Origin of the sequence: Pantoea sp. EKM21T, from assembly GCF_011800405.1 — a bacterium.
In the GTDB taxonomy this organism is placed as follows: Bacteria; Pseudomonadota; Gammaproteobacteria; order Enterobacterales; family Enterobacteriaceae; genus Pantoea; species Pantoea agglomerans.
Genome location: NZ_JAALFV010000005.1, coordinates 287,320 through 402,662, shown reverse-complemented (window position 1 = coordinate 402,662; position 115,343 = coordinate 287,320). Strand labels below are relative to the sequence as shown.

The window sequence follows — 115,343 nt, the reverse complement described above, 5'->3', positions numbered from 1 at the left end:
CTTCTTCTTCAGCGGATCATCGGCCTGGTAGTGTTCCAGGATGATGCGCGCCTTGTTCTGCAGCGGCGCATTCTCTTCGCTCCACTGATAAGCGGCATCCACATCCTGGGTGTTACACAGGGTTGAAAAGATCGAACTGTAGGAGCGGGCATGCACCGCTTCCATAAAGCTGATATTCGACAGCACCGCCTCTTCGTGCGGGGTAATGGCATCTTCCATCAGCCCCGGCGCGCCGATCACGTTCTGGATAGTGTCGAGCAGCGTCAGGCCGGTGAATACCCGGATGGTCAGCTGCTGCTGTTGTTTATCCAGCGTCTGCCAGCCGGGCAGATCGTTGGAGAGCGGCACTTTCTCCGGCAGCCAGAAGTTGCTGGTGAGACGATTCCACACTTCAAGATCTTTGTCATCCTGAATGCGGTTCCAGTTAATTGCCTGAATCTGTTTTAATTTCATCGTTTTCATCACAGGGAGCATGAGACGCAGCCCTGAACCTCCGTGCCCTGAAGCGCCATCTGGCGCAGTCGAATGTAATAGAGCGTCTTGATGCCTTTTTTCCACGCGTAAATCTGCGCTTTGTTGATGTCACGGGTCGAGACGTCATCGCGGAAGAACAGCGTCAGCGACAGGCCCTGATCGACATGCTGAGTCGCTTCTGCGTAGGTATCAATAATCGCTTCCGGCCCAATCTGATACGCATCCTGATAGAGATGGAGATTCTCATTGGTCATAAACGGCGCGGGATAGTAGACGCGGCCGGTTTTGCCCTCTTTGCGGATCTCGATAGGGGAGACAATCGGATGGATGCTGGAGGTGGCATGGTTGATGTAGGAGATTGAACCGGTTGGCGGGATCGCCTGCAGGTTCTGATTAAATAGTCCGTGCTGCATCACCGCGTCACGCAGCGCCTGCCAGTCCGCCTGTGTCGGCAGGGTCAGTCCGGCATCGGCAAACAGCGTCGCTACCCGTTCCGTGCGCGGCAACCATTCGCGCTGCAGATACTTATCGAAGTAGACACCGCTGGCGTACTGCGATTCCGCAAAGCCATCGAAGGTCTGCTGACGCTCCTGTGCCAGCTGATTAGAGGTGCGCAGCGCATAATAGGTGATGCAGTAGAAGTAGAGATTAGTGAAATCCAGCGCTTCCGGTGAACCGTAGGCGATGCCTTCCCGCGCCAGATAGCCGTGCAGGTTCATCTGACCCAGGCCAATGGCGTGCGAACGGCGATTGCCTTCGGCGACCGAGGGCACCGAGCCAATTTCGCTCATCATCGACACCGAGGTCAGAGCGCGGATCGTCACATCCACGGTACGCGCCAGATCGCGTGAATCCATCGCGTGCGCAATGTTCAGTGAGCCGAGATTACAGGAGATATCTTTGCCGATCCGGCGATAGCTGAGATCGTCATTGTACTCGCTGGCGCTGTTCACCTGCAGGATCTCAGAGCAGAGGTTGCTCATGTTAATGCGACCGGCAATCGGATTACTGCGGTTCACGCTGTCCTCATACATGATGTAGGGATAGCCCGACTCAAACTGAATCTCAGCCAGCGTCTGGAAGAAGTCGCGTGGCTGAATATAGGTTTTACGGATGCGGTCGTCGGCCAGCATCTCGTCATATTTCTCGCTGATGCTGATATCGCCAAAGGCCTGACCGTAGATCCGTTCAACGTCGTAAGGCGAGAACAGCGCCATCGGTTTGTTCTCTTTTGCCAGCTGGAAGGTGATATCGGGGATTACTACGCCCAGCGACAGGGTTTTGATGCGGATCTTCTCATCGGCGTTTTCGCGCTTGGTATCAAGGAAGCGGAAAATATCGGGATGGTGCGCATTGAGCCACACCGCGCCAGCGCCCTGACGCGCGCCGAGCTGATTCGCATAAGAGAAGGCATCCTCCAGCATTTTCATCACCGGGATAACGCCCGACGACTGATTTTCAATACGTTTGATTGGCGCACCGGACTCACGCAGGTTCGACAGCAAAAAGGCGACGCCGCCGCCGCGCTTTGAGAGCTGCAGTGCCGAATTCACGGCGCGACCAATTGACTCCATATTGTCTTCGATGCGCAGCAGGAAGCAGGAGACCAGCTCACCGCGTTGCTGTTTTCCGCAGTTCAGGAAGGTTGGTGTAGCGGGCTGGAAACGGCCGCTGAGGATCTCCTCCAGCAGGGCCCGCGCAAGCTTTTCATCGCCCTGAGCCAGCGTCAGCGCCACCATGCAGGCGCGCTGCTCAAAGGTTTCCAGATAACGTTTGCCGTCGAAGGTCTTCAGGGTGTAGCTGGTGTAGTACTTCCAGGCACCGAGAAAGGTTTTGAACTCAAATCCCCAGTTTTCCGCCACCTCATGCAGCGCAAGCAGGAACGCAAAATCGTACTGGTTCAGCACTTCCGCTTCGTAATAGCTCTCTGCCACCAGATAGCGTAAACGCTCAGCGCAGCTATTGAAGGGGACGGTATTGGGTTGCACATGCTGCAGATAAAACTGACGTGTCGCTTCGCGATCCTTGTCGAACTGGATGCGGCCCTCGGCGTCGTAGAGATTGAGCATGGCATTAAGGGCGTGATAATCGAGCGTCACGCCGTTGAGGGTGTCTGTTGTTGCCAAAATTGGGTTACTCCCGCTTTAACTTTCGCGATATCGTCAGGCGTTCCCATCAGCTCGAAGCGGTAGAGGCAGGGAACCTGACATTTATTTGCAATGATGCTGCCCGCCAGGCAGTAACCGGCACCGAAGTTACGGTTGCCCGCTGCGATCACGCCACGAATACCGCGTCGGTTCGCCTCATCATTAAGAAACTGAATCACCTGACCGGGCACCGCACCGCGACTGCTGCCACCGCCATAGCTGGGCACGACCAGAATATAGGGCTGGTCGATATGCAGTTGTTGCCGGGCATCAAGCGGGATGCGCCGGGCAGGCAGGCCGAGGCGCGTCACAAACCGGTGGGTGTTTTCCGACTGGCTGGAAAAATAGACCAGCGGGAACATGTGTTTATCCTCCGACAGCAGAAAGCGTGCGCAGCGTGGCGATTTTGTCCGGGCGGAAACCGCTCCAGTGATCGTTATCTGCCATCACGACCGGTACCTGGCGGTAACCCAGTGATTTCAGGTTGTCGATCGCCTCGGGCTGGCTGTCGAGATTGATAAGCTGATAGGCGAGACCCTGACGGTCCATCGCATTTTTGGTTGCCGTGCACTGGACACAGTTATCTTTAGTGTAAATAATAATGCGCATGATTCGTATTTCCCTCTATATGCGGTTCTGATGCCCGAAAACAAAGCAGACGCGGCAAGTTGCGGGCCTCATTCTGCCGGACATCTGGTGTCGTGCTGATGAGATAAATACTAGATGTAGTGGTTTTGTGGGTCAAGCCCACCAGATATAGGGTTTTATGATTTGCATTTGCGCAACAGCGGCAAAGCCAGCAGGGATGCGCCCTGCAGCCTGGAAAAATCTTTTGTAAATGTCATCGGCCAGAAAAAGGGCATAAAAAAGCCCCGCACAGGGCAGGGCTCAGGAGATTTTTTAGAGTTGAGCTTAGCGGCGTGAAGCCAGCAGCACACCCACTACGATACCGAAAGCGGCACCGATACCAACACCGTGCCATGGCTTGTCATGGACATAAGTGTCAACCTGTGCACTGGCATCACGGGCAACCTGTGAGACACGGTTGCTGCCGCCGTTCAGTCTGGAGCGGGTCTGTTTCAGCAGCTTTTCTGCCTGACTGCGTGCAGAATCCACTTCGTCTTTGGCGTCACTGCCGTAAGATTTCAGCAGCGCTTCCAGTGAATCGGCCAGTTCGTTAACATCCTGATTAATATCAATGTCATCGTTTTTTACAGTGCGATTAAACATTTTTTAGCTCCCTTTGATTTAAAAACGTAATACTAGTGTAGACGACCTTGAGATAAACGAGACGCGGGAGTGTTCTTTAGGGAAAATTCCGAATGCCCACTCTGTCATGCTGTTGTAAGGTTGCGAAGCTTTTGAAAGAGGAGAGGATCGAGCATGTATTTACGACCAGATGAGGTAGCGCGCGTACTGGAAAAAGCGGGTTTCGAAGTCGATGAAATTACCCCACGGGCCTATGGTTATCGCCGTGGAGAGAACTATGTTTATGTGAATCGCGAAGCGCGCATGGGGCGCATGGCACTCGTCATTCACCCGACACTGAAAGAGAAGAGCCAGCCGTTCGCTGAACCTGCTTCAGAAATGAAGACCTGCGATCACTACACCCAATTCCCTCTCTACCTGGCGGGTGATTCACAGGAACACTACGGCATCCCGCACGGATTTAGTTCCCGCATGGCGCTGGAACGTTATATTCAAAGCGTTTTCGGCTAACGCATCAGGCCCCGCCGCGACGGGGCACTGAACCGCCTTTACCTCCTCCCTGTTTCCCTGCCGTTGCAATTACCGGCTGTGACGCGTATAAAACTGTTCCTTATAGATGTTTAGACGTCCATACGGATAAAAGTGATGAGCGAACAGCCAACTCCCTCGCAGGAACAATTTAAACGCACCATGAAAGTGCGCCATCTGGTGATGTTATCGCTGGGCGGCGTAATCGGCACCGGCCTGTTTTTTAACACCGGCTACATCATTTCAACCACCGGGGCGGCGGGGACGCTGCTCGCCTATCTGATTGGCGCGCTGGTGGTCTGGCTGGTGATGGTCTGTCTGGGCGAACTCTCCGTGGCGATGCCGGAAACCGGCGCGTTCCACGTCTATGCCGCACGCTATCTCAGCCCGGCAACCGGCTACACCGTGGCCTGGCTCTACTGGCTCACCTGGACCGTCGCCCTTGGCTCCAGCCTGACGGCGGCGGGCTTCTGTATGCAGTACTGGTTCCCGCAGATCCCGGTATGGATCTGGTGCCTGGTCTTCTGCTGCGCCATCTATCTGCTGAACGTTATCTCAACCCGCTTCTTCGCCGAAGGGGAGTTCTGGTTCTCGCTGATTAAGGTGGTAACGATCGTCGCCTTTATCGTGCTCGGGGGTGCGGCGATGTTTGGGTTTATCCCGATGAAGGATGGCACGCCCGCACCGGGCCTGAGCAACCTGACGGCGCACGGCTGGCTGCCTAACGGTGTACTGCCGATTCTGATGACCATGGTGGCAGTCAACTTCGCTTTTTCCGGCACCGAGCTGATCGGTATTGCGGCCGGTGAAACCCAGCAGCCGGAGAAAGTGCTGCCGCTGGCGATCCGTACTACCGTGGCCCGGCTGATTATCTTCTTCATCGGCACGGTATTTGTGCTGGCGGCGCTGATTCCTATGGATCAGGCGGGTATCGTGAAAAGCCCGTTCGTGCTGGTCTTCGAAAAGATCGGCATCCCGTGGGCGGCTGACATTATTAACTTTGTGATCCTGACCGCTATCCTGTCTGCGGCCAACTCCGGACTCTATGCCTCCGGGCGGATGCTCTGGTCGCTGGCCAATGAAAATACGCTGCCGCGCGCCTTTGCCCGGGTGAATAAACGCGGCGTGCCGATGCTGGCGATCACCGTCAGCATGGTGGGTGGTTTGCTGGCGCTGGTCTCCAGCGTGGTCGCGCCAGACACGGTGTTTGTGGCGCTGTCGGCCATCTCCGGCTTTGCGGTGGTAGCGGTCTGGCTCAGCATCTGCGCTTCGCATTTTGTTTTCCGTCGTCGTCATCTTCAGCAGGGCAAATCGCTGGCCGATCTGGCCTACCGTGCGCCGCTCTATCCGTTGACGCCGGTGCTGGGTTTCCTGCTCTGCCTGCTGGCCTGTGTCGGTCTGGCGTTTGATCCGACTCAGCGTATCGCGCTGTGGTGTGGCATCCCGTTTGTGCTGTTCTGCTATGCCGCTTACCATCTGACCCACAAATCATCCCCGAAGCCTGAGGAGGCCAATGATGTCGTATAACCCTGTCGCGCAGGCTTTAACGGAGTCGCCACTGCTGATTCTGGATGGTGCCCTGGCCACCGAGCTGGAAGCCCGCGGCTGTCATCTGGCCGATGCGTTATGGTCAGCTAAGGTGCTGATGGAAAATCCTGAACTGATCTACCAGGTGCACTACGACTATTTTGTCGCTGGCGCGCGCTGTGCCATTACCGCCAGCTACCAGGCGACGCCGCAGGGCTTTGCCACACGTGGCCTTGATGAGGCGGAGTCACTGGCGTTGATCGCGCAGAGCGTCGAGCTGGCGCGACGCGCCCGTCACGATTATCTGGCGGTCCGGCCCGACGCAAAAACGCTGCTGGTAGCGGGATCGGTCGGTCCCTATGGCGCCTTCCTGGCGGATGGTTCGGAATATCGCGGCGACTATGCGTTGCCGGAAGCGGAGATGATGGCGTTTCATCGCCCACGCGTACAGGCGCTGCTGGCGGCGGGTGCCGATCTGCTGGCCTGCGAAACCCTGCCTTCGTTTGCCGAAGCGCAGGCGCTGGTGAAGCTGCTGGCTGAATTTCCTGAAGGCCGCGCCTGGTTCTCGTTTACCCTGCGTGACGCCGGACACATCAGCGACGGCACGCCGCTGTCAGACGTCGTGAGCTGGCTGAATCAGCAGCCGCAGGTGGTAGCGGTGGGAATCAACTGTGTGGCACTTGAGAGCGTGACGCCTGCGCTGCAGCAGTTGCAGAAGCTGACCGACAAGCCGCTGGTGGTCTATCCCAACTCCGGCGAGCAGTATGATGCCAGCAGCAAAACCTGGCACTCAGCGCCATCAGGCTGCACGTTGCATGACAAGCTGGCAGAGTGGCAGCAGGCGGGCGCGAAGCTGATTGGCGGCTGCTGTCGCACCTCACCCAACGACATCGCGGCTATCGCCCGCGCTTGTCAACCGCAATAAGCTGGCTGAATCGGGCGATGATAGCCCGATTGAGGCGGAGAGGGCGGTCTACACTCTGATCACTGATCACTCTGTGGACCCCTTCATGAAACAGCGAATTCTGGCCCTGGCCGCCGCGCTGCTGCTTAGCGGCTGTGCCACCATTGTCGGCAATGAAACCCAACTGGTGCGCATCGACTCCTTGCCGCAGGGCGCGCGCTTTACCGTGCAGGATGAGCGTGGCTATGCGGTTGCGCAGGGTTTCACGCCGCAGACCGTTGAACTGGAAAAATCTACCGGCCGCTACTTCGGCAAAAAGCACTACCTGCTGATGGTGGAAAGCCCGGGCTACGTGCCGGTCACGGTGCCTATCGAGGCACGCGCTAACCTGTGGTATCTGCTGGGCAATATCCCGCTGGGTGGATTCCCCGGCTGGCTGCTGGTCGATCCCTTCTATGGCGGCATGTACGACCTTAAGCCTGAACACCCGCGTCCCTTTATGAACCCGGTTGGCGCGCGCGGCTGATTACTGCGCGGTCGGCTTCACCATTCCGCCTGGCGTTTTATGGCGTTCCAGATACTGATGCTGGAAAATGCACATGCGGATGGTGTTGCGGTACTCCCCGTTGATGAAAAACTCATGTTTAAGCACGCCTTCGATCTCGAATCCGAGCTTGGTGTAGATGTGGATCGCTTTTTCGTTCTCCTGATCGACAATCAGGTAGAGCTTGTAGAGATTCAGCACCGAGAAGCCGTAATCCATCGCCAGCTTCGCCGCCTGGGTTGCCAGTCCTTTGCCCTGATGGGCCGGATCGATAATGATCTGAAACTCGGCGCGCCGGTGCACATGGTTGATTTCCACCAGTTCCACTAATCCCGCTTTCTGCCCGCTGTGCTCCACCACAAAGCGACGTTCGGTCTGATCGTGAATGTGCTTGTTGTAGAGATCGGACAGCTCCACAAATGCTTCATACGGCTCCTCAAACCAGTAACGCATCACGCTGGCGTTGTTATCCAGCTGATGGACAAAGTGCAGGTCTTCCCGTTCCAGCGGACGTAGTTTTACCGTCATTGCTTTTTCCTCTCATGAAATAATGGTCGCGAGTATACCGCATCAGCCAGCCGCTGCGTTTTGCGCTGTCGCATTCGCGTGCCTGCTTCAGCCTGTAAAGGTTTACAGCGTCGCGTGGCAATCTAATGACTCAGAGGAAGAGAACAGCGCGCCGTTCTGGCAATAGAGAGGATGAGACTGAAGGTGGAAGAAGGGGATGTTACAGAAAGGCGCGGCGGATGCAGCAGCGCCGGACGGCAGGTGAACACCGTCCGGCCTGATTTCAGGCAGAGATCTGTTCGATGATGCGACCCTGCGACATGTGCACGGCGCGATCGCACATGTGATCGATCACGTCGGGATCGTGGCTCACCAGCACCATGGTCAGGCCATCCTGCTGTTTCAGATCGTTGAGCAGATTGAGGATCTCCGCCTGCACTGACATATCCAGCGCCGACGTCGGCTCATCCAGCAGCAGGATCTTCGGCTGCAGCAGCAGGGCGCGCACGATGGCGACGCGCTGACGCTGGCCGCCGGAGAGCTGATGCGGATAGCGATCCGCCAGGGCGGGATCGAGCCCGACGTGACGGAAGCCCTGATCGATACGATCGTTGATATTGTCGCGTTTCAGCAGCTTCAGCGGCTCCGCCAGCGTGCGACGCAGCCGGTGACGCGGATGCAGCGAGGCATAGGGATCCTGAAACACCATCTGCACTTCCTGACGCAGCGCGCCGGTGAAGGCTTTACCCGGCTGAACTTCGTGACCGGCAAGCTGCATCTGACCCTGCCAGTGTGGGTTCAGACCTGCCAGCACCCACAGCAGCGACGACTTGCCGCAGCCTGACGGACCCACCAGACCAAAACACTCGCCAGCGTTAACCTCCAGGTTAACCTCATGCACCACGGTGCGCAGCTCGTAACCCTGTTTGTGGGCGACGCTTAGATCCTGCAGCTTAATCATCATTCGCCTCCAGCGCAGCGCGGTCCAGCACCGGTAAAGTCTGTCCGTGGGTCGCTTTGCCCGGACGGCAGGCCCACAGCGTGCGGGTGTAGGGATGGGTAGCGTGCGGCAGATCGGCGGCGGGCAGCGTATCCAGCAACCGGCCTTTATACATCACCATCACCCGCTCGCAATGTTCTGAAACCTGCTGCAAATCATGGCTGATCAGCAGCAGGCCCATGTTGCGCGCCTCCACCAGACCGCGGATCAGCGCCAGCACCTGATCGCGCATGGCATGATCCAGCGCGGAGGTCGGTTCATCGGCGATCAGGAAGTCCGGATCGGTAATCAGGGCGATCGCCAGCATCACGCGCTGGCCCATGCCGCCAGAGAGCTGATGCGGATACTGCTGCATCAGACGACGCGGATCGGGCAGGCCGACCGCATCCAGCATTTCACACACTTTCTCTTTGCGCTCGGCACGGCTCAGACGGCGATGCAGGATCAGCGGCTCTTCCACCTGCCAGCCAATGGTGCGCGTCGGGTTAAGGGCATACTTCGGGTCCTGCATCACCATCGCCACGCGGTTACCGCGCAGCTGGTTCCAGTGACGCTCGCTTAGCGTCAGCGCATTTTCACCGGCCACCTGAAGCTGGCTGGCCTGAAGATGCAGCGCGGGCGAGAGTAAGCCCATCAGGCTGCGGGCGGTCAGTGACTTGCCGGAACCGGACTCACCGACCAGCGCCACGCGCTCGCGACCCACGGAAAAACTGATGTTGTCGACCAGCAGCGCATCGTCGCTGCGAATGGTCAGCCCCTCGGCATGGAGCAGATTATTTTGCATGACGGGTATCCAGTCGGTCGCGCAGGCCATCGCCTGTCAGGTTAAAGGCCAGGCTGGCAAACAGAATCGCCGCGCCCGGTGCAGCAGCAACCCACCACTGATCAAAAATGACTTTACTGCCTTCGGCCACCATCGAACCCCATTCCGCCGTCGGCGGCTGAACGCCCATACCGAGGAAACCGAGTCCGGCCGCGGCCAGGATAATCCCGCCCAGGCTCAGTGCGGCGCGGACTACCGCCGTCGGCATGCAGAGCGGCAGGATATGACCGAACATCAGGCGAAAGCCCGTAATCCCCTGCATCCGCGCGGCGGCAAGGTAGTCGCTACGGCGCAGTGCCAGGGTTTCAGCGCGTGCCTGACGGGCAAACGGCGGCCAGCTGGTCAGTGCCAGTGCCAGTGCGCCGTTCATCAGGCCTGGGCCGAGAATCGCCACCAGCGCCAGCGCGATCACCAGGTTGGGCAGCGACAGGAAGATATCGGTAATGCGCATCAGCAGGCGTTCGGTCCAGCCGCCCACGTAACCGGCGGTGATGCCGATCAGCAGCCCGGCCGGAATGGTCAGCACCAGAATCAGCGACACCAGCAGTAGGGTCGGACGCGCGCCGTAAATCACGCGCGACAGCAGATCGCGGCCAAAGCCGTCGGTGCCGAACCAGTGCTGTGCCGACGGGGCCAGCAGACGGCTCGACATGGTCTGCACGTTCGGATCGAACGGTGCAATCAGCGGCGCCAGCAGTGCCATCAGGATAAGAATCGCCACCAGCGTCAGCCCAACGGTTAACGAGGTAACGCGTTGACGGCGACGGCGTGGTCGCAGCGTTTCGAGTTCAGAGAGTTGTTGCGTCATCGGGTTCTCGGATCGGTTAACCAGGTTAAAACATCCGCCAGGGTGTTAATCAGGATAAAGCAGCTGCCGATTAACAGGGTTGAGCCCAGAATCGCCGGCACATCGCCGGAGAACAGCGCATTGGTCATATAGCGACCCACACCTGGCCAGGCGAAGACGGTTTCAGTCAGCACCGAGCCTTCCAGCAGCGTAGCGTAGGAGAGGGCGATCACCGTGACCAGCGTGCCCAGCACGTTGGGGAAGATATGGCGCAGCAGGATGCGCACCCGACCCGCGCCTTTAGCACGCGCCAGCACCACATACTCTTTGCTGCTCTCTTCCAGCAGCGCAGCACGCAGCAGGCGGGTAATGCCCGCCATCGCCAGCAGGCCGAGGATCACCACCGGCAGCCAGAGGTGCGCAATTGCATTGCGGAACATCTCCGGTTCACCCGACAGCCAGCTGTCGATCAGCACAAAGCCGGTTTTCGGCTCCAGGGTGTAGACCCAGATATCATCCAGCCGTCCCGGTCCGGCGGACCAGTGCAGCACCGCATAAAAGAGCAGCAGGCCCAGCAGGCCGAGCCAGAACACCGGCACCGAGTAGCCCAGCAGCGAGACAAAGCGGGCGAGATTATCGATCCAGCTCCCCGGTTTCCAGGCGGCCAGCAGCGCCAGCGTCACACCGAACACCACCGCGAAGATCATCGCGCAGGTCGCCAGCTCGATGGTGGCGGGGAAGGTGGTCATCAGGTCGCCGCTCACCGACTGATTGGTGAGGCGGGAGACACCCAGATCGCCCTGCGCCAGATGTTCGACGTAGCGCCAGAACTGCATCAGCACCGGCTGGTCGAGACCCAGGTCATGACGCACCTGCTCATAGGTCGCTTCACTGGCGTGATCGCCGGCGATCTGCTGCACCGGATCGATCGGCGAGAGATGCGACAGCATAAAGGTGAAGGCGAGCAGGCCAAGCAGCGTGACCAGCAGCGACAGTACGCTACCGATCAGGCGCCCGCCACGCTGCCAAAAAAGCCGGGCGAACCCGGCTGAAGGAACAGACTGTGCCATTACTTAGTGACCTGCGAGTAATACACCATGTCAGGGTTAATGCCCTGCACATAGCCTTTCAGGTTTTCGCGCAGGGCGATCAGGTTCTTCGCCTGCATCCCAATCACATACGGTGAGTTCTTCATCACTTCACGCTGCATCGCTTCATACAGCGCCACGCGTTTCTTCGGATCGCTCTCGGCGGTCGCCGCAATCACCTGCTTGTTCAGCTCAGGAATGTGCCAGTCTGAACGGAAGGCGATGGTTTTGCTGCCATCTTCCGGGTTGTAAGCAAACGAGGCGGCATTGGTGTTGGGATCGAAATAGTCGGAGCCCCAGGCGTTCAGCGTCGCTTCATATTTATGCGCTTTCACGTTGGTCGATACTTCGGAGCTCAGACCCGGCACCACTTCCACTTTCACGCCCGCTTTGGCGAAGCTGCCCTGCAGCGCCTGTGCGATATCCAGATAAGGCGGCTGGTTGCTGGTGGAGAGCTTGAAGGTGACGTTGTTCAGGCCCGCTTTCTTCAGAATCGCTTTGGCTTTTTCCGGATCGTAGCTGTATGGCGTGTCGTTGATCGCGCCCAGGAAGCCCTTAGGCAGGAAGCTCTGATGCACGTCGAACTGGCCTTTCAGCAGCTCACTGGCGATGCCTTTGTAATCCCAAAGGTAGCGTGCCGCTTCCCAGAAGGCCGGGTTCTTCATCGTCTCGTTCGCGCCGATGTTGAACTGGATGTAGTAGAGCGACGCCATTGGAATCGCTTCCGTCTTCACGCCCGGTTTGCCGTTCAGCGCAGCAATCTGATCGGCACCCAGGTTACGGGCGATATCGGCATCACCCTGTTCCAGCAGCAGACGACGCGCAGCCGGTTCAGGCACGTTCTTGATCAGGATGTTCTTCATTTTTGGCGCGCCCGCTGGTGAGGTCGGGTTAGCGCTGAGCAGCACCACCTGATGCATCACCACTTTGCGGATCTGATACGGACCGCTGCCCGCCGAGTGGGTGGCCAGCCAGGCGTTACCGAAATCGCCGTTCTTCTGGTTCGCCATCGCGGTTTTTTCATCAATGATCGATGAAACCGGGGCAGAGAGCAGGCTCAGGACGTAGGTCGGGCTGACGTTGGCGGTCCAGCTGATCTGCACATGATTGTCGTCGACTTTTTTCAGGAAGCCATCGACGTTATCTTTGGTCCAGCCGAGCTGCGTCAGGATGAAAGAGGGATCGAGGTTCAGCTTCACCACGCGGCCCAGCGAGAAGATCACATCTTCCGGACGCAGCGGGTTGCCGGTAGAGAATTTCGCATCTTTGCGCAGTTCAAAGGTCAGGCTGCGGTTGTCGCTGCCGGGCTGCCACGAAGTGGCCAGTGTAGGTTTCAGGTCCACCGGATTCTGCGGGTCAGACTGTACCAGGCGCTGATAGATGTTCGTAAAAGCCTGAACACTGGTCAGTTCAAACCCTTTGGCCGGATCGAAGCTGTCTGCGTCGTCAGTTGATTGTGCAATCACCAGCGTATCTTTTGGTGTTGCGGCCTGGGCTGTGAAGGCGGCAGCCAGCGTCAGCGCCAGCAGTGATGGAATTATAGTTTTCATGAAATTTCCTTGCCTCTAAAAAGTTACGCGAGTTTACGAAAGGGCCGATGCGAAGAATAGTCGAATATGGGCTAATCATATGCCAAAAGGTTATAAGGATTACCTGGAGGTTATAAGAAGATCGCCACGCCGTTACCGAAGCGGCAACCTGAGCAGAAACAAATCCTCAACGAAACCGTTATTCAATACGTTATTGCTTTACCGAAGCCGGCCTCTCTTTATAATGGCGGCAGATAACTTCAGGAGAATTCAGTTGGACAGTCACCCGAGATTAACCTTTATTCTGGCAAGCTGAATTTCCTCTGCTGCTTGCCAACCGGCGAGCAGCGATCCCCGCTTTAATTAACGATCGCGCTCCTTGTTTTTAATCCTGCTATCATCAGGAGTGCGCGTTATGCTGCTGTTTATATTCGCTCTTTTTCCTCCGCCCCGTCTGGCGTAGCCCAGGCTGCGCCCAATCGCTGATATCAGACTTTTAAAACGCCGCGTATAACCGGCGTCAGGTAACCCTGCGTGCGTCATTATTTAGCGCGCAGGCGGAATAACCTGACTGTTTCTGAAAGTCACCCCATTAAATAACCCGGCCACGCCAGGTTTTATCCATGCACGTTATTTCCCGTGCAGGACAACTATTGCTTTAAATCAGGGAGATGTCGAAATGAGCGACATGAAACTGGAACAGGTTGCGATCACTTCATCCGGCAACCGTAATGATAAAAAAAGTAAAAAAATGTTTGCTGTGGCGCAGCAGGCGGACCAGCACATTGATATGACGCTGGCGAACCTGCGCAGCCAGCGTCAGGGCCTGACCCAGGCTGAGGCGGCGAAACGACTGGCTTTGTATGGCCGTAATGAAGTGGCGCATGAGAAAGCGCCACCGGCGCTGATTCAGCTGCTGATGGCGTTTAATAACCCGTTTATCTACGTATTACTGGTCCTGGCGCTGGTGAGCCTGTTTACCGACTATATTCTGCCGCTGCGCGCCGGTCAGGAGACCGATCTCTCCGGCGTGATCATCATCTTCACCATGGTGATGCTGAGCGGGCTGCTGCGCTTCTGGCAGGAGTTTCGCACCAACCGTGCGGCGCAGGCACTGAAGTCACTGGTGCGCAGCCAGGTCACCGTGTTGCGCCGTGAGCCAGGCAGCGAAACCGCGCAGCGTCAGGATGTGGATATGAGTGAACTGGTGCCGGGCGATATCATTCTGCTCAGCACCGGCGATCAGGTGCCTGCCGATGTCCGTCTGCTGAGTTCACGTAATCTGTTTATCAGTGAAGCGGTGCTGACCGGCGAGTCGCTGCCGGTTGAGAAACAGAGCAGCGATGCGGGTATCGATGCCGAAGGTCAGACCGCCCAGGAGCGGCTGGCATCACCGAATATCTGCCTGATGGGCACCAGCGTGGCCAGCGGCACAGCCAGCGCAGTCGTGGTAGCGACGGGCGGCGAAACCTGGTTCGGCTCCCTGGCCTCATCGCTGACCGGAAGCCGTCCGCAGACCGCGTTTGATCGCGGGGTGAACAGCGTCAGCAAGCTGCTGATCCGCTTTATGCTGGTGATGGTTCCGGTGGTGCTGCTGATTAACGGCTTCACCAAAGGCGACTGGATGGATGCCACGCTGTTTGCACTGGCCGTTGCGGTCGGACTGACCCCGGAAATGCTGCCGATGATTGTCAGCGCCAACCTGGCTAAGGGCGCGATTGCGATGTCACGCCGCAAAGTGATCGTTAAAAAGCTCAACGCCATTCAGAACCTCGGCGCGATGGATGTGCTCTGCACTGATAAAACCGGCACGCTGACCCAGGACACCATCCTGCTGGCGCATCATCTGGATGCGCGGGGCAACGAAGATGCACAGGTGCTGCTGCTGGCATGGCTCAATAGCGGCAGCCAGAGTGGCGCGAAAAACCTGATGGATCGCGCCTTACTCTGCGCGGGCGACAAGGTCATTTCACAGTCTCAGCGCAGCCAGTTCCAGCTGATCGATGAGCTGCCGTTTGATTTTACCCGCCGTCGGGTGTCAGTGCTGGTGGAAGATCTGACTCAGCATCGTTCACAACTGATCTGCAAAGGCGCAGTGGAAGAGATGCTGGCAGTGAGCATTGCCGTGCGGCAGGGCGACACGGTGGTCGCACTGGATGCGGCACAGCGTGCGGCGCTGCTGGCGCAGACTGAACACTATCATCAGCAGGGCTATCGCGTGCTGCTGGTGGCAACCCGTGATGGCGAGCTACACGCGCCGCTCAGCGACAGTGATGAGCGCGATCTGATTATCCAGGGAATGCTGACCTTCCGCGATCCGCCTAAAGCCAGCGCGGGCAAAGCGATTAAAGCCCTGCGTGACAGCGGTGTGACGGTGAAAGTGCTGACCGGTGACAATCCGCTGGTGACGCTGCGGGTCTGTGCCGATGTCGGGCTGACCGATCCGGCGATGCTGACGGGCGATCAGATTGAGGCGATGAACGATGATGAGCTGGCGCAGGAAGCCGAGCGCTGCACCCTGTTTGCTCAGCTGACGCCGCTGCAGAAATCCCGTCTGGTGCGGCTGATGCAGCAGAACGGTCACACCGTCGGGTTCCTGGGCGATGGCATTAACGACGCGCCTGCGCTGAGGGCAGCTGACACCGGGATTTCCGTGGACAGCGCGGCGGATGTGGCGAAAGCCTCATCGGACATCATCCTGCTGGAGAAGGATTTACAGGTGCTGAATGAGGGTGTACTCAAAGGACGCGAGACCTTTGGCAACATCATCAAGTATCTCAACATGACCGCCAGCTCCAACTTCGGCAACGTTTTCTCGCTGCTGGTGGCCAGTGCCTTTATTCCGTTTCTGCCGATGCTGTCGATTCATCTGCTGATTCAGAACCTGATGTATGACGTTTCCCAGCTGGCGCTGCCGTGGGACAAGGTTGACCGTGAGTTTCTGAATAAGCCGCGTAAATGGGATGCCGGCAACATCAAACGCTTCATGCTGTGGATGGGCCCGACCTCGTCAATTTTTGACGTCACCACCTTTGCGCTGATGTGGTTTGTTTTCGGCGCTAACCATGCAGGCGTGCAGTCGCTGTTCCAGTCCGGCTGGTTTATTGAGGGACTACTGTCACAGACGCTGGTAGTGCATATGCTGCGTACCCGGAAGATTCCGTTTATCCAGAGTCGCGCCACCTTACCGGTGATGCTGACTACGCTGGCGGTGATGGCGCTGGGCATCCTGATCCCGTTCTCACCGCTGGGTGCGATGGTCGGTCTGGTGCCACTGCCATGGCAATATTTCCCGTGGCTGGTGCTGACGCTGTTCAGCTACTGCCTGGTGGCGCAGGGCATGAAGCGTTTCTACATCCGTCGCTTTGGTCAGTGGTTCTAGGGAGGAGAAGATGAAAAAAAGCAGGCTCGATACGGTCTTTGTCGGCGTGATGATCATCGGCTTAACTCTGATTGCGCTGACGGTCATCGTGCGGTGATGGCGTTGTGATAGTGCGGTAAGTGAGAGGCAGCGAGGCGACTCGCTGCCTTTTTTATTGATGCAGTTACTCTTCGTCGCGCTCACGGCTGGCGCGCTGGCGCTCGTAATATTCATCTTCTGCGGTGATGATCTCATCCATCAGAGAATCCATATCGACTACGCGCTCCTCTTCCACAAACTTCCCGGTAAGCGGTGTTTCCGGGGTGAGTTTACCATCTTCATAGAGCAGCCAGATCTCTTTGGCGTAGCGCGTCTTCAACAGCTGCGGAGCGAACTGACCGTAGTAGGAGGTGATGTTGTCCACGTCACGTTCGAACATCGACTCGGCATGGTTATTGGCCGCCGCATCGACCGCCTGTGGCAGGTCGATAATCACCGGCCCCTGGTCATCCAGCAGCACGTTGAACTCGGATAAGTCACCGTGAACGATACCGGCACAGAGCATACGAACGATGTTGCGGATCATGGTGTGGAAATCCGTCACCGCCTGCTCTTCAGACAGAGAGACATCGCTGAGACGTGGCGCGACCGAGCCATTGGCATCGGTCACCAGCTCCATCAGTAACACACCGTCGATGCAGAGATAAGGCTGTGGCACGCGAACACCGGCGTTCGCCAGGCGGAACAGGGCATCTACCTCAGCGGTCTGCCAGGACTCTTCCTGCTGCTTACGGCCGAACTTTGTGCCTTTCTGCATGGCGCGGGCGTTACGGCTGTTACGGGTTTTACGACCTTCCTGATACTGCACGGCCTGCTTGAAGCTACGCTGGGTCGCTTCTTTATAGACTTTGGCGCACTGCACCTTGCCGCCGCATAGCACGGTATAGACGTCTGCTTCTTTGCCGCTTTTCAGCCGCTGCAGGACATCGTCAATCAGGCCGTCATCGACCAGGGGCTGGATTCTGTTTGGGATTTTCATGCGGCTTTATACCTTATTTCACCCGCTTTTCGTATCACTTTGCGATGATGGAAAACATTGGCAATGACTGAACAAAGTTTCTAATTCTACCCTGGAAAGTCGCTTTGTGGGGATGAACCTTGATGAGCTGCGCTTTTGACCTTTGTTTTATCATAAACAATGGATTAGAGGGGAGAGCAGGACGGTTTTATCCGCCAGAGCAACGCTTTGTCTTGTATCAGCCCTGCGGGCGGGGATTTCGTGTCAGAGAAATGTGCCTGAATAGCAGGCTGGCAGGAGGCTGAAGGCCGAAATCCTGCCAACAGAATTTCGGCCCGCCTGCGGGATTACTTCAGGCCTTTAAGCACTTTAACCGTGCTTTCAATGTCGATCTCATCTTCAGAGAAGATCAGTGTCGTACCCTGGAAAGTGGTGACCGCCAGCTTTTTCAGCGAGCGCATCTCATTGGCGTTCGGGTCAGTTTTCGGCCGGATATTATTCAGCAGCAGTCCCACTGACAACACCGCGTTCTCTTTATCGACACCGGCATCGACCGGGACTTCTTCGTTGTAGACCAGATAAGACTTAATCGAGGTGATCTTGAGCCGCTCGCCTGCGATATAGATGTATTTGCTTGTCGGCGCGACCTTCACCGCATAGGCGGATAAGCCCTTGTTGTTGGTGGTGGGTTCAAACGTCACCGCCGCATCTTTCTTGATCAGATCAGGATTGGCGACCTTAATCACATGAAAATAGCGGTTATCACCGTTTTCATCTTTGATAAAGCCAAAACCTTTATCTTCAAACCAGGTTGTGATCGTTCCGTTCATCGCCATTTTTGCCTGCTTAATCTACTCAGTTTTTTACAGCGCGCAGTGTAAAACACAATGCCTGCGCAGACTATATAAGTCTGGATGATAATTTTCAGGTGCGCCAGAGGGTGAGCGGCGGAAGGGGGCTTTGTGGCGGATGAAGGCGAGTGTGATGGAGTGTGTGTAGCGGCAGATAAAAACGAAGATGGGTCGGTAGGGCAGGGAACGGACATCAGCCACGTGGGACACGTGGCTGTCAGCACTGGGCGTTGTTACGGGGATACCGGCGGGCGAATGCGGTACTGAGTCAGGCAGATTAACCGGCGAACTGCGCAAAGCTCGTCTGCCGGTGAGCGTCTGTTACTCGTTGCCCCAGCGGTTCAGGAACTCGGCAATTTCATCAATACGCTGCTCATCGATACCCGCTTCACGCGCCATATCCTGCTGCGACTCTTCACTGATCTCTTCGTTGTTCATCAGACGGGTGATCAGCAGCTGGAAGTAGTGCGCCAGCGGCGTACGTTCTGCTTCGCTCACCGGCTTAGCGGACTCTGTCGCATACTCATCTGCGACATCATAGTATTTGAGAGAGATTTCGTTATTCATAGGGTGTCCGCAGAGTTGAGTTTGGGTTTAAGCGTTGGCAGGGCGTTGTGGCCCGGCGTAGAGGGGTATTATTTCGTGTTTGGGTTGGGGCTGTAAAGGGGGAGTGGGGAGGGCGGAAGGAAGTGTGAGAAGGGCTGGTCTTTCAGATTGGGAAAGTGCCTGAGCGTTATCTGTTGCCAGCGAAACGCCTGATACAGAGATTATGGGTATCGCCGGGCCTACACCTATCCCATCCATTAAGGCGTTCAGTCAGATAGTGGGGCAGGGCTTTGCATCAATAGAGAGGTATGTTTTTAGACCCGAGGCGCGCTTGACTCCATGCGGATCCGAAACAAAAGGAAGACGGAGCTTTGGGCTGTCATTCACTTTTATCACCCATACAGAATGGCCGATGAAATTGAAGCGGATATGTTCGTCATGCACAGACAGCTGTTCAAAAGAACCGGATGAGTATTCATTGCCAATCTGCAGGCTTTCAAGCTTTCCCTTACTTAAACTGATGAGCGTGACGGTAAGGGATTCATCGAAAATGACATCATCAGTCGTGAACAGAATATATCTGTCACTATCCACCTTAACAGCCGCTTCCAGCACCTGTCCGTCAATGGTGAAACCTGTCGGTTTATCCCCAACAATAACTTCAGAGGTTGCCTGTTTGAAATCAGAGGCTTTGCTTTTCTCAATGAGCTTAACCGAGGCTATTTGTTCCATTCCTGTCACCATAAACGTCCCATTTAAAAGGCAGCAAGTGCACCACCAACAAACCTATCAATCAGTTCACGAATGGGCGCGCACGCAACATCATCTTTCATCGTATCTTTTGATGCTTTCAAGGAAATAGAGCAAAAAACTGCTGGCGTAATCAGGTGAAATATCTTGCCATCGCTGAGAAAACTCTTCCTTTATCTCTTCTTCTGACAGCTTAAGAAAGTCAGTAAGTTCTTTACGTAAATTACATCTTTCTTCTGGAGAAGCTTCGTCAACGACTACATCAATGGCACCATCCATCGTATCAGCGCCAGTGATAACGTCGAAGTCCTGATTAAGTGTTCCCACAATGCATAAATCTAAGTTTGGGGCAAGAGGTGCACGGCTCATGATCAACTCACTTATCTGGAAAAGAAGTAATTATATAATAAGGTTTGTTATTGTAAGTCTGATACTTCAGCGCAACTCTGATTTTAGTTGCTTTATAGGCAGTGTTGTTCCCTTTCTGAACAACATAACCAACGGTTTTACCCACATCGTAACTTATCGTCATGTTATGTCGTGGTTTACTTGCAGCCCATAGTTTTATCCACTCCCGATTATTATGAAGTGCCTTTGATATGGCTGCTTCGGCAATCTCCAGCGACGAGAACGAACCAGATAGATCCAATACCCCATTGGATTGGATAATTCTTTCATGAAGTTCCTGGGGTGATTTTCCAATATGCTTTAAAAGCGTATGCCCGCCCGGTTTTGATCCAGAGACAGATTCATGCTCAATTAATTTGATTCGGCCAACACGAACGGCAGCAATTCTCGCCGCGCCAAGTCCAAGAGAAAAAGCTATCGGCACGCCCACATCTACGGTCAGGCCTACTTTCCACGCTGTATCTTCATCGGCGCCAAACTGTTTCGCCATCTCAATGGCGGCGCGATATGTTGCACTATGAACATTCTTGCCGCTCAGAACCTGATTTGCTGCGGTATTAATACTGTCCATGCTGTGCGCGCCAACAATGATGCAGGCCGCCTTAGTTAAGCCTGTAGGCTCGGGTGCCATACAAAGCGCAGTTGCTCCGGCCAGCTCAAGCGTTCCCATTACCAGCCCCAGCCCGCCCATAAGACGGTTAGACATTGTCTCAGATTCGGTAACTGACTTGTCAGAAAGGGCAGCAGCCAGCTGGACAGGAGACAATACAATTTTTAACCCATCATCCATGATTCAACTCCATCTGTGTGAACGACATCCTTTTTAAAACAGGCAGGTACGTGCCTTGCTCAGATCTACCTTAAATAAACACTGTTTCTCTAAATCTTCGTTATCTGAATTATTCATTTTTTGTTTTTAAAATAATATACTCAGGTCACTAACTATGGGGACTGACTCGCACAGCCAAGCTCAAGCTAGTTTCGTTAGTTTATGAAGTTAGTCAGACGATGAAGCGGGCATTGCGTCAGTCGGAAGGTATGTTTTAAGGAAGATCGCAGACATAGGAAAATCCGCGCTGGCGGAGTCTGAATAAATCACGCAAGCTCATGTATAATTGAGTTTTTATCTAATTCAACTTTGATCCGTTTACCTAAACTTGTACGAAATATGGGATCACATACCCCGGAACGGTTGCGCTAGGATAACCAACGGCCAGTCTAAAATCCAAAATAAAATGATTTTAGGGAAAAAAAGTTCACACTGTTCATTTTTGATTATTATTTTAATAAATTCATGGCGTTAGGTAGTGGTCAGCCCTGTGCCAAAAGAAAAAGTTAATGATGAAATTTAAGTGTTAACCTAGACTTGTATGCGAATGGAATTGATCTGGGGGGAAGTTAAATTCGATCACTTCATCAAATACCACGAGAATCTTCGATCAAGAGAACATTATAATTATGTCAGCATCGATCTTTCGGGGAGGATTACCTTAGCGGCAAACTAACCGGAAAAGCGATATTGGAAAAACTCTGATGCGGTGGGCTTTTTTTGACCACTATAAGGCTCCTTCCCGTACAACTCACTTTAGGGCCTAGAAGCATTGCCCAATGTATTAGGTATTAGGAGAGCCGCCATTTGAAACGACAAAACCTTCGACACTTACCTTGGATGATTCGATGAAGGAACGGAAGTATAGTTTTTTGGGTGCTAAAAGCAGTGAATTTCAATTCTGTATTTGAAGTCAATAAGAACACATAAAATAAGTTGAGAAAAATGAAACTACTGGATAGAAAGTATTACAACCTCGAGCCTAAATCAGATTATCTCAAGGACCCATTTATTTTAGGACTAGCATGGAAAAAAACAGATGGTTTTGTGAGAACTCACAATTGGTATGCAGATCTTTTAGCGTTAGACAGGTGTGCTTTTGATATTAGTGATGAAGTCACTAGTTGGGCAAGTAAGGTCGAGTATGGGGATCTGTCCAAAAGTGATATTGAATTGATACCTGCTCCTAAAGGAGCGAACTGGTTCTTTAGTAAAGGGAAATGGATTACTAATAAAGATGATAGAAAGTTAAGGCCATTGGCTAATATATCTATTAAAGATCAGTCTTTTGCAACAGCTGTGATGATGTGTCTTGCTGACGCGTTAGAAACGAGACAAAAGGATTGTTCATTAAGTAATCTTGGCTATGCTGAGCATGTAAAAAATAAAGTAGTTAGTTACGGTAATAGGCTTGTATGTGATTGGGTAAATGAAAATGCAAGGTTTAGGTGGGGAGGGAGCGAATATTATAGAAAGTTCTCTGCCGATTATAGAAGCTTTCTACAAAGACCTATATACGTTGGAAGAGAAACAGTAAATAAAGTTAGTGGAATAGATGATGTCTATATTATCAGCTTAGATCTAAAAAATTTTTTCGGCTCTATAAAAATAAATATTCTGTTAGAAAAGCTTAAAAAAATATCTTCTAACCATTACGGTCATGGTTTTTTAGATAATGATAGCTTTTGGGATTTGGCGAGTGAAATTTTAAATTGGAAGTGGCCTGAGGATTGTTTATCTTTACTTGAAAGTTTAGATTTAAAAGAAATTGTTGGACTTCCTCAAGGTTTGGCATCGGCTGGAGCTCTAGCGAATGCCTATCTCATTGATTTTGATGAATCTTTAATTTCTAAACTTCGTAAAGAGATAGAAGGTAGCAAAATTATACTGCATGACTATTGTCGATATGTCGATGATATTAGGTTAGTGATTTCTGGAGAGGCGCTTGAAAGTGAAGAGATAAAGAATTCTATTCATGAATTAATTCAGAGTGTTCTCGATGATACGTTGGAACAAAATAAGCCAGATAAAAAGCAATATTTAGAAGTTAATAATAGTAAAACTTCTATTTTGATACTTTCAGATATTGATAACGAAAGTGGTCTTACAAATCGAATCAATGAGATTCAGCGTGAGATAGGAACTTCAAGTATCCCAGAACGTAATGGACTTGATAATAATATTCCAGCACTTCAACAATTATTACTCACTGAGCAAGATGGTTTTTTTAATGATGCCAATGGTTTATTTCCTGGGTTCAGCAATGATAAATCAATTAAAATTGAATCTTTGCGCAGATTCTCTGCCCACAGACTGCAAACAAGTTTAGCTAAAAAGAATAGGTTAATTTCACCTGGAGAGAGAAAGCAATTTGATAATGAATCTTCACTGATTGCAAAAAAATTAGTAATGGCTTGGCTAAAAGATCCATCGATTATGGTTATCTTTCGCAAAGCGATAACCATAAATCCTAACCTAGATGCTTATAGCACTATTCTTGACATTATTTTTTCTAGAATAAAATCTAATCGTGATGAACGTGATAAGTATATCATGTTATATCTTCTTTCTGATATATTTCGTAGTGTTGTTGATATATATCGAAATTTACATCCAGAGAGTGTCTCTAATTATAAAAAGTTAATGAGTGAAGTTACATCATTTGCCCAAAAACTACTTTCATGTAAATCTGAAATACCAAGCTATGCATATCAGCAAGCACTACTTTATCTTTCAGTGATCAATAAGCCGTTTATAGTTAGTAATAAAGCTTCCCCTAATCTTACTAGGCTTCAAAGCGTATTAATTAAACAGCATTTAGAACCATTAAATAGCAGTGATGGTTATCTATTTGAATTATCGGCTCAAATTAGTAAAGACTACCAAGCAAATGCAGCTTTTCTACTCTCTCATACAAATAATAATGAGGTGCTAGATTCAATTATCAACAAATTTGCTTTCCGGGGCGGGGAGTTTTGGAGCGCCATTTGGAAAGAAATTGTTAGAGCGAAAGACCAAGGAAAAGATAAAAATAAAAACAGAATTAACGCATTTAGATGGGCCATACCAAAAAATGAGTCAAGACCAAATGGTTCGGAGCATTATCTTTCATCAGTGATCAGCTTCAAGGAAAACCCATTTAAATACGAGCATGCGCTTCTGAAGTTAGGTGTAGCATTAGTTGATCTTTTTGATGATAAAGAGAAAAACTTATGGCAAAAAAATGGAAAGCAGTATTCCCCACATGAAATAAAGGTAAAATTAGACGATATCTCAACCTCATGGACTGAACTATGGCGTCCAGATGTTAATTTTTCATGTTCGATAGATAAAATAGGTAAAACAGCTAAAGACCCGCGATATGAAAGCCCTGAGTGGTTAGTCAAACCCCAGCAAAATCAATGTGATGAGCAAAAGCTTTATTGGGTGTGCAGTGTGCTAAGAAGTGCAGCTCTAGGTAATGTAGATTATACTCAGCGAAATGATTTAAAGCTCGATAGAGTAAAATATGATGGTATTCGTTCTCAGTTTTACAAGCGGCGCATGGGAATGTTACATACACCAGAATCAATTGTTGGTTCATATGGAACTATAACTGATTGGTTCGCGAGCTTTCTCCAGCATGGATTGCAATGGCCCGGTTTTTCTTCTTCGTATATAAACCAAGAAGATATATTGTCAATTACCAACCTTGGTGATTTTAGAAAATGTATGTTAGATAGGCTAGGCTACTTAAAAACACAAATATGTACTTCATCGAATGTTCCAACCTTACCTACTGTTGTAAGCAGGCCTGAGCTGGTATCAAACCATTTTAGAATTGTTACGGTTCAGCAATTATTTCCAAAGGATAAACATTTTCACCCTTCTGACGTGACACTGGATAATTCCGATGTGCGTTGGAAGCACAGAGAGCACCTTGCGGAAATCTGTAAGCTAACGGAGCAGACTTTAAATGCAAAACTTAAAAATGAGTTTAGGCATCATACAAGTACAGCTGACCTGATTGTCTTTTCTGAATTGGCTGTTCACCCAGACGACGAAGACATAGTGAGAGCGTTGGCATTTAGAACTAAAGCCATCATTTTTTGTGGATTTGTCTTCTGTGAGCATGATGGTCGAATAGTCAACAAAGCTCGTTGGATTATTCCAGACTCTACCGACTCAGGAACTCAGTGGCGTGTACGTGACCAAGGTAAATATCATATGACCAGTGATGAAGTGACTCTTGGTGTTCAAGGATATAGACCATCACAACATATTATTTCTATCGAAGGTCACCCAGAAGGACCATTTAAAATAACTGGTGCGATTTGCTACGATGCAACTGATATAAAACTTGCGGCAGATCTGAGAGATTTGACTGATATGTTTGTCATTGCAGCGTACAATAGAGATATAGATACATTCGATAATATGGCTTCAGCGCTTCAGTGGCATATGTATCAACATGTTGTTATTACAAATACGGGAGAGTATGGTGGTTCAACTATACAAGCCCCATACAAAGAGAAACATCATAAACTTATCTCTCATGCTCATGGGACTGGTCAAATAGCAATTAGTACTGCTGATATAGATTTAGCAGCATTTAGGCGAAAGCTAAAATCATATAGAAAGACAAAAACCCAGCCTGCTGGATTCAATCGTAAACATTAAGGGTTTATATGCAAATATTAGTTAACTTGGCTACAATTGCTTCTCCGTTAGTAAGTGCTGGGGTGGCTGTTTGGGCTATTTTAGTTGCAAAAGCAACTATCAGTGAGAGCAAAGAAATTGCAAAAAAAACTATTGCAGATACGGCCTATCAGGAATATTTACAATTAGCCATGGAAAACCCACATTTTTCTAAAGGCTACAGTGCAGATTGTAGACATGAGCGAGATCCTATGTATGACCAATATGTTTGGTACTTGGCCAGAATGATATTTTGTTTTGAGAAAATAATTGAGGTTGAAGGAAACTTTAAAGATGTATCTTGGGAAAAAACGCTGAAAAAACATTTAAATTTTCATTCTGAGCATTTTAAGAAAACTAAAGTAGTTGAAGAGGAACTCTATATTCCCACAATTTTGGATCTCATAAAATGCGCTGCTAATTAAGAACTAATCTCAATAGGACAGTATGTCACAGAATGAGCTCACTGGAGAAAATGAAAGATCCCAATATTTTTGGCTTGTTCTCCTTGTGGGCGGTAAGTGCTGAGATGATTGTCATCCCTGTTAGGCAGTAAACCAATTTTATTGGGATGTGTTTCATTATTGAGCGATAAGTTTGGTTTCACATCTTTATTTTCTACTATTCACTCATTTCCCACCTTTGCTGATAATATTATTAGCATCAAATATAAAACCAGCTCAAGCCGGTTTTTGTGGGTTAATGTTATCAGGCGCTACATGCTGGCAGCCAATCTGCCTCGCTGTCTTCATGTAGCGTAAGATTGGTCTGTATGCCCTTATTAGTACGGCGCTTCAGTAATAACTCACTCATACTCTTTCAGCGTCTGTGGCACAGCATGGCCGAAGGCTGTCAGGCTGAGCGGATGCTGATGTCCGCGCGATTCAATGAAGGACAGATACGCATCATAGAGATAGCGTTTCGGGTTTATAGGGCGAATATTGGCGTTACCAATAAACAGCACGTTCGGCGTGCTCAGCGGCATCAGGTAGCCACAGAAATCGACCAGCGGATCGGCCTGGCGCTTTATCTCCAGCGCTTCGCCGGATGACTGCTGTACCTGCAACAGCTCGCGCGCTTCATCAGTTAACGTGAAGCGCTGCATCAAATGGCGAACAATGACGCCCAGCTCGGCGCTGATTTTATCCAACAGCTGTGGGTCGCGCTCTTCGCCATTATTAGTATTACTTCCGAAAACGTAAGGATTACCCGGCGACGCGGAACGCCGCCGCTGTGGTCGGTAAAGCGCATTGGGTTTTTATTAACCGCCAGAATTACTGCCGGAATATGGGTTGAATAGGCGTCGCGATATTTGGGAGCGATGGCAAACGCATCGCCGCCGATAATCGCCTTCATGCCCGCGTCACCGCTGCTCCACTTTCATGGTCAGACAGGATAGCGAGGCCAATAACCGAGTAGCCAATTACCGCAGCGTGTTTGTGCGGCGATTCCAGCATTTGGATGGTCGCAGAGGTGCTGTTGCCCCAGCACTGCCAGCGCCATTAATAGCGTCTTGCAAAATCACAAACACAAAAAAGCCCGCAAGGCTTTTACCTTGCGGGCTCTCAGGACTTCGATAATGGCTCTGGTAACCATCAACCAAGAATTTGGTGGGCTGGCGGAGTCTGAATTTCGAATTTTTCTTTATGAATATAAAGGAAAATTCTGAATTCAACTTGCGAGCGTATACCAAAGCGTATACCAATTGCTTTTATTAACCCTCGTTATGGATGAGAGCATAATGTAGTTTCTCACATCAAATTCGCTAAAACGATGCGCATTTAATGTTACGTGAAGTAGATTGTAACGCTGAAACTTTGAACATTTCATTTTCAACAACTGCTCTCATTGTGCAAAGCAGTTTATTTTATTAAGTCATGTCTGCTATGAGCGAGGATCGGAGGTTGGTATTTACGCTCTCAGAAAAAGTGACTATAGCAAAATTTGCAATTCACTTTGAGATATCTTACGCCTCAAAGCTAAGCCAGCGTTCTAGCAGTCCCGATATATTCAGAGTAACTGAATGAACATTCAGTTTTTTACCCTCCAAGATACTTTTAGCAAAGTATGTGCAGTCAGGTTTGAAATGCACAGTGAGTGAATGAGGATTAATGCCCATCAAACCAGCATCAAAAAGACGATGCAAACAGGCAAGCATCAATAATCCGTTAGAAGTGTTATTGTTTCCTGTCCTTACTGGTTCAATGTGAGCGGCCTCTAAGGCTTCTCCGCTATTCGTTATGGCACAACGATAACCAAAGTTAGCGGCTACACGCTCTTTAAAATCGTTCTGATTGGTACGGGTACGAACAATACGATCAGAGAATAACGCTTGCTCAATAGATTCAGAGAGAGCGGGAATATAAGAAGCATCATTAGCAACTGAGTCAACAAGCTTTTCTAAGGGGCTTGTGATGGCGTTAGTTTGTTCAGGGAGAATCATCACTTCTTGAGGGCGTACAGGCGTTTCTATGAGATGTTTTGACGGCTTACAGACACTAAGAAATTCATGTGCCTGTTTAACATCCATGCCTTGCTTGGTTGCTTCACGTTTGAAAGCATCGACCATAGCAACGGTGTACCCATTTTCTGCAAACAACCTAATCCACTTATCACTAAAGCTTTCTGAAGTTTCGGCAACACGAATAGAAAAAGCCTCCTCTACTGTTTCATTTGATGGCAATACAGGCGGATCTATTACATTATCAGCAGCGGCAACTGGTGTTTCAATCTCTATGATTAATTTAGGTGTGCTTATGCTTGTGCGATGAATATCTTTAGTATGGTCTACAAATCTTCCAAAATATTCAAAATCAATTTTGCATTCGATGCATGAAATTGGACGCCTTATAAGGACTGCATCTATCTTTTTCTGTTCATTATCAGCTTGATTGGTTTCTTTCTGTTTGACTTTTGCTAGGTGTCGAGAGCTAGGTTTAATTATTTCGTCATTAAAAATTCCTCTATATATGGCCGGGGATGTTGATTTTTCCGCTGATTTTCTTTTTTCTTTATTGAATCGATCTAATGTTTCACCCTGAAAAATAGTTTTCGCTTTCTTCGTTGCTTGTTTTCTTGATAAACCGGATGAAATAAGCTCTAGCAAAATATTCGAATAAAGTTGAGGGTTATGTTTACGCTGTTGGTTATCTAACTTACGTTTTTGATTGTAAATTTCCATTTGCTCAGGATTTAAAGCTGCTCCTACACTACGGATAGTAACAGGTGCAGTTAACAGTTTATTGCCGTTCACATTCCTTTTTGCTTGTTCATTGCTAACTCTAACTTTAACTGTGGGAGATTCTATATGGAAATCATGGCGGCTATCATTTTGGGTGCTGAGCAGAACCTCTCTGACTTCATCGGGAATTGGCTTACCTTCACGGCTTGCTCTTCCCCATGCTTTGATAGCTTCTAAGCGTGTCATCTTCATGTGAGTACCTGAAAAATTTGGAGATATGAAAAAAGTATACAAATTATTCTTATCAACCGTCTATACATCCGACGGCAAGCACTGCAAGAGCTGATGTAAGTATCCATTTAAAACGAACTATAAATTTCTAAAGATTATCTAGCTCTATAATCCCCGCTTGTGGCACTTAGGGGAACAAATACATTATTCGCTTAATGAGAAGAGAACTGAGCTAAGAAAAAGATTTTACAAAAAACTCTTCACACTGTTCACTCTACGTTTTTATTTATATATATCAGTTCATTACCTGATGAATGATAGGTGTAGGGTGAAGGGTATCATTCATCACCGGTGAAGTTCATGCATAAAAAAACCGGCTTTCGCCGGTTCTGATAGTCATGCTACTGAGGGGGCGTCGCATTTTGGCAGCCAGTCGGTGCTGCTTTCTTCCGTCAGGTCAAGGTTGGTCTGCATCCCCAGCTTTGTCCGCCGCTTCATGTAGTGCTGTCCGTATTCCCGCATGATGCTCTCCAGCGACAGGCCGAACATCTTCATGCTGAGCGGATTCCTGTAGCCGTTGGCCTCCATATAGGCCAGATAGGCATGGTAGAGGTAACGTCTGGGCTGAAGCGGCCTTATGCTGGCGTTCCCCATGTAGAGCGCGTTTGGCTCCGGCGTGGTGAACAGGTAGCCGCAAAAGTCCACCATCGGATCTGCGTCGCGCTTGATGCGCATGGCTTCGTCGGAGTTCTGCTGCGACTGAAGCAGCGACCGGGCCTGCTGTGGCTGGCTGAACTGCTGCATAAGCTGGCGCACGATAACGGCCAGCTCACCGCTGATTTTTTCCTTCAGCTGCGGGTCGCGCTCGTCTGCCGGGATGATTTCCGGGAAGTGCAGAATAACCCGGCGGCGCGACACGCCCCCGCTGCGGTCGGTGAAGCGCATCGGGTTGTTGTTCACCGCCAGAATCACCGCCGGAATGTGGGTTGAGTAGGCGTCACGATACTTCGGGTCCACGGAGACTGCATCGCCGCCTGTGATGGCCTTGATTCCTGCACCGTCGCCGCTCCACTTTTCCTGGTCGGGCAGGATAATCAGCGAATACCCAATCACAGCCGCGCGTTCACGGGACGACTCCAGCGTTTCAATGGTGGCTGAGGTGGTGTTGTCCGTTCCGGCCAGCATGGTGGCGATTTCCGCCATGATGCTTTTGCCGCTGCCGCCGGGGCCGGTGACCTCCAGAAACAGCTGCCAGTCATAGCGGTTCGCCAGCACCATAAACAGCGCGGCCAGAATAATGTCGCGTTTGGCCGGGTCCCGTCCGGCGGCGCGGTCGAGCCACTGCCAGAAGTGCGGCGCATGGTCTGCCAGCGTTTCACCCTGAACGGGCTTTGTGTAGTCCACCTCGCTGACCGTGCGCAGCCAGAAGTCTTTACTGTGCGGGCTGAAGCCGCCGGTGCGGGTGTCCAGCACGCCGTTACGGAATCCAATCAGGCGGCGCGCCGGGTCGGCCTGCTGCGGCAGCATCAGCTTCAGCGTGTCCACCACGCCCGAAATCTTGCCCGCCGAAAACGGCGCGCGCAGGCGCTGAAACAGCTTTGCCACGTCGCGCTCAAACTGCTTCCCGGAAATCACCTTCCACGCGCCGGAACGGTAGCGGGACAGAATTTCCCCGCTGGCGTCCACGGCCAGCGCGCTGCGGTAGTGCTCCGCAACTCGCTCCGCCTTTTCACTGGCGCTCATGGCCGAAAACTCCGCCTCGCTCATCTCGTCGAACGGACTGGCGGCGGGTGGCGTGGCGGCTCCGGCCAGCGCCCGCCGGGTGCTTTCCTCACCGTGCTGCATGAAGGCGTCATTCCAGTCGCCGAACACCGGCGGCAGGGCCACGGCGGCGCGGCTGGCTTCGGCGGCCTGCTTTGCTTTAGCCTGGCCGTCGCCGTTCAGGTCGCGGTCGGCGGCAATCAGTAGCGGCAGCGCGGCGTGCTTTTCACGGGCAAGGCCAGCCAGAGAAAGGAGATTGACGGACGACAGGGCAATCCACACCTCATCCCCGGTCAGGTTGTGCACCGTCAGGCCGGTGGCGTAGCCCTCCGTCAGCCAGATGCGCGCTGCCGGTTTGCCGGTGCTGAGAATGTAGCATGCGCCTTTTACCTGTCCGCCCTTCAGCGTGCGCTTTTCACCCGCGGCGTTAATCAGCTGCACGTTCACCAGCTGGCCGCCCGTATCGTGCAGGGGAATGAGCAAATCACCGGCACGATAGGCCGTGAGTGCGACTTTCTGCGGCTTCGCCAGCGTCAGGCAGGACTGCTCCGGCCAGCCTTTGCGGGACAGGTAGGCGTTGCCGGTTGCCTGCTGCGCGGTGCTGACCAGATGCTGTGCCTGCTTCACGGCGGCGGCACGGGCGGCTTCGTTATCTTCGCCCGCGCTGGCGGCAGGCGTGCTGTCCACCGGTGGCAGGCTGCCGGTCAGGCCGTTTACCCGCGCAGCGGCTTCGGTCAGGCTCAGTGAGAGGGCCTTTTTCACCAGGTCCATGCCGTCACCGGCACCGCACTGATTACAAATCCACGTGCCGCGTCCCTCCTGGTCGTCAAAGCGGAAGCGGTCGGTTCCGCCGCATACCGGGCAGGAGGTATGGCGGTTCTTCACCACCTTCACGCCCAGCGCGGGCAGGATGCGGGGCCACTGGCCCCGCGCGGCTTTTGCCGCGTCAGATACGGTCATTTTCATTGTTCTTTTCTCCCTCAATGCAGCACCGGCGCGTCTTTGAGACGCCCGCAGAGTTCATCCATCACCACCTGTCCCAGAAAGCTCAGGCACGGGGCCGACTTGAGCGGCCCGGCGGCCAGCAGGTCGTCGAGCAGCGCGCAGGCAATTTCCTGGCCGCGCTGGCGTCCGTGCTGGCGCAGATAGAAGCCTTCCAGCTCTGTTTCAATGGCGTGTTCAAGGCGTGCCAGCGTCAGGCCGGGATAGCGCTTCTGTTCGCGGCAGACGGTCAGCCAGGCGCAGGCCACCGCGCGGCGTGAAAGTGCGGAATGCAGTTCGGGGGAAAGGGTACGTGTGCTCATGGCTCAACCTCCCCGTTCATCCAGCCGTCCTGACAGCGGTTTACCACTCCGTCCAGCTGCTCGGTGATGAGGAAAATAAACGAGTTCAGCTGCGCCTGCTGTGTTGCCGGTGGCTGCTCGTGGCACTCCTGAAGCAGGGTCATGTCACTGATAAAACGTCCGGCGTTGCGAAGGTGCTCAAGGCGTAACAGGTCGGCGTGGGAAATGGTGGCGTGAGTCATGCACACACCTCCCAGACCGGCAGGCGGGCGGCAAGGGACAGTACGTAATCGCGGGCCAGCGGCAGGCGGGCGGCGCGTTCGTCAGCGGCAACGGTGCGGAGCATGTGGATACGCTGCTGGCGTTCAGTACGGCGCACGGCGGCAAAGACGAAAACAAACTGAGGGCATGGGGAATTAAGGACTGTAGCCATGATGGCAGTCTCCCTGAAGTAGCGGTTATCGCCACCACCGGAGTTCCTACGCTCACTGGTGGTGACCCGAACGGGGGTAGGAATACCGGCCTTCAAGGAAACCGGCCAGCCCGAAGGCTGCCCCGCCCGGGCCACCATTACGCAGACGGCACAACGGATACAGAACCGTTGCCCGAGTAACGGGTGCACAGAGGCAAAGACACAAAAAAAGACGCATGGCGCGTCTGGTGTCGCCTTGAAGTAACTCGGGTTCCTACGCCCGGCTGCCGATTTTGCGACAGCAGAAAGACTGTACCAGGGAATAGCCCCGGCGCGCAAGCCGGGGAACAAAGGAAAATGCAGCATGACGGTAAATCTCAACAGTTGGTGAAGATCATGCTGCACGTTCCTGACCGCGTGCTGCGATGCGTGTATTCATCCAGGCGCTAACTTCGCTGGCAAGCCACGCGACGTTCTTGCCGCCAAGCGACACCTGCGCCGGAAAAGCGCTGCGACTGATTAGGTCGTAAATGGTTGAGCGGGACAGGCCGCAGACATGGATCACTTCCGGAAGGCGCATAAAGCGTTCCTGGACCGGGAATGAAACCGGCATGACAGGGGCCGCCGGGGCGGATGAATGAGCGTTTGAAGTCGTGTGCATGAGCTACCTCTTATGTATCCGTTAAGTGCCGCACAGATGTGTACGGCATCGGGTAGCTCTTTATTTTGCGAATATTTTTGCCGGTGACAACAACAGAAATCTGCCTGACCGGCCACATAAAAACCACACAAAAAATGCGTGTACGTGAATAGTACCAGACTGCACCAAAAAGTACTGATAAGGTTTTATCCAATAATTTTAGGTCCAATATAAGAAAGCCTTTAAAACCAATCGTTCTAAAGAATTAATAAGGCCAAAATCCTGCTGATGAACGATGGTGAACAGAGGGTGAAGGATTACTCTTTCACTCTTCACCTCTTAATTAACTGTATTTATTATTTTTTTCTCTCTGGTGAAGAATAGTGAAGGATTTATATAAAACTGAAAGCTGATAACAGGCTTCAGTGAGACCTTTTCCTGGCTCGCCAGAAGTAATGCTTTTGTCTGGTCCGTCATACAACGCCCTCCGGTAGAAGCCGCTGTGCCAGACCCGGCACAATTGACTTACTTAAACCAGCCGACAGGAAACGAGATGGCACTGAATTGTCCCGAATGTGGTCAGGTGGCCTACACCCGCACCAGTGCTTATGAAGCGCCCTCCGTAAAGCGTACCTGGTACCAGTGCCAGAACCTCGACTGCTCCTGCACGTTCACCGCGCTGGAGAGCGTCGAGAAAATCATCATGAAGCCGCACAGGCCCAGGGTCGCAGAGCCGGAACAGCAGAATGACGTACCGGTTCGCCAGCCGCAGACGCTGGGCCGCTATGGTTCAGCAAGCGCCCGCAAAGACCGCCACGCACAGCCCTGACAGAGAGGAAAAACAGCATGACACAGCAGCAGATGACCGACGAACAGATTCAGGCCGCCGGTAACCGTATCGGTACGGCGCAGGCCAGAGCACAGCGCCCACTTAAGGAAGCCGGATGGCTCCTGCGGTTACCTGAAGCCGACGTAATCAGCCACACCACCGAGCTGGTAAAGGGACTGTCCTCTGAATGGCGGCTGCGTATCGAAGACCTCAATACAAAGATGCTGGCCTGGCTGGAGGCAAGACAGGCCGAAAACGCCGCCACTGAAAATCTCAGCGTGCTGCGCCAGCGTAAGGCCGAAATGGAGCAGGCAAGCCGGGACAACCGGGCACGCTTCCGTGAACTGCTGGGACAGAATGGCGGCAGCGTCACGCCGGAAATGAAGACGCTGCGCGCGGAGTATCTGGAACAGCAGGAAACGGCATCAGACCTGGCCGGGCTGATTGCCGAAAAGGAAAAGCAGCTGCCGGTGCTGACAGACGTGACCGGGCGCAAGGCCAACGCTTACGTGTTCTGTCATGAGGGCATCACGGATGAGCGCATTGATACGCTTATTGATGACTTCTTTATCATTCACGGCGCAGAGCTGAGCAGCCTGCTCAGGATGAAGTACAGCCAGTTTGAACGGAATGGCTCAACGCATGCACCGGGGGTTATCGAAGGCGCGAACGATGCCGACACGCTGTACCGCGTATATGTCCAGAACCTCATTAAGCGATGGACGAGCGTAAATCAGCCGCTGATGTTCCGTGATGACGTGCTGAGCGTGAGCGGTGCGCATCCTTTCCGGGGTGCCAGAACCGACCGCCGCAAACGTAAACTTTTCTGAGCCTCAGACTCAGAAACTCACCGAAGCCCGGCCCGTGCCGGGCTTTTTTACGTCCGCTGCGTGAGTGCATGTCTATGCTGCATGAAAACGCATGAGTATTCGGCACCCCTGAACGGCAGGAAAGCCCAGCGGCGGCGCGGCTCAGAGCAAATCATGCAGGTGCATGAAAACCGCTGCATAAAGCGGGCAGGCGTGGCGGGGCTACGAGCGCGCGCTTTGAGCATGCAGGGTGATGTAGCAATACTTTTATTCGAAAAAACACATCATGAGTTGATTTCATTAATGATCTGATTATATTGTTCATTGGGACGTCAAGGCTTAAAAATGATGTGACAGCCTCCTTTTGTGAAATTTTAAATTAACTATTTTGCATGGTTCTATTTCTGATTAAGGGATAATATGAGCAGTGAAGATGCTTTATATATTCATAATGGACGCAAGAAAGAAGAAGATATTTCGTTTAAAAGAAATATGAATTATGAGAAGTTAGAAAATCGTGTCTTGGTAAGACCTGTTGGGATGAGAAAGAATTTCGAGCATGTGGCGTTTAATTACACTATATTTGAGCATGCCTACTTCAGGCAGTGTAATTTTATCAATTGTTCTTTTGTAGGTTGTAAGTTTTTGAGCTCAAATTTTAGTGGTTCAAAATTCTCGGATTGTGATTTCAAATACGCTATTTTTGAGCGTACTTTAATTGACGTTGATTCATTAATTAGAAGCCTGCCCCAAGAGGATAATTTAAAAGCTGCGTTTTTAAGAAATCTCAGAGTGAATTTTCAACAGCAAGGTGATGTGAAATCAGTCAATTATGTGGTTTCTGAAGAATTAAAAGCTCATGGAAATTTTTTAAAAAATGCTGCATTTTCCGGACAGGAATATTATCGGCTAAAATATAAAGGCGTAAATAGAGTGAGAAAGGCACAGGAATATTTAACCTTTTTAGCTCTTTCTCTAATATGGGGGAATGGGGAAAGTATAATAAGGTTGTTTCTTTCCTTGATCATTTTCCTGTTGTTTATGTCTGTATTTTTATTATCTCTGAACGCTACAGAGTTTTCCCTAGATGGGTATTGGTCTTGTGTGAAAATGTCTCCACAAGTATTTTTTGGCGTAAAAAAAATAGATAGTGTTCATGACGGTGCCTATACTTTTATTACAATTGTAAGATTAGTTTATTTTGGTTTGTTTATGTCGGTTCTAGTGAAAAGATTAAGTAGGAGATAATATTATGCATATCTATGCGTTTGGATCATTATGTAGGGGGGAGGTTTCGAAAGACTCTGACGTGGATATTTTAGCATTAGTTGATGGACGCGATGAACGTTTTGGTAGTCATGAATATTCTGTATATTCGTATGGGAGAATTATTGAGATGTGGGCAGAAGGGAATCCTTTTGCTTGGCATTTATTTCTCGAAAGTAAACTAATCTTTAGTGCCGATGGTGATGACTTCTTGAGGGATATAGGGAAGCCCCATGAGTACGTTAATTTTACAAATGATTATTTAAAGTTCAAGACTCTACTCGATGAATCATTAAAAAGTCTAAAGTCAGGAACTAAATCTTATATCTTCGAAATGTCTAATATATTCCTTGCGGTAAGAAATATTTCAATATGCTATTCTCTTGCTTATAGTGAAAAGCCAATCTTTTCGAGAGCTGCGGCACAAATGCTTTCCGATAAAAGTATTAAACTGCCTGTTCATGTCTATAAAATCTTAGAAAGGTCAAGGATTTTGAGTACAAGGGGTATGGGCGAACATATTAAATATGATGAAGCATTGGAAGTAATCAAATACACTGATGAGATAATTAACTGGACTTTACTCCTAGAGGTTAATGTTAAATGAATGAATTTTTGAATAGAATTGATGCACAAAGGAATATTTTAAAAATTGTAAACGGTTTTGAATGGCCTAGTGAACCATTGAATAGTATGACTTCTAAAAGCATAAATCGGTGGGCGGAGAAGAATAGTATTAAAAGCGATGATGCACTAGTCATTTTGCTAGTTAAAGCGGCTGATAAGCTTTTTTTCTTGGCAAATAAAAGTCAAGAGCAAATAACTGATGACTACAAAAAAATATCATCAGAAGTATCTGCAATAACTTTAAAAATTCAGAAGCTAATACCACAAGCATGAAGCTATCAATGTCAAGGAAGTTATCTTGACATTGATACAAAGTTTCCCCACCAAGACATTAAATCTACTCGTTGGTTAATATAGCTAGATCTGTTATAGGCTCTGCGGACTTCATTTTTATCGCTGTGAGCTAATGCTGCCTCAATGACATCTGAATTGAAACCAGCTTCATTTAAGGCTGTGCTGGCAATCGAACGCAGACCGTGTGCAACAAGTTTTCCGCCAAATCCGATTCGTTTTAAAGCGGCATTAGCAGTCTGACTATTCATAGATTTTTTTGGATCATTCCTGCTCGGGAATACATGTTCACGATGAGAACTTATAGAATTCATTATTTCAAGAATACTTACAGCTTGAGCCGATAAAGGAATAATGTGCTCTCTTTTTGCCTTCATCCGTTCTGCTGGAATCGTCCAAAGCCTTTCATCGAGGTTTATCTCAGACCACTTCGTTCCCGAAGCTTCAGCAGGGCGCACTAGAGTTAGGAGCTGCCATTCTATTAAGCATCGTGTTGTTAAAGACAAATTCGAGACAGTCAAAGATCGCATTAAATTTGGCAGTTCTTCTGGTCGTAACGTCGGCATATTTTGTTTCTTAGGCCTTTCAAAAGCCATGCCAATACCTGATGCTGGATTTGCATCAATCAAACCGGTGTTAACGGCGTAAATCATTATTTCGTTAACACGTTGAACCAATCTGCGGACCGTCTCTAATGCACCACGAGCTTTAATAGGCTCAAGGGCCTCTACTAATGTTCTAGCCTTAATTTGTTGAACGGGAATTTTACCAACAGCAGGAAACACGTCTTTCTCTAATGAACGCCAAATATCCTTGGCGTAATCTGGTGTGACGCTTTTGCTTTTAAGCTGGAACCAATTAGCAGCCACTGTCGAGAAAACGCTGTCCAGAGCGATTTGTTGCTGCTCCACTGCAGCCTCTGCCTGTACTTGCGGATCGATCCCATTGGCTAACAGGGCAAGATAATCCGCTCTCAAACTGCGGGCATTGGCAAGTGTAAGGGCAGGGAAGGCACCTAATCCGATCATTGTCCGTTGCTTCGTGGCGGGACGTTGATAGCGGAAGCGCCAAAGTTTTTTGCCACTGGTTTTGATGACTAAGAAAAGCCCATCGCCATCATGTAGGGTTGTATCCTTATCATTGGCTTTAGCGCGTAGCACTTCTGTGTTGGTTAATGGGCGAGTAGTCCTTGCCATGTCTAAATTTCCTGCATGAATTGGTATACGAAATTGGCCTACATTCTAGCGTATACCAATTCGTATACCAATTATCACCGGATTCAGGCGGATCATCTCGGAAGGTTATAGACACAAAAAAGCCCGCAGGGCTTGTGCCGTGCGGGCTTTCAGGACTTCTGCGGATGGCACTGGAACCATCTTTGAAGAATTTTGGTGGAGCTGGCGGGAGTTGAACCCGCGTCCGAAATTACTACACCGTCGGCACTACATGCTTAGTCAGTTTTTACATTCGCCGGTTAGCTGCGAACAGACACGCCACTAACAGACTAGCCTGATTGGATTTAACGCTTCAACCCCAGGCAAGGCATCCACGCGATCTCTTTTGGGTTTGACTTCTCTTGATCCCCGTCTTAAGAGCGGAAGCTAGGGAGAGAAGGCTCTAAGCAGGTTATTAAGCTGCTAGTGCGTAGTTTTCGTCGTTTGCGACTATTTTTTTGCGGCTTTTTACGAGGCAAACCGCCCCTCGGCATGCTCCTAAGGCTTCACAATCCCGTCGAGTCCAGAATCAGCCCCAGAACTTCAAATACTAACAACAAAACAACTCAAAATCCAGTGCTTAACGCTTTGAATTCTTCATGATACGTGCTTTGTCTAATTGCCATTCGCGGTCTTTGATATCATCGCGCTTGTCGTGCTCTTTTTTACCGCGTGCAACACCAATCTTCAGTTTGCACCAGGCGTTCTTCCAGTACAACGACAGTGCCACGATGGTGTAGCCTTCGCGGTTGACGCGGCCATACAGGGAGTCGAGTTCACGTTGCTTCAGCAGCAGCTTACGGCTGCGCGTTGGGTCACAGACCACGTGACTGGAGGCAACGGCTAAGGGTTGAAAGGTTGAACCGAACAGAAAGGCTTCGCCATCGCGCAGCAGAATATAGCTGTCGCTGATGTTGGCTTTACCAGCACGAAGTGACTTAACTTCCCATCCTTGTAACGACAATCCCGCTTCGTACTCCTCTTCAATGAAGTACTCGTGACGGGCGCGTTTGTTCATGGCAACAGTGGCAGAACCGGGTTTGTGTGCTTTTTTCTTTGTCATAGTGCGGCGTATTTTACATCACTTAATCGGTTATCGCATCCCCAGTCCAGCGGGGCGGCAGGAAACGGGATATTCTAGCACACCCTCACTCGGGGACATTTTTGTTTAATCGCTGAAAATGCTATTATTCAGCGGTTTCGTGATGAACAGGAACCATTATGGCTCAGATTAGTCGTTCGGCGCTGGTCCCGTTTAGTGCCGGGCAGATGTACAAACTTGTAAATGATGTGGATGCCTATCCGCAATTCCTGCCGGGTTGCACCGGAAGCCGCGTGCTGGATGCGTCAGATAATCAGATGACTGCGTCCGTGGATGTGTCGAAAGCGGGCATCAGCAAGACATTTACCACCCGCAATACCCTGACAGATAACCAGAGCATCCATATGCAACTGGTTGATGGACCGTTCCGCAAGCTGACCGGCGGCTGGAAGTTCGTCTCGCTGGGCGATGACGCCTGTAAGGTTGAATTAAGCCTGGAGTTTGAATTCACCAACATGCTGGTAGAGATGGCCTTTGGACGCATCTTCAAAGAGCTTGCCAACAGCATGGTACAGGCTTTCACTCAGCGTGCCAAAGAGGTCTACAGTGCCTGAGATCTCCGTTGAGGTGGTCTACGCCTTACCTGAAAAACAGTATCAGCTTTACGTGAAAGTGGAGCAGGGCAGCACGGTAGAGCAGGCCATCGAAAAGTCAGGGCTACTGGAACTGCGTAGGGAGATTGACCTCACCAGTAATAAAGTCGGCATCTACAGTCGGCCAGTGAAGCTGGGTGATGAGGTTAATGAGGGCGATCGTATTGAGATCTATCGTCCGCTGATTGCCGATCCCAAAGAGCTGCGCCGTCAGCGCGCAGAGCGAGCGGCAGAAAGCAAAAAATAAGTCGCTATCCTGTCAGGCTCAGTGGATAGCGGGCATAAAAAAAGGCGCTCAGTGCGCCTTTTTGCTGTCTGTCGTTTAAACGGTCTTACGTTCAATCAGTCGCTGTTTCTGGCCAGATTCTGCTTATTGTCGATGTTAGTCAGAACACCGTTACCATCAAAGTTCAGTGTCAGCGTCTGCTGCTTCACGCGCTCATGACCTGGCTCCTGACGGAACACGTAATACCATACGTTGCTGCCAAACGGGTCTTTCATCATCGGCGTACCGAGGGTGTAAGCCACCTGTTGCTGTGTCATACCGGTATGGATCTTGGCTACGTCGTTAGCTACCAGATAGTTACCCTGGTTGATATCAGGACGATAGACCACGCGCTCTAAGGTGGAACATCCGGCGGTCATCATCAACATTACTACTGCCGCGGCAGTCAGCGTTTTACAGCGCATCTATACATTCCTTTTCCGGGGCCAAACGCCTTTTACAGGCGGTTTTCTTGCCATCAAAATCTGAACTCTGCCTGCGGCAGGCTTTATTACTTTGGCGACATAAGTGCCGATGATAATAAACCTTTTCGCTATTGGAAACCTCTACAGAGCAAGCTTATGACCCCAGCCGGTTAAAAAAGTGCGCTGCTATGCGGCTAAAAGTTCTTTTGCGTTGGCCAGGGTATTGCGTGTGACCTCGCTGCCACCCAGCAGTCGTGCCAGTTCCTGCAGACGTGCACGCTTGTCCAGTGGCTGCATATGGGTCTCGGTCATCGCACCATCGGTCTCTTTGCTGACATAAAAATGCTGATGACCACAACCGGCAACCTGCGGCAGGTGGGTTACGCACATCACCTGGGTCGATTCGCCCAACTGACGCAACAGTTTACCTACCACGGCGGCGGTCGGGCCGCTGATGCCGACATCCACTTCATCGAAAATCATCGCTGGCGTTTCCATTTTCTTCGCGGTGATGACCTGAATCGCCAGGGCGATACGTGACAGTTCACCGCCCGAAGCGACTTTGCCCAGCGGCTGCAGTGGCTGACCTGGGTTAGTGGTCACCTGGAAATCTACGCGGCTCGCACCGTCTGCGGTCAGCTGATCCGGGTTAAAGGTCAGCGCGATTTTAAACTGGCCATGCGGCATCGAGAGCAGATGCATACTCTGGGTAATCAGCAGCTGCAACTCATCGGCATAGTGGCTGCGCTGCTGATGCAGCTGCTCTGCGCTTTGCAGCGCGGCCTGATAGTGTTCACCCACCAGTAATTGCAGGCTCTCCTGATCGCTCTCCTGCTGAGACAGCAATTCCGCTTCCGCCAGCAGTTGCTGATGCAGTTCAGGCAGCCCTTCAGGGGTGACGTGATGCTTACGGGCTAAGGCGATCTGGCGCGAAATACGCTGTTCCAGTTCATACAGGCGGTTAGGATCCAGATCGAGGCTGTCGCAGTAGTGGCGCAGCTCATCGCTGGCTTCGCTCAGCTGAATCGCCGCCTCTTCCAGCAGGTTGTGAACGCCGTTCAGCTTCTCATCCAGTGAGGTCAGTTCTGAAATCATCTCACGTGCGCTGTAGAGCAGGCTGTTGAGATTATTGTCATCGCTGTCTGCTAACAGTTGCAGTGCCTGCTGGCTGGTCGAAAGCAGCTGTCCGCTGTTGGCCAGACGCTTGTACTCTTCGTCGATCTGCTCATATTCACCCTGCTGCGGAGCGAAGTCGTTCAGCTCTTTCAGCTGGTACTGCAACAACTCGCGGCGGGATTCGCGCTCCTGCGCCTGCTGCTGATGCAGCGCCAGGGTGCGGCAGCTCTGATGCCAGGTCTGATAGCTGGCGCGCATTTGCTGCAGCAGCTCGTCGTGACCGGCATAGGCATCCAGCAGATGTTTCTGATGGTCTGGTTTGAGCAGAAGCTGATGGGCATGCTGGCCGTGGATCTGAATCAGTAACTGGCCGAGATCGCGCAGCTGAGAGAGCGGCACCGCCGTGCCGTTGATAAAGCCGCGGGAACGTCCGTCAGCGCTGATAACCCGGCGCAGCAGACATTCGTTGCCATCGTCCAGATGATTATCAATCAGCCAGCGCTGAGCTGAAGGGGAGGACTTAAGCTGGAAGCGAGCGCAGAGGTCAGCCCGGCTGGCACCCTGACGCACCATGTCGGCATCAGCACGACCGCCCAGACATAATCCCAGCGCATCAATCGCGATAGACTTACCGGCACCGGTCTCACCAGTGATTGCTGTCATGCCGCGTTGAAAATCAATGTCGAGCTCACGAACGATAGCGAAATTACTGATGGTCAGTTGGGCCAGCATAGGTTCACCTGTATGAATAAACACATATGGTTTTTCATACAGTATAAACTGGTTTTTTATCCAGTAAAGAGGTGATGCCGCATTTCAGAACAATTTTTTTGACCAGCCCAGTTTTGAACTCAGCGTATTGAAATAGCTGTAGTTTTTAGGATGAATCAGGTTCAGGTGGTTGGCGCTGCGTCGTATCAGTACATCCTCGCCTTCCTGAATCGGCAGCGCAATCTGGCTGTCACAGCTGATTTCCAGATCGCTGCGACGCGAGGAAAAGCGCAAACGGATGGTACTGCTGCTGTTGATGACCAGTGGCCGCGCTGACAGCGTATGCGGGAACATTGGCACCAGCACGATTGCTTCGAGTGACGGCGTCAGAATCGGGCCGCCCGCAGAGAGTGAATAGGCGGTCGAGCCGGTGGGTGTCGAAATAATCAGCCCATCCGAGCGCTGGGAGAAGGCGAACACTTCATCGATGTAGACTTCAAATTCGATCATGTGCGCGACTTTGCCGGGATGCAGCACCACTTCGTTGATAGCGGAGCCAATGCGCGGCGAGCAGTCAGATTTGCACACCTGCGCTTCCAGCAGAAAGCGGCTCTCGACGAAATAGTTGCCCTGCAGCACCTCATCCAGCTGCTGCTGCGCATTGTCCGGGTCAAGGTCGGTGAGAAAGCCGAGATTACCGCGGTTAATCCCAATCACTTTAATGTCGTAGCGCGCCAGCACCCGCGCTGCGCCCAGCATATTGCCATCACCGCCCACCACGACCGCTAAATCAGCCTGCTGACCAATCTCCGCCAGCGTGCCCGTCTGTACGTCGTGAAGCGACAGCTCCTGCGCAATTTGCTTCTCAACGATCACTTGATAACCTTTGGCTGTCAGCCAGCGCCAGAGCATCTCATGCGTGGTTAACGCGGTGGGATGGCGCGGATGACCCACAATACCAATGCAGTTAAAGTGTTTGTTCATCTGGTCGGTGTTCCTTATAAGCCAAAACGGTAAGGCAATGTGATAGGTTCCCTTGAATCCGTCATACCAATCCCCATAATAAGCCAACCAGCGAAATGAATGTGCAAAACGCGGAGAAATTCATGAGTAGTAAAGAACAGAACACCCCAAACGAGCAAGTCTCAGACGAAATTCAGCAGGATCAGCAGCAACCTCAGGAAGCGGAGACAGCGGCAGAGGTGGATCCGCGTGATGAGCGTATTGCTCAGCTCGAAGCTGAATTAGCGCAGTCGCAGACCGGTGTGCGCGATGCCCAGCTGCGTGCGCAGGCAGAGATTGAGAACATTCGTCGTCGTGCCGAGATGGACGTTGAGAAGGCGCACAAATTTGCGCTTGAGAAGTTTGCCAACGAACTGCTGCCGGTGATCGACAGCCTCGAACGTGCGCTGGAAGTGGCGAACAAAGAGGACCCACAGCTGGCTTCGATGATTGAAGGGATTGAACTGACCCTGAAAGGCCTGCTGGGCGCCGTGCGTAAATTCGGTGTTGAAGTGGTCGGCGAAACCGGCGTGCCGTTTAACCCGGAAGTGCATCAGGCGATGTCGATGATGGAGTCTGAAGAGTTTGAGCCAAACCATGTCATGCTGGTCATGCAGCGTGGCTATACGCTGAATGGTCGCCTGCTGCGCCCGGCGATGGTTGCGGTTTCCAAAGCGAAAAGCTGATTCAACGCCTGAATCCCGTTACACGGCCGCGCTCTGACGCGGCCGTGTGCTTTCTGGCGTTAGTCAGGTAAAACCGGCGTCCAGTCCACCGGCTTTTTACCGGCAGCGCTCAGCAGCTCATTGGTTGTTGAGAAGTGTTTGCAGCCGAAAAAGCCGCGGTGCGCGGAGAGCGGCGAGGGATGCGGTGCCTGCAACACGTGATGGCGCTGGCGATCGATAATGCTGCCTTTCTTCTGCGCATGTGAACCCCACAGCAGAAAAATCACCCCTTCACAGTGCTGGTTAATCGCCGCAATCACATTATCCGTAAAAGTCTCCCAGCCAAATCGCGCATGGGAATGCGCTTTGCCCGCCTCAACCGTCAACACGGTGTTCAGCAACATCACGCCCTGTTTTGCCCAGCTCTCAAGAAAGCCGTGATTGGGCTTCTGAAAGCCAGGAATATCCTGCATCAGCTCTTTGTAGATATTCTGCAGAGATGGCGGCACCTGGACGCCGGGCAGTACCGAGAAGGCCAGGCCGTGCGCCTGATTAGGCCCGTGGTAGGGATCCTGACCGAGTATCACGACGTTGACGTCGCCCAGCTCCGTCAGGCGAAAGGCGTTGAAGACATCTTTCTGCGGCGGATAGACCGTGACACCCGCGGCGCGTTGATCGGCGACCTGCTTCAGCGTCTCGATAAAATAGGGTTTCTCTTTCTCTTCAGCCAGCACGTCGTGCCAGGTCAGCTTTTCAGCCATGTTTAACTCCCTTAACGTTAGTGCCATAAGCTTAGCGGTTCCTGCCGCTGACCTGAAGGCAAAAATAATTTGAATAATACAAATTAAGTTTAGGTGGCAGGGGTATTGAGATCAACGGGTTAGCTTAAAAGCGGTCGGAATGCATGATTAATATTGATACAGGTCAAAGCTGTCCGAAATCAAAGGTGATATACCGGGGCCTCAAATTTGATTTATCCACGTATTACCCGGGAGACGCAATCATGATCACTGGTATCCAGATCACTCAATCAAACAATTCACAACTACTGAACTCCTTCTGGCTGCTGGACGAAGAGAAAGCCGAAGCGCGTTGCCTGTGTGCAAAAGCGGGCTACGAAGAAGATCAGGTTGTCGCCATCAGCGAACTGGGCGAATTCGCTTACCGTGAAGTGCCGGTTGAAATCAAACCTCAGGTACGTGTTGAAGGTGGACAGCATCTGAACGTCAACGTTCTGCGTCGCGAAACGCTGGAAGATGCAGTTAAACATCCTGAAAATTATCCGCAGCTGACCATCCGCGTTTCAGGCTATGCCGTGCGTTTTAACTCACTGACGCCTGAGCAGCAACGCGACGTCATTACCCGTACCTTTACTGAAAGTCTTTAAGCAGCCTGAGTTATCGGTTGCTGAAAATTAGCGCAAAGCGCACACAGCAATTTTTATTAATATTATGAATAAGATAAACAGTTAACTTCCCGGCACGCTGATGCCAGTGTCATGAAGAAAGCGCTCTGGCAGACAAAAGATTGTGAAAGGGCTGTTACTGATTATCAGATAAAAAAAATCGCCTCCTGTGAGGCGATTTTTTTATAGCTGCGATGATTTATTCCGCATTCTCGTTAGCTGGCGTACTGCCGCTTGCCTTGCGGCGTTTGCCGACATTTTTGGCATCACGATGGCGTTTTTTCACACGCGGTTTTTCTGTTTCACTGGCTTTCTGCTCTGCACGCTTCGCCAGAACCTTTTTCGACGGTTTACCGGTCGTTTTGGCACTTGGCGCCCGCGTCTCAGGACGCAGCTCATCAATCACGCGCGCTTTGATCGGCTCGTTCACATAGCGGGTGATTTTGCCCAGCAGCACGAAATCGTGCGCTTCAACCAGTGAGATGGCGATACCTTTACGGCCCGCACGACCGGTACGCCCGATGCGGTGCAGATAGGTATCAGCGGTGCGCGTCATGTCATAGTTGAAGACGTGACTGACATCTTCAACGTCAATGCCGCGCGCGGCGATATCCGTCGCAACCAGCACGTTAACGCGGCCTTCACTCAGACGTTTAATCGCTTCGTTACGCTTCGCCTGCACCATTTCGCCTTCAAGATAGCTGCTACGAATCCCCGCTTCGTGCAACCAGCTCACCAGCTCATGCAGACGTTCACGCTTACGCACGAAGACGATGCTGCGCGTCACATCCGGCTGTTTCAGCAGATGGATCAGTAATTTGGTCTTATGCTGCAGATCGTCAGCGCGGTAGTACCACTGCTGGATCTTTTTGCGCTCACGGCGGCTTGGGTCCGCTTCCAGCTCAACCGGATCGTTCAGCAGACGCTCGGCGAAGTCACGGATATTGTCGCCTTCCAGCGTGGCGGAGAACAGCAGGGTTTGCTTGCGCCAGCGCGTTTCAGCCGCGATGGTTTCGATATCCTGGGCAAAGCCCATATCGAGCATGCGGTCCGCTTCATCCAGCACCAGGGTTTCTACTGCGCGGCAGTCAAAGTTCTCTTCTTTGATGTACTGCAGCAGACGGCCGGTGGTGGCGACCACGATGTCCTGGTTTTCGCTGAACACTTCGGCATGGTTCATATAGGCCACGCCGCCAGTGATGGTGGCGATGTCCAGATGGGTATGTTTCGCCAGCTCACGCGCATGATCGGCGACCTGCATCGCCAGCTCGCGGGTCGGGGTCACAATCAGGATGCGTGGCGGGCCAGATTTCTTACGCGGAAAATCAAGGAGGTGCTGCAACGCCGGTAACAGATACGCGGCGGTTTTCCCGGTCCCTGTAGGTGCCGAACCCAGAACGTCACGGCCCTCCAGCGCGGGCGGAATTGCAGCAGCCTGGATCACTGTTGGGCGCGTAAAGCCTTTTTCCTGCAACGCTTGTAGCAGGCTTTCGTCGAGTTCGAGTTCGGAAAATGTGGTTACTGTCATGGTCTACCTCAGTTTGGGGCGCTGATTATAGACAGATCAGACTGAATCTTCATCTGTTAATCCGTTTCGGCTGCGCCTGGGGTTGTCTGCCGCGTGAATTCCCTCTGTCGTCACGTTACACTCATGCGCTGCCGTACGGCAGGAAAAAACGATGGTAGTGACGAATGATGCAGGATAAGCCGCGTGAACGGCCACAGTTAAACAAGAACGGTTTTACCTTTAAACAATTTTTTGTCGCGCACGATCGCTGTGCGATGAAAGTGGGCACCGATGCCATTCTGCTTGGGGCCTGGGCGCCGGTTGCCGGGGTAAAACGTATTCTGGATATTGGCAGCGGCAGCGGGCTTATCGCGCTGATGCTGGCGCAGCGTACGCCGTCGCCGGTCAACATCGATGCGGTTGAGTTAGAACCGCAAGCCGCGCTTCAGGCGCAGGAGAATGTGCAGCAGTCGCCGTGGCCTGAACGTATTCAGGTTCATCAGCGTGATATCGCCGACTGGGCTGAACAGTGCGATAAACGTTACTCGCTAATCGTCAGCAATCCGCCTTATTTTGCACCTGGCGTGGCCTGTTCTACTGCGGCACGGGACAGCGCCCGTGCGACTGCCTCGCTCGATCATCAGACACTGTTGCGCAGTGCTGCATTACTGATTGAAGAAGAGGGGATGTTCTGCGTGGTGCTGCCCACCGCGACCGGCCAGGAATTCATCGCCCTGGCGCAGGCGGATGGCTGGCATCTGCGTTTCCGGCTGGACGTGGCGGAATATGCCCATCGTCCGCCGCACCGCGTTCTGCTGGGGCTGTCGCCGCAGGCCGGTGAAAACCTGCTGGAGCGCCTTGCTATCCGTACGCCGGACACCCGCTATTCTGATGAGTGGTGTAGCCTGACGCGGGAGTTCTACCTTTTTATGTAGTCCGGCGGCGTCAGGATGGTTGGCCGCGCCTCGGGCAGTAAATCCGGGTAGTCGCGGATATAGTGCAGGCCGCGACTCTCTTTTCGCTCCAGCGCACAGCGCACCATCAGGTCAGCGACCTGCACCAGATTCCGTAGCTCCAGCAGATTATTGGAGAGGCGGAAATGACGATAATATTCATCGATCTCCTGCTGAAGCAGGTTGATGCGACGCAGCGCCCGCTCCAGCCGCCGGGTCGTGCGGACGATTCCCATGTAATCCCACATGAATAACCGCAGCTCGTGCCAGTTATGCTGGATCACCACGCGTTCATCGGCGTCATCAACCTGACTTTCATCCCATGCGGGTAGCGCAGTAACGGCTTCAATGGCGGGCAGGGTGCGAATCAGCTCCTCTGCGGCGGACCAGCCATAAACCAGACACTCCAGCAACGAATTGGATGCCATGCGGTTAGCGCCGTGCAGGCCGGTATAACTCACCTCACCGATGGCATAGAGGCCACTGACGTCGGTCTGGCCGTGCTGATCAACGACTACGCCGCCACAGGTATAGTGCGCGGCAGGCACAATCGGGATGGGTTCTTTGGTGAGGTCAAAGCCAAAGGTCAGCAACTTCTCATAGATCATCGGGAAGTGCGCGCGAACAAACTCCTCAGGCTGGTGGCTGATATCCAGATACATACAGTCAACGCCCAGCCGCTTCATCTCATGATCGATGGCCCGGGCGACGATATCGCGCGGGGCGAGTTCGGCACGCTCATCGAAATCGGGCATGAAACGGCTGCCATCGGGACGCAACAGCCAGGCACCTTCTCCGCGTAACGCTTCGGTTAACAGGAAATTCTGCGCCTGCGGATGAAACAGGCAGGTCGGGTGGAACTGATTAAATTCCAGATTGGCAACCCGGCAGCCGGCACGCCAGGCCATCGCGATCCCGTCACCGGAGGCGATGTCGGGGTTAGTCGTATATTGATAGACCTTGGCGGCACCGCCAGTTGCAACCACCACGGCCCGTGCCCGACAGGTTTCCACCTGTTCGCGATTACGGTTCCAGATCCACGCGCCTACTACACGGCGTGGGCCTGGCAGGCCGATTTTATCTGAAAGAATCAGATCGACCGCGTTGGTGCGTTCCAGAATCCGGATGTTGGGATGGCTCAACGCCTGGCTTACCAGCGTCGTTTCAACCGCATGGCCGGTGGCGTCAGCGCTGTGCAGGATACGGCGATGACTGTGGCCGCCTTCCCGCGTCAGGTGATAACGCATGTCGCCGGCCGCCTGCGGATCGAGATCAAAGGCGACACCGTTGTCGATCAGCCACTGCACGCAATGCCGGGCATTACTGGCGATAAACGAGACGGCTTCACGGTCGCATAATCCTGCTCCGGCAATCAGCGTATCTTCGATGTGTGACTCGATGCTGTCAGTCTCATCAAATACCGCAGCAATACCGCCCTGGGCGTAAAGGGTTGACCCCTCATTGACCTGCGCTTTACTGAGAACTGTCACCTGGTACTGTTTTGCCAGCCGTAACGCCAGCGACAGGCCAGCAGCACCGCTGCCCACAATGAGTACATCACACTGATAATCCGGGTTCGCATTCATCATAATGTTTAATTTACTAAACAAGAATAGGGCTGAGCATAAGCGCAATGGGGGTTGCTGTGAAGTATTTTAAACATCTGGCGCAGGTTTTTGTCTGATGATTTCCCAAAGTTACTTAATATCAGTGAGTTAAAACCGGACTGCTTTTGGCGCGGTTTTTTATAGCAAACTTATTAAACCTAAAGGATTTAATGATGAAAAAGCTGTTGTCATAGGTTACTCTGCCTGCGATTTACGCTCCTTACACTGAACGAAAACGAAGAACCTGTGTAATGTCCATCGGAGCGGTAAATATCAGGGCGAGAAGTGAACTTCGCACCACATCACAACTCTAAGCGCATGCTTGCTCAGAACCATGAGATGTGCTGGCAGTTACTTTATGCGTATGAAAAATTTGGGGAGACATTACCTCGGATGAGCGAGCAGTTGACGGACCAGGTCCTTGTCGAGCGCGTACAGAAGGGAGATCAAAAAGCTTTCAACTTACTGGTGATTCGTTACCAGCATAAAGTGGCGAGCCTGGTTTCACGCTATGTTCCCTCGGGCGACGTACCTGATGTAGTACAGGAATCGTTTATTAAAGCGTATCGCGCGCTGGATTCATTCCGGGGCGATAGCGCGTTTTATACCTGGCTGTACCGCATTGCGGTAAATACAGCGAAAAATTACCTGGTTGCTCAGGGGCGTCGTCCGCCATCCAGCGATGTGGATGCTATTGACGCAGAAAATTTCGAAAGTGCGGGTGCATTAAAAGAAATTTCGAACCCTGAGAACTTAATGTTGTCAGAAGAATTGAAACAAATTGTCTTTCGTACCATCGAGGCGCTACCCGAGGACTTGCGTATGGCAATCACCCTCAGGGAACTGGACGGTCTGAGTTATGAAGAGATCGCCGTCATTATGGATTGCCCGGTAGGCACTGTTCGATCACGTATCTTTCGTGCGCGAGAGGCCATTGATAACAAAGTTCAACCGCTTATCCAACGTCAGTGATAACGGCTACTGGAAGGGTACATAGGCATGCAGAAAGAAAAACTTTCCGCTTTAATGGATGGTGAGATCTTAGATAACGAGCTGTTTTCCGCCTTGTCTAAGGACGCAGAATTACAGAAAAGCTGGGCAAGCTATCATCTCATTCGCGATACCATGCGCGGTGATGTAGGCGATGTCCTGCATTTTGATATTTCTGCGCGCGTCGCTGCTGCCATCGAAAAAGAACCGTTGCGTACGGTTACAACGCTGATCCCTGAAGCTCAGCCAGAACCTTCCCGCTGGGAAAAAATGCCGTTCTGGAAAAAAGCGCGCCCGTGGGCTGCGCAACTGACCCAGGTCGGTGTCGCTGCCTGTGTTTCACTGGCCGTGATCGTAGGCGTTCAGCACTATAACCAGCCAGAGGGCAGCGCCACGCAGACCTCTGACTCTCCGGTGTTCAATACGATGCCGATGATGGGCAAAGCGTCTCCGGTGAGCCTGGGCGTGCCGTCAGATGCATTTGACACCAACAGTTCTAACCAGCAGGTTCAGGACCAGCGTCGTCGCGTAAATGCCATGCTGCAGGATTACGAACTGCAACGTCGCCTGCACGCTGACCAGCTGCAGTTTGAAACCACTGCGCCAAAACAGGCGCAGGTTGATGTTCCCGGAAATCAATCATTAGGACAGCAACAGCAGTAATGAAGCCGCTTTGGTATGCTGTTAGCCTGCTGACAGGCAGCCTGTTGTGGTCATCTGCCGCCCCGGCGCAACCTTCTGCGTCCGGGGCGCTATTGCAGCAGATGGAGCAGGCAAGTCAGAACCTCAACTACGAATTCGCCTATATTAACGTCTCCCGCATCGGCATCGAATCGCTGCGTTATCGTCATGCTGTAATCGATAACCGGATATTCGCTCAGCTGTTGCAGATGGACGGGCCACGTCGGGAAGTGATCCAGCGCGGCAATGATATCAGTTACTTCGAACCCGGCCTCGATCCCTTTTCGCTCCCCGGCAATCACATTATCGATGCTTTACCGTCGGTAATTTTTGCTGACTTCACCAAGCTCGCCACAGCCTATGATTTTATTACCGTGGGCCGCTCGCGCATTGCCGATCAGATGTGTGATGTGTTGCGCATCGTTTCACGCGATGGCACTCGTTACAGCTATGTGGTCTGGCTGGATGTGGACACCAAGCTGCCGCTGCGCATCGACCTGCTCGATCGTGATGGCGAAACGCTGGAGCAGTTCCGCGTCATCAGCTTTGCGGTGGACGAAGGGGTGCGTAATCTGATGCAGGGGCTGGAGAAAGCCAATCTGCCTCCATCGCTTTCGGTGCCGAAAGGGGATGCGGTTACGCTCACCTGGCAGCCAGGCTGGATACCTGCCGGTATGTCGCTGGTGTCGCAGAATCGCCGCACGCTACCCGGTCTGAATAAAAATATGGAATCGAAGCTCTACAGCGATGGCCTGTTTAGTTTCGCTATCAACGTGACGCCGGCCGATAAAACCAGCACAACGCAGACATTGCGCACTGGGCGTCGTACGGTCCAGACCGTTGTGCGCAATAATAACGAAATAGCGGTGATCGGCGAATTACCGCCCTCAACCGCAAAACGTATTGCGGACAGCATCGACCTGGGGTCACAAAAATGATGAGAGAATGGGCCACCGTGGTGGCATGGCAGGATGGCATCGCCACGCTGCACACCGAAGCAAAAACCTCCTGCAACAGCTGCCAGGCGCGTAAAGGCTGTGGCAGCCATATGCTGAATAAGCTCGGTCCGAAGAATGCCCACGTGATGCAAATCGCCAGCAGCAAGCCGCTGCAGCCGGGGCAGCGGATCGAACTCGGTATCAAAGAGAGCAGCCTGCTGGGTTCAGCGTTGCTGGTCTACATGACGCCGCTGTTTGGCCTGTTCCTGGTTTCCGGCCTGTTTCAGGCGCTGTTCAGCAGCGATCTGGCCGCCGCCTGCGGTGCGCTGCTGGGCGGTATCGGGGGTTTTATTGTCGCCAAAGGCGTTTCAATGAAATTCGGCGATCGAGAAGCCTTTCAGCCGGTCATTCTGAACATCGCCTTGCCTCCCGATGCGCTGCGTGTTGAAAGCGAAGCGTAACGCACGTCCAGGCCGCGCATCCCGCGGCCTTTGTCTGTTCTGCCTCGCGCAGATATCTGTTTCGCTTCCACCACGTTCCATTCTTTTATGCGCGGCGTTAACAGTGTAATATGCGTCGTCATTAATGAGGCTGACAGGATTGTGGGTAAAGAGCGATCTTCCTGAATGTGTCTGTGCTCAGGTTTTCAACTGAATTTTAAGCGAAGATATCCCAATAAATGAAGCACATAAGAAATTTCTCCATCATCGCTCATATCGACCATGGCAAATCTACGCTCTCTGACCGCCTGATTCAGATTTGCGGCGGCCTCACCGCTCGTGAAATGGCTGCGCAGGTTCTTGACTCTATGGATCTGGAGCGCGAGCGTGGCATCACTATCAAAGCACAGAGCGTCACACTCGATTACCACGCGAAAGACGGCCAAACTTACCAGCTCAATTTCATCGATACCCCAGGCCACGTAGACTTCTCCTATGAAGTTTCCCGCTCACTGGCCGCCTGCGAAGGCGCGCTGCTGGTGGTGGATGCCGGTCAGGGTGTTGAAGCGCAGACACTGGCGAACTGCTACACCGCGATGGAGATGGATCTGGAAGTGGTGCCGGTTCTGAACAAAATTGACCTGCCCGCTGCCGATCCCGATCGCGCCGCGCAGGAAATTGAAGATATCGTCGGCATTGATGCAACTGACGCGGTGCGCTGCTCAGCCAAAACCGGCGTCGGCGTTCCGGAAGTGCTGGAACGCTTAGTGCGCGACATTCCGCCGCCAGAAGGCGATCCGGAAGCGCCGCTGCAGGCACTGATTATCGACTCCTGGTTCGATAACTACCTGGGTGTTGTTTCCCTGGTGCGCGTGAAAAACGGCACCATGCGCAAAGGCGACAAGATCAAAGTCCTGAGCACCGGTCAGGTTTATAACGCTGACCGCCTGGGTATCTTCACCCCGAAACGGGTTGATCGTAATGAGCTGAACTGCGGTGAAGTAGGCTGGCTGGTCTGCGCCATCAAAGATATCCTCGGCGCACCCGTGGGCGATACGCTGACTACCGCACGTAACCCGGCAGACAAAGCGCTGCCGGGCTTTAAAAAAGTGAAGCCACAGGTTTACGCTGGTCTGTTCCCAATCAGCTCTGACGACTATGAAGCGTTCCGTGATGCGCTCGGTAAGCTGAGCCTGAACGACGCCTCGCTGTTTTATGAGCCAGAAAGCTCAACGGCGCTGGGCTTTGGTTTCCGCTGCGGCTTCCTCGGTCTGCTGCACATGGAGATCATCCAGGAGCGTCTGGAGCGCGAATACGATCTCGATCTGATCACTACCGCACCGACGGTGGTGTATGAAGTCGTGACGACCAGCGGCGAAATCGTTCATGTCGACAGCCCATCCAAGCTGCCGGCACTGAACAATATCGAAGAGCTGCGTGAACCGATTGCCGAATGTCACATGCTGCTGCCACAGGAGTATCTGGGCAACGTCATCACGCTCTGTATTGAGAAGCGTGGCGTGCAGACCAACATGGTTTACCACGGCAATCAGGTGGCACTGACTTACGAAATTCCGATGGCTGAAGTGGTACTCGACTTCTTTGACCGTCTGAAATCAACTTCGCGCGGTTATGCCTCGCTGGATTACAACTTTAAACGTTTCCAGCCTTCAGACATGGTACGTGTTGACGTACTGATTAACTCTGAGCGTGTGGATGCGCTGGCGCTGATTACCCACCGTGACAACGCGCCTTATCGCGGACGCGATCTGGTTGAGAAAATGAAAGAGCTCATCCCGCGTCAGCAGTTTGATATTGCGATTCAGGCTGCCATCGGCAACCACATTATCGCGCGTTCAACGGTGAAACAGCTGCGTAAAAACGTTCTCGCCAAGTGTTATGGCGGTGACGTCAGCCGTAAGAAGAAACTGTTGCAGAAGCAGAAAGATGGTAAGAAGCGAATGAAGCAGGTTGGTAACGTTGAGCTGCCACAGGAAGCGTTCCTCGCCATTCTGCATGTCGGTAAGGACAGCAAATAAGGATTTCCAATGGCTAATATGTTCGCCCTGATTCTGGCGATAGCGACGCTGATTACTGGCATCGTATGGGTAATTGATCGTTTTAAATGGGCACCCGCGCGTCGCGCGAAACAGGCTGAGGCTCAGGCACAGACCGGTAACGCGCTCGACAGCAAAACGCTGGCGAAGGTCGCTGCAAAGCCAGGCTGGGTTGAAACGACCGCATCCGTGTTCCCGGTGCTGGCCGTGGTTTTCATCGTGCGTTCGTTTATCTACGAACCATTCCAGATTCCCTCTGGCTCGATGATGCCGACGCTGTTGATTGGTGACTTTATCCTGGTGGAGAAGTTTGCTTACGGCATCAAGGATCCGATCACCCAGACGACGCTGATCCCAACCGGTCAGCCGAAGCGCGGCGATATCGCGGTATTTAAATACCCGAAAGATCCGAGCCTGGATTACATTAAGCGCGTTATCGGCCTGCCGGGCGACAAAGTCATTTATGATCCTTACAGCAAAACGCTGACGGTGAAACCGACCTGCTCCGATGATAAAGCCTGTGACACAGCGTTAGCGGTGACTTACACCGACGTTGAGCCAAGCAACTTTGTTCAGACCTTTAGCGGCTTTGATGGCAACGAAACCGGCAACGGTTTTTATCAGGTGCCGCAGGGCGATACCCTGCGCGGTGGTTTGCGCCTGGGAACCCGCAAAGAGACAATCGGTAACGTGACGCATGACATTCTGCTGGTAAACGAAGCGCAGAGTCAGGCAGGCATGTATTATCAGCAGCCGGGTCAGCCGCAGGCGAGCTGGGTCGTGCCGAAAGGGCAATACTTCATGATGGGCGACAACCGTGATAACAGCGCCGACAGCCGCTACTGGGGCTTTGTCCCGGAGCGTAATCTGGTCGGTAAAGCGGTCGCTATCTGGATGAGCTTTGAGAAACAAGAAGGCCAGTGGCCAACCGGCGTGCGATTCAGTCGCATCGGTGGTATCCACTAACATTATTGTCTGATTAACAGGCAAATCGGGTGGCCTCCTCAGGGAGGCCACTGCACACCAAACGGAACGTGTTGGATTACCAGCCCCGTTTGGTATGCAGAGTCACAGACGCAACAAAGAACTGGAATCGCATGAACCCCATCCTGATTAACAAGCTTCAGCGCAAACTGGGCTACACTTTTACTCATTCGGAACTGTTACAGCAGGCCCTGACTCACCGCAGCGCCAGCAGTAAGCACAACGAACGCCTGGAATTTCTTGGCGATTCTATTCTTAGCTATGTGATTGCTAATGCCCTTTATCACCGCTTCCCGCGGGTTGATGAAGGTGACATGAGCCGCATGCGCGCCACGCTGGTGCGGGGCAACACGCTGGCTGAAATGGCACGCGAATTTGATCTTGGCGAGTGCCTGCGCCTGGGACCCGGTGAGCTGAAAAGCGGCGGTTTCCGTCGTGAATCGATCCTGGCGGATACGGTGGAAGCGCTGATTGGCGGTATCTTCCTCGACAGCAGTATCGAGCGGGTAGAGCAGCTGATCCTCGACTGGTATCAGACCCGCCTCGACGAAATCAGTCCTGGCGACAAACAAAAAGATCCGAAAACGCGCCTGCAGGAGTATCTGCAGGGACGTCATCTGCCGCTGCCAAGTTATCTGGTAGTACAGGTACGTGGCGAGGCCCACGATCAGGAATTCACCATTCACTGTCAGGTGAGTGGCATGGCCGAGCCGGTTGTCGGCGTCGGCTCCAGCCGTCGTAAAGCTGAGCAGGCAGCGGCTGAACAGGCACTGATAAAATTAGGTCTTGAATAGATCTGTCGGGGTGACAGTGCCGGAACCGGCACTGAACCATTAACCTGACACTCTATCCCGGCGTCAGAAGACGCTGAATGACACATGACTCAAATAGCACTCTTTCGGCGCCGCATCAGGCGCTGAACAATTCAGGACTCGAATGAGCGAAAACGTTACTTATTGCGGCTTTGTCGCGATTGTTGGCCGACCAAACGTCGGTAAATCCACCTTACTGAACCAGTTGCTGGGGCAGAAGGTGTCGATCACCTCGCGTAAGCCGCAAACCACGCGCCACCGTATCATGGGCATTCATACCGAAGGCGAATATCAGGCGATCTACGTCGATACCCCAGGTCTGCACATGGAAGAGAAGCGCGCTATTAACCGTCTGATGAACCGCGCAGCCAGCAGTTCTATTGGCGACGTAGAACTGGTGATCTTCGTGGTTGAAGGCACCCGCTGGACGCCCGATGATGAGATGGTGTTAGGCAAACTGCGCGACAATAAAGTGCCGGTGGTGCTGGCGATCAATAAGGTCGATAACATCCAGGATAAAAGCATTCTGCTGCCGCATCTGCAGTTCCTGAGCCAGCAGATGAACTTCCTCGATATCGTGCCTATTTCTGCTGAGAGCGGCAAAAACGTCGATACCATTGCGGCGATTACCCGCAAGCATCTGCCACAGGCCGATCATCACTTCCCGGAAGATTACATCACCGACCGCTCACAGCGTTTCATGGCGTCAGAGATGATCCGTGAAAAACTGATGCGCTTCCTGGGGGCTGAACTGCCTTACTCCGTTACGGTTGAGATTGAGCGCTTCGTGACTAACGAACGTGGCGGTTATGACATTCACGGTCTGATTCTGGTTGAGCGCGAAGGGCAGAAGAAGATGGTGATTGGCAACAAAGGCGCCAAAATCAAAGTCATCGGAACAGAAGCGCGCAGAGACATGGAAGAGATGTTCGAAGCGAAAGTGCATCTCGAACTGTGGGTGAAAGTGAAATCCGGCTGGGCAGATGACGAACGTGCGCTGCGCAGCCTGGGTTATACAGACGATCTCTGATTCAATGGAAGGCTGGCAACGCGCCTTTGTGCTGCATAGTCGCCCCTTCAGCGAAACCAGTCTGCTGCTCGACCTGTTCAGCGAAAGCGAAGGGCGGGTGCGGGTTCTGGCCAAGGGCGCACGTTCGCGGCGCTCGCAGCTGAAGGGGGCGTTACAGCCTTTTACCCCGCTGCTGGTTCGCTGGAGCGGGCGCGGGGAAGTCAAAACCCTGCGCAATGCCGAAGCGGTGTCGCTGGCCTTACCGCTCAGCGGCATCACGCTCTACTGCGGTCTCTACGTCAATGAGCTGGTCTCTCGCGTATTGCAGCAGGAATTCCCCTTCTCAGAACTCTTCTTCGACTATCTCAACTGCCTTCAGGCATTAGCCTCAACGCACGGCAAGCCCGAACCGGCACTGCGACGTTTTGAACTGGCGTTGCTCGGTCACCTGGGTTATGGCGTCGACTTCCTGCACTGCGCCGGCAGCGGCGAGCCGGTCAGCGACAACATGACGTACAGCTACCGCGAAGAGCGCGGCTTTATTGCCAGCCTGGTGGTCAATCAGCGCAGCTTTACCGGCCGCGAATTGCGCGCCCTGTGCGAGCGAGAGTTTCCCGATGCCGACACCCTGCGCGCCGCGAAGCGTTTTACCCGCATCGCCCTGAAGCCCTATCTTGGTGGCAAGCCGCTGAAGAGTCAGGAGCTGTTCCGCCAGTTTATCCCGAAGAAAAAGCCTGAACAGGCAGAAGAATAGCGCGGGTCGTACCGCCTGTTTAACTTTGCGCGGTACACTCAACATCACGATGAAAAAGAAGTGAGGATGGTCATGGCTGAGTTGCTGTTAGGCGTCAATATCGATCACATTGCTACGGTGCGTAACGCCCGTGGGACAAACTATCCCGATCCGGTGCAGGCAGCGTTTATCGCCGAGCAGGCGGGCGCAGATGGCATTACCGTGCACCTTCGCGAAGATCGCCGTCACATCACTGATCGCGACGTGCGTATCCTGCGTGACACCATCCAGACGCGTATGAATCTGGAGATGGCGGTCACTGATGAGATGATTGGCATCGCCTGTGATATCCAGCCCCATTTCTGCTGTCTGGTGCCGGAAAAGCGTCAGGAAGTGACCACTGAAGGCGGGCTGGATGTGGCGGGGCAGCAGGAGAAGATGAACGCGGCCGTACGACTGCTGAGTGACGCGGGCATTCTGGTTTCGCTGTTTATCGATGCCGATCACCGCCAGATTGAAGCGGCCGTGGCCAGCGGCGCGCCTTACATCGAAATTCATACCGGCGCTTACGCCGAAGCACCAGAGGGACTGGCGCGTGACGCTGAGCTGGCGCGTATCCGTCACGCCGCGACCTTTGCCGCCAGCCTGGGACTGAAGGTCAATGCCGGTCACGGTCTGACCTACCACAACGTGCTGCCGATTGCGGCGCTGCCGGAAATGCATGAGCTGAATATCGGCCATGCGATTATTGGTCGTGCGGTGATGAGTGGCCTGCCGGATGCGGTCAAAGAGATGAAGCAACTGCTGCGTGAAGCCCGTCGCTGATGGCTATTCTGGGACTGGGTACGGACATCGTTGAGATTGAACGTATCGCCGGGGTGATTGAACGCTCCGGCGACCGGCTGGCGCGGCGGGTGCTGAGCGAAGCCGAATGGCAGCAATATCAGTCGCACAAGCAGCCGGTGCGCTTTCTCTCTAAACGCTTTGCGGTAAAAGAGGCGGCGGCAAAAGCCTTTGGCACCGGCATTCGCGGTGGTCTGGCGTTTAATCAGTTTGAAGTTTACAACGATGCGCTGGGAAAACCGGGATTACGCTTCTTTCAGCATGCTGCTGAAGTGGCGGAGAGGCTGGGCGTTAAACACGTTCACGTGACGCTGGCCGATGAGCGTCACTACGCCTGCGCCACGGTGATCATTGAAAGCTAGCCGTGCAGCAGCACGAACTTCTCCCACAGGGCATCACGTGATTCGGTGTGCTGTGGGTCAATGATGATGGTGTTGTCGATGGGGCATACCTGCTGACAGGTTGGCGTCTCATAGTGCCCGACGCATTCCGTGCAGCGGCTGACATCAATCTCATAGATCGTATCGCCCAGTGAAATGGCCTGGTTCGGGCACTCCGGTTCACACATATCGCAGTTAATGCATCTGGACGTAATCAACAGCGCCATTTTACCCACCTGATAACAACAGAAAAAGCGCGGGTATTATACGCGCTGCCGCTGATCAGACCAGCTTTTTCACCAGCGCTTCGCTGTGGCGAATATGACTGGACGCGCGTTCCGGATCGTTTTGCACCAGCGCCATAAACAGCAGATCGGTCAGGGCCAGCTGCGCCGTGGTCGAGGAGATGGCCGCGCTGCGGGTACTCTGCTCTTCCGCCACCGTATAGAGACAGTAACTGGCGCTCTGCTGCAGCGTATTCGGCGTAAAACCGGTAAACGCCACCACATCGGCGCCTACCTGAACCGCCTCCTGCGCGGCCAGATTGATCTCCCGCCGTTCACCGGTGTAAGAGATGGCGAGCAGCACATCGCCGGGCCCCATCGCCTGCACGCTGGCCAGCAGGGCGTGCATATCCTGCTCCGCCACCGCATTAATGCCGATCTTCATCAGCTTCCAGGAGAAGTCCTTCGCCACCAGACCCGAAGCGCCGATGCCCACCAGTAAAATACGCCGGGCATTTTTCAGCAGCTGTAACACATCGTTGAGCTTCTCTTCGCTGTTGATATCCAGCGTGGCGCGGATCGCCGAGAGTTTCTCTGTCAGCAGCTTCTCGCCCACCATTTTAAGGGGATCGTCGCTGAGGATATGGTTATGCACGGTAATGGCATCTTTGTCCGCCAGTGACTCACTCAGAGCCAGCTTAAGCGCCGGAAAGCCTTTGTATCCCAGTTTCTGAGCAAACTTCACCACGCTCGACTGGCTGACGCCAGACTCTTCCGCCAGCTTTTGCGAACTCAGGTGGCGCGCCCGATCGGGTTGCGACAGTAAAAAATCAGCCAGCCGACGCTCGTTCAATGCCAGACGTGGATAAAGCTGGCGAATGCGCAGCAATGAACTCATGCCCAATCCTCGTAATTCAGGGATAATCTGTGAAGAATAAACTATTCATCAGGCATTGTAGTCATCGGAATTAAAAATGACAGTCATCGCCGTAGCGCCTGATGATGGCTACACTACTCTTTATCATTCCAGAATCAGCCTGAAGGAGAGTTGTTTGACCAGGGGAACACAACGTCGCGTCGTATTTTTTGACCTGGATGGCACTTTGCACCAGCAGGACATGTTCGGCACTTTTATGCGCTATCTGCTGCGTCGCCGACCGCTTAATCTGCTGCTGGTGGTGCCGTTATTGCCGGTAGTGGGTATCGGCTTGCTGTTTAAAGGCCGGGCGGCACGCTGGCCCATGAGCCTGCTGCTCTGGTCTATTACTTTTGGCCGTTCTGAGCGGACGCTGCTGCAACTCGAAGCCGAATTTGCACAGTGGTTCCGCCTGCGCGTTAAAGCCTTTCCGGTGGTTCAGCAGCGTCTGACCGATTACCTCGGCAGTGATGATGCTGACGTCTGGCTCATCACCGGATCGCCACAGTCTCTGGTGGAGCAGGTCTATTACGACTCCGCGTTTCTGCCACGCGTGAAGCTGATTGCCAGTCAGATGCAGCGCGGCTGGGGCGGGCGGGTACTGGCAATGCGCTGCCTCGGCCATGAGAAAGTGGCACAGTTGGAAGAGAAAATCGGCACCCCGCTACAGCTTTACAGCGGCTATAGCGACAGCAAACAGGACAACCCGCTGCTGTTTTTCTGTCAGCATCGCTGGCGCGTAACACCCGCAGGTGAGCTGCAACAGCTGGAATAAGTTTCTAAAGGATCGGTGAGACCGCTATAATGCGCCGCTTTTCTGTCGCCCGGAGTGGTCAGCATGAAACAACAAGATGAATACTGGATGCGCCATGCGCTTGACCTGGCGCGCCGGGCGTGGGAGCAGGGCGAAGTGCCGGTGGGTGCGGTGCTGGTTCAGAATGACCGGGTGATCGGTGAAGGCTGGAACCGGCCCATCGGCCAGCACGATCCGACGGCGCATGCGGAGATTATGGCGTTGCGGCAGGGCGGTAAAGTACTGGAAAATTATCGTCTGCTGGACACCACGCTCTACGTGACGCTGGAGCCGTGCGTGATGTGCGCCGGCGCCATGGTTCACAGCCGCATCAGCCGGCTGGTTTACGGTGCGCACGATATCAAAAGTGGAGCGGCAGGATCGCTGCTCGATGTGCTGGGGCACCCCGGCATGAATCATCAGGTTGAATTACAGAGCGGCGTGCTGGCTGAAGAGTGTGCCGCTATGCTGAGCGACTTCTTCCGTATGCGTCGCGAGCAGAAAAAAGCGCTGCGTCAGGCGCAACGCCAGGATTATTAATTCATGGCGATCTTTGGTTCGACCGCCGGATAGCCTTTGGCCAGTTCGGCCTGTGCTTCTTGTGCTTCAGCCTGCTGCGCCAGGCGTTTTTCCTGCTCCTGCAGATAACCTACCAGGCTTAACTGATATTTGCGGATGTTCTCCACATAGTTATAGGCTTCATGCCCACGGGCATAGCCATAAGCCGTCTGGGTGTAGTAACGCTTCTGACTCAGCATGGGCAGACGCAGCTTCACATCCGCCCAGCTATCCGGATTACCCCCCTGGCGGGCAGTGAGTTTACGGACATCCAGCATATGGGCATAGCCCATGTTATAGGCCGCCAGCGCAAACCAGATGCGCTCATCTTCCGGGATGGTCTGCGGCACCTTCGCCATCATATCCTGCAGATACTGACTGCCGCCGCGAATGCTCTGTTCGGGATCGGTCCGGTCGCCCACGTCCAGGCTCTCAGCGGTGTTACGGGTCAGCATCATCATGCCGCGCACGCCGGTAGGGGAGGTGGCCTGCGGGTTCCAGTGCGACTCCTGATAGGAGATCGCCGCCAGCAGTCGCCAGTCAATGCTGGTGGCGTACTTCTCAAACAGCGGTTTGATGTCAGGCAGTGTGTTGTCGATGGCGCGCAGGAAAGTGCGGGTATCGACATAATCAAAGGTGCCGACGTGGCCGAGATATTTCTCCTCCAGTCGCGCCATCGCCCCTTCTTCACCCATACCGTTAAAGAAGTCGAGCATCGCGGCATTCAGGCTGTCGTCATCGCTGTGCCGCACATACCAGGTGACCGGCTCTTCATCAGTGACGTCAAACGCCACCGCCAGCTGCGGATAGATGCGCTGCAGCAGAGCGATGGTCACGGAGTCGCCAATCGTATAGTCAAGCTTGCCGTCTGCCACCGCTTCCAGCAGGGCTTTAGGACTTTGATCGGTGGAGATCGCCCAGTCCAGATCGGGGTACTGGTTTGACCGCGCGCTCTTCAGCGTTGACAGATAAGCCGATCCAGACGCGACGGTCAGCCGCCCCTTTAAGTCACCGAGGTTTTTAGGGCGCGGCTTATCCACGCGATAGACCAGCTGCTGCGAAACGTTGTAGTAGCCTGGCCCGGTCTGATAGCGGGTCAGGCGTTCGCTGTTGTAGTTCAGACCCGCGGCCAGCAAATCGGCTTTGCCATCATCTAAATCGTCAAACAGATCGCTCAGGTTGGGACGTACTGTCACCTTGAGTTTGACGCCCAGATAATCGGCGAAGCGTTTTGCCAGCTCATAATCCATACCGGCCGGAGATTGGTTCACTGTGTAGTAAGTCAACGGGGAATTGATGGTACTGACGCGCAGTACTCCCCGTGATTTAATCTGTGAAATCTGGTCCTGCCCACCCCCATACCAGGGAATGGATGGCCATAGCGCTAACGCTAACAGCACGGCAACCAGACCGATAAACAGATAATTAAATTTTAGGCGTTTCAAATAGTTATCTCTCGCTGGCTCTAAGGCCTCTGTCTTTTAAAGGCAGTATTTGTCTTCTTTGAACTCCCAGAGCGAGGGGCATTTTGCGCAACAAAATCACGCTGAGCAACTTTTATAGCAGCTTTTGCGCAAAATTCAGGCAAATCCGGGTCGCCAAAAATTGTGCGCAAACGGTTTCGTCGCGAGGTCGCTTTCTCTATAATACGCCCCGTTTTCCCTGTTGCGCCCAATGAAGCGTCGCCCGGCGCCCTGACGAGAGATTTATTAATGGAAATTCTGCGTGGTTCGCCCGCCCTGTCGGCATTTCGTGTAAACAAACTGCTGACCCGCTTTCAGGACGCTCATCTGCCGGTGAGTGATATTTACGCTGAGTACATCCATTTTGCTGATGTCAGCACGCCCTTAAGCGCTGACGAACAGAGCCGTCTGCAGCGCCTGCTGAAATATGGTCCCTCTCTCGCTGAACATGCCCCACAGGGGCGTCTGCTGCTGGTGACGCCTCGTCCCGGCACCATTTCGCCCTGGTCATCCAAAGCCACTGACATTGCCCACAATTGCGGCCTGCCGCAGGTCCGTCGCCTGGAGCGCGGCCTGGCCTTTTATGTACAGGCCCCACAACTGACGGAAGCGCAGTGGCAAACGCTGGGCACACTGCTGCACGATCGGATGATGGAAACGGTCTTCGGCGATCTGGCGCAGGCTGAACAGCTGTTCGCGCATCACACGCCACAGCCGGTGAAAAGTGTCGATCTGCTGGGTGAGGGCCGTCAGGCGCTGGTTCAGGCGAATATCTCACTGGGTCTGGCGCTGGCTGACGATGAAATCGACTATCTGGTGGCGGCATTTACCGCACTGGGCCGCAATCCCAACGACATTGAACTCTATATGTTTGCGCAGGCGAACTCTGAGCACTGTCGTCACAAGATCTTCAACGCCGACTGGATTATCGACGGCGAGAAACAGCCAAAGTCGCTGTTTAAGATGATTAAAAACACCATGGAGCAGACGCCGGACTACGTGCTCTCTGCTTACAAAGATAATGCCGCCGTGATGGAAGGCTCAGAGGTTGGCCGCTTCTTTGCTGACGCCGGAGAGAGCGAATACCGCTGGCATCAGGAAGCCGCACACATCCTGATGAAGGTGGAAACCCATAACCACCCGACGGCCATCTCGCCGTGGCCTGGTGCTGCGACCGGTTCCGGTGGTGAAATTCGTGATGAAGGCGCAACCGGAAGGGGTTCAAAGCCAAAAGCGGGCCTCGTCGGTTTCTCCGTATCGAACCTGCGTATCCCTGGCTTTGAACAGCCGTGGGAAGAGGACTTCGGCAAACCGGCCCGCATCGTCAGCGCGCTGGAAATTATGACCGATGGCCCGCTGGGCGGCGCTGCATTTAACAATGAATTTGGTCGTCCGGCTCTGAATGGTTACTTCCGTACCTATGAAGAGCAGGTCACCAGCCACAACGGCACTGAGCTGCGTGGCTACCATAAGCCCATTATGCTGGCGGGCGGCATCGGGAATATCCGTGCCGATCACGTGCAGAAAGGTGAAATCACCGTAGGTGCGAAGCTGGTGGTGCTGGGCGGTCCGGCAATGAATATCGGCCTGGGCGGCGGCGCGGCCTCATCAATGGCCTCGGGCCAGTCTGATGCCGATCTCGACTTTGCCTCGGTACAGCGTGATAACCCGGAGATGGAGCGCCGTTGTCAGGAAGTGATCGACCGCTGCTGGCAGCTGGGCGATGCGAACCCGATTCTGTTTATCCACGACGTGGGCGCTGGCGGTCTCTCCAATGCGATGCCGGAGCTGGTCAGCGATGGCGGTCGTGGCGGCCGGTTTAACCTGCGTGACATCCTGAGTGATGAGCCAGGCATGAGTCCGCTGGAGGTCTGGTGTAACGAATCACAGGAACGTTATGTGATGGCAGTGGCACCCGATCAGCTGGCGCAGTTTGAGGCAATTTGTCAGCGCGAACGCGCACCGTTCGCGGTCATTGGTGAAGCTACCGAAGAGCTGCACCTGAGCCTGGAAGATAGTCATTTCGGTAATAAGCCGATCGATATGCCACTTGATGTCCTGCTGGGCAAAACGCCGAAGATGACGCGGGATGTGGTGACGCAGCAGACGCAGGGCACTGCCCTGCAGCGTGACGGCATTACGCTGGTCGATGCGGTAAACCGCGTGCTGCATCTGCCTGCCGTGGCGGAAAAAACCTTCCTGATCACCATCGGTGACCGCAGCGTGACCGGCATGGTTGCGCGCGACCAGATGGTGGGACCGTGGCAGATTCCGGTTGCCAACTGTGCGGTGACTACCGCCAGCCTCGACAGCTATCACGGCGAAGCGTTTGCCCTGGGCGAACGTTCACCGGTTGCGCTGCTGGACTTCGCGGCGTCGGGTCGTCTGGCCGTCGGTGAAGCACTGACCAACCTGGCGGCTACCCATATTGGTTCGCTGAAGCGTGTGAAGCTTTCCGCAAACTGGATGTCCGCCGCCGGTCATCCGGGTGAAGATGCCGGTTTATATGCGGCGGTGAAAGCGGTCGGCGAGGAGCTTTGCCCGGCGCTGGGGATCACCATCCCGGTCGGTAAAGATTCGATGTCGATGAAAACACGCTGGCAGGAAGGCAGCGAACAGCGCGAAATGACCTCACCGCTGTCGCTGGTAATTACCGCTTTTGCCCGCGTCGAAGATGTCCGTCGCACCGTCACGCCACAGCTGCAGGCCGATCAGGATAACCTGCTGCTGCTGATCGATCTGGGCAACGGCGCGAATACGCTGGGCGCAACCGCGCTGTCGCAGGTTTACCGTCAGCTTGGCGACAAACCTGCCGACGTGCGCGATGCCGCTCAGCTGGCGGGCTTCTTCAATGCCATCCAGGCGCTGGTGGCTGAGCAGAAACTGCTGGCTTATCACGATCGTTCCGACGGTGGTCTGCTGGTGACGCTGGCCGAGATGGCGTTTGCCGGTCACTGCGGCATCGACGTTGACATCGCCTCGCTGGGTAACGATGCGCTGGCCTCCCTGTTTACCGAGGAGCTGGGCGCGGTGATTCAGATCAACGCCGCCGATCGCGCCGTGGTTGAGCAGATCCTGGCGGATCACGGCCTTGCCGACTCGACGCATCTGCTGGGCAGCGCGCAGCCGGGCGATCGCTTTGTGATCCGTTCCGGTGACAGTGCGGTCTACAGTGAAAGCCGCAACACGTTGCGTACCTGGTGGGCGGAAACCACCTGGCAGATGCAGCGTCTGCGCGACAACCCGGCGTGTGCCGATCAGGAACATGAAGCGAAGAAAAACGACAGCGATCCTGGCCTGAACGTTAATCTGACCTTTAATCCGCAGGAAGATGTTGCTGCCCCGATGATCGCCACTGGCGCACGTCCAAGGGTCGCGGTGCTGCGTGAGCAGGGCGTGAACTCCCATGTAGAGATGGCCGCCGCCTTTGATCGGGCTGGCTTCACCGCCATTGACGTTCACATGAGCGATCTGCTGGCCGGACGTCGCGGCCTGGAAGAGTTCCAGGCGCTGGTCGCCTGTGGCGGCTTCTCCTACGGCGATGTGCTGGGTGCCGGTGAGGGCTGGGCGAAATCGATTCTGTTTAATCCGCGCGTGCGTGACGAGTTCGAAACCTTCTTCCATCGTCCGCAAACTCTGGCGCTGGGCGTCTGCAACGGCTGCCAGATGATGTCTAATCTGCGTGAACTGATCCCAGGCAGCGATCTCTGGCCGCGCTTTGTGCGCAACCAGTCTGAGCGCTTTGAAGCGCGTTTCAGTCTGGTAGAAGTGGCCGCCAGTCCATCGCTGTTGCTGGACGGCATGGCCGGTTCGCATATGCCCATCGCCGTTTCGCACGGTGAAGGCTTTGTTGAAGTGCGTGATGCTTCGCATCTGGCGGCGCTGGAGTCGAAAGGGCTGGTGGCACTGCGCTTTGTCGATAACTTCGGCAAGGTAACAGAAACCTATCCGGCTAACCCGAATGGCTCACCAAACGGCATCACTGCCGTGACTAATGAAAGTGGTCGCGTCACTATCATGATGCCGCATCCGGAGCGGGTATTCCGCACCGTCAGCAACTCCTGGCATCCGGCAGAGTGGGGCGAAGACAGCCCGTGGATGCGTATTTTCCGCAATGCGCGCAGACAGCTGGGTTAATGTAATCCGCTGAAAAGAGCAGGAGGCCAGTGTGCCTCCTGTTCTTTTTTGTGGCTCTGTTGGCAAACGGCGACAATGAGCATGTCGCACTGTCTCTTTTTGGCGACATCTATCTCGTTGATTTTAAATGAACGCTCATCCGGCGCGATTTCATGTCGCTCAGCGGAGACAGTTTTCCCTTGCTGTAATCAGATTTTGCGCAGCAGTTGTCCGGTAAGCTTATTCAATCTGCTGAAAAATATAATGATTTATTTTCTGGCATGGAACTTGCTATACTCATGCAGCTGCTCATTCACCTGTTTATGATTGCCCCGCTTAGCGGAGAAGAGCTCATAAAGCCCGAATGACGCACCAAACGGAGCCTGCCGTCCAACTGACCGATAATCGCTTGCGTTATCAAACACCGGACGTAACGTTGAGTAAGGCTCCACCCATTTTTACGCGATGCATCACGCGTCGTGCCAGCGGCAGGCCATTGAGCCTGCCGTTTTCTTTTCTTCCCCTTTCTTCCGCCGACACCTTTCTTCCGCTGACAGAGTCCGTTAGCATCCAGACAGCAAATCTTAAGGAAGCGGCTGCGTGAAAAAATGGCGTTTATTTCCCCGTTCTCTGCGTCAGCTGGTGCTGATGGCATTTGTACTGGTGCTGCTGCCGTTGCTGGTGCTGGCCTGGCAGGCGTGGGAAAGTCTCTCTGCGTTAAGCGAACAGGCAGCGGATACCAACCGCAATACCTTCACCGACGTACGCAGAAGTGAGGCGATGGCGCGAACGGCGGTTGAGCTGGAGCGCAGCTATCGCCAGTACTGCGTGCTGGATGATGCCTCGCTGGCGCGCCTTTATCAGACCCAGCACACCCGCTACAGCCAGATGCTGAGTTCGCACAGCGCCAGCCTGCCCGAGCTGCCCGCATTCCAGACTTTACAGGCGACGTTGCCGCTGCTGACACCGTTAAAGTGCGATAACGGTAATCCGGTTACGCCTGCCGCAGAGGCGCTGGATCGTTTTTCTGCCACCAATGCGCAGATGGTGCAGGACACGCGCGAAGTGGTGTTTTCGCGCGGCCTTCAGCTGCAGCGCGAAATTGCCGATCGCGGCCAGTTTTTTGGCTGGCAGGCGCTGATTCTGTTTATCATCAGTCTGGCGTTGATGACGCTGTTTACCGGCATGATTATCGGGCCGGTCAAGCGTATTGAGCGGATGATCAACCGGCTTGGCGAAGGCCGGGAACTGGGTAACAGCGTGACATTTCGCGGCCCGCGCGAGTTACGCTCGCTAGGACAGCGCATCGTCTGGCTCAGCGAACGGCTTCAGTGGCTGGAATCGCAGCGCCATGAATTCCTGCGCCATCTTTCTCACGAACTGAAAACGCCGCTTGCCAGCCTGCGTGAAGGCACCGAACTGCTGGCGGACGAGGTAGCCGGGTCGCTGAACGCCGATCAAAAAGAGGTGGTCACTATCCTCGACGGCAGCAGCCGTCATCTGCAGCGGCTGATTGAACAGCTGCTTGATTACAACCGTAAACTGGCAGATGGCCCGATCCAGCTGGAACCGGTCAGCGTGGCGGAAATTGTGGAGGGGGTGGTGAATGCACATGCACTCTCGGCGCGCGCCAAACTCATGCAGACGGTTGTCGATCTGGCGGTCAGTCACTGCCTTGCCGAACCGATGTTACTGATGCGGGTCATCGATAATCTCTATTCGAACGCCGTGAACTACGGCAGCGAATCCGGTACCATCTGGCTGCGCAGTCAGCAGCAGGGCGATCGGGTCTGGATTGATGTCGCGAACAGCGGTACGCCGATCCCGCCGGAAGAGCAGGCAATGATTTTCGAACCTTTTTTCCAGGGTAGCCAGCAGCGCAAAGGGCCGGTAAAAGGCAGCGGGCTGGGATTGAGTATTGCCAAAGATTGCCTGCGCCGGATGCATGGCGACCTGACGCTGGTCTCCTGCGAGCAGGCTGATGTCTGTTTTCGAATTGAACTGAACACCACAGCCGGGAATGTCTGACTGATGAAATATTTACCCGCTTTGCTGCTGAGCACACTGACCACGCTGCTGCTCAGCGGATGTACGACCTCCCCGGCCACCTCATCCCTGCCGTCAGGCCATCAGGTGGCGGAACCCGAGGTCAGCGTGGCTGATTACCTGGCGACCCGCTGCAGTGACCTGTGGACGATAGAGAATAGTGTGGCACTGAGTAATCCCCTCTACTGGATGCGGGCGATCGATTGCGCTGAACGCCTTTCCCCCGCCGAGGCCCGAGCCGAAGCTCACCGCTGGCCGGTTGAGAGTTGGTCGCGCGCCTTCAAGCAGGGCGTGCTGATGTCGAACGGCAACGTGACGCCAGTGGAGCGTCGTCGCTATGTTGAAACCCTGGATCGCTACAGCAGCGATTTCCCGCAGTCTGTGCGTCCGCTGCTCCAGTTGTGGCGCAGTAATCAGGCCGCGCAGCTCGACCTGAGTGAAGCGCGCACCCGTTATGTTCATCTGCAACAGAGCAGCGATACCCAGCTGGAGGCGATACGCCAGCAGATGGTTAAACAGCAGCAGCAGCTCAGCGACACGAAGCATAAGCTGGAGCGGCTTACTGACATTGAGCGCCAGCTTTCATCGCGGAAAGCCCCGGATGTGTCTGACAGCGGCCATGGCACTGCGCTGCCGCAGGATGAGGAGCAATAATGGTCAGACAAGCGGCAAAACTGCTGCTGGTGGATGACGATCCCAGCCTGCTGAAGCTGCTGGGCATGCGTCTTCGCAGCGAAGGTTATCAGGTCACCACCGCGGCCAGCGGACCCGAAGCGTTGCGTCTGCTGCAGAAAGAAAAAATCGAGCTGGTGATCAGCGATCTGCGGATGGATGAGATGGATGGTCTGGCGCTGTTTGGCGAGATCCAGAAACGCCACACCGGTCTGCCAGTGATTATCCTGACGGCACACGGTTCTATCCCGGACGCAGTTTCCGCCACGCAGCAGGGCGTCTTCAGCTTCCTGACTAAACCGGTGGATAAAGATGCGCTTTACAAAGCGATCGATGAAGCACTGGCTCAGCAGGCGCCGGTCAGTGATGACCGCTGGCGGGAAGCGATCGTCACCCGCAGCCCGCTGATGTTACGGCTGCTGGAGCAGGCGCATATGGTGGCGCAGTCGGACGTCAGCGTGCTGATTAACGGGCAGAGCGGTACCGGTAAAGAGATGCTGGCACAGGCGATTCACGCCGCCAGCCCGCGAAACGGCAAGCCCTTTGTCGCCATTAACTGTGGCGCACTGCCGGAGCAGTTGCTGGAGTCAGAGCTGTTCGGGCATGCCAAAGGGGCCTTTACCGGCGCAGTCAGTGCCCGTGATGGTCTGTTTAAAACTGCAGGTGGCGGGACGCTGTTCCTGGATGAAATTGGCGATATGCCGCAACCGCTACAGGTTAAGTTGCTGCGGGTGTTGCAGGAGCGTAAGGTCAGGCCGCTGGGCAGCGATCATGATATTGAGATTGACGTGCGCATTATTTCAGCCACGCATCGCGATCTGCCGAAGGCGATGGAGAAAAAGGAGTTTCGCGAGGATCTCTTCTATCGTCTTAATGTGGTGAACCTGAAGATTCCGGCGTTGCATCAGCGCACTGAAGATATTCCGCTGCTGGCTAATCATCTGTTGCGTCAGGCGGCGGAACGGCATAAACCGCAGATCCGCAGTTTTTCCGTTGATGCGATGAAGCGGTTGATGGCGGCCAGCTGGCCGGGCAATGTGCGTCAGCTGGTTAACGTGATTGAACAATGTGTAGCGCTGAGCTCATCGCCGGTGATCAGCGATGCGCTGGTGGAGCAGGCGTTAAGCGGTGAGAACAGTGCTTTGCCGACCTTTGCTGAGGCGCGCAATCAGTTTGAGCTGAACTATCTGCGTAAGCTGTTGCAGATGACCAAAGGCAATGTAACCAATGCCGCACGTCTGGCTGGACGCAACCGCACGGAGTTCTATAAGCTGCTGTCTCGTCATGAGCTGGATGCCAGTGATTTCAAAGAGTAGCGGAGGCTGCGGAGTGATACCGGCAGGTTGCCTGCTCAGGCCCGAATCAGAATGGGTGCGGTCAGCATAATCTGGCAGCGCTTGCGGCAACCTGAAGAATCCCGGATATTACCGCCCGACAGCGCCAGCAACATTTATACTTGATAAACCCTCTGACCATGGAGGGAGTGAAAAAGGGTCTGACATGAAAAAGATTGATGCGATTATCAAACCATTCAAACTCGATGATGTCCGTGAAGCCTTAGCGGAAGTCGGCATCACCGGGATGACCGTGAGTGAAGTAAAAGGTTTTGGCCGCCAGAAAGGGCACACCGAGCTTTACCGCGGCGCAGAGTATATGGTCGACTTTTTACCTAAAGTGAAAATCGAGATGGTGGTGGGCGACGATATCGTTGATACCTGCGTCGAGACCATTATGCGCACTGCGCAGACCGGCAAAATCGGTGACGGTAAAATCTTTGTCTTCGACGTGGCGCGCGTGGTGCGCATCCGAACTGGCGAAGAGGATGAAGAGGCGATCTGATTATATCTTTATCAGCTCTTTATCAGCATAAAGAAGCCCGCGCTGCGGGCTTTTTTATGCCTGAGGAACCTGATACGGATGATTGTGCGATCGTGCCTGCTCAGGGAACACGGTCAGATCGGAAAGACGCAAAACCCGCCATCCATGGCACGCTCGGCCCGCGCCGTCCTGGCGCGGGACGCTTTCCTCTTCTGCCCGTGTTCCCTTCGCTTTAGGCTAATTCGTTGCTGCCAGATTTACATCCCTTTTTGCGGGCCGAAAAGTTCGTAATGAATGCGTGTATCTGCCACGCTGGCATCACGCAGTTGCGCCACCACATGCTGCATAAAGGGCAGCGGACCGCAGAGGTAGAAGTGGGTGTCGGGTGAGGCGAGACGTGCGGAGATCGCGGTGATATCCATCAGACCCTGCGCGTCATAGCGACCGGCATCTTCAGCGGCGGGATCGCGATACCAGACCTGACTGACGAAATCGGTGAGCTGCGCGCCCGTAGCTATCACTTCCGGGCCAAATGCGTGCTGTTTGCCGTTCTCTGCTGCGTGCAGCCAGCTGACCGGCGCGCGGTGCTGGCGGGCCGCCAGGGCATGCAGCATGGCCAGCATCGGCGTCTGACCCACGCCCGCGGAAATCAGCGCCACCGGGGTTGAAGCATCGACCTCAAGGAAGAAGTCGCCATGCGGTGCGGCCAGCATCAGCTCATCACCCACTTTGCCATTCTGATGCAGCCAGCCGGAGACGGTGCCCTGCGCTTCACGTTTCACCGCAATCCGATAATCTTTGCTATTACTGAGGTGAGTAAGCGAGTACTGACGAATCTGGTGATGTTCGAAACTGGCGGGCTGCAGATGCACCGTCAGATACTGACCCGGTTTAAAGGCCGCTACCGGGCCGCCATCTGCCGGACTGAAGGTAAAGCTTTTAATCACCTCGCTCTGCTGCTCAATAGCACTGATGCGAAACGCACGAGTGCCGCGCCAGCCACCGGTTTGCTGCTCCGTCGCCTGATAAATCTCCTCTTCGCGATTAATGAACACATCTGCCAGCACGCCATAGGCCCGGCCCCAGGCTGCCAGCGCCTCTTCACCCGGATTCAGCAGCTCTTTAATGGTTGCCAGCAGATTTTCACCGACGATGGCGTATTGCGCAGGCTGAATATTCAGGCTGGTATGTTTCTGCGCAATCTTTTCCACCGCAGGCAGCAGCACGGCCAGGTTCTCCAGATTCGCGCCATAGGCGCAAATGGCGTTGAACAGCGCTTCACGCTGATCGCCATTGCGCTGGTTGTTCATATTGAAAACATTTTTGAGTTCAGGATGGTGCGACAGCATGCGGTCATAGAAGTGTGCGGTAAGCGCAGGACCACAGGCGGCGATGGCAGGCAGGGTCGATTTAACCGTGGCGATAGTGTGTGCATCAAGCATAAAAGCGGCCTCTCATTTAAAGATGTATTTTAAATGCATCTTATAGCCGTCTCATCTGTGGTGTAAATAACCCGATAAATTTCCCGGTTGTCAAAGTGGCAACTTTTTGGTGCATCCTGAGAAACCGCCGTCACATCCTGAAGAAAAATCGTGGCGTCTGAACCGGGTGAAAAGGTGTAAAAAAGCCCTGCCAGTAGCCAGCCAATCGTTTGCGTAAAAAGAGGAGGTTCACCCTACCTTCACCTGTTAAAACGGTTTACACTGTGGGCCTTCGCCCCTGAAGGGGGGTAAATACCGTCAGAAAGTTAGCTGAGTCAGGAGATCCGGATGTTAAAGCGTGATATGAACATTGCCGATTACGATGCCGAGTTGTGGCAGGCGATGGAGCAGGAGACAGTGCGTCAGGAAGAGCACATTGAACTGATTGCTTCTGAAAACTACACCAGCCCGCGTGTTATGCAGGCACAGGGTTCTCAGCTCACCAATAAATACGCTGAAGGCTATCCGGGCAAACGCTACTACGGCGGCTGTGAGTACGTTGATATCGTTGAGCAGCTGGCGATCGATCGCGCAAAAGAACTGTTTGGTGCCGATTACGCTAACGTGCAGCCACACTCAGGTTCACAGGCTAACTTTGCGGTTTACACCGCGCTGCTGCAGCCGGGCGATACTATTCTGGGGATGAACCTGGCGCACGGTGGACACCTGACTCACGGCTCACCGGTTAACCTGTCGGGCAAACTCTATAACGTTGTGGCTTACGGTATCGATGAGACCGGTAAAATTGACTACGACGAACTGGCTGAACTGGCGAAAACCCACAAGCCAAAAATGATCGTTGGCGGATTCTCAGCTTACTCCGGCGTTTGCGACTGGGCGAAAATGCGCGAAATCGCGGATAGCGTAGGTGCATGGCTGTTTGTGGACATGGCACACGTTGCCGGCCTGATTGCTGCAGACGTTTACCCGAGTCCGATCCCGCATGCGCACATCGTGACCTCTACCACTCACAAAACGCTGGCGGGTCCGCGCGGTGGTATCATTCTGGCGAAAAACGGCGACGAAGATTTCTATAAGAAACTGAACTCTGCTGTCTTCCCTGGCGGTCAGGGCGGTCCTCTGATGCACGTTATCGCTGGTAAAGCGGTTGCGTTCAAAGAGGCGATGGAGCCGGAATTCAAAACCTACCAGCAGCAGGTGGCAAAAAACGCCAAAGCGATGGTTGAGGTGCTGATTGAGCGTGGCTATGACATCGTTTCTGGTGGCACCTATAACCATCTGTTCCTGATCGATCTGGTGAGCAAAAACCTGACCGGTAAAGAAGCGGATGCGGCGCTGGGCCGTGCCAACATCACGGTTAACAAAAACAGCGTGCCTAACGATCCGAAAAGCCCGTTTGTGACTTCCGGTATCCGTATCGGCACACCAGCTGTTACCCGTCGTGGCTTCAATGAAGCGGACGTGCGTGAGCTGGCTGGCTGGATCGCGGATGTGCTGGATAACGTCAATGACGAAGCGACCATTGAGCGCACCAAAAAGAAAGTGCTGGAAATCTGCAGCCGTCTGCCGGTCTACGCTTAATCGTTAACCTGTTGTGAGACAGCATACAAAGGATGGCATCAGCCATCCTTTTTTATTGCCTGTCCTGCGGCGCTCTGCCAGAGTAGCGCCCACTCATGCTGCCAGGCAGCACTCTTGCTGGAGGGAATATGGCAATCGGCTCCGCCAGATGGCTCGGATTGGGCTACTTCACTTACTTCTTCTGTTACGGCATCTATCTGCCATTCTGGGGCGTGTGGCTGAAAGGCACCGGTCTCGATGCTGAAAAGATTGGCCTGCTGCTCGGCTGTGGCATGGTGGCACGCTTTGTCGGCAGTCTGCTTATCGCCTCTCAGGTCAAAAATCCTTCAAGGTTGATTACGGCGCTGCGTTTGCTGGCGCTGATGACCTGCCTGTTCGCCGCCGGTTTCTGGGTGGGTGAGCAGTGGATGTGGCTGCTGGCCGTGATGATCGGCTTTAACCTCTTTTTCTCGCCGCTGGTCCCACTTAGCGATGCGCTGGCCGCCACCTGGACACAGCAGATAGGGCTGGCGTACGGGCCGGTCAGGCTGTGGGGTTCGCTGGCCTTTGTGATCAGCTCGGCGTTAACCGGCGTGCTGGTCAGTGCTTACTCTTCAAACGCCATTTTGCTGCTGCTTTCCGTCGGCGTCATCTCTATGCTGGCAGGCATGATGCTGTCACCCGCCACCCAGCCACAGGGTAATGAACGGCAGGGCGCGGCGGGCGGCGGCTGGCAGGTGTGGCGTGAATTGCTGCGTGAGAATGCGGTATGGCGATTTATGCTCTGCGTAACACTGCTGCAGGGTGCGCACGCCGCCTATTACGGCTTCAGTGCTATCTGGTGGCAGGAGAGTGGCTATTCCGCCTCCACGGTGGGTTATCTCTGGTCGCTGGGCGTGGTGGCCGAAATCGTCGTGTTTGCCCTGAGCAACCGGTTGTTCCGCCGCTGGAGCGCGCGCGATCTGCTGCTGCTTTCGGGCATTTGTGCGTTGATCCGCTGGAGTCTGATGGGCGCCACTACCGCGCTGCCGCTGCTGATTGTGGCGCAAATCCTCCACTGTGGCAGCTTCACCGTCTGTCATCTGGCGGCGATGCGTTTTATTGCGGCGCGTCAGGGAGCGGAAGTGATCCGTCTGCAGTCGCTCTATTCCGCGCTGGCGATGGGGGGTGGCATTGCGATAATGACCATGATCTGCGGCGTGCTGTTCGCTCATCTGCAGGGGCATCTGTTCTGGGTGATGGCACTGGTGGCGCTGCCCGCGCTATTTCTGCGTCCCGGCTACGACTCCAGTAAATAACGAATCCGCTGCTGATGGTGTAACGTCAGCGGCAGTTCCGCATGCACCAGCGGCGGGGAGAAGAGTGGCAGCGAGGTGGGGTAGGGCGAAATGATGATGTCCACATCCCGCGGTGCGCCATCCCGCTGAAACTGTTTCACGTCCTGATAGGTAATATTGATCGGCAGCAGCGTGATCTCCCGAATCTGCTGCTCCACATCCTGCTCCAGATCGGTATCGTCACCCGTCAGAATCAGCACCTGCTTCTCCTGCAACGCATTCTCCTGCATCAGCCAGGCACCAAAAATAACGGTAATTAAGCTCACCTCTTCCGGGCTGAACGCAATCCCGTATTGCTGCTCAAACGCCTGCAGCGCCTGCTGAGTGGTGCGCAACAGGCGGGGATAGAGGCGGCTGACATCCAGCGCCACGCTGTTGTCGATGCCGATAGTGAAGTGGGTGCGATCCAGCGCCTGTGCCAGATGAGGATAGAGCTGGTTAAGCAGCTCGTCGCGATCAGCAAAAGTGATGTCGGCACACCGTTCAAAGTCATTAATTAACTGCTGGGTCGCAGCCATTAACTGCTGCTCAGCAGGATGGGCAATCGCATCCACGACAGGCGTATGTATCTGGCTGAACAGCAGTGTCCAGAAGTCGGTTTCACTGACGGGCGGCGCAAGGTGGCAGCGTTTGCGCCAGTGGTGAATCACATCCTCGGCAGCCTGCCGCTCAGCCTTCTGCTGCAGCCAGTGACACTGCGCTTCACTGAACAGCACCGGCTGGCGCTGGCACAATCCATATTTCATGAAAATCTGCAGAAAAAGCCGGTCGCGTTCGCTGAAATCGCGCTTCAGACGCAGGCTACAGTGCTGGATCAGCGCCTGTAAATTGGTCTCATCCCACAGCGCCTTCTCAATCTTCATCACCTTCAGGCGCTGACGCAGGGGAGCTGCAAAATGGTCGCAGACGAAATCCTGCGATAAACGCAAACTGCGTCGCAGGTTGTGCAGCAGACAGAGGCGCCGATCCAACTCTGTGCCATGAAGACGAAAGCTGCCATCCACCATCTGATGCAATTCCAGCTGGTGATATCGCTGTATCTCAAGGCCCACATCCGCGATATCCTGTCGGGCAACAGCAGGATCGACGCCATTCAGCTGGCAGACTTTTTCAAGCGTAAGCACGGGTGTCGGCAGAAACAGCAGCAATAAAAGATGGCACTGACGCTGTGAGCGGGTGAAGAGTGGTGCCAAAGGGGTAGCAGAACTCATCAATCAGGTTTCCAGCAGGCTATTTTGAGCTAAGAATAGTCAACCCCGTCAGCGCCTGCGCGGTTTACGCGGTTTATTTGCCGGAGGTTTAAGGCGGGTCACAAAATTTTGTTACTTATAGATTCTTTTCATCGGGAACGTTACTTTATAACATTATGAAACGCACACTCTTTGCCCTCTTGATGGTATTAAGTCCGGCTGTAATGGCACATCCTCACAGCTTCATCGATATGAAAACCGAACTGGTGGCGCAGGATGACACCTTTACCGGATTAAAGATGACCTGGACCATGGATGAGATTACCTCCGCCGATCTGCTTTACGACGCGGGCGAGGCGAAACCAGGCAGCGTGGTGTGGAAGAAGCTGGCGGCAGGCGTGATGGCGAACGTGCTGGGCCAGCACTACTTTTCTGAAATCTGGCACAACCAACAGCGGGTAAAGTTTTTGAATCTGCCAACCGAATACAACCTGTCACGTAACGGCCATAAAGCGGTGCTGGAATTTATTCTGCCGCTGGCGGAACCCCCGAAGCTGACCGGGCAGCGCTTTGAGATCCTGACTTTTGATCCCACCTATTTCGTCGATATGTTCTATGACAATCCCGGTGCGTTAACGCTGCCGACGGCGCTGCAGGCGCGCTGCAAGTTCGCGCTGAACACGCCAAAGCCCAATGATTCACTGAAGCAGTATGCGCTGTCGCTGGATAAAGCCGACGCGCCTGCAGAGGAGATGGATTTAGGCCGCCAGTTTGCCCAGACGGTAATACTGACATGTCAGTAATCTCCACTCCGTTACGGGCTTCCCGCCTCTGGCCGCTGTGGCTGATGGCGGGCGTGCTGCTGAGCAGCGCATTGCTGGTCTGGCTCTACTGGCCGCAGATTCTGATGCAGAGCGTACTGTGGCAAAAAGATCTGCATCGGCAGATGACTCAGCTGCTACAGCAGGTTGCGGAGCAGCCCCACCAGGCAGGCATTTCGCTGGTGATATTCAGCCTGCTGTATGGCGTACTGCACGCGCTGGGACCGGGCCATGGCAAAGTGGTGATCGCGACCTTTCTGGCGACCCATCCCACCAGAGTGAAAACCAGTATCAGGCTGACGCTGCTCGCCTCACTGCTGCAGGGTTCGGTGGCGATTGCCCTGGTGACGGTGATGCTGGTACTACTGAAAACGTCATCGCGACAGCTGCATCTCAGCAGTTTCTGGCTGGAGAAGGGCAGTTATCTGTTGGTGATCGGGCTGGGCGTGATGATCGGTTATCGGGCGCTGCGTTCGCTGTGGCGGACATTGCGTCCGCATCCGGCCCCGGTATTTCGCGCCTTCAAACCTCACCATCAGCATGACGATCAGTGCGGATGCGGACACGCACATCTTCCGACACCGAAGCAGATGAGCGGCAATCTCGGCGTGAAAACCCAGCTGCTGGTGGTGGTGTCGATGGGATTACGTCCCTGTTCCGGCGCGATTATGATGCTGCTGTTTGCCAAAGTGATTGGTGTCTATGGCTGGGGGGTTATCTCTGCTGCGGTGATGGCGCTGGGCACGGCACTGACCATTTCGGCGATTGGCCTGCTGGTTCAGCAGGCGCGCACGGTGGCGCAACGGCTGGCACAGCCTGGCGTTACCGCAGGCATGACGCGACTGCTGATCCCCGCGCTGGCCTTAACCGGCAGTCTGATTTTAATCGTAGCGGGTATCGCGCTATGGCAGTCAGCGCAGATGACGCTGGGTGGCGGAATTCGACCTTTCTGAATAAAAGCGCAGCGGAAATAAAATTGCCGCTGCGCTCTTCTCTTCGTTAATTATCTCTGAATTCATCTCTTTATTTTTTTCTCTGGCTGGTTTAGTGGTGAAATGACTATTCCCTGTCTACGCTGATAATACCAAAACGGCATTCCGCCGTCGGGATGATAAAAGATCAAGACCGCTTTCTGTTTATTGCGAGGAGTATATTTCATGGCTGATACCCGTATTAATAATGGCTACACCGAAACGCTGGCGACCGGGCCTGCTGGATTGCCGTTAAAACGTATTTCCTGGAGCGCCGTGTTTGCCGGTGTCATTTGTGCGTTGATCGTTCACATTATTCTGACGCTGCTGGGAACCGCCATTGGTGCAACAACCATTGATCCGATGAAAGAACAGAATCCACTCGACGGCCTGGGCACAGGCGCGCTGGTCTGGACTGCCATTGAAATGCTGGTCGCGATGGCTGCAGGTAGTTATGTTGCAGGCCGACTGGCTCAGCGCGAAGGCGCACTGCACGGTTTACTGATGTTTGGCCTTAGCACAATTTTCACTATTTACCTGGCTATTGCGCTGGCGACCAGTGTATTAGGCGGCGCGATGAATATTGTGGGCTCAGGCTTCCAGGCGCTGGGTAGTGGTATTTCCGCCGCTGCGCCATCCGTTACCCAAATGGCAAAAGACAAACTGCAGGAGAGTAATATTAATTTAGATAACCTGCAGAACGAACTGGAAACGACTTTACGCCAGACCGGGAAACCGGAATTACAGCCAGAGAACTTAAAGCAGGATGCAAATAAAGAAGCGCAGAATGCTGAAAACCAGGCTAACAACACCGCAAACCATCCACAGACAGCGGATACTGATCTGGCTAACTGGTTAAAAGGGGTGATGGATCGTCATTCCGATACCCTGCAGGCAGCCGATCGTGATGCGCTGAAAAATATTATCAAAGCGCGCACCGGCAAAAGCGATCAGGAAGTGGATCAGATCGTGGCCAAAACTGAACAGAGCTATCAGCAGGCCGTTCAGAAGTATCAGGAACTGAAACAGCAGGCTGAACAGAAAGCGCGTGAAGCCGGTGAAAAAGCCGCTGCCGCGACTGCGAAAGCGAGCTGGTATGCCCTGATTCTGCTGATCATCGAAGCGGTGCTGGCAGGCGTGATGGGTATGGTAGGTCGTCGTACTCAGCCTCGTCAGGTGCTGTCACACGAACGTCGTTAATCATCACTGAGTAACAGGCAATAAAAAAGGCGGCTGAGAAGCCGCCTTTTTCTGTACTGAGGCTTAGCGCTTTAACGCTTCGCTCAGCTCATCACGCATGTTCGACAGCATCGATTTCACCACACGTGGGTTACCCGCGACCAGGTTACCTGACAGCAGATAGCCGTGGTTGCCGGTGAAATCAGTCACCAGACCGCCCGCTTCACGGACCAGCAGTTCACCCGCCGCAAAATCCCACGGCTTCAGGCCAATCTCAAAATAGCCATCTACGCGACCGGCAGCCACATAGGCCAGATCCAGCGCAGCAGAACCGGTGCGGCGGAAGTCAGCACACTGGGTAAAGAGTTTGGTCATGATATTCATGTAAGCCGGCGCGTGCTGCTTCATTTTGAACGGGAAGCCGGTCGCCAGAACGGTGCCATCCAGATCGCGGGCCGTGCTGCCACGCAGACGATAGCCATTCAGCTGAGCGCCCTGACCGCGTGAAGAGGTGAAGAGTTCATTGCGCATTGGATCGTAAACGACGGCGACTTCGGTGCGGCCTTTAATGCGCACAGCGATAGAAACAGCAAAGTGGGGTAAACGTTTGATGAAGTTTGATGTGCCATCCAGCGGATCGATAACCCATTGAACATCCTGATCTTCGCCCGCCAGTTCACCGCTTTCTTCAGTGATGATGGTATGTTTCGGGTAAGATTTACGAATAATTTCGATAATCAGGCGTTCTGCTTCGCGGTCAACATTCGTTACGAAGTCGTTGCTGCCTTTCTGGCTGGCTTCGACGGCGTCCGGGGTTTCATAATATTTGGCAATTAAATTTCCGGCCTTGCGCGCTGCGCGCACGGCAATGTTGAGCATTGGATGCATCGGTATCTCTCGCTGGATGTTAAAGAACAGGGAAAACGGCGCGGAGTATAGCAGCGTGTTCGGTAAATGTCCTGCTTTATGTTAATATTCTCTCTACTGATTTTACTGACCCGTTTCTGAGTATCCCTAATCATGTTGCAAAATATTCGTATCGTGCTGGTCGAGACTTCTCACACCGGTAACATGGGCTCCGTTGCGCGCGCCATGAAAACCATGGGCTTAACCAACCTCTATCTGGTTAACCCGCTGGTCAAGCCTGACTCACAGGCTATCTCACTCGCGGCCGGTGCCAGCGACGTTATCGGCGACGCCAAAATTGTCGACTCGCTGGATGAGGCCATTGCCGGATGCAGTCTGGTGGTCGGCACCAGCGCACGTTCCCGCTCGCTGCCCTGGCCGATGCTGGATGCGCGCGAATGTGGCGTGAAAAGCGTGGAAGAGGGCCAGCAGGCACCGGTTGCGCTGGTATTTGGTCGTGAACGTGTCGGCCTGACCAATGACGAGTTGCAGAAGTGCCACTATCACGTCGCGATTCAGGCAAACCCGGAATACAGCTCGCTGAACCTGGCGATGGCCGTACAGATTATCGCCTATGAAGTGCGCATGGCATGGTTACAGGCGCAGGAGCAGGCCAGCCCGCCGCCACAGTATGAAGAGTCACCTTATCCGCTGGTGGATGATCTCGAGCGCTTCTATCAGCATATGGAACAGATGATGCTGAACAGCGGCTTTATCCGTGAAGCCAATCCTGGCCAGGTGATGAGCAAACTGCGTCGTCTTTACACCCGCGCCCGCCCGGAACGCGACGAACTGAACATCCTGCGCGGCATGCTTTCGTCGTTTGAAAAGCGAAAAAACGATAAAAAAGAAGCAGATAATAGTTGAGTGAATTACCAGGTTAAATACCTGACTAATTTACCAGGTTAAATAGTTGACCAATTTACTCGGGAATGGCAGACTTCAGAGCATCTGTTGCTAATCCTCCGATAACCGGACGCTATTGAGGTCGTACGCTATGAGACTGACATCCAAAGGACGTTATGCCGTTACTGCAATGCTGGACGTTGCCCTTCACTCCCATGAAGGTCCGGTCCCGCTGGCTGATATTTCAGAGCGTCAGGGCATTTCGCTCTCCTATCTGGAGCAGTTATTCTCCCGATTACGTAAAAATGAGCTGGTGTCCAGCGTACGTGGTCCGGGCGGCGGTTATCTGTTGGGCAAAGCGTCTAATACCATCTCTGTCGGTGAAGTGATCACCGCCGTTGATGAGTCTGTTGATGCCACCAAATGTCAGGGTAAAGAAGGCTGCCAGGGCGGCGAGCGTTGCCTGACTCACGTGCTGTGGCGCGATCTGAGCGTGCGTATCAGTGACTTCCTGAACAATATTACACTGGCTGAGCTGGTGAATAATCAGGAGATCCTGGATGTAGCCGATCGTCAGAATGCGATTGATAATCGTCGCTTCCAGAGCCCGCGCACGCAGGAAATTAACGTCAACCAACGCGCCTCGTAATCCCCGCTGTTGCGGCCCTTACTGCTAACGCGGTCAGGGCCGAATCTGCTATAAAGACGTATGATTTTTTATACGGAGCTGTAGCGCAATGAAATTACCGATTTACCTGGATTACGCCGCCACCACGCCGGCCGATCCGCGTGTGGCCAGCAAAATGATGCAGTTTCTGACGCTGGATGGCACGTTCGGTAATCCGGCCTCGCGATCGCACCGTTTTGGCTGGCAGTCTGAAGAAGCGGTTGATGTTGCGCGTAATCAGATCGCCGAACTGGTCAATGCCGATCCGCGTGAAATCATCTTTACCTCTGGCGCCACTGAATCCGATAACCTCGCGATTAAAGGTGCAGCTCACGCCCATCAGGCGCGCGGCAAACATATCATCACCAGCCAGACAGAACATAAAGCGGTGCTTGATAGCTGCCAGCAGCTTGAGCGTGAAGGCTTTGCTGTCACTTATCTCACCCCGGCGGCTAACGGCATTATCTCGCCTGACCAGCTGCGTGCGGCGCTGCGCGACGACACGATTTTAGTCACCCTGATGCACGTTAATAATGAAACCGGAGTGATTCAGGATATCGCCGCCTTTGGCGAACTCTGCCGCGAACGTGAGATTCTGTTTCATGTGGATGCGACTCAAAGCGTCGGCAAGCTGCCTATCGATCTCAGCCAGTTACCGGTTGATTTGATGTCCTTTTCTGCCCACAAACTCTATGGCCCGAAAGGCATCGGCGCACTCTATGTCCGGCGTAAACCGCGTGTGCAGATTGCTGCGCAGATCCACGGCGGCGGACATGAACGCGGTATGCGATCCGGGACATTGCCGGTGCATCAGATTGTCGGCATGGGCGAGGCGTATCGTATCGCAGCAGAAGAGCGCGAAACCGAGATGGCGCGCCTGCAGACTCTGCGCGATCGTCTGTGGCAGGGCATCAGCACACTGCCCGACGTCACCCTCAATGGCGATCTGCAGCAGAGCGCACCGAACATTCTTAACCTCAGTTTCGCTGACGTTGAGGGTGAATCACTGATCATGGCGCTGAAAGATCTGGCGCTCTCTTCCGGCTCGGCCTGTACCTCCGCCAGCCTGGAGCCTTCCTATGTATTGCGGGCGCTGGGCCTGAGTGAAGAGCTGGCGCACAGTTCGCTGCGCTTCTCGCTGGGACGCTTCACAACCGAGGAAGAGATCGACTACGCCATTGCCCTGGTGCAGAAATCAGTGACCCGTCTGCGGGCCTTAATGAAATCCTGATATCCGGTCATAGTCCGGAAATTGCGCCTATATTTGCACTTCGCTGGCAACACCTGACGGAATCTGTTATCAGGTCTCTCTGCGAATTATATTTAACATCTTATTAAAGCCGTTATAACAATCAGGCTGGATGAAACAGATAACGATTATGGAGCTTTTCGATGACCACACAACCCATGAATATTACGCTTAGCAGCCAGCCCGCCGATGCGCGCTGGGGCGAAAAAGCGATTCTCAGCAGCAACGACAGCGGCATGGCACTGCATCTGACCGGCGCAGATGCGCTGAATATCATTCAGCGTGCGGCTCACAAAATCGACAGCCAGGGGATCCGCCATGTGGCGCTGACCGGCGAAGGCTGGCACCTTGAGCAGTGCTGGGCATTCTGGCAGGGCTTCCGTGGTCCGAAAGGCCAGCGTCAGGTTGAGTGGCCGGCGCTGGGCGAACATGAGCAGGCGGAGTTTGATCGCCGTCTGAAAATCATCGACTGGGTTCGCAACGTTATTAACCTGCCCGCGGAAGATCTGGGGCCGGAACAGCTGGCACACAATGCAGTCGATCTGATTAGTGAAGTGGGCGGCAGCGCCGTCAGCTATCGCATCACCAAAGGCGACGATCTGCGGGTACAGGGGTATATGGGCCTGCACACCGTTGGACGCGGTTCAAATCGTCCGCCGGTATTTCTGGCACTCGATTACAACCCGACCGGCGACGACGATGCCCCGGTCTACGCCTGTCTGGTCGGTAAAGGCATTACCTTTGATACCGGTGGCTACAGCCTGAAGCAGAGCAGCTTCATGGACTCAATGAAATCTGACATGGGCGGCGCGGCGACCGTCACCGGCGCGCTGGCCATGGCGATTTCGCGCGGTCTTAACAAGCGCGTCAAACTCTACCTCTGCTGTGCCGATAATATGGTCAGCAGCAACGCCTTTAAACTGGGCGACATCATTCGCTATCGCAACGGTAAATCGGTGGAAGTGATGAACACCGATGCGGAAGGGCGTCTGGTCCTGGCCGACGGTTTAATCGACGCCAGCGAGCAGAACCCGACGATGATCATCGATGCTGCGACGCTGACCGGTGCGGCTAAGACGGCGCTGGGCAACGATTACCATGCGCTGTTTACCTTTGATGATGTGATGGCACAGTCGCTGATGGGCAGCGCGGTGAGTGAGAACGAACCTTTCTGGCGTCTGCCGCTGGCCGAATTCCATCGCAGCCATCTGCCGTCTAACTTCGCCGATCTCAATAATATCGCCAGCCCGTCACATGCGGCGGGTGCCAGTAGCGCGGCAGCGTTCCTGTCACACTTCGTCAGTAACTATCAGCAGGGCTGGCTGCACATCGACTGCTCCGCGACCTATCGCAAAGGCGCAGTTGACCAGTGGGCGGCGGGTGCAACAGGTCTTGGCGTGCGTACCCTCGCCAATCTGTTACTGAAATAAGCCGATCTCAGCGGTGGCTGATGCCGCCGCTGTTCAGAGGAAAACTATGAACCGTCTTGAAGAGGTGCTGAAGCTGGCGGCCACTGAGCCTGCCCATCGGCCCGAATTTTTTCAGCTGTTGCTGGAATCTGATGCCTGGGTGCCAGGTGAAAGCACCACGCAACAGCTTGATGCCAGCACGCCCGTTGATCTGCAGCACTGGGAAAAAGAGGATGGCAGCAGCATCATTCCTTTTTTCACGTCAGAAGAGGCGATGAGTGAAGCGGTGAGCGGTGAGCAGTCCTGGCTGCGTCTGCCGGTACGAACGCTGTTTGAGATTACGCGCGGCGAGACGCTGTTTCTCAATCCCAAACTGCCTTCCGGTAAAGAGTTTACTGCGGCCGAGATCACCCATCTGCTGGCTGAAGAGGGCAGTGCACTAAGCCAGCAAACCGTGCTGGAAGGCGGACAGTCACTATTGCTGTCTGAGGTGGCTGAACCCCCTGCGCAGATGATCGACTCACTGACTCAGCTCTTCAGCAAGCATAAGCAGGTGCGTCGCGCGTTTATCGCCAGTATCCGTGAGCGGGCTGACGAAGCGCCCAATCTGCTGATTGGCATTGAAGCGGACAGCAACATTGAGACGATCATTCAGGCGGCGGGCAGCGTGGCAACCGATACGCTGCCGGACGATGCGCCGGTTGATATCTGTGAGGTGACGCTAAACGATCGCGGCATCAGCCACTTCTTTACCGCCCACATCACGCCATTCTACGAGCGTCGCTGGGGCAGTTTCCTGCGCGACTTCAAGGGCAGTGAGCGGATTATCTGAGACAACAAAGTAAACAGGCGGCTCACGAGCCGCCTCATATAGCTGATATCCCGAATCAGGGGGAGTCTGGCCGCAACGAATAAGCTTAACGCGCAGGGAACAGGGTCAGAGGAGGAAAGCGTCCCGCGCCATGGACGGCGCGGGCCGAGCGGCCAGGGAGTGGCTTTAGCGACTTTCCGATCTGACCCTGTTTCCTGTGCTACCTCGTTCTTACAGCTGATCGAATCCGATATTATTAAAAAAACAGGCGGCTCATGGGCCGCCTGTTTTTTATTTCGCGATAGGTAAGTCGTCGCGACTGCCCCATTCGCCCCAGGATCCGTCATACAGTGTGACATCCCGTGCGCCCAGCGCCGTCAGCGCCAGAATCACCACCACAGCCGTCACGCCTGAGCCACAGCTGGCGACCACCGGTTGGGTAATATCGACGCCCGCATCGGCAAACAGCGTCTGAAGTTCCGCCTCCGGCTTGAGTTTTCCCTGTTCAACCAGGCTGTTCCACGGCACGTTCAGGCTGTTGGGAATGTGTCCGCGATGCAATCCGGGACGCGGCTCATCCACTTCGGCGTTAAAGCGATTGGCAGGACGCGCATCAATAATCTGTGCGCCGCCTTCATGGCTGATCAGCAGTACGTCCGTCAGGCGTTTCACCCGGCTTTCATCTGCGTGGGCCTCAAACTCACCTTCCGGCAGATTCACTTCGCCGGTTGCCAGCGCAAAACCAGCTTCTTTCCAGCCCTGCAAGCCCCCGGCCAGAATCGACACCTGAGCCACACCAAAGGTTTTCAGCATCCACCAGGCGCGTGGCGCAGAAAAGAGATTACCCTCGTCATACACCACCAGGTGCTTATCACTGCTGACACCCAGTTCACGCATCGCGACGGCAAAACTTTCGGCGCGGGGCAGCATATGGGGGTAAGGGCTGGTGTGATCGGAAAGCGCTTCAATATCGAAGTAAGGGGCGTCGGGTAAATGACCCGCCAGATATTCGGCCTGGATATCGCGAACCGCTTCCATACCGGGTGGCAACAACCGTGCATCCAGCACCTGAAGCCGCTCATCGTTGTAGTGCTCTTGTAACCAGTCGGCGGACACAAACAGTGGCGTCGTCATAACAACCTCATCTCAGCAATCTGTCATACCAGTGTCAGGGAATGTGCGCACCATCTCAAGAGAAGCGTTGATTAAATGCGAGCATTGATATGAAATTGCGCTGCGTAATCAAACGACACTCCCTGCGTCCCGGTGAAGGAACTACCATGAAGAAACGCAATACCCGGCTGCTGCTCAGCATGCTGATCGGTGGCTCGCTGCTGTCAGCGACCCTGTTACCTGTTTTGCCTCTCCAGGCGGCAGAAGCACCCGCAACCTCCCAGGTCAGCAAACCGCTGACGATTATCGATCTCTCGGAACTGCAGATCGATAATGCCGCTGCGCTGGTCTTAACCTTCAATCAGCCGCTTGATGATAAACAGGATATCGCGCAAAAAGTCAGGCTGACCGACGATAAACAGGGCCGGGTGGATGGCGGCTGGGAGCTTTCTGCTAACCGCAAAACGTTGCGCTTCCGCCATCCCGAGCCGTCGCGTCACTTCACCGTCACGGTGGATGCGGGACTGCGCGCGGCCAGCGGAGAGACGCTTGCCGCCGATTACAGTCAGAAAATCGCCACCCGTGATATCCAGCCGATGGTGGGCTTTGCCAGTCGCGGTTCACTGCTGCCGCTGCGTATCACGCAGGGACTGCCGGTGCTGGCGCTGAATGTTGACCAGGTCGATGTCGATTTCTTCCGGATAAAGAATGCCGGCCTGGCGGAATTTCTCTCGCAGTGGAATTACGGCAACAACCTCTCGAGCTGGCAGTCGCAGGAGCTGCTGAAAAGCAGCCAGCTGGTCTATAGCGGACGCTTTGAGCTCAACCCGGCGCGTAACACGCGTGAAAAATTGCAGCTGCCGATGCGTGACATTACCGCACTTCAGCAGCCGGGCGTCTATCTGGCGGTGATGAAGCAGGCCGGTACTTATCGCTACAGCCAGCCCGCCACGCTTTTCACCCTCAGCGATATTGGCCTGTCACTGCATCGCTTCCCGACCCGGTTCGAACTGTTCGCCCAGAGTCTGGCAGACGGTCAGCCGCTTTCCGGGGTCAGCGTCAGGTTACTGGATGAGAAGGGGCAGGTGCTGCAAAGCGGTACCAGTGACAGCACCGGTCATCTGAGCCTCAAGGCGGATGAAAAAGGCAAGCTCCTGCTGGCAATTCAGGGAGAACAGACCTCAATGATCGACCTGGCGCGTCCGGCGCTGGATCTCGCTGAATTCCCGGTCGCGGGGCCGCAGGGCTATGACAAACAGCTGTTTGTTTTTGGTCCGCGCGATATCTATCGTCCTGGCGAAACGGTCATCGTGAATGCGCTGCTTCGCGATGCCGACGGACACCCCTTGCCCGCGCAGCCGATCAAAGCGGAGCTGGTGCAGCCCGATGGCCAGGTGATGCGGACTTTTGTCTGGCAGCCTGAAGCGGGATTCTACCAGCAGCGACTGGCGCTGTCCGCGTCGGCCATGACCGGCGACTGGATGTTGCGACTGAATACCGGCGATAACCTCAAGCGAGAGTGGAAGTTTCACGTCGAAGATTTTCTGCCAGAGCGTATGGCGTTAACCCTGAAAAATGACCCTCAGCCACAGGCCGCTGATGCCAGTGTTGAGTTCGGTATTGAGGGGCGCTATCTCTATGGCGCCCCAGCAGCAGGTAACACGCTACAGGGGCAACTCTATCTGCGACCGGCACGCGAGGCGGTGACTGCACTGCCAGGCTATCAGTTTGGTGACATCACCGAAGAGGGGTTAAAGCGGACGCTGGATGAGGTGGATCTCAAGCTCGACGCCAGCGGTAAAGCACAACTCACGGTAGAAAATCAGTGGGATCAGCTCCACTCCCCGCTCAATCTGATCCTGCAGGCCAGCCTGCTGGAAACCGGCGGACGTCCGGTCACCCGTCGTGCCACCCAGGCCATCTGGCCCGCTGAAGCGCTGCCGGGTATCCGGCCGCTGTTTGGTAACAAGGCGGTTTATGACTACCGCAGTGACAGCTATCACGATGAGCCGACCGTGCCGGAACAGAGCCTGGCCGAATTCGACATTGTCTATGCCAACAGTCAGGGCAAAAAACTGGCGGCAGAGAAGCTGGATGTTCGCCTGATCCGTGAACGCCATGATTACTACTGGAGCTTCTCTGACAGCGAAGGCTGGCAGTCGCAGTATAGCGACAAGGATCTGCAGGAAGATGAACGCGCCATCTCTGTCCCGGCTGATGGCAGCACCAAAGTCAGCTTCCCGGTCGAGTGGGGCCACTACCGGCTGGAAGTGCAGGCGGGCGAGAAGATCGTCAGCAGCGTCCGGTTCCAGGCGGGTTATGACTGGCAGGATAACACCAACGGCACGGGTGCATTGCGCCCGGATCAGGTCAGACTGAAGCTGGATAAAGCGGCTTACCAGCCGGGCGATACCTTGCATCTGCAGGTTGAGTCACCGGCGGCCGGTAAAGGTTACCTGATGGTGGAGTCGAGCAGCGGCACGCTCTGGTGGCAGCCACTGACCGTACCAAAGGGCGGCACAACGGTGGATGTCCCTGTTGCTGAGAGCTGGCAGCGTCACGATCTCTACTTCAGCGCCATCGTGGTGCGTGACGGCGATAAGGTCAGTGGCGCAACGCCAAAACGCGCGGTGGGGCTGTTGCATCTGCCGATGGCGACGGAGGCGCGCCGCTTAAATCTGACGCTGGATGCGCCCGATAAAATCCGTCCTGAGCAACGCCTGACGGTAAAAGTCCACGCCAGTCGTGACGGCGGCCCGCTGCCTGAAAAAGTGAATGTACTGCTGTCAGCAGTGGACAGCGGCGTTCTGAGCGTCACGGATTATAAAACCCCCGATCCGTGGCAGGCGTTTTTTGGCCGTAAACGCTATAACGTCGATCAGTACGACGTCTTTGGCCAGCTGATCGAAGGCGGTGGCCGGCTCGCGGCACTGCGTTTTGGTGGTGATGGCGAAGATGAATCGATGACGCGCGGCGGCAAAAAGCCGGTGACGCACGTCAATATCGTGGCGCAGCAGTTACAGGCAGTCACGCTGGATAAAGAGGGCAACGGGTCGATTACGCTGCCGATCCCGACCTTTAACGGTGAACTGCGGCTGATGACCCAGGCATGGAGCGACGACAGCTTCGGCGCGGCCGAACGTAAACTGGTGGTCGCGGCGCCGCTGATCAGCGAACTGGCCACCCCGCGCTTCCTTGCCAGCGGCGATACAGCCTCACTGGCGCTGGATCTCACTAACCTGACCGATCTGCCGCAAACTCTGAAGGTGGATCTGAGCAGCAGTGGCTTAGTGGATCTGGCCGGGGCTGCCAGCCAGAGTGTGACGCTGGCCAAAGGCGCACGTACCACACTTCAGATTCCGGTCACGGCGAAAACCGGCTTTGGTGATGGTGAGGTCGCCGTGCAGATTTCCGGTCTGAACCTGCCGGGCGAGCAGGTGAAGCCCAGCAAACAGCAGTGGAAAATCGGCGTCAGACCACCTTATCCGGCCCGGACACTGAATTTCGATGCCGTCATCAATTCCGATCAGCCCTGGCAGGTCGCGGCAACCGCGTTTACCGGGCTGGATGCTCAGACCCTGAGTGGACAGCTGACGCTGAGCAATCGTCCGCCGCTCAATATCGCCAGTTATATCAGTGCGCTTTACGCCTATCCCTACGGCTGTCTGGAACAGACCACCAGCGGCCTCTGGCCGTCGCTCTACACCAGCCATGCCGAGCTGACCGCGATGGGGATAAAAACCAGCAGTGACGAGGCGCGCCGGGCCGCCGTCGACACCGGCATTGCCCGTCTGGCGGGCATGCAGCGGGCCAACGGCAGCTTCGGGCTGTGGGACAAGCAGAGTGAGGAGGAGTTCTGGCTGACGCCTTACGTGACCGATTTCCTGCTTCGCGCCAGCGAGGCGGGCTATGTGCTGCCGGATAATGTAGTTGACCGCGCTAACGCACGGCTGCTGCGCTATCTGCAGGATCCCGCGCAGATCAGCGGCGGCGGCAGTGATAACAACGCCGCGCTGCAGTTCAGCGTGCAGGCTTACGCCGGACTGGTGCTGGCGCGTCAGCAGCGTGCGCCGCTGGGGGCGCTGCGCGCATTGTATGAAAAGCGTGAGAAGGCCCGCTCCGGTCTGGCGCTGATGCAGCTTGGCGTGGCGCTGAAGCTGATGGGTGACGGGCAGCGCGCATCGCTTGCGATCATGCAGGGTGCCAGTCTGACGCGCTCAGATAAAGAGTGGTATGGCGACTATGGCAGCACGGTGCGCGATGAGGGGATGATGATATCCCTGTTAGCAGAGAATAAGCTGCAGCCCGATCTACAGAATAGTCTGCTGCTGTCGCTGTCAAAAGAGGTCAACGGCAAGCGCTGGTTCTCGACTCAGGAGAATAACGCGCTCTATTTAGCGGCGCATACGCTGCAGCGTGCGCAGGGCGGAAGCTGGCAGGCGCAACTGTCGGGCAATGCACAGCCTCTGCAGGGTGATGCGCCACTGAATAAAGGGCTGGGGGCTGAACGACTGTTGCAGGGCTTAGCCATCAGTAATCCGGGCAGTGCGCCGCTGTATGGTCGTCTGGATGTCACCGGTTATCCGCTGGCCGCGCCACAGCCGGAGAGCAATGTGCTTGGGATAAAACGTGAATACTTTACGCTGGATGGCAAAGCCGCCGATCTCAGCAATCTGCGCAGCGGCGAGTTGCTGGTGGTGCGTCTGACCGTTTCGTCGAAGCGCAGCATCACCGATGCGCTGGTGGTGGATCTGCTGCCTGCCGGTCTGGAGCTGGAAAACCAGAACCTGGCTGACAGCAGCGCCAGCCTCGGCGACAGTGCGGATACGCTGAAGGAGAGCATGGGTGACATGCAGCAGGCAGACATCAGACACATTGAGTTCCGTGACGATCGCTTTGTGGCGGCACTGGCGGTGGATACTTATCGTCCCGCGACGCTGGTCTACCTGGCGCGGGCGGTCACACCGGGGCGCTATCTGATGCCACCACCGCAGGTCGAGTCGATGTATGTGCCGGAGTGGCGCGCCACCGGCAGCACGCCGTCGCAGCTGCATATTCAGTAAGTGACGCGACGCGTGGTAAACGTCAGCAGCATCAAAAAGTGGTGGCTCGCGCTGCCGCTTTTTTTTATGGCGCTGTGGCTGGCTATATGGGGGCTGGATCGGCTTTTCCCGTTGCCGCTTAAACAGGTGCAGCCTGCGCGGGTGGTTGTTGCCAGCGACGGTACACCATTGTGGCGCTTTGCTGACAGCAAGGGGATCTGGCGCTATCCGGTCACGCCAGAGGAGGTGGCTCCGGCCTATCTGCAGGCGCTGCTGACCTACGAAGATCGCTGGTTCTGGTATCACCCCGGCATCAATCCCCTGGCTCTGCTGCGCGCCGCCTGGCAGGATCTGCGCCATCAGAGCGTGATTTCCGGAGGCAGCACGCTGACCATGCAGGTGGCACGCCTTATCGACCCGCAACCCCGAACGCTGCGCGGCAAGCTGATTCAGGCGTGGCGGGCGCTGCAGCTGGAGTGGCATCTTTCCAAACGAGACATCCTGACGCTCTACCTTAACCGTGCACCCTTTGGCGGCACGCTGGAAGGGGTGGGCGCGGCAAGCTGGAGCTGGCTGGGAAAAGCCCCGTCACAGCTGACGCCGGGCGAGGCGGCGCTGCTGGCCGTTTTGCCGCAGGCACCCAGCCGTCTGCGGCCCGATCGCTGGCCTGAGCGGGCAGAAGCCGCACGCAACAAAGTGCTGGATCGGCTGGCGGAATACCGCATCTGGTCTGCTGAACAGGTGGCGGAAATCCGTCAGGAGCCGGTGTGGCTGCCGCCGCGCCAGATGCCACAGATGGCGCCGCTGCTGGCCCGGCGACTGCTGTCGATCAGCCACAGCGATAAGATTGTCTCTACGCTTGACCCCTCACTGCAGCGCGAACTGGAAAGTCTGGCGCTGAATGTTAAAAATCAGCTTCCTCCACGCACTTCGCTGGCGATGCTGGTGGTGGATCACACCACCATGGCGGTTCGCGGCTACGTCGGCTCGGCTGATTTTACCGATGACAGCCGTTTTGGCCATGTGGATATGATCGCCAGCGTGCGTTCGCCAGGCTCGGTGTTAAAACCCTTTATTTACGGCATGGCGCTGGATGAGGGGCTGATTCATGCTGAATCACTGCTGCAGGATGTGCCGCGTCGCTTTGGTGATTACCGGCCAGGCAACTTCGATACCGGATTTCACGGGCCGGTCAGCGCCAGTGACGCACTGGTGCGGTCGCTGAATCTGCCTGCGGTGCAGCTTCTGGAGGCGCTGGGACCGAAAAACGTTGCAGCGCGCCTGCGCAATGTCGGTCTGAACTTACGTTTTCCCCCCGGCGCTGAACCTAATCTTTCCCTGATTCTCGGCGGCACCGGAGCGCGCATGGATGAGATCGTGGCTGCCTACAGCGCCTTTGCCCGCCACGGCAACGCCGGCCAGCTGCGCTGGATGCCCGATCAACCTTTACAGCAGCGGCCGCTGCTTTCGCCTGAGTCGGCGTGGATCATCCGGCGTATCCTGGCCGGGGAAGCGCAGCCCGCGGGCAATGGCAGCGTACCCGATGTGGTGCCACTGGCCTGGAAAACCGGCACCAGTTATGGCTACCGCGACGCCTGGTCGGTGGGGATCAATCCCCGTTATCTGATTGGCGTCTGGGTCGGAAGACCGGATGCGACGCCGGTTGCCGGGCAGTTTGGTTTTGCCTCTGCCGTGCCCGTCATGAATCAGATCAACAGCCTGCTGATGAGTCGCCTTGGCAGACGTGATGTTCCGGGCGATCCGCGGCCGGCCTCGGTGACGGTGGCGAGCATTTGCTGGCCTGGCGGTCAGCCGTTGCCCGCCGGAGACGAAAACTGTCGCCAGCGGCGGCAAAGCTGGGTCGCCGCCGACACGCTGCCGCCTACACTGCTGGCACCCGGCCAGGAGAGCCTCAGCGGATTACGCCTGGGCTACTGGCAGAATGCGCAGGGACTGCGCGTCGCAGCAGACTGCCCCGGCGCCACCCGCCATGAACGGCTGGTCTGGCCGCTGCCGCTGGAGGCCTGGCTGCCGCCTCAGGAGCGGCGGGCGCAACGTCTGCCCCCTGTCGATGCCCGGTGTCCGCCGTTACAGCAGGGCAGCAGCGCTCCGCTGATCGTTACCGGCGTGATTGAGGGGCAAATTGTCAGACCGCTGCCGGGCAGGAGCGCGCTGACAATGCCGGTCGCGGTGCAGGGAGGGCAGGGCGCGCAGCGCTGGTGGTTCCTGAATGGTGAGCCTCTGATGACGCAGAACGCCGCAGACAGCCTGTCTCTGCAGCTCGATCATCCGGGCGAGTATCAGCTGGTGGTGATGGATGAAGAGGGGCAACTTGTCTCGGTCACCTTCAGCCGGGGCTGACGCTTTTTTGCGCTAAATCATAACTATGGCGCGTCTGCTTCGACTCAGATCAAGATTTTTCATCAAATTAGGGATCTCTGATAGGCAATGCCGGACTCAGCCCCTATAATCGGCGCCGTTTCTTAACCGGGGCGGACGCCACCGGTTTCTTCAGAACGTTAAGACAGAGGTCATCATGGCAATCGAACGTACTTTTTCTATCATCAAGCCAAACGCCGTCGCTAAAAATGTGATTGGTGCTATCTACAACCGTTTTGAAAGCGCTGGCTTCAAAATCGTTGGCGCAAAAATGCTGCAGCTGAGCAAAGAGCAGGCTGAAGGTTTTTACGCTGAGCACCAGGGCAAGCCATTCTTCGATGGTCTGGTTGAATTCATGACCTCTGGCCCGGTTGTTGTTTCCGTGCTGGAAGGTGAAAATGCCGTTCAGCGTCACCGTGACCTGATGGGTGCCACTAACCCGGCAAACGCACTGGCTGGCACACTGCGTGCTGACTACGCTGACAGCTTCACCGAAAACGCCACGCACGGTTCAGATTCTGCTGAATCCGCTGCCCGCGAAATCGCTTATTTCTTTGGCGAAAACGAAATCTGCCCACGTACCCGTTAATCGCCTGGCGATAAACGTTACGTCGGCTTTACAAAAATCTGCGTAGGGGAGGTCACTCCCGCCTGTTATCAGGCTGCAGATGTTGTACAATATTGCGCCTTCATTGACTCAGCTTAATGAAGGCGCAATTTTTTTCACCTATCCCTGAACAGCGCCATAACGTGTAACAACGAGGCCAGAGAATATTATGTCCGAACAGATTGTGACGTCCGCGTCCGCATCCCCTATTGTCGTCTCCCCCAAAAGCCAGAAAATAAACCTGCTGGATCTCAACCGTCAGCAGATGCGCGAATTCTTCCTGTCGCTGGGCGAAAAGCCTTTCCGCGCCGATCAGGTCATGAAGTGGATTTATCACTACTGCTGCGATGACTTCGAGCAGATGACCGACATCAACAAAAAGCTGCGTAACCGGCTGATGGAGCTGACGGAGATCCGTGCGCCAGAAGTGGCAGAAGAGATGCGCTCTACCGACGGCACCATCAAATGGGCCATTCGCGTGGGCGACCAGCTGGTGGAAACGGTCTATATCCCGGAAGGGGACCGCGCAACGCTCTGTGTCTCTTCACAGGTGGGTTGTGCGCTGGAGTGTAAATTCTGTTCGACCGCACAGCAGGGCTTTAACCGTAACCTGCGGGTGTCAGAAATTATTGGTCAGGTGTGGCGCGCGGCGAAAATTGTCGGCGCAGCCAAAATCACCGGCCAGCGTCCTATCACCAACGTGGTGATGATGGGCATGGGCGAGCCGCTGCTCAACCTCAATAACGTGGTTCCGGCGATGGAGATCATGCTGGATGACTTCGGTTTTGGTCTGTCGAAGCGTCGCGTGACCCTCTCCACCTCGGGTGTGGTGCCTGCGCTGGATAAATTGGGCGATATGATCGACGTCGCGCTGGCGATTTCCCTGCACGCGCCTAACGATAAGTTGCGTGATGATATTGTCCCGATCAACAAAAAGTACAATATCGAAACCTTCCTGGCGGCGGTGAAACGCTACATTGGCAAATCCAACGCCAATCAGGGACGCGTGACCATCGAGTACGTGTTGCTGGATCACGTCAATGACAGCACAGATGATGCGCATGAACTCGCCGCATTACTGAAAGAAACACCGTGTAAAATCAACCTGATCCCCTGGAACCCCTTCCCGGGCGCGCCTTATGGCCGTAGCTCCAATAGCCGCATCGATCGTTTCTCCAAAGTCCTGATGGACTATGGTTTTACGACCATCGTGCGTAAAACCCGTGGCGACGATATCGATGCCGCCTGTGGTCAGTTAGCCGGTGAGGTGATCGACCGTACCAAGCGTACGATGCGTAAAAAAATGGCGGGTGAAGCCATCTCTGTGAAGGCTCTCTAAAAGAGTGACTCAGAGCGTTTCCTGAAGTGATGACGCGTGGCAGGCTGCAGCCTGTCAACGTCAACCGGATGGAAACGATTATGCGTAACGGATTACCTGCCGTTTTACTGGCGCTGTTTGTTGTAAGCGGGTGTGTCAGCCAGCATCACGAACCCGGAGCAGAAGAGGTGCGTCTGCAGTTAGGGATGCACTATCTGGCGGGTGGCGACTATGCCGCAGCTGAGCGAAACTTTCTGCGGGCACAGGCTGCCGCGCCAGAGGATTACCGGGTCTCGCTTGCGCTGGCTCGACTGGCGCAGAAGCAGGGTAATCAGACAGCGGCGCAGGCACGGTTTATACTGGCACAGCAGCAGGCCCCGGATAATGGTTTTGTTGCTAACAATTACGGTGCGTTTCTCTGCGCTTTAAGGCAGTATGGCGAAGCGCATCAACAGTTTAGTCGGGCAAGCGCAGCACCGCAGTTTGATGCACGCAATGACGCGCTTGAACTGGCAGGGTTTTGTTATCTGCAGGCTGGCGATATTGCCGCTGCCCGCAGGACACTACGCCAGGCCATTGAGGCTGACAGACGCAAAGCTGATTCGCTGCTGTCGGAAGCTGAAAAGCAGATGGCAGATAACCATCTGGCGAAGGTGCAGGTTTTGCTTGATGTTTACCAGCAACAGCTGCCCGCAACGGCACGAAGTCTGGCGTTACACTTACGTTTCGCCGCGCTACAGGGAGATGCCGCTGACGTTTCACGTTATGGCGACCAGTTAGCGCGACGTTTTCCGCAATCGATACAGTACCAGCGTTATTTAGCTAATGAATACTGAAGCCACTCAAGAAAACTCTGCATTACATTCAACAGGTGAACGCCTGCGTCTGGCCCGTGAGCAGATGGGGCTGACGCAGCAGAACGTCGCTGAACGCCTGTGCCTGAAACTTTCTACCGTGCGTGATATCGAGGAAGACAAATCGCCTGCCGATCTGGCCTCCACGTTCCTGCGCGGATACATTCGCTCCTACGCGCGTCTGGTGCACATTCCTGAAGAGGAACTGCTGCCGATGATGGCGAAACAGACACCGATTCGGGCTTCAAAGATCGAGCCGATGCAAAGTTTCTCGCTGGGCAAACGCCGCAAGAAACGCGACGGCTGGTTGATGATTTTCACCTGGCTGGTGGTGTTTGTGGTGGTGGGTCTGACCGGTGCCTGGTGGTGGCAGAATCATAAAGAGTCACAGGATGATCTGGTGCCGATGACCGATCAGAACAGCAGCAGCGGTGATAGCGGTCAGTCGATTCCGCTGGGTGAATCCAGTGGTGACAGCGCGGCACCTGCCGCGCCTGACGAAAGCAATACCGCCAGTGACAACAGCGCAGCCAGTGCGCCAGCGAGTGCGGCTCCGGCCGCCACTGGCAGCAATAGCGCGACCACCGCACAGCCGGATACCACCAGCAATGCCGTGGTTTCACCGAGCCAGGCGCCCGTGGACAACTCAGCGGCTGCACCTGCGGCCGCGAACACGAATACCAATACCAGCACGGCACCTCAGATGCCAGTAGGTGCAGCGGCGGTCAGTGAACCGGCTGCTGACCCTAATGCGGTGGTGATGACCTTTAACGCCGACTGCTGGCTGGAAGTGAGCGATGCCACCGGCAAAAAACTGTTCAGCGGCATTCAGCGCAGTGGTGGTAAACTCAGCCTCGCAGGAACGCCTCCGTATCGTCTGAAAATTGGCGCGCCTTCCGCTGTTCAGGTGCAATATCAGAATCAGCCCGTTGATTTAAGTCGTTTTATCCGTAATAACCAGGTTGCTCGCCTGACGTTGGGTGCGCAATAACAGCGTATCGCGTACCGGGCAATTGTGGAGAAGAAATATGCATAACGAAGCACCCATTATCCGTCGTAAATCCAAACGCATTTACGTCGGCAAGGTGCCGGTCGGTGACGGCGCACCCATCGCTGTCCAGTCGATGACCAACACCCGCACCACTGACGTGGAGGCGACGGTAAATCAGATCAAAGCCCTTGAGCGAGTCGGTGTCGACATCGTTCGTATCTCGGTGCCTACCATGGATGCCGCAGAAGCATTCAGGCTGATCAAACAGCAGGTAAACGTCCCGCTGGTTGCAGATATTCATTTTGACTACCGCATCGCCCTGAAAGTCGCCGAGTATGGCGTCGACTGCCTGCGCATCAATCCCGGTAATATCGGGAACAATGAGCGCATCCGTATGGTGGTCGACTGCGCGCGCGACAACAATATTCCGATTCGAATCGGCGTGAACGCCGGTTCGCTGGAGAAAGATCTGCAGGAAAAGTATGGCGAGCCGACGCCGCAGGCGCTGCTGGAATCTGCCATGCGCCATGTCGATCATCTCGACCGTCTTAACTTCGATCAATTCAAAGTCAGCGTTAAAGCCTCTGACGTTTTCCTCGCGGTTGAATCTTATCGTCTGCTGGCGAAACAGATTGAACAGCCACTGCATCTCGGTATCACCGAAGCGGGCGGCGCGCGGGCTGGCGCAGTGAAATCGGCGATTGGACTGGGTCTGCTGCTGTCAGAAGGGATCGGCGATACGCTGCGTATCTCGCTGGCCGCCGATCCGGTAGAAGAAGTCAAAGTCGGTTTCGATATCCTCAAGTCACTGCGCATCCGTTCTCGTGGCATCAACTTCATCGCCTGTCCGACCTGCTCACGTCAGGAGTTCGACGTTATCGGCACGGTCAACGCGCTGGAGCAGCGTCTGGAAGACCTCATCACCCCGATGGATGTCTCCATTATCGGCTGCGTGGTCAACGGACCCGGCGAGGCGACTCTCTCTACGCTGGGCGTGACCGGCGGCAGCAAGAAGAGTGGTTTCTACGAAGATGGTGTGCGTCAGCGCGATCGTCTCGACAACAATGACATGATCGATCAGCTGGAAGCGCGCATTCGTGCTAAAGCGTCGATGCTGGATGCCAGTCGCCGTATTGATGTGCAGCATCTGGAAAAATAATGGCGTACGCGGTTTGCGTGCGTGACTTTTTTGACTGAACCTGTGCGGTTTCATCCTCATAAGGTATGATGCCGGACAGGTTTTTTTGCATTAAGAGATTCTAACGTGGCGAAGAATATTCAGGCGATTCGCGGGATGAACGACTACCTGCCTGCGGATACCGCCCTCTGGCAACGGATTGAAGGCGTTCTCAAGCAGACGCTGGCGAGCTACGGTTACAGCGAAATTCGCTTACCGCTGGTGGAGCAAACCCCACTGTTTAAACGCGCCATCGGTGAAGTCACCGACGTGGTTGAAAAAGAGATGTATACCTTCGAAGACCGCAACGGTGAAAGCCTGACGCTGCGTCCGGAAGGCACTGCAGGTTGCGTGCGAGCCGGTATCGAACACGGTTTACTCTACAACCAGGAGCAGCGCCTGTGGTATATGGGCCCGATGTTCCGCTATGAGCGTCCGCAGAAAGGCCGCTATCGTCAGTTCTACCAGATTGGCGTGGAAGTGTTTGGTCTGCAGGGGCCGGACATCGATGCTGAACTGATCATGCTGAACGCCCGTTGGTGGAAAGCCCTGGGTATCTCTGAGCATGTTCGTCTGGAACTCAACTCTATCGGTTCGCTGGAAGCACGCGCGCATTACCGCGACGCGCTGGTCGCCTTCCTTGAACAGCACAAAGAGGTGCTGGATGAGGATTGTAAACGCCGCATGTACACCAATCCGATGCGCGTTCTCGACACTAAAAATCCTGATATCCAGCAGTTACTGAATGATGCGCCACAGCTTGTCGACTATCTTGATGACGAATCACGCGAACATTTCAGCGGCCTGTGTGCCCTGCTGGATGACGCCGGAATCAGCTACACCGTCAATCAGCGTCTGGTACGCGGTCTTGATTATTACAATCGCACCGTGATTGAGTGGGTCACCGATAGCCTGGGTTCACAGGGCACGGTATGTGGTGGCGGTCGCTATGATGGCCTGGTTGAGCAGCTCGGTGGGCGCGCAACACCTGCCGTTGGCTTTGCCATGGGCATGGAGCGTCTGGTGCTGCTGGTTCAGGCGGTTAATCCTGAATTTGAACCGACGAGCAATGTGGATGTCTATGTTATCGCTTCAGGTCAGGGCGTGCAGTCTGCTGCGATGCAGCTGGCTGAGAAATTGCGTGATGAAGCGCCAGAACTGAGGCTGATGACCAACTTTGGCGGCGGCAACTTCAAGAAACAGTTTGCCCGTGCTGACAAGTGGGGCGCTCGCGTCGCACTGGTGTTAGGCGAGGACGAGGTCAAAGCCGGTCAGGTCGTGATTAAAGATCTGCGCCGTGGCGAGCAGCAAACGCTGGATCAGGCAGAGGCTGCTGCTGTCTTGCGCTCGCTGTTACAGTAAGCGTGACACAGCACCAACCATAGAAAGGAGAGGGATTGCGTGGAAGTGTATAGCAATGAGAACGAGCAGACCGACGCGCTGCGCAACTTTTTTGCCAACAATGGCAAAGCGTTAGCTATTGGCGTGGTGATCGGCATTGCTGCGCTGGGCGGCTGGCGTTACTGGAGCAGTCATCAGGACGATACGGCGAAGACAGTATCAGCGCAGTATCAGCAGCTCACCAGCGCCATGCAGGCGGGCAAACCGGAGACGCTGGAAGCGGTAAACCGTTTTGCCAGTGAAAACAGCAACACCTACGGTGCGCTGGCTGCGATGGATCTGGCGAAGCAGTATGTTGACGCCGGTCAGCTTGATAAAGCCGCGACGCTGCTGCAAAACGGACTGAAAGATACCAAAGATGCCAATCTGCAGGCGGTGATTAACCTGCGCCTGGCACGCATTCAACTGCAACAGAATCAAGCGGATGCGGCGCTTAAAACCCTTGACGGTGTGAAGGGTGATGGCTGGACAGCCATTGTGGCCGATATTCGCGGCGAAGCGCTGCTGACCAAAGGCGACAAGCAGGGCGCGCGCGATGCCTGGAGTAAAGGGGTTGAATCTGACGCCTCTCCGGCATTGAAGCAAATGATGCAGATGAAGATGAATAACTTAAGCTAAGCCAGTCAAGAGAGAGCGCATGGAATTACGTAAATACCTGCTGCCGGGACTGATTTCAGTCACTTTGCTCAGCGGTTGTTCGCTGTTTAGCGGCGAAGAAGATGTAGTAAAAATGGCCCCGTTGCCGAAGGTGGAAAATCAGTTCACGCCACAGAAAGTGTGGAGCACCTCGGTAGGCGATGGTGTCGGTGATTTCTACTCAAATCTGCATCCTGCCTGGCAGGATAATACGGTTTATGCTGCCGACCGCTTTGGTATCGTCAAAGCGCTCGATGCCGCAGACGGTAAAGAAAAATGGAAAGTCGATCTCTCTGAGAAAACCGGCTTCTTCTCTAAAAATCGCTCAGCCATGTTATCAGGTGGCCTGACGGCTGATGGCGATCGGGTCTATGTGGGCAGCGAGCGCGGCCAGGTTTATGCCCTCAACAGTAGTGATGGTAGCCTGGCGTGGCAGACGAAAGTCGCCGGTGAAGCACTGTCACGTCCGGTAGTCAGCGATGGTCTGGTGCTGGTTCATACCAGCAACGGCATGTTGCAGGGCCTGGATCAGAGCAGCGGTGCCGTGAAGTGGAGCGTTAACCTGGATATGCCAGCGTTGTCTCTGCGCGGTGAATCTGCTCCGGCTGTCGCTTTTGGTGGCGCGATTGTCGGTGGCGACAATGGTCGTGTCAGTGCCGTGGTGCTGAACCAGGGACAACTGGTCTGGCAGCAGCGTATTTCCCAGGTCAGCGGTGCCACTGAGATCGATCGTCTTAACGATGTCGATACCACACCGGTTATCGTCAATGGCGTGGTTTACGCGCTGGCGTATAACGGCAATCTGACAGCACTGGATCTGCGTTCCGGCCAGATTTTGTGGAAACGCGAAATTGGCGGTGTGAAAGATCTGATTGTGGATGCCGGCCGCATCTATCTGGTCGATCAGGACGATCGTGTGATTGCGCTTAACGCTGACGGCGGCGTCGCCATCTGGCGTCAAAGCGATCTGCTGCATCGCAACCTGACTTCGCCGGTGCTCTACAACGGCTATCTGGTTGTCGGCGACAGTGAAGGTTATCTGCACTGGCTGAACACCACGGATGGTCGTTTTGTTGCGCAGCAGAAACTGGATAGCTCAGGCTTCCAGACCGAGCCGGTGGTCGCCAGCGATAAGCTGCTGATCCAGTCGAAAGATGGTGAGGTTTATGCGATTACCCGTTAACGGGTACACGTCTGGCAGGTGAAATCCTCCGTTCCGACGGCTCCTGATTTAATCAGGGGCCGTTTCGTTTTTAGTCAGGCATGGTATTCTTTGCGCCTTAAGCCTGAACTTGACGGCCAGAGCCGTTATAATCACGCCATTCGGGCGATTAATTATTTATTGAGGCATTTTGTTATGGTACCTGTGGTCGCGCTGGTTGGGCGTCCCAATGTGGGAAAATCTACGCTATTTAACCGCTTAACCCGCACACGTGATGCGCTGGTAGCGGATTTTCCTGGACTGACTCGCGATCGCAAATATGGTCGCGCCGAAGTGGAAGGGCGCGAATTTATTGTTATTGATACCGGTGGTATCGACGGCACCGAAGAGGGTGTTGAAACGCGGATGGCCGAGCAGTCACTGCTGGCGATTGAAGAAGCGGATGTCGTGCTGTTTATGGTCGATGCGCGTGCGGGCATGATGGCCGCCGATCAGCAAATCGCTAAGCATCTCCGTTCCCGCCAGAAAGCGACTTTCCTGGTGGCCAACAAAACTGACGGGATGGATCCTGATCAGGCGGTTGTGGACTTCTATTCACTGGGCCTGGGCGAGATACACGCCATTGCGGCATCGCATGGTCGTGGTGTGAGCAGCCTGATAGAAGAGGCACTGCTGCCATGGATGGACAAAGTTGAGACGGTCGAGCTCACGGAAGAAGAAGAGAACCAGGCGTACTGGGCTGCGCTTGAAGCTGACGAGATTGCTGAGCAGGAAGCCGCCGAGGAAGAAGAAAACTTCGACCCGACGGGCCTGCCGATCAAACTGGCGATTGTTGGCCGTCCTAACGTAGGTAAGTCAACGCTTACCAACCGTATTCTCGGTGAAGACCGCGTGGTGGTCTACGATATGCCGGGCACCACCCGCGACAGCATCTATATTCCGATGGAGCGTGATGGACGTGAATACGTTCTGATCGATACGGCGGGTGTGCGTAAGCGTGCCAAAATCTCTGACACTGTAGAGAAATTCTCGGTGATCAAGACGCTGCAGGCGATTGAAGATGCCAACGTGGTGATGCTGGTGATTGATGCCCATGCCGGTATTTCCGACCAGGATCTGTCGCTGCTTGGCTTCATTCTCAACAGTGGTCGTTCGCTGGTGATTGTGGTCAACAAATGGGATGGCCTGTCGCAGGAAGTGCGTGATGAAGTGAAAGAGACACTGGACTACCGTCTGGGCTTTATCGATTTCGCCCGCATTCACTTTATCTCTGCGCTGCACGGCAGCGGCGTCGGCAATCTGTTTGAGTCGATCACTGAAGCCTATGACTGTTCGACGAAGCGTGTAAACACCTCGCTGCTGACCCGTATCATGAACATGGCGGCAGACGATCACCAGCCACCGCTGGTACGCAGTCGTCGCGTTAAGCTCAAATACGCGCACGCGGGGGGCTATAACCCGCCTATCGTGGTAATCCACGGTAATCAGGTTAAGGATCTGCCCGATTCTTACAAACGCTACCTGATGAACTATTTCCGTAAATCACTCAACGTGATGGGAACGCCAATTCGTATTCAGTTCAAAGAGGGTGATAACCCTTATGAAGGCAAACGTAACCTGCTGACACCAACGCAGCAGCGTAAACGTAAGCGTCTGCTGGCGCATATGAAAAAGAACAAGCGTTAAGAATAGAGGGCCATCTGGCCCTCTTTTTTTTACCCTGAATAAACCGGAGCAGGGAGAAAATAGTGACTATTATTTGCGAAAAATGTCAGCAACCGCTGTCGCTCAGTGACGGTGAATTTATCTGTAATACCTGCGGTACGCATTACCCCGCACAACCCTGCTGTCCGGAGTGTCATCAGCCGCTTGAGGTGCTCAAAGCCTGCGGCGCGGTGGACTATTTTTGCCGGAACGGACATGGCCTTATCTCCCGCAAGCGCGTCCTTTTCCAGCCGCCAGGTCACTGACGCCGCTTTCAGCTACGCTTTAAACGTCTGAGAATTCAGAGCAACGACTGGCTCATTTTGTAGCAAAAATGCTATTGCGCCGTAACAAATGGGTTGTAGATGTTCACTCTGTAATGTACCAGGTGGTACAATCCTGCCGCGTCGTGGGAGGGGCAAGCCACATCCGTGTTCTTCCGGCCCATCGATCTCACGGACGCGGGTCTGTTTATATTCGATTTGAAACCGAGCGGTGCCCGGCGCGGACTGACTAAACGCGCCGGAGTCCGGAAGGCCATCTGTCCGGGCGCTCTGTTTATTCAGGAGAGTAAGTATTATGGCTGAAACATCCTCCCGCTCCGGAAAGGGGCTGGGAATAGCATCCGTGCTGCTCGGACTGGTGCTACTTGCCACCGGTCTGTTTTTTGCAATTGGCGGCGGCAAACTGGTTGCACTTGGTGGCAGCGGGTACTTTTTAATTGCGGGTATCGTCACTGTACTCTCCGCAATTCAGTTCTTCCGTCGCAAATCCTCGGCAGTGGTTCTGTTCCTGCTGGTCTTTGTCGGCACCCTGATCTGGTCGCTGTTCGACGCGGGCCTGGAGTTCTGGCCGCTGGTATCACGCCTGATGGTGCCTGCCGGACTGATGCTGCTTGCCTTCCTGATCTGGCCTTCACTGCGTAAGCATGAAGGTAAGCACTCACTGGCAAAACCCTCTTATGCGTTCTCTGCGCTGCTGGCGGCAGGCATGGTTGTTACGCTGGTGCAGATGTTCCAGCCACATCCTACCGTTGCAGGCACGGGCGAAGAGCTGCCGCTGATCCCGGTAGATAAAGCGAAACAGCAGAAAGACTGGGATAACTACGGTAATACTCCGCAGGGCAGCCGCTTTGTGGCGCTGGATCAAATCACCCGCGACAACGTGAAAGATCTGCAGGTGGCCTGGACTTTCCGCACCGGTGATACCCCTGTCAGCCCGACCGGCAACGGCGCAGAAGATCAGCAGACACCGTTGCAGATTGGCAATACCCTTTATCTCTGCACACCGCACAACAACGTCATCGCCGTTGAAGCCAACAGCGGTAAGCAGATCTGGAAACGTGAAATCAATGCCAAAGCGGAAGTCTGGCCGCGCTGCCGTGGTCTGGCTTACTTTGACGCCACGAAACCGCTGCAGCAGCCAGATAAGCCGGGGTCTTCACCTGTGACTGCCGCAGTGTTGCCAGCCGGTGACAGCTGTCAGCGTCGTATTCTGATGAACACCATCGACGCGCGTCTGATTGCGATCAATGCTGACAACGGTGAGTTCTGTGAAAACTTTGGCGATCACGGCATCGTTGATCTCAAAGCGGGCATGGGCAAGGCACCGGATCCGCAATATCAGCTGACCTCAGCGCCAACCCTGGCTGGCACCACTGTGGTGGTCGGCGGTCGCGTAGCGGATAACGTACAGACGGATATGCCGGGTGGCGTGTTGCGTGGCTTTGACGTTATCACCGGCCAGATGCGCTGGGCGTTTGACCCAGGCAATGTTGACCCGAATGCGATATTGATGCCGGGTAAAGATTATACCCGCAGTACGCCGAACTCATGGGCGCCAATGTCTTACGACCCGGCAATGAACACCGTGTTCATTCCAATGGGCAGTTCGTCGGTTGACCTCTGGGGTGCGAACCGTACTGAACTGGATCACAAATATGGCGCATCGGTTCTGGCGCTGGATGCCACGACCGGTAAAGAGAAGTGGGTCTATCAGACCGTGCATAACGATCTGTGGGACTTTGACCTGCCGATGCAGCCAAGCCTGATCGACTTCCCGCAAAAAGATGGCACTACCACACCAGCGGTAGTGATTGGCGGCAAAACCGGCATGATCTTCGTGCTTGACCGTATGACCGGCAAGCCGCTGACTAAAGTCGAAGAACTGCCGATGCCGCAGGGCCATATCCCGAACGAGCAGTACACTAAAACGCAGCCACACTCGACCGGGATGCCGCAGATTGGCAACCAGACGCTGAAAGAGTCTGACATGTGGGGTGCCACGCCGTTTGATCAGCTGGCCTGCCGCATTGGCTTCAAATCCATGCGCTATGATGGCCTGTTCACCGTGCCGGACACCGACAAGTCTCTGAGCTTCCCGGGTTCGCTGGGCGGTATGAACTGGGGCAGCATGTCGGTCGATCCGAACAACCACCTGTTGTTCGTCAATGATATGCGTCTGGGTTTGTGGGTTCAGATGATCCCGGCTGATACCAGCAATATTGCGCGTGGCAGCAACGGCGGCGAAGCGATCAACACCGGTATGGGTGCCGTTCCGCTAAAAGGCACGCCATATGCTGTGAATAAAAATCGCTTTATGTCACCGCTGGGTATCCCATGTCAGAAACCGCCATTTGGTACGCTGTCGGCGATTGACATGAAAACGCAGAAAATCGTCTGGCAGGTGCCGGTCGGCACGGTGCAGGATACCGGACCATTCGGTATCAAGATGCGCGTGAAAATGCCGGTTGGCATGCCAACGCTGGGCGGTACGCTGGCCACGCAGGGCGGCCTGGTGTTCATCGCGGGTACGCAGGATTACTATCTGCGCGCCTTTGATTCTTCAACCGGGAAAGAGGTGTGGAAAGCACGTCTGCCGGTGGGCAGTCAGGGTGGCCCGATGAGCTACGTCTCACCGAAAGATGGAAAGCAGTACATCCTGATCTCGGCAGGTGGCGCACGTCAGTCACCGGACCGTGGTGATTATGTGATTGCTTACGCGCTGCCAGACAGCAAGTAACAACACTTAATGAAAAGGGCCAACATTGTTGGCCCTTTTTTACGGAAAAGTCTTGCCTGGTTCGCTGTAAGACCGAGCATGCTCAGGGAACACGGTCAGATCGGAAAGTCGCAAAATCGTCATCCATGACTGCTCGTCCCGCGCCGTCCATGGCGCGGGACGCTTTCCTCCTCTGAACGTGTTACCTTCGCTTTAAGCTCATTTGTCGCTAACAGATGCACATCGAATTATCAGCAGTCTGAGCGCCGACATAGTCGGCCCTTTTTTTTGCTTATTTGCCGTCGCGCCACAGCGCCTGCAACTCAGGTGGCGCCACCTGTTCCGGAATCAACAGCACTATCGTCCCGACCTCGCGGTGGGTTGCATACTGAATCTGGATGCGAAAATAGCGCTGGTCGCCACTGCCCACCTGCGCGGCTTTCTCCTCAGGTTCGCCCAGCGGCATCGCCTGCTGCAGCGCATGGCAGACGCGTTCTCTTTCTGGCGGCGGCAGATCGCCCAGCATAAAGCGTCGTTCGGCGCGTAGCCCCGGAATAAAGGCCATGCCGCCTTCACGCGCGACGATGATGGTGGCGTCATCAGTGAGTTCGGGCAGGTCACTCATAGCACGCCAACCTCCTTCCACGCCTGTTCAATGGCACTGCCGACCGATTCGTTGAACCGTTTTTTACCATGCTGAACGGTGAAGCGGGCAAAGGTCTTAAAGTCAGCATCCTGTGGCAGTTCGTCGTCACACACCGTGTCGTACCAGGCATATCCCGCCTGTTCCCACGCATAACCACCCAGCGCTGTTGCTGCCAGATAAAAAGCCCGGTTAGGGATGCCGGAGTTGATATGAACCCCGCCATTATCTTCACGTGTCTTCACGTAGTGATCCATATGCGCCGGTTGCGGATCTTTGCCCAGCATCGGGTCATCATAGGCCGAGCCAGGTTCAGACATCGATCGCAGACCACGCCCATTGATGCCGCTTGCCAGCAGGCCTTCGCCGATAATCCAGTCCGCCTCATCGGCGCGCTGTTTTTTACTGAACTGTTTCACCAGCGAGCCAAACACATCTGACAGTGACTCGTTCAGTGCACCAGCCTGCTCGAAGTAGATCAAGCCGGCTTCATTTTCCGTCACGCCATGCGCCAGTTCGTGCGCCACAACGTCAATCGCAATGGTGAAGCGATTAAAGATTTCGCCGTCACCATCACCAAATACCATTTGCTGACCGTTCCAGAAGGCGTTCTGGTATTTGTCACCGTAGTGCACGGTACCGAGCAATTTCAGCCCCTGATTATCCAGCGAATTACGCTGATAAGCCTGCCAGAAGAAGTCATAGGTTACGCCAAGATAGTCCCATGCTTCCTCAGCCGCCACGTCGTCATTGCCGGGCTGGCCCTCCTGACGAATCAACTTACCTGGCAGGGTCTGCTGACTTTGCGCATCATAAATTTCACGATCCACGTGGCCGCCTGCCGCGGATTTTGCCACCGGCTGCTTTTGCCAGTGTTCCGCCATCAGGTGCTGGACGTGTGTCAGGGTGCGACGCGCCTGCTCCTGCTGGTGGCCGGAACCGTGCGCGATGATTTTGCGAAGGATATAGGGAGGAATAACGCAATAAGCCATCTGAAACTCCTTGGCGACAGGGAATGTGCCAGAAAGTATAGACCCGTCAGGCTGGTTAGACCTCATTAGTGAGGCCAGCGTTAAGTGTAAAAGTGTGAGCTGACGGGCAGAGTCAGGAGGCGGTTTTGCGGCGGCGCTTTTCTGAGGCAACAACGTTGGCAAGCCATCTGAAACGCCCTGGCGACAGGGAATGTGCCAGAAAGTATAGACCCTTCAGGCTGGTTAAACCTCATTAGTCAGGCCAGCGTTAAGTGTAAAAGTGTGAGCTGACGGGCAGAGTCAGGAGGCGGTTTTGCGGCGGCGGTTTTCTGAGGCAACACCTTTGGCAAGCCATCTGAAACGCCCTGGCGACAGGGAATGTGCCAGAAAGTATAGACCCTTCAGGCTGGTTAAACCTCATTAGTAAGGCCAGCGTTAAGTGTAAAAGTGTGAGCTGACGGGCAGAGTCAGGAGGCGGTTTTGCGGCGGCGCTTTTTCTCAGGCAGTAACTGCGTCACCTGGCTTTCAACCCAGCCATCATCAAGACGGGTACGGAGCAGGTCGCCGCTCTGGAGCTGTGCGGTTTTCTTCACCACCTGTCCGGCAGTGTCGGTGGTCACGCTAAAACCGCGCGCCAGCGTCGCCAGCGGGCTGACGCCTTCCAGCTGCGCCACCAACTGACCAAAGTGCTGTTTGCTGGTGCTCAGCTGTTTTGTCATGCTCTGCTGCAGGCGGTAGTGCCAGCTTTGCAGCTGTTTTTGCGCATCGAACAGCCGCTGCTGAGGCTGCTGGGCATTGAGTCGATGCGACAGACGATCCTGCTGACGCGTGGCCTGACGCAGGTGGGTTTCCATTGCTTCCCCCAGTCGCTGCTGCAGGCGGAACAGGGCGGTCTGCTGACGGGCCAGACGCAGCTGCGGATGCTGCTGTTGCAGACGATGCTCAAGGCGGGAGTAAAGCCGCTGCTGACGTGCCAGGTAGTAATCCATCGCCATCTCCAGCCGCTGTTGCTGTGACTGCAACTGACGCAGTAACTCCAGCTGGTTACGGCTGACAATTTCAGCCGCGGCGGAAGGGGTGGGTGCACGTAAATCGGCAACGAAGTCGGCAATGGTGACATCGGTTTCATGACCCACCGCGCTGACGATGGGAATGCGGCTGGCAAAAATGGCGCGCGCCACGCGTTCATCGTTAAAGCCCCACAAATCTTCCAGCGAACCGCCGCCGCGTCCGACAATTAAGACGTCGCACTCGTTGCGCAGGTTGGCGATTTCAATTGCGCGGACGATAGCCGCTGGCGCATCGACGCCCTGAACCACGGTCGGATAGATAACCACGGGCAGAGAGGGATCACGGCGATGCAGCACGCGTAACACATCGTGCAGCGCCGCGCCGGTGGAAGAGGTGATTACCCCGACCTGACGCGCCGGTTCCGGCAGCGGTTGCTTATGCTGCGGATCAAATAGTCCTTCGGTGGCCAGTTTTGCTTTCAGCAGTTCAAACTGCTGCTGCAGCAAGCCTTCACCCGCCGGATGCATACTTTCGGCAATCAGCTGATAGTCACCGCGTGGCTCATAGAGAGTGATGTTGGCGCGAACCAGCACCTGCTGACCATGCTGCGGACGAAAGGTAACGCGTCGGTTACTGTTGCGGAACATAGCACAGCGAACCTGAGCGCCATCATCTTTCAGCGTGAAGTACCAGTGACCGGATGCCGGTTGCGTGAAGTTGGAGATCTCGGCGCTGATCCAGACCAGGCCCATCTCTTTCTCCAGCAGCTGACGCACTGTCGTATTGAGACGGCTGACGGTAAAAATATTGGCGATGGGTGGCAGCGACATGTGACGAAGATCAAATTCCAAATCAGCAGGTTAATTCATCGATACTACAGGGCTGCCAGTGCGGATCAAGAGTTTTTCGTAAATAATGCTGGAGGCAATCGATTACGGCCTGTATAATGCCGCGGCAATATTTTATCTATTCTCAATCACCCGAGGTGGAGTATTGCCATGTTAAGAATCGCTAAAGAAGCACTCACTTTTGACGACGTTCTGCTCGTCCCTGCACACTCCACCGTCCTGCCGAATACGGCCGATCTCGGCACCCAGCTGACCAAAAATATCCGTTTAAATATTCCTATGCTCTCCGCTGCCATGGACACCGTGACCGAGTCGGGTCTGGCGATTGCGCTGGCACAGGAAGGCGGGCTTGGCTTCATCCATAAAAATATGTCAATCGAACGCCAGGCGGACGAAGTGCGCAAGGTGAAGAAACATGAAAGCGGCGTGGTGACTGAACCACAGACCGTCCTGCCAACCACCCCACTGGCTGACGTTAAAGCGCTGACCGAGCGCAACGGCTTTGCGGGCTATCCGGTGGTTAACCGCGACAACGAACTGGTGGGTATCATCACCGGTCGTGACGTGCGCTTTGTCACTGACCTTTCACAGCCTGTCTCTGCAGTCATGACCCCGAAAGATCGTCTGGTGACGGTGAAAGAGGGCGAAGCGCGCGATGTGGTGCTGCACAGGATGCATGAAAAGCGCGTTGAGAAAGCGCTGGTGGTGGATGACAGCTTCCATCTGCTGGGCATGATCACCGTTAAAGATTTCCAGAAAGCCGAACGTAAACCTAACGCCTGTAAAGATGAGCAGGGTCGTCTGCGTGTCGGTGCGGCAGTTGGCGCAGGTGCAGGTAACGAAGAGCGTATCGATGCGCTGGTTGCAGCGGGCGTTGACGTGCTGCTGATTGACTCTTCACACGGCCATTCTGAAGGCGTGCTGTCACGTATCCGTGAAACCCGTGCCAAATACCCGGACCTTGAAATCGTCGGCGGCAACGTAGCCACCGGTGCCGGCGCACTGGCGCTGGTTGCGGCAGGTGTCAGCGCCGTTAAAGTGGGTATCGGCCCGGGCTCTATCTGTACTACCCGTATCGTGACCGGCGTGGGCGTTCCGCAGATCACTGCCGTCTCTGACGCAGTCACCGCGCTGGAAGGCACCGGTATTCCGGTGATTGCCGATGGCGGTATCCGTTTCTCCGGTGACATCGCGAAAGCGATCGCCGCCGGTGCGTCCTGTGTCATGGTCGGTTCGATGCTGGCGGGGACCGAAGAGTCACCGGGCGAGATCGAACTTTATCAGGGCCGTTCGTTCAAATCCTATCGCGGTATGGGTTCACTGGGCGCGATGTCTAAAGGCTCTTCTGACCGCTACTTCCAGACCGATAACGCCGCTGACAAACTGGTGCCGGAAGGTATCGAAGGTCGCGTGGCCTATAAAGGCCGTCTGAAAGAGATCGTGCATCAGCAGATGGGCGGCCTGCGCTCGTGCATGGGCCTGACCGGTTGCCCGACCATTGATGACCTGCGCACTAAGGCGGAGTTTGTCCGCATCAGCGGCGCCGGCATCAATGAGAGCCACGTGCATGATGTGACCATCACCAAAGAGTCACCGAACTACCGCATGGGTTCATAATCCCGATTTCCCGCCCGGCTTCAGCCGGGCGCTTTTATTGATCAAGTCACCGTTCTGGAAAACCCTCAATGACGACGGAAAATATCCATAAGCATCGCATTCTGATTCTCGATTTCGGCTCACAATATACTCAGCTGGTTGCACGTCGCGTGCGCGAGCTGGGCGTTTACTGTGAACTCTGGGCATGGGATGTCACCGAAGAGCAGATTCGCCAGTTCAACCCAAGCGGCATCATCCTTTCCGGTGGTCCGGAAAGCACCACCGAACTGAACAGCCCGCGTGCGCCTGAATATGTCTTCAGCGCTGGCGTGCCGGTGCTGGGTGTCTGCTACGGTATGCAGACGATGGCGATGCAGCTGGGCGGCACCGTTGCTGGCTCAACCGAGCGTGAGTTTGGTTATGCGCAGGTTGAAGTGACGACGCCAAGCGCCCTGGTTCGCGATATTGAAGATGCGATCAGCGCCGCTGGCAAACCGCTGCTGGATGTCTGGATGAGCCACGGCGACAAAGTCACGGCGATCCCGGCTGACTTCGTGACCGTTGCCAGCACAGAAACCTGTCCGTTCGCCATCATGGCTAACGAAGAGAAGCGCTTCTACGGCGTGCAGTTCCACCCGGAAGTGACCCATACCCGCCAGGGCCTGCGGATGCTTGAGCGCTTCGTTATCGACATCTGTGAATGTGAAGCCCTGTGGACGCCAGCCAAAATCATTGAAGATGCGGTTGAACGCCTGCGTGTGCAGGTCGGCAACGACAAAGTGATCCTTGGCCTGTCAGGTGGTGTTGACTCCTCCGTGACGGCAATGCTGCTGCATCGCGCCATTGGCGACCGTCTGACCTGTGTGTTCGTAGATAACGGCCTGCTGCGCCTGAACGAAGCACAACAGGTTATGGATATGTTTGGCGACCACTTCGGCCTCAACATTATTCACGTTGAAGGCGAAGCGCGCTTCCTCGACGCGCTGGCAGGTGAGAATGAGCCGGAAGCGAAACGTAAAATTATCGGTCGCGTCTTTGTGGAAGTCTTCGACGAAGAAGCGCTGAAGCTGCAGGACGTTAAGTGGCTGGCACAGGGCACCATCTATCCGGATGTTATTGAGTCTGCGGCCTCTGCAACCGGTAAGGCGCACGTCATCAAATCGCATCACAACGTCGGCGGCCTGCCGAAAGAGATGAAGATGGGCCTGGTTGAGCCGCTGCGTGAGCTGTTCAAAGATGAAGTGCGTAAGATTGGTCTGGAGCTGGGCCTGCCTTACGACATGCTCTATCGCCATCCGTTCCCGGGCCCAGGTCTGGGCGTGCGCGTGCTGGGCGAAGTGAAGAAAGAGTATTGCGACCTGCTGCGCCGTGCCGATGCCATCTTCATTGAAGAGCTGCATAAAGCGGATCTCTATAACAAAGTCAGCCAGGCCTTCACCGTCTTCCTGCCGGTACGTTCAGTCGGCGTAATGGGCGATGGCCGTAAATATGACTGGGTTGTCTCGCTGCGTGCGGTGGAAACCATCGACTTTATGACCGCACACTGGGCACACCTGCCGTATGATTTCCTGGGCCGTGTCTCTAACCGCATCATCAATGAAGTCGACGGCATCTCCCGCGTGGTGTATGACATCAGCGGTAAGCCACCAGCGACAATAGAGTGGGAATAACCTGGCCTCAGCCAGTTAATCCCTGATAAGTCTGCAGCCCGCTCCTCAGCGGGCTTTTTTTATTGCTCTGACCGTGCGCAGACTCGCTGTTTTAACCTTTCAGCACATCCAGGTCCGTCGCTGGTGTTTTCCTGTTCACTTTGCCGGAAATTACGCTATCCTCCATGCAGTAAAAGCCCGCAACTGACGTCAGTTGTGTCCCGCTCTTAACCGCCGCTTTCACCGATCGTCCGTATCCCAAAGCCGCCGCTTACTGAAACCGCCTGCTGAACAGGCGATTCGCGATTCTTACGTCACCAGGAATGTTGTCATGCTCTCACTTAAAGTGTTCAGCCTGTTTTTTGTTGCCGTACTGCTGCTATCGCTGGGAGCCAGCATTGCGCAGGCGACGCGTCACAGCGAAACCGCAGAGCCGGGCGGCTGGGCGACCGCCCGACGTGATTCGTCCGGGATAGCACCCGACCCGCGCGCTTTATATAGCCTGGCTATTGTACAGGTCTATGCTGCGCCGACCTATGGCTGGAAAGGGGCGGTGGCGGTGCATCCGTGGATCATCTTCAAGCGCGCAGGTGAAACTCGATTCACTCGCTACGAAGTGATTAGCTGGGGCAGCGGCGATAAAGTCCGGCGCAACACCAACCTGCCTGATGGCTACTGGTATGGCGCAAAACCGCGGCTGCTGGTGGAACATCGCGGACCGGAAGCAGAAGCGATGATCCCGCAGATTGAAGCCGCCATTCAATCCTATCCGTGGCCGACAACCTATCGCGCCTGGCCTGGACCAAACAGCAACACCTTCCTGGCGCATATTGGCCGCGAAGTACCCGCTTTAAGGCTTGATCTGCCCGCTAACGCGCTGGGTAAAGATTACCGGCCACTGTGGCGTCCGGTCGGGCTGCCGCCATCCGGGCGCGGTGTGCAGGTGTCGATTCTGGGTGTGGCGGGAGTGACGCTGGG

Annotated in this window: 104 protein-coding genes, 1 other RNA gene and 1 pseudogene (2 of these 106 only partly in view); 63 read left to right on the top strand and 43 right to left on the bottom strand. The window is 54.5% G+C overall.

What is annotated here, in order from left to right; all coding sequences use genetic code 11:
* The 5 genes from nrdF to HFD87_RS13080 form a co-directional block, all read right to left on the bottom strand.
* Positions 1–453: the 5' portion of a class 1b ribonucleoside-diphosphate reductase subunit beta gene (gene nrdF / locus HFD87_RS13100; protein ID WP_010257777.1), read on the bottom strand. The gene continues 507 nt to the left of window position 1, outside the view; only the first 453 of its 960 coding nucleotides appear in the window; the start codon lies at positions 451–453; the stop codon falls past the left edge of the window.
* Positions 454–461: 8 nt separating this feature from the next.
* Positions 462–2,600: a class 1b ribonucleoside-diphosphate reductase subunit alpha gene (nrdE, locus tag HFD87_RS13095; protein WP_167423533.1), complete on the bottom strand. Its 2,139-nt coding sequence runs from the start codon at positions 2,598–2,600 to the stop codon at positions 462–464.
* The gene (gene nrdI / locus HFD87_RS13090; RefSeq protein ID WP_010257771.1) at positions 2,570–2,983 is read right to left on the bottom strand and encodes a class Ib ribonucleoside-diphosphate reductase assembly flavoprotein NrdI; all 414 of its coding nucleotides are present in this window, start codon (positions 2,981–2,983) and stop codon (positions 2,570–2,572) included. The genes nrdE and nrdI overlap by 31 nt, the downstream gene beginning before the upstream one ends.
* 4 nt (positions 2,984–2,987) lie before the next feature.
* Entirely contained in the window at positions 2,988–3,230 is a 243-nt protein-coding gene (gene nrdH / locus HFD87_RS13085; RefSeq protein WP_010257769.1) for a glutaredoxin-like protein NrdH, read from the bottom strand.
* A 303-nt stretch (positions 3,231–3,533) separates the two neighbouring features.
* The gene (locus tag HFD87_RS13080; protein WP_010257764.1) at positions 3,534–3,851 is read right to left on the bottom strand and encodes a DUF883 family protein; all 318 of its coding nucleotides are present in this window, start codon (positions 3,849–3,851) and stop codon (positions 3,534–3,536) included.
* A 153-nt stretch (positions 3,852–4,004) separates the two neighbouring features.
* Here HFD87_RS13080 and HFD87_RS13075 point away from each other — a divergent pair, with 153 nt between their 5' ends.
* The 4 genes from HFD87_RS13075 to HFD87_RS13060 all read left to right on the top strand — a co-directional run bounded on the left by HFD87_RS13075 (position 4,005) and on the right by HFD87_RS13060 (position 7,315).
* A complete protein-coding gene (locus HFD87_RS13075; RefSeq protein WP_003850360.1) occupies positions 4,005–4,340 on the top strand; it encodes a DUF2002 family protein in 336 nt (111 codons plus the stop codon).
* Between the two features lie 135 nt (positions 4,341–4,475).
* Complete coding sequence (mmuP, locus tag HFD87_RS13070) at positions 4,476–5,885, top strand: S-methylmethionine permease (RefSeq protein ID WP_033758676.1); 1,410 nt, start codon at positions 4,476–4,478, stop codon at positions 5,883–5,885.
* A complete protein-coding gene (gene mmuM / locus HFD87_RS13065) occupies positions 5,875–6,810 on the top strand; it encodes a homocysteine S-methyltransferase (RefSeq protein ID WP_010257759.1) in 936 nt (311 codons plus the stop codon). The genes mmuP and mmuM overlap by 11 nt, the downstream gene beginning before the upstream one ends.
* A gap of 85 nt (positions 6,811–6,895) precedes the next feature.
* Positions 6,896–7,315, top strand: coding sequence for a hypothetical protein (locus HFD87_RS13060; protein ID WP_167423532.1), 420 nt, complete (start codon positions 6,896–6,898; stop codon positions 7,313–7,315).
* On the opposite strand, the gene speG is transcribed toward HFD87_RS13060, so the two are convergent.
* The 6 genes from speG to HFD87_RS13030 all read right to left on the bottom strand — a co-directional run bounded on the left by speG (position 7,316) and on the right by HFD87_RS13030 (position 13,088).
* Positions 7,316–7,861 (bottom strand): spermidine N1-acetyltransferase, encoded by a 546-nt coding sequence (gene speG / locus HFD87_RS13055; RefSeq protein ID WP_003850356.1) that lies wholly within the window; start codon positions 7,859–7,861, stop codon positions 7,316–7,318.
* 262 nt (positions 7,862–8,123) lie between these two features.
* Entirely contained in the window at positions 8,124–8,801 is a 678-nt protein-coding gene (locus HFD87_RS13050) for an ABC transporter ATP-binding protein (RefSeq protein WP_010257754.1), read from the bottom strand.
* Positions 8,794–9,624, bottom strand: a complete 831-nt coding sequence (locus HFD87_RS13045) for an ABC transporter ATP-binding protein (protein ID WP_031594057.1) — start codon at positions 9,622–9,624, stop codon at positions 8,794–8,796. The genes HFD87_RS13050 and HFD87_RS13045 overlap by 8 nt, the downstream gene beginning before the upstream one ends.
* Positions 9,614–10,471, bottom strand: a complete 858-nt coding sequence (locus HFD87_RS13040; RefSeq protein ID WP_010257750.1) for an ABC transporter permease — start codon at positions 10,469–10,471, stop codon at positions 9,614–9,616. The genes HFD87_RS13045 and HFD87_RS13040 overlap by 11 nt, the downstream gene beginning before the upstream one ends.
* A complete protein-coding gene (locus tag HFD87_RS13035; protein ID WP_010257745.1) occupies positions 10,468–11,520 on the bottom strand; it encodes an ABC transporter permease in 1,053 nt (350 codons plus the stop codon). The genes HFD87_RS13040 and HFD87_RS13035 overlap by 4 nt, the downstream gene beginning before the upstream one ends.
* Entirely contained in the window at positions 11,520–13,088 is a 1,569-nt protein-coding gene (locus HFD87_RS13030; protein ID WP_167423531.1) for an ABC transporter substrate-binding protein, read from the bottom strand. The genes HFD87_RS13035 and HFD87_RS13030 overlap by 1 nt, the downstream gene beginning before the upstream one ends.
* Before the next feature lie 658 nt (positions 13,089–13,746).
* Between HFD87_RS13030 and mgtA the strand changes: the two genes are divergently transcribed.
* The gene (gene mgtA, locus HFD87_RS13025) at positions 13,747–16,449 is read left to right on the top strand and encodes a magnesium-translocating P-type ATPase (protein WP_039391420.1); all 2,703 of its coding nucleotides are present in this window, start codon (positions 13,747–13,749) and stop codon (positions 16,447–16,449) included.
* Between the two features lie 10 nt (positions 16,450–16,459).
* Positions 16,460–16,546, top strand: a complete 87-nt coding sequence (mgtU, locus tag HFD87_RS23170; RefSeq protein WP_354439566.1) for a magnesium transporter protection protein MgtU — start codon at positions 16,460–16,462, stop codon at positions 16,544–16,546.
* Between the two features lie 66 nt (positions 16,547–16,612).
* Here the strand turns inward: mgtU and HFD87_RS13020 are convergent, their stop codons facing one another.
* The 6 genes from HFD87_RS13020 to HFD87_RS12995 all read right to left on the bottom strand — a co-directional run bounded on the left by HFD87_RS13020 (position 16,613) and on the right by HFD87_RS12995 (position 20,791).
* The gene (locus tag HFD87_RS13020) at positions 16,613–17,467 is read right to left on the bottom strand and encodes a PA4780 family RIO1-like protein kinase (RefSeq protein ID WP_010257738.1); all 855 of its coding nucleotides are present in this window, start codon (positions 17,465–17,467) and stop codon (positions 16,613–16,615) included.
* A 326-nt stretch (positions 17,468–17,793) separates the two neighbouring features.
* The gene (locus tag HFD87_RS13015) at positions 17,794–18,282 is read right to left on the bottom strand and encodes a cold-shock protein (protein WP_010257735.1); all 489 of its coding nucleotides are present in this window, start codon (positions 18,280–18,282) and stop codon (positions 17,794–17,796) included.
* 336 nt (positions 18,283–18,618) lie between these two features.
* Positions 18,619–18,864 (bottom strand): YmjA family protein, encoded by a 246-nt coding sequence (locus HFD87_RS13010; RefSeq protein ID WP_010672163.1) that lies wholly within the window; start codon positions 18,862–18,864, stop codon positions 18,619–18,621.
* Between the two features lie 249 nt (positions 18,865–19,113).
* The gene (locus HFD87_RS13005; RefSeq protein WP_167423530.1) at positions 19,114–19,575 is read right to left on the bottom strand and encodes a hypothetical protein; all 462 of its coding nucleotides are present in this window, start codon (positions 19,573–19,575) and stop codon (positions 19,114–19,116) included.
* Between the two features lie 90 nt (positions 19,576–19,665).
* Positions 19,666–19,962 (bottom strand): contact-dependent growth inhibition system immunity protein, encoded by a 297-nt coding sequence (locus HFD87_RS13000; RefSeq protein WP_167423529.1) that lies wholly within the window; start codon positions 19,960–19,962, stop codon positions 19,666–19,668.
* A gap of 7 nt (positions 19,963–19,969) precedes the next feature.
* Positions 19,970–20,791: an RNase A-like domain-containing protein gene (locus tag HFD87_RS12995; protein WP_167423528.1), complete on the bottom strand. Its 822-nt coding sequence runs from the start codon at positions 20,789–20,791 to the stop codon at positions 19,970–19,972.
* Between the two features lie 984 nt (positions 20,792–21,775).
* Here HFD87_RS12995 and HFD87_RS12990 point away from each other — a divergent pair.
* Both HFD87_RS12990 and HFD87_RS12985 read left to right on the top strand, forming a co-directional pair.
* On the top strand, positions 21,776–25,489 hold the full coding sequence (locus HFD87_RS12990) for a reverse transcriptase domain-containing protein (RefSeq protein ID WP_167423527.1): 3,714 nt from the start codon (positions 21,776–21,778) through the stop codon (positions 25,487–25,489).
* An 8-nt stretch (positions 25,490–25,497) separates the two neighbouring features.
* Positions 25,498–25,932, top strand: a complete 435-nt coding sequence (locus tag HFD87_RS12985; protein WP_167423526.1) for a restriction endonuclease — start codon at positions 25,498–25,500, stop codon at positions 25,930–25,932.
* Between the two features lie 283 nt (positions 25,933–26,215).
* Here the strand turns inward: HFD87_RS12985 and HFD87_RS12980 are convergent.
* The 7 genes and pseudogenes from HFD87_RS12980 to HFD87_RS12950 all read right to left on the bottom strand — a co-directional run.
* Positions 26,216–26,988 (bottom strand): annotated as a pseudogene (locus HFD87_RS12980) (primase-like DNA-binding domain-containing protein); the annotation flags it as partial.
* Between the two features lie 485 nt (positions 26,989–27,473).
* Positions 27,474–28,940 carry an HNH endonuclease signature motif containing protein gene (locus tag HFD87_RS12975; RefSeq protein WP_167423525.1) on the bottom strand — a complete coding sequence of 489 codons (1,467 nt, stop codon included), beginning with the start codon at positions 28,938–28,940 and terminating at the stop codon, positions 27,474–27,476.
* A 375-nt stretch (positions 28,941–29,315) separates the two neighbouring features.
* On the bottom strand, positions 29,316–31,646 hold the full coding sequence (locus HFD87_RS12970; protein ID WP_167423524.1) for a phage/plasmid primase, P4 family: 2,331 nt from the start codon (positions 31,644–31,646) through the stop codon (positions 29,316–29,318).
* A 14-nt stretch (positions 31,647–31,660) separates the two neighbouring features.
* Complete coding sequence (locus tag HFD87_RS12965; protein WP_010257717.1) at positions 31,661–31,984, bottom strand: DUF5375 domain-containing protein; 324 nt, start codon at positions 31,982–31,984, stop codon at positions 31,661–31,663.
* Positions 31,981–32,205: a hypothetical protein gene (locus HFD87_RS12960; RefSeq protein ID WP_167423523.1), complete on the bottom strand. Its 225-nt coding sequence runs from the start codon at positions 32,203–32,205 to the stop codon at positions 31,981–31,983. The genes HFD87_RS12965 and HFD87_RS12960 overlap by 4 nt, the downstream gene beginning before the upstream one ends.
* Positions 32,202–32,741, bottom strand: coding sequence for a host cell division inhibitor Icd-like protein (locus HFD87_RS12955; RefSeq protein WP_167423538.1), 540 nt, complete (start codon positions 32,739–32,741; stop codon positions 32,202–32,204). Before HFD87_RS12955 ends, HFD87_RS12960 begins: the two co-directional genes overlap by 4 nt.
* 28 nt (positions 32,742–32,769) lie before the next feature.
* Entirely contained in the window at positions 32,770–33,036 is a 267-nt protein-coding gene (locus HFD87_RS12950; RefSeq protein WP_167423522.1) for an AlpA family transcriptional regulator, read from the bottom strand.
* A 532-nt stretch (positions 33,037–33,568) separates the two neighbouring features.
* Between HFD87_RS12950 and HFD87_RS12945 the strand changes: the two genes are divergently transcribed.
* The 6 genes from HFD87_RS12945 to HFD87_RS12920 all read left to right on the top strand — a co-directional run bounded on the left by HFD87_RS12945 (position 33,569) and on the right by HFD87_RS12920 (position 36,819).
* Positions 33,569–33,844: an ogr/Delta-like zinc finger family protein gene (locus tag HFD87_RS12945; RefSeq protein ID WP_167423521.1), complete on the top strand. Its 276-nt coding sequence runs from the start codon at positions 33,569–33,571 to the stop codon at positions 33,842–33,844.
* A gap of 17 nt (positions 33,845–33,861) precedes the next feature.
* On the top strand, positions 33,862–34,674 hold the full coding sequence (locus HFD87_RS12940; RefSeq protein WP_167423520.1) for a hypothetical protein: 813 nt from the start codon (positions 33,862–33,864) through the stop codon (positions 34,672–34,674).
* A gap of 81 nt (positions 34,675–34,755) precedes the next feature.
* Positions 34,756–34,965, top strand: a complete 210-nt coding sequence (locus HFD87_RS12935; RefSeq protein WP_167423454.1) for a hypothetical protein — start codon at positions 34,756–34,758, stop codon at positions 34,963–34,965.
* A gap of 108 nt (positions 34,966–35,073) precedes the next feature.
* Positions 35,074–35,901: a pentapeptide repeat-containing protein gene (locus tag HFD87_RS12930; RefSeq protein ID WP_167423519.1), complete on the top strand. Its 828-nt coding sequence runs from the start codon at positions 35,074–35,076 to the stop codon at positions 35,899–35,901.
* 4 nt (positions 35,902–35,905) lie between these two features.
* Positions 35,906–36,526 carry a nucleotidyltransferase domain-containing protein gene (locus HFD87_RS12925; protein WP_167423518.1) on the top strand — a complete coding sequence of 207 codons (621 nt, stop codon included), beginning with the start codon at positions 35,906–35,908 and terminating at the stop codon, positions 36,524–36,526.
* Complete coding sequence (locus HFD87_RS12920; protein WP_167423517.1) at positions 36,523–36,819, top strand: hypothetical protein; 297 nt, start codon at positions 36,523–36,525, stop codon at positions 36,817–36,819. The genes HFD87_RS12925 and HFD87_RS12920 overlap by 4 nt, the downstream gene beginning before the upstream one ends.
* A gap of 20 nt (positions 36,820–36,839) precedes the next feature.
* On the opposite strand, the gene HFD87_RS12915 is transcribed toward HFD87_RS12920, so the two are convergent.
* The 3 genes from HFD87_RS12915 to smpB form a co-directional block, all read right to left on the bottom strand.
* Positions 36,840–38,033 (bottom strand): integrase domain-containing protein, encoded by a 1,194-nt coding sequence (locus tag HFD87_RS12915; protein WP_167423516.1) that lies wholly within the window; start codon positions 38,031–38,033, stop codon positions 36,840–36,842.
* A 193-nt stretch (positions 38,034–38,226) separates the two neighbouring features.
* Positions 38,227–38,588: a transfer-messenger RNA gene (ssrA, locus tag HFD87_RS12910) on the bottom strand.
* 43 nt (positions 38,589–38,631) lie between these two features.
* Positions 38,632–39,114, bottom strand: coding sequence for an SsrA-binding protein SmpB (smpB, locus tag HFD87_RS12905; RefSeq protein WP_010257694.1), 483 nt, complete (start codon positions 39,112–39,114; stop codon positions 38,632–38,634).
* A 158-nt stretch (positions 39,115–39,272) separates the two neighbouring features.
* Between smpB and HFD87_RS12900 the strand changes: the two genes are divergently transcribed.
* Both HFD87_RS12900 and HFD87_RS12895 read left to right on the top strand, forming a co-directional pair.
* Positions 39,273–39,707, top strand: a complete 435-nt coding sequence (locus HFD87_RS12900) for a type II toxin-antitoxin system RatA family toxin (protein ID WP_010257692.1) — start codon at positions 39,273–39,275, stop codon at positions 39,705–39,707.
* On the top strand, positions 39,700–39,993 hold the full coding sequence (locus HFD87_RS12895; RefSeq protein WP_033778631.1) for an RnfH family protein: 294 nt from the start codon (positions 39,700–39,702) through the stop codon (positions 39,991–39,993). Before HFD87_RS12900 ends, HFD87_RS12895 begins: the two co-directional genes overlap by 8 nt.
* 95 nt (positions 39,994–40,088) lie before the next feature.
* Here the strand turns inward: HFD87_RS12895 and bamE are convergent, their stop codons facing one another.
* The 3 genes from bamE to nadK form a co-directional block, all read right to left on the bottom strand.
* Complete coding sequence (gene bamE, locus HFD87_RS12890; RefSeq protein WP_010672176.1) at positions 40,089–40,436, bottom strand: outer membrane protein assembly factor BamE; 348 nt, start codon at positions 40,434–40,436, stop codon at positions 40,089–40,091.
* A 186-nt stretch (positions 40,437–40,622) separates the two neighbouring features.
* Positions 40,623–42,284, bottom strand: coding sequence for a DNA repair protein RecN (gene recN, locus HFD87_RS12885; protein WP_062758833.1), 1,662 nt, complete (start codon positions 42,282–42,284; stop codon positions 40,623–40,625).
* A gap of 84 nt (positions 42,285–42,368) precedes the next feature.
* Entirely contained in the window at positions 42,369–43,247 is an 879-nt protein-coding gene (nadK, locus tag HFD87_RS12880; RefSeq protein ID WP_010257685.1) for an NAD(+) kinase, read from the bottom strand.
* Between the two features lie 122 nt (positions 43,248–43,369).
* Between nadK and grpE the strand changes: the two genes are divergently transcribed.
* The gene (grpE, locus tag HFD87_RS12875; RefSeq protein ID WP_010257683.1) at positions 43,370–43,951 is read left to right on the top strand and encodes a nucleotide exchange factor GrpE; all 582 of its coding nucleotides are present in this window, start codon (positions 43,370–43,372) and stop codon (positions 43,949–43,951) included.
* Positions 43,952–44,010: 59 nt separating this feature from the next.
* Here grpE and ung read toward each other — a convergent pair whose 3' ends face one another.
* Entirely contained in the window at positions 44,011–44,691 is a 681-nt protein-coding gene (ung, locus tag HFD87_RS12870) for a uracil-DNA glycosylase (protein WP_033758666.1), read from the bottom strand.
* A 242-nt stretch (positions 44,692–44,933) separates the two neighbouring features.
* Here ung and grcA point away from each other — a divergent pair, with 242 nt between their 5' ends.
* Positions 44,934–45,317, top strand: a complete 384-nt coding sequence (gene grcA, locus HFD87_RS12865; RefSeq protein WP_010672180.1) for an autonomous glycyl radical cofactor GrcA — start codon at positions 44,934–44,936, stop codon at positions 45,315–45,317.
* 217 nt (positions 45,318–45,534) lie between these two features.
* Here the strand turns inward: grcA and srmB are convergent, their stop codons facing one another.
* On the bottom strand, positions 45,535–46,863 hold the full coding sequence (gene srmB / locus HFD87_RS12860) for an ATP-dependent RNA helicase SrmB (protein ID WP_010257676.1): 1,329 nt from the start codon (positions 46,861–46,863) through the stop codon (positions 45,535–45,537).
* 164 nt (positions 46,864–47,027) lie between these two features.
* Between srmB and HFD87_RS12855 the strand changes: the two genes are divergently transcribed.
* Complete coding sequence (locus tag HFD87_RS12855) at positions 47,028–47,777, top strand: tRNA1(Val) (adenine(37)-N6)-methyltransferase (protein ID WP_033772446.1); 750 nt, start codon at positions 47,028–47,030, stop codon at positions 47,775–47,777.
* Here HFD87_RS12855 and nadB read toward each other — a convergent pair.
* Positions 47,762–49,381 (bottom strand): L-aspartate oxidase, encoded by a 1,620-nt coding sequence (nadB, locus tag HFD87_RS12850; RefSeq protein WP_010671303.1) that lies wholly within the window; start codon positions 49,379–49,381, stop codon positions 47,762–47,764. The two genes, HFD87_RS12855 and nadB, sit on opposite strands and share 16 nt — an antisense overlap.
* 414 nt (positions 49,382–49,795) lie before the next feature.
* On the opposite strand from nadB, the gene rpoE reads away from it, so the two are divergent.
* From rpoE to acpS, 11 genes are all read left to right on the top strand, one after another.
* Positions 49,796–50,374, top strand: a complete 579-nt coding sequence (gene rpoE / locus HFD87_RS12845; RefSeq protein ID WP_010257669.1) for an RNA polymerase sigma factor RpoE — start codon at positions 49,796–49,798, stop codon at positions 50,372–50,374.
* A 27-nt stretch (positions 50,375–50,401) separates the two neighbouring features.
* A complete protein-coding gene (rseA, locus tag HFD87_RS12840; RefSeq protein WP_167423515.1) occupies positions 50,402–51,055 on the top strand; it encodes an anti-sigma-E factor RseA in 654 nt (217 codons plus the stop codon).
* On the top strand, positions 51,055–52,011 hold the full coding sequence (rseB, locus tag HFD87_RS12835; protein WP_010257666.1) for a sigma-E factor regulatory protein RseB: 957 nt from the start codon (positions 51,055–51,057) through the stop codon (positions 52,009–52,011). Before rseA ends, rseB begins: the two co-directional genes overlap by 1 nt.
* On the top strand, positions 52,008–52,472 hold the full coding sequence (gene rseC, locus HFD87_RS12830; protein WP_010257664.1) for a SoxR-reducing system protein RseC: 465 nt from the start codon (positions 52,008–52,010) through the stop codon (positions 52,470–52,472). Before rseB ends, rseC begins: the two co-directional genes overlap by 4 nt.
* 218 nt (positions 52,473–52,690) lie before the next feature.
* Entirely contained in the window at positions 52,691–54,490 is a 1,800-nt protein-coding gene (lepA, locus tag HFD87_RS12825) for a translation elongation factor 4 (protein WP_010257661.1), read from the top strand.
* 9 nt (positions 54,491–54,499) lie between these two features.
* The gene (lepB, locus tag HFD87_RS12820) at positions 54,500–55,474 is read left to right on the top strand and encodes a signal peptidase I (RefSeq protein ID WP_010257658.1); all 975 of its coding nucleotides are present in this window, start codon (positions 54,500–54,502) and stop codon (positions 55,472–55,474) included.
* A gap of 131 nt (positions 55,475–55,605) precedes the next feature.
* Positions 55,606–56,286, top strand: coding sequence for a ribonuclease III (gene rnc, locus HFD87_RS12815; RefSeq protein ID WP_010257656.1), 681 nt, complete (start codon positions 55,606–55,608; stop codon positions 56,284–56,286).
* 142 nt (positions 56,287–56,428) lie between these two features.
* Positions 56,429–57,334: a GTPase Era gene (era, locus tag HFD87_RS12810; RefSeq protein ID WP_010257653.1), complete on the top strand. Its 906-nt coding sequence runs from the start codon at positions 56,429–56,431 to the stop codon at positions 57,332–57,334.
* A 4-nt stretch (positions 57,335–57,338) separates the two neighbouring features.
* The gene (gene recO, locus HFD87_RS12805; protein WP_010257651.1) at positions 57,339–58,067 is read left to right on the top strand and encodes a DNA repair protein RecO; all 729 of its coding nucleotides are present in this window, start codon (positions 57,339–57,341) and stop codon (positions 58,065–58,067) included.
* Between the two features lie 72 nt (positions 58,068–58,139).
* The gene (gene pdxJ, locus HFD87_RS12800) at positions 58,140–58,871 is read left to right on the top strand and encodes a pyridoxine 5'-phosphate synthase (RefSeq protein WP_010257647.1); all 732 of its coding nucleotides are present in this window, start codon (positions 58,140–58,142) and stop codon (positions 58,869–58,871) included.
* Positions 58,871–59,251, top strand: coding sequence for a holo-ACP synthase (acpS, locus tag HFD87_RS12795; protein ID WP_033758661.1), 381 nt, complete (start codon positions 58,871–58,873; stop codon positions 59,249–59,251). Before pdxJ ends, acpS begins: the two co-directional genes overlap by 1 nt.
* On the opposite strand, the gene HFD87_RS12790 is transcribed toward acpS, so the two are convergent.
* Positions 59,248–59,496: a YfhL family 4Fe-4S dicluster ferredoxin gene (locus tag HFD87_RS12790; protein ID WP_163762451.1), complete on the bottom strand. Its 249-nt coding sequence runs from the start codon at positions 59,494–59,496 to the stop codon at positions 59,248–59,250. The two genes, acpS and HFD87_RS12790, sit on opposite strands and share 4 nt — an antisense overlap.
* A 55-nt stretch (positions 59,497–59,551) precedes the next feature.
* Positions 59,552–60,391, bottom strand: coding sequence for a MurR/RpiR family transcriptional regulator (locus HFD87_RS12785; protein WP_010257643.1), 840 nt, complete (start codon positions 60,389–60,391; stop codon positions 59,552–59,554).
* 154 nt (positions 60,392–60,545) lie between these two features.
* Here HFD87_RS12785 and yfhb point away from each other — a divergent pair, with 154 nt between their 5' ends.
* The gene (gene yfhb, locus HFD87_RS12780) at positions 60,546–61,184 is read left to right on the top strand and encodes a phosphatidylglycerophosphatase C (protein ID WP_010257641.1); all 639 of its coding nucleotides are present in this window, start codon (positions 60,546–60,548) and stop codon (positions 61,182–61,184) included.
* 63 nt (positions 61,185–61,247) lie between these two features.
* The gene (gene tadA / locus HFD87_RS12775; protein WP_022624112.1) at positions 61,248–61,742 is read left to right on the top strand and encodes a tRNA adenosine(34) deaminase TadA; all 495 of its coding nucleotides are present in this window, start codon (positions 61,248–61,250) and stop codon (positions 61,740–61,742) included.
* On the opposite strand, the gene mltF is transcribed toward tadA, so the two are convergent.
* A complete protein-coding gene (gene mltF / locus HFD87_RS12770; protein WP_010257637.1) occupies positions 61,739–63,205 on the bottom strand; it encodes a membrane-bound lytic murein transglycosylase MltF in 1,467 nt (488 codons plus the stop codon). The two genes, tadA and mltF, sit on opposite strands and share 4 nt — an antisense overlap.
* A 267-nt stretch (positions 63,206–63,472) precedes the next feature.
* Between mltF and purL the strand changes: the two genes are divergently transcribed.
* The 5 genes from purL (at position 63,473) to glnB (ending at position 71,896) form a co-directional block, all read left to right on the top strand.
* Positions 63,473–67,360 carry a phosphoribosylformylglycinamidine synthase gene (purL, locus tag HFD87_RS12765; RefSeq protein WP_167423514.1) on the top strand — a complete coding sequence of 1,296 codons (3,888 nt, stop codon included), beginning with the start codon at positions 63,473–63,475 and terminating at the stop codon, positions 67,358–67,360.
* A gap of 579 nt (positions 67,361–67,939) precedes the next feature.
* Positions 67,940–69,367, top strand: coding sequence for a HAMP domain-containing sensor histidine kinase (locus tag HFD87_RS12760; RefSeq protein WP_064690323.1), 1,428 nt, complete (start codon positions 67,940–67,942; stop codon positions 69,365–69,367).
* A gap of 3 nt (positions 69,368–69,370) precedes the next feature.
* On the top strand, positions 69,371–70,039 hold the full coding sequence (gene qseG / locus HFD87_RS12755) for a two-component system QseEF-associated lipoprotein QseG (RefSeq protein WP_167423513.1): 669 nt from the start codon (positions 69,371–69,373) through the stop codon (positions 70,037–70,039).
* A complete protein-coding gene (glrR, locus tag HFD87_RS12750) occupies positions 70,039–71,373 on the top strand; it encodes a two-component system response regulator GlrR (protein ID WP_010257627.1) in 1,335 nt (444 codons plus the stop codon). The genes qseG and glrR overlap by 1 nt, the downstream gene beginning before the upstream one ends.
* Positions 71,374–71,557: 184 nt before the next feature.
* On the top strand, positions 71,558–71,896 hold the full coding sequence (glnB, locus tag HFD87_RS12745) for a nitrogen regulatory protein P-II (protein WP_003848647.1): 339 nt from the start codon (positions 71,558–71,560) through the stop codon (positions 71,894–71,896).
* A gap of 236 nt (positions 71,897–72,132) precedes the next feature.
* Here the strand turns inward: glnB and hmpA are convergent, their stop codons facing one another.
* Positions 72,133–73,317, bottom strand: coding sequence for an NO-inducible flavohemoprotein (gene hmpA / locus HFD87_RS12740; protein ID WP_167423512.1), 1,185 nt, complete (start codon positions 73,315–73,317; stop codon positions 72,133–72,135).
* Positions 73,318–73,644: 327 nt separating this feature from the next.
* Here hmpA and glyA point away from each other — a divergent pair, with 327 nt between their 5' ends.
* On the top strand, positions 73,645–74,898 hold the full coding sequence (gene glyA, locus HFD87_RS12735) for a serine hydroxymethyltransferase (RefSeq protein ID WP_010257616.1): 1,254 nt from the start codon (positions 73,645–73,647) through the stop codon (positions 74,896–74,898).
* A gap of 128 nt (positions 74,899–75,026) precedes the next feature.
* Complete coding sequence (locus tag HFD87_RS12730; RefSeq protein WP_167423511.1) at positions 75,027–76,175, top strand: 3-phenylpropionate MFS transporter; 1,149 nt, start codon at positions 75,027–75,029, stop codon at positions 76,173–76,175.
* Here the strand turns inward: HFD87_RS12730 and csiE are convergent.
* Positions 76,157–77,425, bottom strand: coding sequence for a stationary phase inducible protein CsiE (csiE, locus tag HFD87_RS12725; RefSeq protein WP_010671313.1), 1,269 nt, complete (start codon positions 77,423–77,425; stop codon positions 76,157–76,159). The genes HFD87_RS12730 and csiE overlap by 19 nt on opposite strands.
* A 155-nt stretch (positions 77,426–77,580) precedes the next feature.
* Here csiE and HFD87_RS12720 point away from each other — a divergent pair, with 155 nt between their 5' ends.
* From HFD87_RS12720 to HFD87_RS12710, 3 genes are all read left to right on the top strand, one after another.
* Positions 77,581–78,207 carry a DUF1007 family protein gene (locus HFD87_RS12720; protein ID WP_010257608.1) on the top strand — a complete coding sequence of 209 codons (627 nt, stop codon included), beginning with the start codon at positions 77,581–77,583 and terminating at the stop codon, positions 78,205–78,207.
* Complete coding sequence (locus HFD87_RS12715) at positions 78,198–79,178, top strand: nickel/cobalt transporter (RefSeq protein ID WP_167423510.1); 981 nt, start codon at positions 78,198–78,200, stop codon at positions 79,176–79,178. Before HFD87_RS12720 ends, HFD87_RS12715 begins: the two co-directional genes overlap by 10 nt.
* A gap of 204 nt (positions 79,179–79,382) precedes the next feature.
* Positions 79,383–80,396 (top strand): TIGR04086 family membrane protein, encoded by a 1,014-nt coding sequence (locus HFD87_RS12710; RefSeq protein WP_010257601.1) that lies wholly within the window; start codon positions 79,383–79,385, stop codon positions 80,394–80,396.
* Positions 80,397–80,459: 63 nt separating this feature from the next.
* Here the strand turns inward: HFD87_RS12710 and suhB are convergent, their stop codons facing one another.
* Positions 80,460–81,263, bottom strand: coding sequence for an inositol-1-monophosphatase (gene suhB / locus HFD87_RS12705; protein WP_008926709.1), 804 nt, complete (start codon positions 81,261–81,263; stop codon positions 80,460–80,462).
* Positions 81,264–81,395: 132 nt separating this feature from the next.
* Here suhB and trmJ point away from each other — a divergent pair, with 132 nt between their 5' ends.
* The 5 genes from trmJ (at position 81,396) to sseB (ending at position 86,284) form a co-directional block, all read left to right on the top strand.
* Positions 81,396–82,148, top strand: coding sequence for a tRNA (cytosine(32)/uridine(32)-2'-O)-methyltransferase TrmJ (trmJ, locus tag HFD87_RS12700; protein ID WP_010257594.1), 753 nt, complete (start codon positions 81,396–81,398; stop codon positions 82,146–82,148).
* Between the two features lie 130 nt (positions 82,149–82,278).
* Positions 82,279–82,776 carry a Fe-S cluster assembly transcriptional regulator IscR gene (gene iscR / locus HFD87_RS12695; RefSeq protein WP_010257591.1) on the top strand — a complete coding sequence of 166 codons (498 nt, stop codon included), beginning with the start codon at positions 82,279–82,281 and terminating at the stop codon, positions 82,774–82,776.
* A gap of 88 nt (positions 82,777–82,864) precedes the next feature.
* The gene (locus HFD87_RS12690; protein ID WP_010257588.1) at positions 82,865–84,025 is read left to right on the top strand and encodes an IscS subfamily cysteine desulfurase; all 1,161 of its coding nucleotides are present in this window, start codon (positions 82,865–82,867) and stop codon (positions 84,023–84,025) included.
* Between the two features lie 161 nt (positions 84,026–84,186).
* The gene (gene pepB, locus HFD87_RS12685; RefSeq protein WP_167423509.1) at positions 84,187–85,473 is read left to right on the top strand and encodes an aminopeptidase PepB; all 1,287 of its coding nucleotides are present in this window, start codon (positions 84,187–84,189) and stop codon (positions 85,471–85,473) included.
* A 46-nt stretch (positions 85,474–85,519) separates the two neighbouring features.
* Entirely contained in the window at positions 85,520–86,284 is a 765-nt protein-coding gene (gene sseB / locus HFD87_RS12680; protein WP_010257582.1) for an enhanced serine sensitivity protein SseB, read from the top strand.
* Positions 86,285–86,554: 270 nt separating this feature from the next.
* Here the strand turns inward: sseB and sseA are convergent, their stop codons facing one another.
* Positions 86,555–87,397, bottom strand: a complete 843-nt coding sequence (sseA, locus tag HFD87_RS12675) for a 3-mercaptopyruvate sulfurtransferase (RefSeq protein ID WP_010257579.1) — start codon at positions 87,395–87,397, stop codon at positions 86,555–86,557.
* 146 nt (positions 87,398–87,543) lie between these two features.
* Between sseA and HFD87_RS12670 the strand changes: the two genes are divergently transcribed.
* From HFD87_RS12670 to HFD87_RS12610, 13 genes are all read left to right on the top strand, one after another.
* On the top strand, positions 87,544–92,439 hold the full coding sequence (locus HFD87_RS12670; RefSeq protein WP_167423508.1) for an alpha-2-macroglobulin: 4,896 nt from the start codon (positions 87,544–87,546) through the stop codon (positions 92,437–92,439).
* Positions 92,440–94,779 (top strand): peptidoglycan glycosyltransferase PbpC, encoded by a 2,340-nt coding sequence (pbpC, locus tag HFD87_RS12665; RefSeq protein WP_167423507.1) that lies wholly within the window; start codon positions 92,440–92,442, stop codon positions 94,777–94,779.
* Positions 94,780–94,954: 175 nt separating this feature from the next.
* Complete coding sequence (gene ndk, locus HFD87_RS12660; protein WP_003848684.1) at positions 94,955–95,386, top strand: nucleoside-diphosphate kinase; 432 nt, start codon at positions 94,955–94,957, stop codon at positions 95,384–95,386.
* A gap of 187 nt (positions 95,387–95,573) precedes the next feature.
* Entirely contained in the window at positions 95,574–96,743 is a 1,170-nt protein-coding gene (locus tag HFD87_RS12655; protein WP_010257560.1) for a bifunctional tRNA (adenosine(37)-C2)-methyltransferase TrmG/ribosomal RNA large subunit methyltransferase RlmN, read from the top strand.
* 80 nt (positions 96,744–96,823) lie between these two features.
* A complete protein-coding gene (gene pilW, locus HFD87_RS12650; RefSeq protein WP_029519436.1) occupies positions 96,824–97,558 on the top strand; it encodes a type IV pilus biogenesis/stability protein PilW in 735 nt (244 codons plus the stop codon).
* Complete coding sequence (gene rodZ, locus HFD87_RS12645) at positions 97,548–98,567, top strand: cytoskeleton protein RodZ (RefSeq protein ID WP_033772408.1); 1,020 nt, start codon at positions 97,548–97,550, stop codon at positions 98,565–98,567. The genes pilW and rodZ overlap by 11 nt, the downstream gene beginning before the upstream one ends.
* A gap of 37 nt (positions 98,568–98,604) precedes the next feature.
* Positions 98,605–99,726 (top strand): flavodoxin-dependent (E)-4-hydroxy-3-methylbut-2-enyl-diphosphate synthase, encoded by a 1,122-nt coding sequence (gene ispG, locus HFD87_RS12640; protein ID WP_003848692.1) that lies wholly within the window; start codon positions 98,605–98,607, stop codon positions 99,724–99,726.
* Positions 99,727–99,831: 105 nt separating this feature from the next.
* Complete coding sequence (gene hisS, locus HFD87_RS12635; RefSeq protein WP_167423506.1) at positions 99,832–101,106, top strand: histidine--tRNA ligase; 1,275 nt, start codon at positions 99,832–99,834, stop codon at positions 101,104–101,106.
* A 39-nt stretch (positions 101,107–101,145) separates the two neighbouring features.
* Complete coding sequence (locus HFD87_RS12630; protein ID WP_010257542.1) at positions 101,146–101,763, top strand: YfgM family protein; 618 nt, start codon at positions 101,146–101,148, stop codon at positions 101,761–101,763.
* A 19-nt stretch (positions 101,764–101,782) separates the two neighbouring features.
* Positions 101,783–102,964: an outer membrane protein assembly factor BamB gene (bamB, locus tag HFD87_RS12625; protein WP_033769690.1), complete on the top strand. Its 1,182-nt coding sequence runs from the start codon at positions 101,783–101,785 to the stop codon at positions 102,962–102,964.
* 174 nt (positions 102,965–103,138) lie between these two features.
* Complete coding sequence (gene der, locus HFD87_RS12620; RefSeq protein ID WP_010257536.1) at positions 103,139–104,629, top strand: ribosome biogenesis GTPase Der; 1,491 nt, start codon at positions 103,139–103,141, stop codon at positions 104,627–104,629.
* Between the two features lie 62 nt (positions 104,630–104,691).
* Positions 104,692–104,913 carry a zinc ribbon domain-containing protein gene (locus HFD87_RS12615; RefSeq protein ID WP_022624126.1) on the top strand — a complete coding sequence of 74 codons (222 nt, stop codon included), beginning with the start codon at positions 104,692–104,694 and terminating at the stop codon, positions 104,911–104,913.
* 313 nt (positions 104,914–105,226) lie between these two features.
* Positions 105,227–107,668 (top strand): glucose/quinate/shikimate family membrane-bound PQQ-dependent dehydrogenase, encoded by a 2,442-nt coding sequence (locus HFD87_RS12610; protein ID WP_010257526.1) that lies wholly within the window; start codon positions 105,227–105,229, stop codon positions 107,666–107,668.
* Positions 107,669–107,939: 271 nt separating this feature from the next.
* Here HFD87_RS12610 and HFD87_RS12605 read toward each other — a convergent pair whose 3' ends face one another.
* From HFD87_RS12605 to xseA, 3 genes are all read right to left on the bottom strand, one after another.
* On the bottom strand, positions 107,940–108,272 hold the full coding sequence (locus HFD87_RS12605) for a protealysin inhibitor emfourin (protein ID WP_010671321.1): 333 nt from the start codon (positions 108,270–108,272) through the stop codon (positions 107,940–107,942).
* A complete protein-coding gene (locus HFD87_RS12600) occupies positions 108,269–109,282 on the bottom strand; it encodes a M4 family metallopeptidase (RefSeq protein ID WP_033758623.1) in 1,014 nt (337 codons plus the stop codon). Before HFD87_RS12600 ends, HFD87_RS12605 begins: the two co-directional genes overlap by 4 nt.
* Before the next feature lie 446 nt (positions 109,283–109,728).
* Positions 109,729–111,102, bottom strand: a complete 1,374-nt coding sequence (gene xseA, locus HFD87_RS12595) for an exodeoxyribonuclease VII large subunit (protein ID WP_033769693.1) — start codon at positions 111,100–111,102, stop codon at positions 109,729–109,731.
* A 168-nt stretch (positions 111,103–111,270) separates the two neighbouring features.
* On the opposite strand from xseA, the gene guaB reads away from it, so the two are divergent.
* The 3 genes from guaB to HFD87_RS12580 all read left to right on the top strand — a co-directional run.
* Positions 111,271–112,737, top strand: a complete 1,467-nt coding sequence (guaB, locus tag HFD87_RS12590) for an IMP dehydrogenase (protein WP_010260119.1) — start codon at positions 111,271–111,273, stop codon at positions 112,735–112,737.
* A 68-nt stretch (positions 112,738–112,805) separates the two neighbouring features.
* Entirely contained in the window at positions 112,806–114,386 is a 1,581-nt protein-coding gene (gene guaA / locus HFD87_RS12585; RefSeq protein ID WP_010671325.1) for a glutamine-hydrolyzing GMP synthase, read from the top strand.
* Between the two features lie 310 nt (positions 114,387–114,696).
* Positions 114,697–115,343, top strand: partial view of a DUF3750 domain-containing protein gene (locus HFD87_RS12580; RefSeq protein ID WP_060680732.1) — the 5' portion only. 127 nt of this gene lie beyond the right edge of the window; the window shows 647 of its 774 coding nt (coding positions 1–647); its start codon is at positions 114,697–114,699; the stop codon falls past the right edge of the window.

Excerpts from the sequence above, each read along its gene's own strand:
- nrdI (WP_010257771.1), bottom strand. The coding sequence starts at position 2,983 with ATGTTCCCGCTGGTCTATTTTTCCAGCCAGTCGGAAAACACCCACCGG.
- nrdH (WP_010257769.1), bottom strand. The coding sequence starts at position 3,230 with ATGCGCATTATTATTTACACTAAAGATAACTGTGTCCAGTGCACGGCA.
- HFD87_RS13080 (WP_010257764.1), bottom strand. The coding sequence starts at position 3,851 with ATGTTTAATCGCACTGTAAAAAACGATGACATTGATATTAATCAGGAT.
- HFD87_RS13075 (WP_003850360.1), top strand. The coding sequence starts at position 4,005 with ATGTATTTACGACCAGATGAGGTAGCGCGCGTACTGGAAAAAGCGGGT.
- mmuP (WP_033758676.1), top strand. The coding sequence starts at position 4,476 with ATGAGCGAACAGCCAACTCCCTCGCAGGAACAATTTAAACGCACCATG.
- mmuM (WP_010257759.1), top strand. The coding sequence starts at position 5,875 with ATGTCGTATAACCCTGTCGCGCAGGCTTTAACGGAGTCGCCACTGCTG.
- HFD87_RS13060 (WP_167423532.1), top strand. The coding sequence starts at position 6,896 with ATGAAACAGCGAATTCTGGCCCTGGCCGCCGCGCTGCTGCTTAGCGGC.
- speG (WP_003850356.1), bottom strand. The coding sequence starts at position 7,861 with ATGACGGTAAAACTACGTCCGCTGGAACGGGAAGACCTGCACTTTGTC.
- HFD87_RS13050 (WP_010257754.1), bottom strand. The coding sequence starts at position 8,801 with ATGATTAAGCTGCAGGATCTAAGCGTCGCCCACAAACAGGGTTACGAG.
- HFD87_RS13045 (WP_031594057.1), bottom strand. The coding sequence starts at position 9,624 with ATGCAAAATAATCTGCTCCATGCCGAGGGGCTGACCATTCGCAGCGAC.
- HFD87_RS13040 (WP_010257750.1), bottom strand. The coding sequence starts at position 10,471 with ATGACGCAACAACTCTCTGAACTCGAAACGCTGCGACCACGCCGTCGC.
- HFD87_RS13035 (WP_010257745.1), bottom strand. The coding sequence starts at position 11,520 with ATGGCACAGTCTGTTCCTTCAGCCGGGTTCGCCCGGCTTTTTTGGCAG.
- HFD87_RS13030 (WP_167423531.1), bottom strand. The coding sequence starts at position 13,088 with ATGAAAACTATAATTCCATCACTGCTGGCGCTGACGCTGGCTGCCGCC.
- mgtA (WP_039391420.1), top strand. The coding sequence starts at position 13,747 with ATGAGCGACATGAAACTGGAACAGGTTGCGATCACTTCATCCGGCAAC.
- mgtU (WP_354439566.1), top strand. The coding sequence starts at position 16,460 with ATGAAAAAAAGCAGGCTCGATACGGTCTTTGTCGGCGTGATGATCATC.
- HFD87_RS13020 (WP_010257738.1), bottom strand. The coding sequence starts at position 17,467 with ATGAAAATCCCAAACAGAATCCAGCCCCTGGTCGATGACGGCCTGATT.
- HFD87_RS13015 (WP_010257735.1), bottom strand. The coding sequence starts at position 18,282 with ATGGCGATGAACGGAACGATCACAACCTGGTTTGAAGATAAAGGTTTT.
- HFD87_RS13010 (WP_010672163.1), bottom strand. The coding sequence starts at position 18,864 with ATGAATAACGAAATCTCTCTCAAATACTATGATGTCGCAGATGAGTAT.
- HFD87_RS13005 (WP_167423530.1), bottom strand. The coding sequence starts at position 19,575 with ATGGAACAAATAGCCTCGGTTAAGCTCATTGAGAAAAGCAAAGCCTCT.
- HFD87_RS13000 (WP_167423529.1), bottom strand. The coding sequence starts at position 19,962 with ATGAGCCGTGCACCTCTTGCCCCAAACTTAGATTTATGCATTGTGGGA.
- HFD87_RS12995 (WP_167423528.1), bottom strand. The coding sequence starts at position 20,791 with ATGGATGATGGGTTAAAAATTGTATTGTCTCCTGTCCAGCTGGCTGCT.
- HFD87_RS12990 (WP_167423527.1), top strand. The coding sequence starts at position 21,776 with ATGAAACTACTGGATAGAAAGTATTACAACCTCGAGCCTAAATCAGAT.
- HFD87_RS12985 (WP_167423526.1), top strand. The coding sequence starts at position 25,498 with ATGCAAATATTAGTTAACTTGGCTACAATTGCTTCTCCGTTAGTAAGT.
- HFD87_RS12975 (WP_167423525.1), bottom strand. The coding sequence starts at position 28,940 with ATGAAGATGACACGCTTAGAAGCTATCAAAGCATGGGGAAGAGCAAGC.
- HFD87_RS12970 (WP_167423524.1), bottom strand. The coding sequence starts at position 31,646 with ATGAAAATGACCGTATCTGACGCGGCAAAAGCCGCGCGGGGCCAGTGG.
- HFD87_RS12965 (WP_010257717.1), bottom strand. The coding sequence starts at position 31,984 with ATGAGCACACGTACCCTTTCCCCCGAACTGCATTCCGCACTTTCACGC.
- HFD87_RS12960 (WP_167423523.1), bottom strand. The coding sequence starts at position 32,205 with ATGACTCACGCCACCATTTCCCACGCCGACCTGTTACGCCTTGAGCAC.
- HFD87_RS12955 (WP_167423538.1), bottom strand. The coding sequence starts at position 32,741 with ATGCTGCATTTTCCTTTGTTCCCCGGCTTGCGCGCCGGGGCTATTCCC.
- HFD87_RS12950 (WP_167423522.1), bottom strand. The coding sequence starts at position 33,036 with ATGCACACGACTTCAAACGCTCATTCATCCGCCCCGGCGGCCCCTGTC.
- HFD87_RS12945 (WP_167423521.1), top strand. The coding sequence starts at position 33,569 with ATGGCACTGAATTGTCCCGAATGTGGTCAGGTGGCCTACACCCGCACC.
- HFD87_RS12940 (WP_167423520.1), top strand. The coding sequence starts at position 33,862 with ATGACACAGCAGCAGATGACCGACGAACAGATTCAGGCCGCCGGTAAC.
- HFD87_RS12935 (WP_167423454.1), top strand. The coding sequence starts at position 34,756 with ATGAAAACGCATGAGTATTCGGCACCCCTGAACGGCAGGAAAGCCCAG.
- HFD87_RS12930 (WP_167423519.1), top strand. The coding sequence starts at position 35,074 with ATGAGCAGTGAAGATGCTTTATATATTCATAATGGACGCAAGAAAGAA.
- HFD87_RS12925 (WP_167423518.1), top strand. The coding sequence starts at position 35,906 with ATGCATATCTATGCGTTTGGATCATTATGTAGGGGGGAGGTTTCGAAA.
- HFD87_RS12920 (WP_167423517.1), top strand. The coding sequence starts at position 36,523 with ATGAATGAATTTTTGAATAGAATTGATGCACAAAGGAATATTTTAAAA.
- HFD87_RS12915 (WP_167423516.1), bottom strand. The coding sequence starts at position 38,033 with ATGGCAAGGACTACTCGCCCATTAACCAACACAGAAGTGCTACGCGCT.
- smpB (WP_010257694.1), bottom strand. The coding sequence starts at position 39,114 with ATGACAAAGAAAAAAGCACACAAACCCGGTTCTGCCACTGTTGCCATG.
- HFD87_RS12900 (WP_010257692.1), top strand. The coding sequence starts at position 39,273 with ATGGCTCAGATTAGTCGTTCGGCGCTGGTCCCGTTTAGTGCCGGGCAG.
- bamE (WP_010672176.1), bottom strand. The coding sequence starts at position 40,436 with ATGCGCTGTAAAACGCTGACTGCCGCGGCAGTAGTAATGTTGATGATG.
- recN (WP_062758833.1), bottom strand. The coding sequence starts at position 42,284 with ATGCTGGCCCAACTGACCATCAGTAATTTCGCTATCGTTCGTGAGCTC.
- nadK (WP_010257685.1), bottom strand. The coding sequence starts at position 43,247 with ATGAACAAACACTTTAACTGCATTGGTATTGTGGGTCATCCGCGCCAT.
- grpE (WP_010257683.1), top strand. The coding sequence starts at position 43,370 with ATGAGTAGTAAAGAACAGAACACCCCAAACGAGCAAGTCTCAGACGAA.
- ung (WP_033758666.1), bottom strand. The coding sequence starts at position 44,691 with ATGGCTGAAAAGCTGACCTGGCACGACGTGCTGGCTGAAGAGAAAGAG.
- grcA (WP_010672180.1), top strand. The coding sequence starts at position 44,934 with ATGATCACTGGTATCCAGATCACTCAATCAAACAATTCACAACTACTG.
- srmB (WP_010257676.1), bottom strand. The coding sequence starts at position 46,863 with ATGACAGTAACCACATTTTCCGAACTCGAACTCGACGAAAGCCTGCTA.
- HFD87_RS12855 (WP_033772446.1), top strand. The coding sequence starts at position 47,028 with ATGATGCAGGATAAGCCGCGTGAACGGCCACAGTTAAACAAGAACGGT.
- nadB (WP_010671303.1), bottom strand. The coding sequence starts at position 49,381 with ATGAATGCGAACCCGGATTATCAGTGTGATGTACTCATTGTGGGCAGC.
- rpoE (WP_010257669.1), top strand. The coding sequence starts at position 49,796 with ATGAGCGAGCAGTTGACGGACCAGGTCCTTGTCGAGCGCGTACAGAAG.
- rseA (WP_167423515.1), top strand. The coding sequence starts at position 50,402 with ATGCAGAAAGAAAAACTTTCCGCTTTAATGGATGGTGAGATCTTAGAT.
- rseB (WP_010257666.1), top strand. The coding sequence starts at position 51,055 with ATGAAGCCGCTTTGGTATGCTGTTAGCCTGCTGACAGGCAGCCTGTTG.
- rseC (WP_010257664.1), top strand. The coding sequence starts at position 52,008 with ATGATGAGAGAATGGGCCACCGTGGTGGCATGGCAGGATGGCATCGCC.
- lepA (WP_010257661.1), top strand. The coding sequence starts at position 52,691 with ATGAAGCACATAAGAAATTTCTCCATCATCGCTCATATCGACCATGGC.
- lepB (WP_010257658.1), top strand. The coding sequence starts at position 54,500 with ATGGCTAATATGTTCGCCCTGATTCTGGCGATAGCGACGCTGATTACT.
- rnc (WP_010257656.1), top strand. The coding sequence starts at position 55,606 with ATGAACCCCATCCTGATTAACAAGCTTCAGCGCAAACTGGGCTACACT.
- era (WP_010257653.1), top strand. The coding sequence starts at position 56,429 with ATGAGCGAAAACGTTACTTATTGCGGCTTTGTCGCGATTGTTGGCCGA.
- recO (WP_010257651.1), top strand. The coding sequence starts at position 57,339 with ATGGAAGGCTGGCAACGCGCCTTTGTGCTGCATAGTCGCCCCTTCAGC.
- pdxJ (WP_010257647.1), top strand. The coding sequence starts at position 58,140 with ATGGCTGAGTTGCTGTTAGGCGTCAATATCGATCACATTGCTACGGTG.
- acpS (WP_033758661.1), top strand. The coding sequence starts at position 58,871 with ATGGCTATTCTGGGACTGGGTACGGACATCGTTGAGATTGAACGTATC.
- HFD87_RS12790 (WP_163762451.1), bottom strand. The coding sequence starts at position 59,496 with ATGGCGCTGTTGATTACGTCCAGATGCATTAACTGCGATATGTGTGAA.
- HFD87_RS12785 (WP_010257643.1), bottom strand. The coding sequence starts at position 60,391 with ATGAGTTCATTGCTGCGCATTCGCCAGCTTTATCCACGTCTGGCATTG.
- tadA (WP_022624112.1), top strand. The coding sequence starts at position 61,248 with ATGAAACAACAAGATGAATACTGGATGCGCCATGCGCTTGACCTGGCG.
- purL (WP_167423514.1), top strand. The coding sequence starts at position 63,473 with ATGGAAATTCTGCGTGGTTCGCCCGCCCTGTCGGCATTTCGTGTAAAC.
- qseG (WP_167423513.1), top strand. The coding sequence starts at position 69,371 with ATGAAATATTTACCCGCTTTGCTGCTGAGCACACTGACCACGCTGCTG.
- glrR (WP_010257627.1), top strand. The coding sequence starts at position 70,039 with ATGGTCAGACAAGCGGCAAAACTGCTGCTGGTGGATGACGATCCCAGC.
- glnB (WP_003848647.1), top strand. The coding sequence starts at position 71,558 with ATGAAAAAGATTGATGCGATTATCAAACCATTCAAACTCGATGATGTC.
- hmpA (WP_167423512.1), bottom strand. The coding sequence starts at position 73,317 with ATGCTTGATGCACACACTATCGCCACGGTTAAATCGACCCTGCCTGCC.
- glyA (WP_010257616.1), top strand. The coding sequence starts at position 73,645 with ATGTTAAAGCGTGATATGAACATTGCCGATTACGATGCCGAGTTGTGG.
- HFD87_RS12730 (WP_167423511.1), top strand. The coding sequence starts at position 75,027 with ATGGCAATCGGCTCCGCCAGATGGCTCGGATTGGGCTACTTCACTTAC.
- csiE (WP_010671313.1), bottom strand. The coding sequence starts at position 77,425 with ATGAGTTCTGCTACCCCTTTGGCACCACTCTTCACCCGCTCACAGCGT.
- HFD87_RS12720 (WP_010257608.1), top strand. The coding sequence starts at position 77,581 with ATGAAACGCACACTCTTTGCCCTCTTGATGGTATTAAGTCCGGCTGTA.
- HFD87_RS12715 (WP_167423510.1), top strand. The coding sequence starts at position 78,198 with ATGTCAGTAATCTCCACTCCGTTACGGGCTTCCCGCCTCTGGCCGCTG.
- HFD87_RS12710 (WP_010257601.1), top strand. The coding sequence starts at position 79,383 with ATGGCTGATACCCGTATTAATAATGGCTACACCGAAACGCTGGCGACC.
- suhB (WP_008926709.1), bottom strand. The coding sequence starts at position 81,263 with ATGCATCCAATGCTCAACATTGCCGTGCGCGCAGCGCGCAAGGCCGGA.
- trmJ (WP_010257594.1), top strand. The coding sequence starts at position 81,396 with ATGTTGCAAAATATTCGTATCGTGCTGGTCGAGACTTCTCACACCGGT.
- iscR (WP_010257591.1), top strand. The coding sequence starts at position 82,279 with ATGAGACTGACATCCAAAGGACGTTATGCCGTTACTGCAATGCTGGAC.
- HFD87_RS12690 (WP_010257588.1), top strand. The coding sequence starts at position 82,865 with ATGAAATTACCGATTTACCTGGATTACGCCGCCACCACGCCGGCCGAT.
- pepB (WP_167423509.1), top strand. The coding sequence starts at position 84,187 with ATGACCACACAACCCATGAATATTACGCTTAGCAGCCAGCCCGCCGAT.
- sseB (WP_010257582.1), top strand. The coding sequence starts at position 85,520 with ATGAACCGTCTTGAAGAGGTGCTGAAGCTGGCGGCCACTGAGCCTGCC.
- sseA (WP_010257579.1), bottom strand. The coding sequence starts at position 87,397 with ATGACGACGCCACTGTTTGTGTCCGCCGACTGGTTACAAGAGCACTAC.
- HFD87_RS12670 (WP_167423508.1), top strand. The coding sequence starts at position 87,544 with ATGAAGAAACGCAATACCCGGCTGCTGCTCAGCATGCTGATCGGTGGC.
- ndk (WP_003848684.1), top strand. The coding sequence starts at position 94,955 with ATGGCAATCGAACGTACTTTTTCTATCATCAAGCCAAACGCCGTCGCT.
- HFD87_RS12655 (WP_010257560.1), top strand. The coding sequence starts at position 95,574 with ATGTCCGAACAGATTGTGACGTCCGCGTCCGCATCCCCTATTGTCGTC.
- pilW (WP_029519436.1), top strand. The coding sequence starts at position 96,824 with ATGCGTAACGGATTACCTGCCGTTTTACTGGCGCTGTTTGTTGTAAGC.
- rodZ (WP_033772408.1), top strand. The coding sequence starts at position 97,548 with ATGAATACTGAAGCCACTCAAGAAAACTCTGCATTACATTCAACAGGT.
- ispG (WP_003848692.1), top strand. The coding sequence starts at position 98,605 with ATGCATAACGAAGCACCCATTATCCGTCGTAAATCCAAACGCATTTAC.
- bamB (WP_033769690.1), top strand. The coding sequence starts at position 101,783 with ATGGAATTACGTAAATACCTGCTGCCGGGACTGATTTCAGTCACTTTG.
- der (WP_010257536.1), top strand. The coding sequence starts at position 103,139 with ATGGTACCTGTGGTCGCGCTGGTTGGGCGTCCCAATGTGGGAAAATCT.
- HFD87_RS12610 (WP_010257526.1), top strand. The coding sequence starts at position 105,227 with ATGGCTGAAACATCCTCCCGCTCCGGAAAGGGGCTGGGAATAGCATCC.
- HFD87_RS12605 (WP_010671321.1), bottom strand. The coding sequence starts at position 108,272 with ATGAGTGACCTGCCCGAACTCACTGATGACGCCACCATCATCGTCGCG.
- HFD87_RS12600 (WP_033758623.1), bottom strand. The coding sequence starts at position 109,282 with ATGGCTTATTGCGTTATTCCTCCCTATATCCTTCGCAAAATCATCGCG.
- xseA (WP_033769693.1), bottom strand. The coding sequence starts at position 111,102 with ATGTCGCTGCCACCCATCGCCAATATTTTTACCGTCAGCCGTCTCAAT.
- guaB (WP_010260119.1), top strand. The coding sequence starts at position 111,271 with ATGTTAAGAATCGCTAAAGAAGCACTCACTTTTGACGACGTTCTGCTC.
- guaA (WP_010671325.1), top strand. The coding sequence starts at position 112,806 with ATGACGACGGAAAATATCCATAAGCATCGCATTCTGATTCTCGATTTC.